At 35.9% G+C, this 115,343-nt stretch carries 73 protein-coding genes (1 of these 73 running past the window's edge); 39 read left to right on the forward strand and 34 right to left on the reverse strand.

Annotation, left to right across the window (positions count from 1 at the left end; all coding sequences use genetic code 11):
* Positions 1–330 precede the first annotated feature (330 nt).
* Entirely contained in the window at positions 331–1,563 is a 1,233-nt protein-coding gene (locus OYT91_RS12325) for a TMEM143 family protein (protein ID WP_281238205.1), read from the forward strand.
* Positions 1,564–1,647: 84 nt separating this feature from the next.
* Here OYT91_RS12325 and OYT91_RS12330 read toward each other — a convergent pair whose 3' ends face one another.
* Positions 1,648–2,007, reverse strand: coding sequence for a toxin-antitoxin system YwqK family antitoxin (locus tag OYT91_RS12330; RefSeq protein WP_281238206.1), 360 nt, complete (start codon positions 2,005–2,007; stop codon positions 1,648–1,650).
* Between the two features lie 295 nt (positions 2,008–2,302).
* Here OYT91_RS12330 and aspS point away from each other — a divergent pair, with 295 nt between their 5' ends.
* The 16 genes from aspS (at position 2,303) to OYT91_RS12410 (ending at position 17,788) form a co-directional block, all read left to right on the forward strand.
* Positions 2,303–4,057: an aspartate--tRNA ligase gene (aspS, locus tag OYT91_RS12335; RefSeq protein ID WP_281240380.1), complete on the forward strand. Its 1,755-nt coding sequence runs from the start codon at positions 2,303–2,305 to the stop codon at positions 4,055–4,057.
* A 109-nt stretch (positions 4,058–4,166) separates the two neighbouring features.
* Positions 4,167–4,361: a cold-shock protein gene (locus OYT91_RS12340; protein WP_077378011.1), complete on the forward strand. Its 195-nt coding sequence runs from the start codon at positions 4,167–4,169 to the stop codon at positions 4,359–4,361.
* 239 nt (positions 4,362–4,600) lie between these two features.
* Positions 4,601–4,966: an NADH-quinone oxidoreductase subunit A gene (locus OYT91_RS12345; protein WP_269221557.1), complete on the forward strand. Its 366-nt coding sequence runs from the start codon at positions 4,601–4,603 to the stop codon at positions 4,964–4,966.
* Positions 4,967–5,044: 78 nt separating this feature from the next.
* Positions 5,045–5,593, forward strand: coding sequence for an NADH-quinone oxidoreductase subunit B (locus tag OYT91_RS12350; RefSeq protein ID WP_269221556.1), 549 nt, complete (start codon positions 5,045–5,047; stop codon positions 5,591–5,593).
* Between the two features lie 5 nt (positions 5,594–5,598).
* Complete coding sequence (locus OYT91_RS12355; RefSeq protein WP_269221555.1) at positions 5,599–6,120, forward strand: NADH-quinone oxidoreductase subunit C; 522 nt, start codon at positions 5,599–5,601, stop codon at positions 6,118–6,120.
* 44 nt (positions 6,121–6,164) lie between these two features.
* Positions 6,165–7,403 (forward strand): NADH-quinone oxidoreductase subunit D, encoded by a 1,239-nt coding sequence (locus tag OYT91_RS12360; RefSeq protein ID WP_269221554.1) that lies wholly within the window; start codon positions 6,165–6,167, stop codon positions 7,401–7,403.
* 82 nt (positions 7,404–7,485) lie between these two features.
* Positions 7,486–8,016: a complex I 24 kDa subunit family protein gene (locus OYT91_RS12365; protein WP_269221553.1), complete on the forward strand. Its 531-nt coding sequence runs from the start codon at positions 7,486–7,488 to the stop codon at positions 8,014–8,016.
* 1 nt (position 8,017) lies between these two features.
* Complete coding sequence (gene nuoF / locus OYT91_RS12370; RefSeq protein ID WP_281238207.1) at positions 8,018–9,385, forward strand: NADH-quinone oxidoreductase subunit NuoF; 1,368 nt, start codon at positions 8,018–8,020, stop codon at positions 9,383–9,385.
* 84 nt (positions 9,386–9,469) lie between these two features.
* Positions 9,470–10,501 (forward strand): NADH-quinone oxidoreductase subunit G, encoded by a 1,032-nt coding sequence (locus OYT91_RS12375; protein ID WP_281238208.1) that lies wholly within the window; start codon positions 9,470–9,472, stop codon positions 10,499–10,501.
* 3 nt (positions 10,502–10,504) lie between these two features.
* Positions 10,505–11,557: an NADH-quinone oxidoreductase subunit NuoH gene (nuoH, locus tag OYT91_RS12380; RefSeq protein WP_269221552.1), complete on the forward strand. Its 1,053-nt coding sequence runs from the start codon at positions 10,505–10,507 to the stop codon at positions 11,555–11,557.
* 124 nt (positions 11,558–11,681) lie between these two features.
* The gene (locus OYT91_RS12385) at positions 11,682–12,227 is read left to right on the forward strand and encodes a NuoI/complex I 23 kDa subunit family protein (protein ID WP_281238209.1); all 546 of its coding nucleotides are present in this window, start codon (positions 11,682–11,684) and stop codon (positions 12,225–12,227) included.
* Complete coding sequence (locus OYT91_RS12390) at positions 12,227–12,736, forward strand: NADH-quinone oxidoreductase subunit J family protein (RefSeq protein ID WP_269221551.1); 510 nt, start codon at positions 12,227–12,229, stop codon at positions 12,734–12,736. Before OYT91_RS12385 ends, OYT91_RS12390 begins: the two co-directional genes overlap by 1 nt.
* Positions 12,736–13,056, forward strand: coding sequence for an NADH-quinone oxidoreductase subunit NuoK (gene nuoK / locus OYT91_RS12395; protein WP_100432422.1), 321 nt, complete (start codon positions 12,736–12,738; stop codon positions 13,054–13,056). The genes OYT91_RS12390 and nuoK overlap by 1 nt, the downstream gene beginning before the upstream one ends.
* A 6-nt stretch (positions 13,057–13,062) precedes the next feature.
* Entirely contained in the window at positions 13,063–14,946 is a 1,884-nt protein-coding gene (gene nuoL / locus OYT91_RS12400; RefSeq protein ID WP_281238210.1) for an NADH-quinone oxidoreductase subunit L, read from the forward strand.
* A 9-nt stretch (positions 14,947–14,955) separates the two neighbouring features.
* Positions 14,956–16,398 carry a complex I subunit 4 family protein gene (locus OYT91_RS12405; protein ID WP_269221549.1) on the forward strand — a complete coding sequence of 481 codons (1,443 nt, stop codon included), beginning with the start codon at positions 14,956–14,958 and terminating at the stop codon, positions 16,396–16,398.
* Positions 16,399–16,417: 19 nt separating this feature from the next.
* The gene (locus OYT91_RS12410; protein WP_269221548.1) at positions 16,418–17,788 is read left to right on the forward strand and encodes an NADH-quinone oxidoreductase subunit N; all 1,371 of its coding nucleotides are present in this window, start codon (positions 16,418–16,420) and stop codon (positions 17,786–17,788) included.
* A 243-nt stretch (positions 17,789–18,031) separates the two neighbouring features.
* On the opposite strand, the gene OYT91_RS12415 is transcribed toward OYT91_RS12410, so the two are convergent.
* Complete coding sequence (locus OYT91_RS12415) at positions 18,032–19,294, reverse strand: tetratricopeptide repeat protein (RefSeq protein WP_269221547.1); 1,263 nt, start codon at positions 19,292–19,294, stop codon at positions 18,032–18,034.
* A 288-nt stretch (positions 19,295–19,582) separates the two neighbouring features.
* On the opposite strand from OYT91_RS12415, the gene OYT91_RS12420 reads away from it, so the two are divergent.
* The 3 genes from OYT91_RS12420 (at position 19,583) to OYT91_RS12430 (ending at position 21,811) form a co-directional block, all read left to right on the forward strand.
* A complete protein-coding gene (locus tag OYT91_RS12420) occupies positions 19,583–20,005 on the forward strand; it encodes an ArsR/SmtB family transcription factor (RefSeq protein ID WP_281238211.1) in 423 nt (140 codons plus the stop codon).
* 101 nt (positions 20,006–20,106) lie between these two features.
* Positions 20,107–20,823 (forward strand): DsbA family oxidoreductase, encoded by a 717-nt coding sequence (locus OYT91_RS12425; protein WP_269221544.1) that lies wholly within the window; start codon positions 20,107–20,109, stop codon positions 20,821–20,823.
* Positions 20,824–20,830: 7 nt separating this feature from the next.
* Positions 20,831–21,811, forward strand: coding sequence for a Gfo/Idh/MocA family protein (locus tag OYT91_RS12430; RefSeq protein WP_281238212.1), 981 nt, complete (start codon positions 20,831–20,833; stop codon positions 21,809–21,811).
* 55 nt (positions 21,812–21,866) lie between these two features.
* Here the strand turns inward: OYT91_RS12430 and OYT91_RS12435 are convergent, their stop codons facing one another.
* From OYT91_RS12435 to OYT91_RS12500, 14 genes are all read right to left on the reverse strand, one after another.
* A complete protein-coding gene (locus OYT91_RS12435; protein WP_281238213.1) occupies positions 21,867–24,275 on the reverse strand; it encodes a glycoside hydrolase family 95 protein in 2,409 nt (802 codons plus the stop codon).
* Between the two features lie 542 nt (positions 24,276–24,817).
* On the reverse strand, positions 24,818–26,767 hold the full coding sequence (locus OYT91_RS12440) for a sialate O-acetylesterase (protein WP_269221541.1): 1,950 nt from the start codon (positions 26,765–26,767) through the stop codon (positions 24,818–24,820).
* Positions 26,768–26,887: 120 nt separating this feature from the next.
* On the reverse strand, positions 26,888–28,381 hold the full coding sequence (locus tag OYT91_RS12445; RefSeq protein WP_281238214.1) for a cellulase family glycosylhydrolase: 1,494 nt from the start codon (positions 28,379–28,381) through the stop codon (positions 26,888–26,890).
* 18 nt (positions 28,382–28,399) lie between these two features.
* Positions 28,400–30,625: a glycoside hydrolase family 3 C-terminal domain-containing protein gene (locus tag OYT91_RS12450; RefSeq protein WP_281238215.1), complete on the reverse strand. Its 2,226-nt coding sequence runs from the start codon at positions 30,623–30,625 to the stop codon at positions 28,400–28,402.
* Positions 30,626–30,654: 29 nt separating this feature from the next.
* Positions 30,655–32,247, reverse strand: a complete 1,593-nt coding sequence (locus OYT91_RS12455; RefSeq protein WP_281238216.1) for a GH39 family glycosyl hydrolase — start codon at positions 32,245–32,247, stop codon at positions 30,655–30,657.
* Between the two features lie 5 nt (positions 32,248–32,252).
* A complete protein-coding gene (locus OYT91_RS12460; RefSeq protein WP_281238217.1) occupies positions 32,253–34,418 on the reverse strand; it encodes a glycoside hydrolase family 3 C-terminal domain-containing protein in 2,166 nt (721 codons plus the stop codon).
* A gap of 230 nt (positions 34,419–34,648) precedes the next feature.
* Entirely contained in the window at positions 34,649–36,652 is a 2,004-nt protein-coding gene (locus OYT91_RS12465) for a glycoside hydrolase family 97 protein (protein ID WP_281238218.1), read from the reverse strand.
* 168 nt (positions 36,653–36,820) lie between these two features.
* Complete coding sequence (locus tag OYT91_RS12470) at positions 36,821–39,220, reverse strand: glycoside hydrolase family 31 protein (RefSeq protein ID WP_281238219.1); 2,400 nt, start codon at positions 39,218–39,220, stop codon at positions 36,821–36,823.
* Positions 39,221–39,251: 31 nt separating this feature from the next.
* On the reverse strand, positions 39,252–41,681 hold the full coding sequence (locus OYT91_RS12475) for a glycoside hydrolase family 2 TIM barrel-domain containing protein (protein WP_432419424.1): 2,430 nt from the start codon (positions 41,679–41,681) through the stop codon (positions 39,252–39,254).
* 294 nt (positions 41,682–41,975) lie between these two features.
* Positions 41,976–43,394 carry a hypothetical protein gene (locus OYT91_RS12480; RefSeq protein ID WP_281238221.1) on the reverse strand — a complete coding sequence of 473 codons (1,419 nt, stop codon included), beginning with the start codon at positions 43,392–43,394 and terminating at the stop codon, positions 41,976–41,978.
* 22 nt (positions 43,395–43,416) lie between these two features.
* Positions 43,417–44,994: a RagB/SusD family nutrient uptake outer membrane protein gene (locus OYT91_RS12485; protein WP_269221530.1), complete on the reverse strand. Its 1,578-nt coding sequence runs from the start codon at positions 44,992–44,994 to the stop codon at positions 43,417–43,419.
* An 11-nt stretch (positions 44,995–45,005) separates the two neighbouring features.
* Positions 45,006–48,134 (reverse strand): SusC/RagA family TonB-linked outer membrane protein, encoded by a 3,129-nt coding sequence (locus OYT91_RS12490; protein ID WP_269221529.1) that lies wholly within the window; start codon positions 48,132–48,134, stop codon positions 45,006–45,008.
* Positions 48,135–48,182: 48 nt separating this feature from the next.
* Positions 48,183–49,508, reverse strand: coding sequence for a xylose isomerase (gene xylA / locus OYT91_RS12495; protein ID WP_281238222.1), 1,326 nt, complete (start codon positions 49,506–49,508; stop codon positions 48,183–48,185).
* A gap of 2 nt (positions 49,509–49,510) precedes the next feature.
* Positions 49,511–51,004 (reverse strand): xylulokinase, encoded by a 1,494-nt coding sequence (locus tag OYT91_RS12500; RefSeq protein WP_281238223.1) that lies wholly within the window; start codon positions 51,002–51,004, stop codon positions 49,511–49,513.
* A gap of 393 nt (positions 51,005–51,397) precedes the next feature.
* On the opposite strand from OYT91_RS12500, the gene OYT91_RS12505 reads away from it, so the two are divergent.
* The gene (locus tag OYT91_RS12505; RefSeq protein ID WP_281238224.1) at positions 51,398–52,117 is read left to right on the forward strand and encodes an NUDIX hydrolase; all 720 of its coding nucleotides are present in this window, start codon (positions 51,398–51,400) and stop codon (positions 52,115–52,117) included.
* A 422-nt stretch (positions 52,118–52,539) separates the two neighbouring features.
* On the opposite strand, the gene OYT91_RS12510 is transcribed toward OYT91_RS12505, so the two are convergent.
* Positions 52,540–54,225: a sodium/sugar symporter gene (locus OYT91_RS12510; protein ID WP_281238225.1), complete on the reverse strand. Its 1,686-nt coding sequence runs from the start codon at positions 54,223–54,225 to the stop codon at positions 52,540–52,542.
* A 705-nt stretch (positions 54,226–54,930) separates the two neighbouring features.
* Here OYT91_RS12510 and OYT91_RS12515 point away from each other — a divergent pair.
* Positions 54,931–56,973: a transketolase family protein gene (locus OYT91_RS12515; protein ID WP_281238226.1), complete on the forward strand. Its 2,043-nt coding sequence runs from the start codon at positions 54,931–54,933 to the stop codon at positions 56,971–56,973.
* A gap of 138 nt (positions 56,974–57,111) precedes the next feature.
* Entirely contained in the window at positions 57,112–57,768 is a 657-nt protein-coding gene (fsa, locus tag OYT91_RS12520; RefSeq protein ID WP_269221524.1) for a fructose-6-phosphate aldolase, read from the forward strand.
* A gap of 187 nt (positions 57,769–57,955) precedes the next feature.
* Here fsa and OYT91_RS12525 read toward each other — a convergent pair whose 3' ends face one another.
* Positions 57,956–58,645, reverse strand: a complete 690-nt coding sequence (locus OYT91_RS12525) for an NUDIX hydrolase (RefSeq protein WP_281238227.1) — start codon at positions 58,643–58,645, stop codon at positions 57,956–57,958.
* A 624-nt stretch (positions 58,646–59,269) separates the two neighbouring features.
* Here OYT91_RS12525 and OYT91_RS12530 point away from each other — a divergent pair.
* The 15 genes from OYT91_RS12530 to OYT91_RS12600 all read left to right on the forward strand — a co-directional run bounded on the left by OYT91_RS12530 (position 59,270) and on the right by OYT91_RS12600 (position 81,826).
* A complete protein-coding gene (locus OYT91_RS12530; protein WP_281238228.1) occupies positions 59,270–62,317 on the forward strand; it encodes a SusC/RagA family TonB-linked outer membrane protein in 3,048 nt (1,015 codons plus the stop codon).
* A gap of 29 nt (positions 62,318–62,346) precedes the next feature.
* A complete protein-coding gene (locus OYT91_RS12535; RefSeq protein ID WP_281238229.1) occupies positions 62,347–63,927 on the forward strand; it encodes a RagB/SusD family nutrient uptake outer membrane protein in 1,581 nt (526 codons plus the stop codon).
* A gap of 134 nt (positions 63,928–64,061) precedes the next feature.
* Complete coding sequence (locus OYT91_RS12540) at positions 64,062–65,057, forward strand: arabinan endo-1,5-alpha-L-arabinosidase (RefSeq protein WP_281238230.1); 996 nt, start codon at positions 64,062–64,064, stop codon at positions 65,055–65,057.
* A gap of 52 nt (positions 65,058–65,109) precedes the next feature.
* Positions 65,110–66,657 (forward strand): alpha-N-arabinofuranosidase, encoded by a 1,548-nt coding sequence (locus OYT91_RS12545; protein ID WP_281238231.1) that lies wholly within the window; start codon positions 65,110–65,112, stop codon positions 66,655–66,657.
* 13 nt (positions 66,658–66,670) lie between these two features.
* Positions 66,671–68,293, forward strand: coding sequence for an arabinan endo-1,5-alpha-L-arabinosidase (locus OYT91_RS12550; protein WP_281238232.1), 1,623 nt, complete (start codon positions 66,671–66,673; stop codon positions 68,291–68,293).
* A 143-nt stretch (positions 68,294–68,436) separates the two neighbouring features.
* Positions 68,437–69,351 (forward strand): glycoside hydrolase family 43 protein, encoded by a 915-nt coding sequence (locus OYT91_RS12555; RefSeq protein ID WP_432419425.1) that lies wholly within the window; start codon positions 68,437–68,439, stop codon positions 69,349–69,351.
* Positions 69,352–69,515: 164 nt separating this feature from the next.
* The gene (locus tag OYT91_RS12560; RefSeq protein ID WP_281238234.1) at positions 69,516–70,493 is read left to right on the forward strand and encodes an arabinan endo-1,5-alpha-L-arabinosidase; all 978 of its coding nucleotides are present in this window, start codon (positions 69,516–69,518) and stop codon (positions 70,491–70,493) included.
* A 77-nt stretch (positions 70,494–70,570) separates the two neighbouring features.
* Complete coding sequence (locus OYT91_RS12565; RefSeq protein WP_281238235.1) at positions 70,571–72,535, forward strand: glycoside hydrolase family 127 protein; 1,965 nt, start codon at positions 70,571–70,573, stop codon at positions 72,533–72,535.
* Positions 72,536–72,683: 148 nt separating this feature from the next.
* Positions 72,684–74,669 (forward strand): alpha-L-arabinofuranosidase family protein, encoded by a 1,986-nt coding sequence (locus tag OYT91_RS12570; protein WP_281238236.1) that lies wholly within the window; start codon positions 72,684–72,686, stop codon positions 74,667–74,669.
* A gap of 165 nt (positions 74,670–74,834) precedes the next feature.
* Positions 74,835–76,526, forward strand: a complete 1,692-nt coding sequence (locus tag OYT91_RS12575) for a ribulokinase (RefSeq protein WP_281238237.1) — start codon at positions 74,835–74,837, stop codon at positions 76,524–76,526.
* A complete protein-coding gene (locus OYT91_RS12580) occupies positions 76,510–77,211 on the forward strand; it encodes an L-ribulose-5-phosphate 4-epimerase (RefSeq protein WP_281238238.1) in 702 nt (233 codons plus the stop codon). Before OYT91_RS12575 ends, OYT91_RS12580 begins: the two co-directional genes overlap by 17 nt.
* A gap of 94 nt (positions 77,212–77,305) precedes the next feature.
* The gene (gene araA, locus OYT91_RS12585) at positions 77,306–78,814 is read left to right on the forward strand and encodes an L-arabinose isomerase (protein WP_281238239.1); all 1,509 of its coding nucleotides are present in this window, start codon (positions 77,306–77,308) and stop codon (positions 78,812–78,814) included.
* A gap of 187 nt (positions 78,815–79,001) precedes the next feature.
* Positions 79,002–80,189 (forward strand): aldose epimerase family protein, encoded by a 1,188-nt coding sequence (locus OYT91_RS12590; RefSeq protein WP_281238240.1) that lies wholly within the window; start codon positions 79,002–79,004, stop codon positions 80,187–80,189.
* Between the two features lie 216 nt (positions 80,190–80,405).
* Entirely contained in the window at positions 80,406–81,284 is an 879-nt protein-coding gene (locus OYT91_RS12595) for an alpha/beta fold hydrolase (protein WP_281238241.1), read from the forward strand.
* 77 nt (positions 81,285–81,361) lie between these two features.
* Positions 81,362–81,826 carry an OsmC family protein gene (locus OYT91_RS12600; protein WP_281238242.1) on the forward strand — a complete coding sequence of 155 codons (465 nt, stop codon included), beginning with the start codon at positions 81,362–81,364 and terminating at the stop codon, positions 81,824–81,826.
* A 57-nt stretch (positions 81,827–81,883) separates the two neighbouring features.
* Here the strand turns inward: OYT91_RS12600 and OYT91_RS12605 are convergent, their stop codons facing one another.
* The 12 genes from OYT91_RS12605 to OYT91_RS12660 form a co-directional block, all read right to left on the reverse strand.
* The gene (locus tag OYT91_RS12605) at positions 81,884–83,803 is read right to left on the reverse strand and encodes a glycoside hydrolase family 97 protein (protein ID WP_281238243.1); all 1,920 of its coding nucleotides are present in this window, start codon (positions 83,801–83,803) and stop codon (positions 81,884–81,886) included.
* A 230-nt stretch (positions 83,804–84,033) separates the two neighbouring features.
* Positions 84,034–85,722, reverse strand: coding sequence for a sodium/sugar symporter (locus OYT91_RS12610; RefSeq protein WP_281238244.1), 1,689 nt, complete (start codon positions 85,720–85,722; stop codon positions 84,034–84,036).
* A 67-nt stretch (positions 85,723–85,789) separates the two neighbouring features.
* The gene (galE, locus tag OYT91_RS12615) at positions 85,790–86,806 is read right to left on the reverse strand and encodes a UDP-glucose 4-epimerase GalE (protein WP_281238245.1); all 1,017 of its coding nucleotides are present in this window, start codon (positions 86,804–86,806) and stop codon (positions 85,790–85,792) included.
* A gap of 1 nt (position 86,807) precedes the next feature.
* The gene (locus OYT91_RS12620; protein WP_281238246.1) at positions 86,808–87,857 is read right to left on the reverse strand and encodes a UDP-glucose--hexose-1-phosphate uridylyltransferase; all 1,050 of its coding nucleotides are present in this window, start codon (positions 87,855–87,857) and stop codon (positions 86,808–86,810) included.
* A gap of 155 nt (positions 87,858–88,012) precedes the next feature.
* Complete coding sequence (galK, locus tag OYT91_RS12625; protein ID WP_281238247.1) at positions 88,013–89,185, reverse strand: galactokinase; 1,173 nt, start codon at positions 89,183–89,185, stop codon at positions 88,013–88,015.
* 87 nt (positions 89,186–89,272) lie between these two features.
* Entirely contained in the window at positions 89,273–91,699 is a 2,427-nt protein-coding gene (locus tag OYT91_RS12630; protein WP_281238248.1) for a DUF4982 domain-containing protein, read from the reverse strand.
* A gap of 611 nt (positions 91,700–92,310) precedes the next feature.
* A complete protein-coding gene (locus OYT91_RS12635; protein WP_281238249.1) occupies positions 92,311–93,345 on the reverse strand; it encodes a glycoside hydrolase family 53 protein in 1,035 nt (344 codons plus the stop codon).
* A gap of 6 nt (positions 93,346–93,351) precedes the next feature.
* Positions 93,352–94,452 (reverse strand): glycoside hydrolase family 53 protein, encoded by a 1,101-nt coding sequence (locus tag OYT91_RS12640; RefSeq protein ID WP_281238250.1) that lies wholly within the window; start codon positions 94,450–94,452, stop codon positions 93,352–93,354.
* A 10-nt stretch (positions 94,453–94,462) separates the two neighbouring features.
* The gene (locus OYT91_RS12645) at positions 94,463–95,515 is read right to left on the reverse strand and encodes an aldose epimerase family protein (protein WP_281238251.1); all 1,053 of its coding nucleotides are present in this window, start codon (positions 95,513–95,515) and stop codon (positions 94,463–94,465) included.
* Positions 95,516–95,742: 227 nt separating this feature from the next.
* Complete coding sequence (locus OYT91_RS12650; RefSeq protein ID WP_269221501.1) at positions 95,743–96,801, reverse strand: SusE domain-containing protein; 1,059 nt, start codon at positions 96,799–96,801, stop codon at positions 95,743–95,745.
* Between the two features lie 124 nt (positions 96,802–96,925).
* Positions 96,926–98,533 carry a RagB/SusD family nutrient uptake outer membrane protein gene (locus OYT91_RS12655; protein WP_281238252.1) on the reverse strand — a complete coding sequence of 536 codons (1,608 nt, stop codon included), beginning with the start codon at positions 98,531–98,533 and terminating at the stop codon, positions 96,926–96,928.
* Between the two features lie 10 nt (positions 98,534–98,543).
* On the reverse strand, positions 98,544–101,498 hold the full coding sequence (locus OYT91_RS12660) for a SusC/RagA family TonB-linked outer membrane protein (protein ID WP_281238253.1): 2,955 nt from the start codon (positions 101,496–101,498) through the stop codon (positions 98,544–98,546).
* Positions 101,499–101,825: 327 nt separating this feature from the next.
* Between OYT91_RS12660 and OYT91_RS12665 the strand changes: the two genes are divergently transcribed.
* The gene (locus tag OYT91_RS12665) at positions 101,826–102,824 is read left to right on the forward strand and encodes a GntR family transcriptional regulator (protein ID WP_281238254.1); all 999 of its coding nucleotides are present in this window, start codon (positions 101,826–101,828) and stop codon (positions 102,822–102,824) included.
* A 193-nt stretch (positions 102,825–103,017) separates the two neighbouring features.
* Here OYT91_RS12665 and OYT91_RS12670 read toward each other — a convergent pair whose 3' ends face one another.
* From OYT91_RS12670 to OYT91_RS12685, 4 genes are all read right to left on the reverse strand, one after another.
* On the reverse strand, positions 103,018–106,914 hold the full coding sequence (locus OYT91_RS12670) for a chitobiase/beta-hexosaminidase C-terminal domain-containing protein (RefSeq protein ID WP_281238255.1): 3,897 nt from the start codon (positions 106,912–106,914) through the stop codon (positions 103,018–103,020).
* 125 nt (positions 106,915–107,039) lie between these two features.
* Positions 107,040–113,078 (reverse strand): T9SS type B sorting domain-containing protein, encoded by a 6,039-nt coding sequence (locus OYT91_RS12675; protein WP_281238256.1) that lies wholly within the window; start codon positions 113,076–113,078, stop codon positions 107,040–107,042.
* A gap of 281 nt (positions 113,079–113,359) precedes the next feature.
* The gene (locus OYT91_RS12680) at positions 113,360–115,225 is read right to left on the reverse strand and encodes an OmpA family protein (RefSeq protein ID WP_281238257.1); all 1,866 of its coding nucleotides are present in this window, start codon (positions 115,223–115,225) and stop codon (positions 113,360–113,362) included.
* 18 nt (positions 115,226–115,243) lie between these two features.
* Positions 115,244–115,343, reverse strand: the 3' end of a protein-coding gene (locus tag OYT91_RS12685; RefSeq protein ID WP_281238258.1) for a PorP/SprF family type IX secretion system membrane protein. 818 nt of this gene lie beyond the right edge of the window; the window shows 100 of its 918 coding nt (coding positions 819–918); its start codon lies off the right edge, out of view; the stop codon is at positions 115,244–115,246.

The raw sequence follows: 115,343 nt of genomic DNA on the forward strand, positions 1-115,343 counted from the left end.
CATACAATTACTATCTCACCAAACTACCTAACAAAAAGAAATAAGGGTAACAAACAAAATTTCTTAGGCATACGATCGAATTTTATAAAAAAAGACTAAACGTATCCAATTGATATACCAATTTTTAAAATGTATTGAATTAAATCCACATTCGATTCGACAACCAAAACACATAATAAATATTGTATTTGGAAATTAATATAGTGTATAATACATAAAATAATTTGAAAACCGTACTCGCAATTCTAAAGATTAAACCTAACTGTTCTCTTTTTGTAGTTTATCTTTGCCCATTTATAAAAAATATTTCCATTACAGACAAAGTAACGAATGAAACAAGAACACTATATCCCATTTGATAAGGAATTCCTACTCGAACAACAACTTGCAGAATATGGTGAAGATGAAAAAAAGATTGAAAATTTCAGAAAACTATTTGACATCATTGAACATTATTACCACTATGAAGCGTTTAACTTAATTCGGAATTTAAAACAGAACTACGCTTTTTTTGACCCTGACTTACATCCAAAAGAAAGAACCACATTTAGAGACAAAAGCGACTATTCGCTTTTCAAAGAAAGCCTGCTTAAAGTTCTTAATCAAAGTAATTATAGCCTAGTGAGTCCAGAAACATTGGACAAAGCATTCCAAGATTCCGATTTGATTGGCTTAAAACTAGCCATAGACTTAACAGCCTACAAGGATTACGAAATATACGTAAGAGGCCAGCACACCACTATAGAAAAAGTTTCAAAATACATTTTTTGGAAGAAAAAAATGGAGGTCGAATATTATGATCGCGTAATGATTTACCTCAAATATCACGATGCTATACATTACCAAAAAAAGAAGGTTTCCAAAAATAAAACACCAATTGATCCAGGTACTATAGTATTAAAAATCTTCAAACGCGTACCAAAAAATGATCTAGAAACCATTTTCCCTAATGCTATCCCAAAAATGTCGGTAACCGACAAACTATTATTATGGGTTCCAGGACTAGTAGGGGGAATTTCATTATTGAGTGCCAAAGTGATTCCAGCCCTGATTAAAATGCAAGCAGCCTATGAATCTGGCGAAACCATAGATTTGCTAAACAGTAAAACCTCCTTAAATCAAGGTTTAATTGCCCTTGGAATTTTAGGAGCTTATTTGTTTCGTCAATACAATAACTTTGTGAATAAGAAGATAAAATATGCAAAAATGCTTTCGGATAGTCTTTATTTTAAAAATATCGGAAATAACAGTGGTGCCTTTTACTCCTTATTGAACTCCTCAGAAGAAGAAGTACTGAAGGAAACCATCTTGGCCTACTCTTTCTTAAGCCGTAGTGAAAAGCCAATGACAGAAACAGAACTCGATCATCAAATAGAATCTTGGTTCAAAACCAAACACAATACAGACCTTGATTTTGATGTAAAAGCTGCATTGACAAAATTAAAAAATACAGGTCTTGGGTCAGAAACCAATGGCAAATGGCAAGTGATTCCTTTGGAAAAAGCACTCATCCAAATTGACGAAATTTGGGATGGCGTTTTTGAGTACAATCAAGCAATTTAAGACAAACGATATTAAAATTCAATAAAAAAAGGAGAAAATCAAAACTGACTTTCTCCTTTTTTAAATTAACTATTTGATTTCAAACTAATTTGAAGTTGCAAAGGCATCTTGTCTCCAGTTTTTTACTTTCGCAACTTTATTTCCTGAAAAATCAACTTCGCAAAGACTACTTTTTTGACTGTCTTTTGACCAGAAAAACCATTTACCCGTTTTCACTCCATCTACATATTCTCCAGAAGCAATTTTATCTCCATCTTCATTATAGGAAACCCAAATCCCATCTAATTTTCCATCTACAAAATACCCTTCTTGTTGCACCTGTCCATTTTCATAAAAATAGGTAGCTTTTATTTTTTTTCCAAAAGGTTCCAAAACAGGTTTTGAATCTTGTGCATAAATAACCCCTGAAAATAACACCGCTACTAAAATTACTATCTTTTTCATATTGTTAGTTTTTAATTGTTTATATCTTATATGTCAAATTTAGAAACAATATTTACATTAAAAAAACTTTTACTTAACAATTTCGTAACACAGACGAAAGCTTAACATTGGAAATATTAAAAAATGTATTTTCTTACATTAGTAAAGCGATTTCGTCCAATTCTAGTTCGTTTAATCCTTTATATGAAAAATAAAAAAAGCTAAAATGCAAAAAAACAACTTTGATAATCTAAATTTCATAATTAGTCCTAAATTTGCACTTGCATTAAAAAGTGCAAAAACTAAAATTTACACCATGTACAGAAGTCATAATTGTGGCGAATTGAACGCCTCACATATCAATACAGAAGTTACCCTTGCCGGTTGGGTTCAAAAATCAAGAGATAAAGGATTTATGAATTGGGTCGATTTACGCGATCGTTACGGAATTACTCAATTGATTTTTGACGAAAGTCGTTCTATTAAAGAAGTTTTCGAAGCAGCTAAAACCCTAGGTCGCGAATATGTAATCCAAGTAAAAGGAACTGTTATTGAACGTGAAGCCAAAAACAAAAACATTCCAACTGGTGAAATAGAAATATTAGTTACCGAATTAAAGGTACTCAATGCTTCATTAACACCTCCATTTACTATTGAAGACGAAACTGATGGTGGTGAAGACATTCGAATGAAATACCGTTACCTTGACATTCGTAGAAATCCGGTAAAAAACAGCTTGCTTTTCCGTCACAAAGTCGCAATGGAAGTTCGTAAATACCTTTCGGATCTCGATTTTTGTGAAGTTGAAACACCTTACTTAATCAAATCAACTCCTGAAGGAGCAAGAGATTTCGTTGTTCCATCTAGAATGAATGCTGGGCAGTTTTATGCTTTGCCTCAATCACCACAAACCTTCAAACAATTGTTGATGGTTGGTGGAATGGACAAATATTTTCAAATTGTAAAATGTTTCCGTGACGAAGATTTACGAGCAGACAGACAACCCGAGTTTACACAAATCGATTGCGAAATGGCTTTTGTCGAGCAAGAAGATATTCTGAACGTATTTGAAGGCTTGACTAGACATTTATTAAAAGAAATAAAAGGCATTGAAGTAGATAAATTCCCAAGAATCACCTACGACTATGCAATGAAAACATACGGAAATGACAAACCAGATATTCGTTTCGGAATGGAATTTGGCGAATTAAATCAATATGCACAACATAAAGATTTTCCAGTTTTCAATGCCGCAGAATTGGTTGTTGCAATTGCTGTTCCTGGAGCAGGAAATTATACCCGTAAAGAAATCGATGGCTTGATTGACTGGGTAAAACGTCCACAAGTAGGCGCTAGCGGTATGGTTTATGTAAAATGTAATGAAGATGGAACATACAAATCATCTGTAGATAAATTCTACGATCAAGACGATTTAACCAATTGGGCAAAAACTACAGGAGCTAAACCTGGAGACATGATTTTTGTACTTTCTGGACCAGCCGACAAAACTAGAGCACAATTAAGCGCTTTACGTATGGAATTGGCCACTCGTTTGGGATTAAGAAATCCAGCAGAATTTGCACCACTTTGGGTTGTCGATTTCCCATTATTAGAATTTGAAGAAGAAACTGGACGTTATCACGCCATGCACCACCCATTTACCTCTCCAAAACCAGAAGACATGCACTTATTAGAAACCAACCCTGGAAAAGTTCGTGCCAATGCTTATGATATGGTTTTGAATGGTAACGAAATAGGTGGAGGCTCAATTCGTATACATGATAAAACAACACAACAATTAATGTTTAAATATCTTGGTTTTACCGAAGAAGAGGCAAAAGCACAATTTGGATTTTTAATGGATGCCTTCCAATTTGGTGCTCCACCGCACGGAGGATTAGCCTTTGGATTAGACCGTCTTGTAGCAATATTAGGTGGACAAGAAACCATTCGAGATTTTATAGCATTCCCAAAAAACAATTCAGGTAGAGATGTTATGATTGATGCCCCATCAATTATTGACGAATCACAATTAAAGGAATTACATATTAAATTAAATGTAACAAATTAATTGAAAACGTTGAAAATCAATAATTTTAGAAAAAAAATATTATAAGAATGATTTTCGTATTATATTAAAGATTACATTTGCTACATTATAAATTATTATTACTATTACAATGCGTACAGGTACAGTTAAATTTTTCAATGAATCTAAAGGTTACGGATTCATTACAGACGAAGAAACAGGAAAAGACATTTTTGTTCATGCATCAGGAATCAACGCGGAAGAATTACGCGAAGGTGATAGAGTTAGCTATGAAGAAGAAGAAGGAAGAAAAGGTAAAGTTGCTGCAAAAGTAGCAGTACTTTAAGACAATAAATAGGCAACTATTTTTTGGCAAAAAACGTCTTAAAACGTTTCGATTTATTTCGAAACGTTTTTTTTTGTTTAAAACTCTACAAACTCAATACTAAATTCAATATTATTTATAATCATTAAAAATAATAGACGTTTTGGATTTAATAATATACTAATTTTGGATTTGCGCTTGTGATTTACGCACACTAAACCTATCTTTGCACATCATTTTAAAGCAAAACAAGAATAATTATGCAATCAGAACAGTTAAATTACATCCCAGTATTCATGCAGCTTATTTTGGCCGTAGGATTTGTTGTAAGTATGATAATAATCTCTGGCAAACTTGGACCAAAAAGATCATCTAAAAACAAAGATAAAAATTTCGAATGTGGTATTGAATCAGTTGGTAATGCACGAATTCCATTCTCTGTTAAATATTTCTTGGTAGCTATATTATTTGTTCTTTTTGACGTTGAAGTTATATTTCTTTACCCTTGGGCTGTGAATTTCAAAGAGTTAGGTATCGAAGGTATGATAAAAATGATTATTTTTATGGCGTTACTTTTAGTTGGTTTTTTCTATATCATCAAAAAGAAAGCCTTAGAGTGGGAATAAAATATTTTAAATTATAAATGTTGAATTATAAATTAATTAAACCATTTCAAATTCAACATGCAAAATAAAAAAAATAAAATGAGTGATTCAAATATAAATATGGTTGCCCCACCAGAAGGAGTTGTAGGAGAAGGGTTCTTTGCTACAAAACTTAATGACGTAGTTGGATTAGCCCGTGCTAATTCACTTTGGCCTTTACCATTTGCTACATCTTGCTGTGGTATCGAATTTATGGCAACAATGGCTTCTCATTATGATCTAGCCCGTTTTGGGTCAGAAAGAGTGAGCTTTTCACCACGCCAAGCTGATATGCTCATGGTAATGGGAACAATATCAAAAAAAATGGCACCTATTTTACGTCAAGTTTATGAACAAATGGCAGAACCAAGATGGGTTATAGCCGTTGGTGCTTGCGCTTCATCAGGAGGAGTTTTCGACACTTATTCTGTTTTACAAGGAATAGACAAAGTAATCCCAGTAGATGTTTACGTTCCTGGTTGTCCTCCACGTCCTGAACAAATTGTAGATGGTGTTATGAAACTACAAGAATTAGTACGTAGTGAATCTGTAAGAAGAAGAAGTTCACCTGAGTATCAAGAATTATTGGCATCTTATAACATTCAATAAGTAAAATGGCTTTAGAAACAACAGAAATTCAAGATAAATTAATAGAAACATTTGGCTCAAAGGTTTCTGCATTCAATCAAGATAAAGATATTTTTTCTTTTGAAATGGATTCAGATATTAATACAGCAGTCATTCTTTTTTTAAAAAATGATCCTATTTTACGTTTTCACTTTTTAACAGATTTGTGCGGCGTACATTATCCAGATAATGAAGAAAACGAACAATTTGCAGTAGTGTATCATCTACACAATTGGTATGAAAACAAACGAATTCGTATCAAAACATTCTTAAACGGATCGAAACCAGAAATTAAAACTATTTCAAATATATTTTTAAGTTCAAATTGGATGGAAAGAGAATCCTATGATTTCTTCGGAATCAATTTCATAGGACATCCACAGTTAAAACGTATTTTAAATATGGACGAAATGATATCTTTCCCAATGCGAAAAGAATTTCCAATGGAAGACAGTGGAAGGACAGATAAAGATGATCGATATTTTGGAAGAACAACTATCAATCAATAGGCAAAGGCAATTTTTTTTAAAACATAATTTTTCACATTAAATAAATGTCAGAACTATTATTACCACCAGAGCATCGCTATGCTAAAATAATCAAAGAGAGACACAATGAAGACGGAAGCGAGCTTTCCATTCTAAATTTAGGTCCTACACATCCAGCCACGCACGGTATTTTTCAAAATATCTTGTTAATGGATGGTGAAAAAATTCTAGAAGCAGAACCAACCATTGGTTACATTCATAGAGCTTTTGAAAAAATAGCCGAAAATCGTCCTTTTTATCAAATCACACCGCTTACAGATAGGATGAACTATTGTTCTTCTCCCATTAATAATATGGGATGGTGGATGACATTAGAAAAATTATTGAATATTGAAGTTCCAAAAAGAGCCCAATATTTAAGAGTTATAGTTATGGAATTGGCTCGTATTACCGATCACTTGATCTGTAACTCAATTCTAGGAGTAGATACTGGAGCTTATACGGGATTTCTTTATGTTTTTCAATTTAGAGAAAAAGTATATGAAATCTATGAAGAAATTTGTGGAGCTCGCTTGACAACAAATATGGGTAGAATTGGAGGTTTCGAAAGAGACTGGTCACCAAAAGCATTTGAATTATTAGAAGTGTTTTTAAAAGATTTCCCAATTGCTTGGAAAGAATTTGAAAACTTATTCGAAAGAAATAGAATATTTATTGACAGAACTGTAAATGTGGGAGCCATAACTGCAGAGAAAGCGATGGCTTATGGATTTACAGGTCCAAATTTACGTGCTGCAGGTGTTGACTACGATGTACGCGTCGCACACCCATACAGTTCCTATGAAGATTTTGATTTTATAGTTCCTGTTGGCAAATCTGGAGATACTTACGATCGTTTTTGTGTTCGAAATGCAGAAGTTTGGGAAAGTTTAAGTATTATTCGTCAAGCATTAGAAAAAATGCCAAAAGGAAATGAATACCATGCCGAAGTACCAGAATACTACCTTCCTCCAAAAGAAGATGTATATCATAATATGGAATCTTTAATTTACCATTTCAAGATTGTAATGGGTGAAGTTCCAGTTCCAGTAGCCGAAATTTATCATGCCGTAGAAGGTGGTAATGGAGAATTAGGGTTTTATTTACAGACAGATGGAAGTAGAACCCCATATAGATTGCATTTCAGAAGACCTTGCTTTATTTATTATCAAGCCTATCCTGACATGATTAAAGGTTCAATGTTATCTGATGCAATTGTTATTTTATCAAGTTTAAATGTTATTGCTGGAGAATTAGACGCTTAATGAAATTATAAATGATGAATTTTAAATTATAAATTATTCGAAAACATTTAAAATTTGTAATTCAAAATTTAAAATAATTAAAATGGAAAGAACACATTACAAACAAGAAATAAATATGACCAGCGCCTTGATGTCCCGCATCAATGAACTAATCAGTCATTATCCAGAAGATAAAAGAAAATCAGCTTTACTTCCCGTTTTACACGAAGTTCAAGATGCTCATGACAATTGGTTGAGTATTGAATTACAAGACAAAGTTGCCGAAATTTTACATATCAAACCTATAGAAGTATACGAAGTGGTTACTTTTTACACCATGTATAACCAAAAACCTATTGGTAAATACATGTTTGAATTTTGCCAAACTTCACCTTGCTGCCTAAATGGTGTAGAAGATTTAATGGATTATACCTGTGAAAAACTAGGCGTTCCTGTAGGAGAAATTACAGCTGACGGTCTTTTTGAAGTAAGAGGTGTAGAGTGTTTAGGTGCTTGTGGTTATGCACCGATGATGCAGTTGGGAGATTTTTACAAAGAACATTTGAACAAAGAGAAAATCGACCAGTTAATAGCCGATTGCAAAGACGATAAAATAATATTACACGATAAATAATATGTCACAAAAAATATTATTAGACAAAATCAATATTCCTGGGATTAAAACCTATGAAGTATATCGCCAAAACGGAGGTTATGCCTCTGTAGAAAAAGCGTTGAAAACCTTAACTCCAGACGAAGTAGTAGAAGAAGTAAAAACTTCGGGATTACGTGGTCGTGGTGGTGCTGGTTTCCCTGCAGGAATGAAATGGAGTTTTATAGATAAAAAATCAGGAAAACCTAGACATTTGGTTTGCAATGCTGATGAATCTGAACCAGGAACGTTCAAAGACCGTTATTTGATGGAATTTATTCCTCACTTATTGATCGAAGGGATGATCACATCAAGTTACGCCTTGGGCGCTAACCTATCCTATATCTACATTCGTGGAGAATACATGTGGGTTTTCAAGATTTTGGAAAGAGCCATTGCTGAAGCAAAAGCAGCAGGTTTTTTAGGAAAAAATATTTTAGGATCTGGATTTGATTTAGAACTTCATGTACATTGCGGTGCCGGAGCTTACATTTGTGGTGAAGAAACTGCCTTGATCGAATCATTGGAAGGAAAAAGAGGTAATCCTCGTATCAAACCACCATTCCCTGCCGTTTCAGGACTTTGGGCAAATCCAACCGTGGTAAATAATGTGGAAACTATCGCTGCTGTGCCATGGATAGTAAATAATTCAGGTGCTGATTATGCTAAAATTGGTATCGGCAGATCTACAGGAACCAAATTAATCTCAGCTTCAGGTCATATCAAAAATCCAGGAGTTTATGAAATAGAATTGGGATTAAGCGTTTATGAGTTCATGAACTCTGATGAATATCTTGGAGGAATGAGTTCTGATCGCCCACTAAAAGCTTTTGTCCCTGGAGGAAGTTCTGTTCCCGTTTTACCAGCACATTTAATTTATAAAACTGCAGCAGGTGAAGATCGTTTGATGTCTTATGAATCCTTAAGTGACGGGGGGTTTGCTACCGGATCTATGTTGGGTTCTGGAGGATTTATTGTTTATAATGACACTTCTTGTATAGTTCGTAATACTTGGAATTTCTCTCGTTTTTATCACCATGAAAGTTGTGGCCAATGTACGCCATGTAGAGAAGGTACAGGATGGATGGAGAAAGTATTGCATCGTATAGAAAATGGACACGGACGCGAAGAAGATATCGATTTGTTATTGAGCATTCAAAGCAAAATAGAAGGAAACACAATTTGTCCCCTTGGAGATGCAGCAGCTTGGCCAGTAGCCGCAGCGATTCGACACTTTAGAGATGAATTTGAATATCATATCCGTTTTCCGGAAAAGATAAAAAATAGAGACCATTTTGTTGCCGAACCTTTTGAAAAAGTGAAGCATCTAGTTTCTAAAGTAATAGTATAATTTAAAAGTCAGAAGTTGGAAGTTAAAAGTTACTAGTGGCAACACTTAAACTTTTAAACTTATAAACTTTTAAACAAAAATAGAATGAAAGTAACCATAGACGGTCAAGAAATTGAAGTAGAAGCAGGTACAACGATCTTGCAAGCTGCGCGTATGATTGGTGGAGAAGTTGTTCCGCCAGCGATGTGCTATTATTCTAAACTAAAAGGGAGCGGTGGAAAATGCCGTTGTTGTTTAGTGGATGTAACCAAAGGTAGTGATGCTGACCCAAGACCAATGCCAAAATTAATGGCTTCTTGTGTAACAGGTTGTCAAGACGGAATGGAAATCGCCAGCAAGGCATCTCCAAGAGTTCAAGAAGCAAGAAAATCAGTAACTGAATTTTTGTTAATTAATCACCCGCTTGATTGTCCAATTTGTGACCAAGCTGGAGAATGTGATTTGCAAAACTTAAGCTTCGAACACGGAAAATCAGAATCCCGTTTTATTGAGGAAAAAAGAACTTTTGAACCGGAAGATATCGGTCCAAATATTCAATTACACATGAACCGCTGTATTTTATGTCAAAGATGTGTGCAAGTAGCCGATCAATTGACAGACGATCGTGTTCATGGAGTAATGGATCGCGGTGATCATGCGAATATCTCTACTTGTATTTCAAAAGCCATAACGAATGAGTTTTCTGGAAATATGATTGATGTTTGTCCGGTTGGCGCTTTGACTGATAAAACTTTTAGATTCAAATCAAGAGTTTGGTTTAACAAGCCTTATAATGCACACAGAGAATGTACTACTCCAGGTTGTTGCGGAAATACAACGGTTTGGATGTTTGGAAACGAAATTCAACGTGTTACAGGTCGTAAAGATGAGTTTCATGAAGTAGAAGAATTCATTTGCAACACATGTCGTTTTGACAAAAAAGAAGTGACTGACTGGGTAATTGAAGGACCTCGTGAATTTGAAAAAGATTCAGTTATAAATCAAAACAACTATACTCAAAAATTAGAAAAAGTTGAGATTGCTACTGAGAAAAACATTCTTTTGGGTAGAGATCAAGATAGAAAAAAAATAAGTATGGCTGCCAATCCATTGGACACTAACACTAAAAAATCTTAAAAAATGGAAAGTACATTTATTATAGAAAAAAGTGTTGTTATAGTAGTGGTTTTTGCCCTTACTATGTTGATGGCGATGTATTCTACATGGGCAGAACGTAAAGTAGCCGCTTGGTTACAAGACAGAATTGGGCCAAATAGAGCAGGACCACTTGGTTTATTCCAACCGCTTGCTGATGGTTTAAAATTGTTTTCAAAAGAAGAATTTTTCCCAAACACACCGAATAAATTTTTGTTTGTTGTAGGTCCAGCGATTGCTATGAGTACCGCTTTGATGACCAGCGCTGTTATTCCTTGGGGTGATAAACTACATTTATTTGGAAGAGACATTTTATTACAAGCAACTGATATCAACATTGCCATATTGTATGTTTTTGGAGTGGTTTCTCTAGGTGTTTATGGTATTATGATTGGTGGTTGGGCATCCAACAATAAGTTCTCATTAATTAGTTCTATTAGAGCAGCTTCACAAATGGTATCTTATGAAGTAGCAATGGGATTGTCTATAATCGCTTTGATTATGATGACAGGAACATTAAGTTTAAAAGAAATCTCCTTACAACAATCCGAATGGCATTGGAATGTATTCTATCAACCGATAACCTTCTTGATTTTCTTGATTTGTTCTTTTGCTGAGTTAAACAGAACGCCTTTCGATTTAGCAGAATGTGAATCAGAATTAATTGGTGGATATCATACCGAATATTCTTCAATGAAAATGGGATTCTATTTATTTGCTGAATATGCAAATATGTTTATAACCTCCACAATTTTGGCTGTACTATTCTTTGGTGGATACAATTATCCTGGAATGGGTTGGGCAGTAGAGCATTGGGGCGTAAATATTGCCAACGTAATAGGAATGGCTGTATTGTTTATTAAACTATGTGGTTTCATTTTCTTTATCATGTGGGTTCGTTGGACAATACCAAGATTTAGATACGATCAATTGATGCATTTGGGATGGAGAATATTGATTCCGCTTGCTATAATCAATATCATGATTACTGGAGTTGTGCTTTTGAGAAGTGAAATAGCTGTTTATTTCGGATTTTAATAGAACCAAATCACAATGTTAACGGGGACTAGCCCTGATAGAAGTGGAAATCCTTTTATGTTTTTCTTTAAAACATAAAAGATTGCAGCGGATAGCAGGATTAGCTACAAATAAAAAATATAAAATGTCAATAGAAACTATATCCTTATCAGGAAGAAAAAAAATGGTCTCCAACAAAGAGATGACTTTTTTGGAACGCATGTATCTGATTGCGATTGTAAAAGGTTTGATCATTACGCTGAAGCATTTATTCAGAAAAAAAGCAACTATACAATATCCGGAACAGGTTCGTGAGATGAGTCCCGTGTACCGCGGACAACACATGTTGAAACGTGATGAACAAGGTAGAGAAAACTGTACTGCCTGCGGGTTATGTGCATTGTCTTGTCCTGCTGAAGCGATTACTATGAAAGCGGCAGAACGTAAGGCGAATGAAAAGCATTTGTACAGAGAAGAGAAATATGCAGAGATTTATGAGATTAATATGTTGAGATGTATTTTTTGCGGTCTTTGTGAAGAAGCTTGTCCAAAAGATGCCATTTATTTAACAATTTCTAAAGAATTGGTTCCATCCAGTTATGACAGAGAAGATTTCATTTTTGGAAAAGATAAACTAGTTATGCCACTAGAAATGGCTATAAAAAACACTCAACTTAAAAACGCTAACTAATGTCAACAGTACTTATTCTATTTTGCGTATTGTCTGCAATCACTTTGCTAACTGCCTTTTTAACTATTTTTAGCAGAAATCCGATACATAGCGCTATTTACTTGGTGATTTGTTTTTTCTCTATAGCAGGACATTATTTATTATTAAACGCACAGTTTTTGGCCATCGTACATATCATTGTCTATTCTGGAGCGATCATGATTTTATTATTGTTTACCATAATGTTGATGAATCTTAATGAAGCCGACGAAGTGCACAAACCGAGATTTACAAGATTAGGGGCAATTGTATCGTTTTGTTTGGTGTGTTTGGTTTTGATAAAAATCTTTATTGATTCAAAACCAATTGTTGAATATGACTATACGGGAGAAGATTACCAATCGATAAAAGTGCTTGGAAAAGCTTTATTGAATGAATATATGGTACCTTTTGAATTTGCTTCCGTTTTATTATTGGTAGCAATGATTGGAACGGTGTTATTGTCTAAAAAAGAAAAATTAGAAAAATAATGAACAATATTTTAACTCAAATTGGTATAGAAAACTATATCTTCCTGTGTGTAACACTATTCTGTATTGGAATTTTTGGGGTTTTATACAGACGAAATGCAATCATTGTATTTATGTCTATTGAAATCATGTTGAATGCTGTTAACTTATTGTTTGTGGCTTTCTCAACCTATCACCAAGACACACAAGGACAAGTATTCGTATTTTTCTCTATGGCTGTTGCCGCTGCAGAAGTTGCAGTAGGACTGGCCATATTAGTTTCGATATTTAGAAATATTGGATCAATTAGCATCGATAATTTAAAAAACTTAAAAGGATAAATGGCAATGGATACCAATTTAGCTTTAGTCTTACTATTAACTCCTTTTTTAGGATTTTTAATTAATGTTTTCTTCGGAAAAAGTTTAGGAAAATCTGTTTCAGGAATCATCGGAACACTTTCGGTAGTGATTTCGTTTATTGTTACGGTTTCCTTTTTTCTGCAAATCAATCAAACCAAACAAGCTATCAGCATTCAATTATTTGATTGGATTCAGATTAGCAACTTTCATGTGAGTTTTGGTTTTTTACTGGATCAATTATCTATTTTATGGTTATTGTTTGTAACTGGAATTGGTTCACTGATCCACTTATACTCCATCAGCTATATGCATGATGATGAGAAAATGCATTCATTCTTCGCTTATTTGAATTTGTTTATCTTCTTCATGATTACACTGGTAGTTGGAAGCAACTTATTGGTAATGTTCATTGGCTGGGAAGGTGTTGGACTTTGTTCGTACTTATTAATTGGATTTTGGTATAAAAACCAAGATTTTAATGACGCTGCCAAAAAAGCCTTCATCATGAATAGAATTGGAGATTTAGGATTGTTAATCGGGATTTTCATCCTTGGTAATATGTTCTCCACTTTGGATTTTGCAACCTTAAAAACTGCAATTGCTGGAGCTACAAATCTTGATACGTTTTGGTTGAGCATTGCAGCTTTTGCTTTGTTCATTGGAGCTTGTGGTAAATCGGCACAAATTCCTTTGTATACTTGGTTGCCTGATGCGATGGCTGGACCTACACCAGTTTCAGCATTGATTCACGCTGCTACGATGGTAACTGCAGGTATCTTTATGGTAACTCGATTGAATTTTGTTTTTGATTTAACGCCATACGTTCAGACCATAATTGCTGTAATAGGTGGTGTAACTGCTTTGGTTGCTGCAACGATTGGTTTGGTTCAGAACGATATTAAAAAAGTACTAGCCTACTCTACTGTCTCTCAATTGGGATTAATGTTCTTGGCTTTGGGATTAGGAGCTTATGAAGTAGCTGTATTTCACGTAATCACTCACGCTTTCTTTAAAGCTTGTTTGTTCTTAGGATCAGGTTCTGTGATACACGGTTTGCATGGAGAACAAGATATGCGCAAAATGGGTGGCTTGAAAAAAGCGATGCCTATCACGTTTTGGACGATGCTTATTGCTTCTTTAGCAATTTCAGGAGTACCATTATTCTCTGGGTTTTTCTCAAAAGATGAAATTTTAATGGTGGCTTTCCATCATAACATTCCATTATGGTTTATTGCATCTGTTGCGTCTATCATGACCGCTTTCTATATGTTTAGATTAATGTTCTTGACTTTCTTTAACGATTTTAGAGGAACCGAAGAGCAAAAACATCATTTACATGAAAGCCCAGCTTTAATAACTTTCCCACTAATCGTTTTGGCTATTTTGGCAACTGTAGGAGGACTAATTAGTTTGCCTGGTAATAGTTGGTTGAATGTATATTTAGCACCACTTTTTGCAAAAGCAACTTCAGAGGAACATGGATTAGGTTTTACAGAATATTCATTAATGGGAGTAGCAGTAATTGGTGCTTTTATGGGTATTTTAATAGCTTACAGAAAATACATCCAACAAAATACGGTACCAAATGAAGATGCAGAAATAACAGGATTAACGAAAGTTCTTTACAATAAATACTATGTTGATGAAATATATGATGTACTATTTGTAAACACCACAAACAGTTTGTCAAAATTCTTTAGAGACTATGTAGAAACAGGAATTTCTTCTCTAGTTTTCGGATTAGGAAAAATAACCAGTGAACTTAGTTTTCAAGGTAAAAAATTGCAGAATGGAAGTGTTGGACTATACTTATTTGCTTTTGTTTTAGGCATGTGTGCCATTGTTTCATTTTTATTTCTAGCTCAATAATTATATACTATGAACGTATCTCTTATATTAATCATCCTTTTAGTTGGCGCATTTGCAACTTATTTAGCTGGCGATAAACTGGCTTCAAAAGTGGCATTGTTTTTTGGATTGGCGGCAGCAGGTTGCTCTATTGTTTTGTTAAACCATTTTAATTTAGGTGAAAACATTAGCTTTTTCAGCCAATGGATTACACAACCTAAAGTTTCATTTGCACTTCAAGCGGATGGATTGTCATTGGCCATGGTTTTATTGACAACGGTCTTGACTGCCATTATTATATTATCCTCCTTTGGGAATGAATTCAAAAACGCAAAATCGATTTATGCTCTAATATTGTTTATGTCTTTTGCTATGACAGGAACATTCTTAGCAAGCGACGGACTTTTATATTACATTTTTTGGGAATTATCATTAATCCCAATCTATTTTATCGCTTTGATTTGGGGTAATGGAGATGCCGAAGAACGTAGAAAAGCAGTGGTTAAATTCTTTATTTACACATTGGCAGGATCATTATTCATGTTGGTTGCCTTTGTTTATATGTACCAAAAAGCAGGCAGCTTCTTAATCGAAGATTTATACAAATTAAATTTAACTATTAACGAGCAAAAATGGATTTTTACCGCTTTCTTCTTGGCATATGCGATTAAGATTCCTTTGATTCCGTTTCACACTTGGCAAGCGAATGTTTACCAAAAATCTCCAACTCTTGGAACTATGCTTTTGTCTGGTATCATGTTAAAAATGGGATTGTACAGTCTTATCCGTTGGCAATTGCCCTTGGCACCATTAGCCGCTAAAGAATACATGTACATCTTTATCGGTGTTGGTATTGTGGGAGTTATTTATGGTTCAATCGTAGCATTGAGACAAAAAGATTTGAAAAAATTATTAGCTTATTCTTCCCTTGCTCACGTTGGATTGATCGCAGCAGGAACTTATACGTTAACTCTTGACGGTTTTAGAGGAGCAGTATTGCAAATGATTGCTCATGGATTTGTGGTAGTTGGTTTGTTTTTTGCAGCCGAAATCATTTATAGAAGATACGAAACCAGGTTAATTTCAGAAATGGGTGGTATACGCTCACAATCTCCAAAATTCACTTCTATGTTTTTAATTTTGGTATTGGCCTCTGTTGCTTTACCAACAACTTTCAATTTCGTAGGTGAATTTACTGTACTGTATAGTCTTTCACAAATTAATATCTGGTTTGCCATTTTGGGAGGAACAACCATCATTTTGGGAGCTTATTATATGTTGAAAATGTTCCAACATGTGATGTTAGGAGAGACAAATACAAAATTATTTACTGATATTACTTTCTCTGAAGGATTGACAATGGTAATTGTTATTGCCGTTTTGTTTTTCTTCGGAATGTATCCAAAACCAATCAACGATTTGATAACACCAAGTCTTGAAACTATTTTAAACACTATTAATAAATACAATTAAGTAAAAAAGCATAATATAAATGACAACATTAATAGCTATAATAGGATTAGGTGTTTTATGCCTTATATTTGAAATCTTCGATTTTAGAAAAGCAATTATCCCAGTAACAATTATTGGATTATTAGCCATTCTAGGACTTACTGTTTCTGAATTTAATTCTCCAGCGAGTTACTACAATAATATGATCGTAGTAAGTAAATTTTCGGTTTCTTTTTCGAGTTTATTTATTGTACTAACCCTCTTTTTAGTGGCTTTGAGTCATAATTTTTATGACAATCACCAAAGCAAACTATCTGATTATATCGCTATAAAAATATTCCTTTTGGCAGGAGCCGTTTCTATGGTTTCGTTTGGAAATTTGGCTATGTTCTTTTTAGGAATTGAAATCTTATCCATTTCTCTTTATATACTAGCTGCGAGTAACCGAATGAATATAAAAAGCAATGAAGCTGGTATGAAGTATTTCTTGATGGGATCTTTTGCTTCAGGGATTATTTTATTTGGAATTTGTATGATTTACGGTGCAATGGGATCTTTTGACATACTTGAAATTAGTGATATGTCACAATCTGCAGAATTACCAATTTGGTTTCCAATTGGAATTGTATTGTTAACCATTGGAATGTTATTTAAAATAGCTGCTGTTCCTTTTCACTTTTGGGCACCAGATGTATACGAAGGTTCACCTGCTTTAACAACTGCTTTAATGAGTACTTTGGCAAAAGTAGTTGCCATGGCCACTTTGTATAAACTATTATCGAGTATGCACGCTGATTTGAATTATGCTTTTCAAATCGTTATTGTTATAATTTCTATCACTTCAATGACGGTTGGTAATATTATGGCTTTAAAACAAGTCAATGTGAAACGTATGCTTGCATTCTCAGGAATTTCGCATGCTGGATTTATGTTGATGACATTATTAAGTTTATCATCTTCAGCAGGAAGTTTATTGTATTATGCTACAGCCTATTCATTGGCCGGTATTGCTGCTTTCAGTGTAATTTTATACGTATGCAAAAATAGAGACAATGAAGACATCGTAAACTTTCACGGTTTAGGAAAAACAAATCCACTATTGGCTGCGATTTTAACGGCGTCATTACTTTCTATGGCAGGTATTCCAATTTTTGCAGGTTTCTTTGCTAAATTGATTTTGTTCAGCCAAACGATTCAAGCGGGTTATTTAGTTGTTGTGATATTTGCGGTTATCAATTCGATTATAAGCGTTGGTTACTACTTTAAATTGATCTTAGCGATGTATACCAAAGAACCGAACGAAGCAAGAACAGGAAAACCATTCTTGATTTATGCTGTTGCAGTTGTTGCAATTCTTTTGAATATTGTTATTGGATTGTTTCCTTCATTAGTATTGGATTTATTAGCTTAAAATCCATTCCATTGGTGTAAAAAATAAATCATATTACCATAATAAAATATTATATCTAAGTCACTAGTTAATTTTAGTGACTTTTTTTTATGATATAAAAAAACCACCAATTACAATAATTGATGGTTTTTCACCCTAATCTAATTCAACTCAAATCTAAACTTAATACTATTGCAATTAACTATTTATCTGCTTTTTCAAATCAAGTAGATACTATGTGTTTTATTTAATTTTACAATTTGATTAATCTTCAGATGCTAAAGCACTTAATGAAACCGTTTTTTTGGTAAAATTAAGACTGTTCATTAATTGTGATACGCTATTATTAAAAGGATCTATACATACAATTTTTTGTAAATAAGGTTTTATAGTTTTTACAATTTGTTCTCTTTCTTTTTTTAACTCTAAATACACCTTCTTGTCAGAAGAAGAAGCCTCCATATCATTAATTTTGTTTGTGATTTTAATACTTTTCTCCGCCAACAAAGCAGAAAGGTTAACATAAGCAGTTATATTTTTCGGATCGGTTTCAATGGCTTTTTTATAATAATACTCAGCTCCTTCATAATACTGTTCATTTTGACAATTTATTCCAAAATTGGCTAATACCTCAGCATTATTAGGATTTGATTCTATTATAATTGATGCTAAGCTATCAAAAAGCTCATAATCTTTGGTTTGTAAGTACAAATTAGCTTCGATAAATGATAACGCCTGATCTTGATTATTGAGCTTTCTGGCTTGGGCAATCATTTTTAAAGCTTTTTCTTTATATCCTTTTTGGATATAAATCATAGCCATACTTTTATAAATTTCCGCTTTTTTAGAAATTAATTCTGTTCTTGGTCTAAGATGAGTTCCGCTTTTTATTTTTTCGTTTCTTTCTTCAATAGTAGTGAAATATTCTTCCTTTAGAAGTTCTTTGCTATAAGCTATATAAACAGGGACATTTCCAGAATAATTCATTCCTTTTAATTCCTCAAAACATTGCAAAGCCAAATTATTTTCACTGCCATTTCGATAACTAATAGCTGCTTGATATAATTGTAATGTATCTTTTTTATCAATTAAATAAGCTTGATAAAATTTATCGGAAGAAGTTGTGTAGTTTTCAAAAGCTACATCTTCATTAGCACTATCGATTAGCTTCCTTTTAATTTCAAACAAAGATTTTGTTGCTTGTGAAATGAATTTATCATCATTCGATTCAATTTCAACTTGAATCAAATCATTAAATGCAAAAATTGCTTCTGTAAGGTTTTTGAAAGTATTTATATTTTTATTCGCTAAATCAACTAAAGCAGTTCCTTTTAAATAATAAAAATGAATTTTATCTTCATTGGAAGCATTACCGATTAAATATGCAATGGGAGACAAAACAACTATAACTTGTTCAGAATCTCCATATTTCATTAATTTAAGAGCTTCTTTAATTTGGCTTTTTTGAGCGGAAATTGAAGGAATAAACAACAAAAAGAAGAAGAGAATTTTTAAAATAATTTTCATGATCATAGGTTTAAATTACTAATAAATTGGGTAAATGTTGGGGACATTTAATGATTGAAAAAGTAACAAAGTCAATAAGACAAATAGCACTTGAAAATCTAAATCAAAGCTATTTCTTTTTAGATACGCATTTACACGCAATAGTACCTGAAATCTAACAAACAAAGTATTCCATAGAAAAATGAATAAACAATATAGTTGTTGATTTTTTATAGAAAAATAAAAAACACCCAACATACCGAATATCGATTATAATCGTTAATTTACGATATTGAAAACAAGCTATTTATGGGAACTACCAAACAATTAAATTTCGATAAAGAAACAAAAGCAATAGCCGAAATATGTAAAGCGCTCGGGCATCCTACACGCATACAAATCATGACCATCTTATTGAAAAAAAACAATAGAACCTGTGGTGAAATTGTCTCATTAATACCATTGGCACAATCAACTATATCAAAACATTTGTTAGAGCTAAAAAAAGCAGATTTATTAAAGGTCAAAAACGTTGGTAAAAAAACTATTTATTCAATAGAAATAGACAAAATGCAACTTTTAAAAAAGTACCTAATCCATTTTATGAATAATAAATCGATTTTGGAAGAGACCAGTCAATTACAAGACACAACTTATACTGCAATTGAAACAAAACAAAACTTAAAACAATACAACTATACGTTTCCAGATAAAAAAAACAAAACTGAATAAACGATCCATAGTTAGTTCCTAATAAAAACTTAAAAATAAACCGATCCAAATTGAATTTCATAATTTTACTTTTTAAATAAAAGGATAGAGACTAAAAAAATATGGAAAATCAATTAAAAATACAAATCTGGTCGGATGTAATGTGTCCGTTTTGTTATATTGGAAAAAGAAGAATAGAAGAAGCACTTTCACTTTTTGATAATAAAGAATCGGTAGCTATTGAATGGAAAAGTTTTCAATTGGATCCGAGTTTTGTGGCAACTCCCAATGAAAGCATCATTGATCATTTGGCAGAAAAATATAGAAAAGATACCAGTTGGGCACAAACAATGGTAGATAATATGACTGAAAACGCGAAAAAATCGGGATTGAATTTTCATTTTGAGAAAGCCATTCTTGCCAATTCATTAAACGCCCATCGCTTATTGCATTTGGCCAAAAAACATAATGTATCGAACGAGTTGGAAGAACTATTATTCAAAGCCTATTTGACTGATGGTAAAGATGTAAACGATTTGAAAACTTTAGAATCGTTGGGTCTCGAAGTAGGATTAGAAAAAGAAGCGATTAAAAACGTATTACATTCAGATGTTTATGCTAATGAGGTGCGACAAGACCAAGAAGAGGCGCAATCGATTGGTGTAACAGGTGTTCCCTTCTTTGTATTTGACAATAAATATGCTGTATCTGGAGCACAAGCCACTGATGTGTTTTTGAAAACACTGGAAAAATCTTGGGAGGAAGGAAATTACAAAACTAAATTACAACTCCAAAACGCCACTGACGAAAACAGTTGTGGTATTGATGGTTGTGAATAATAAAAACATGAGTGAAAATACAAAAATAATCCGCTGGGGAATTATTGGTTGCGGAAATGTGACCGAATTAAAAAGTGGGCCAGCCTATCAAAAAACAAATGGTTTCAGTATTGAAGCTGTGATGCGCAGAGATGCTCAAAAAGCCGCTGATTATGCCAAAAGACATGGAATAAAGAAATATTACACGGATGCCGATGATCTAATAAATGATCCTGAAGTTGATGCTATCTATATTGCCACACCGCCAGATACCCATAAATTTTATGGAGTGAAAGTAGCTGAGGCTGGAAAACCATGCTGTATCGAAAAACCTTTGGCTCCCAATTTCCAAGATTGTTTGAGTATCACCGAAGCTTTTGAAGCCAAAAACATTCCATTATTTATTGCCTATTATAGACGAACGTTACCCCGATTCGAACAAATAAAGAAATGGATCGATACGAAAACCATTGGAGATGTGAGACACATTCGCTGGCATTTGAGCAAACCTACAACCGATCAAGATCGTTCTGGAGAATACAACTGGAGAACCGATAAAACAATTGCAACGGGCGGTTATTTTGACGATTTAGCGAGTCACGGGTTGGATTTGTTCATCCATTATTTTGGAACCATAAAAGAAGTTTCCGGAATTAGTCTCAATCAACAAGGGTTGTACACTTCCAAAGATGTGGCCACTGCCAATTGGCTTCACGAGTCTGGAATTACCGGTAGTGGAAGTTGGAATTTCGGCACTTTTGAAAGGGAAGATATAGTCGAAATTTACGGAAGTAAAGGCAAAATCACCTTTTCGGTTTTTGAAAACACCCCAATAATTCTTAAAACCGAAGAAGGCGAATCAACCCACATCATAGAACATCCTGAAAACATTCAGTTGTATCATGTAGAACAAATGCGGGAACATCTTTTGGGGAATTCTGAACATCCGTCCAGTGGAGCTACAGCAACCCATACCAGTTGGGTTATGGATCAAATTATTGGAAATTGAATTATAAACTTCAATAAGAAAAAGAGGTGCTAATCAAATTAGCACCTCTTTTTATTTACCAAACTATTTCTAATTGCTGTCCTTTTTTTAAAGTTACATCTTGCTTTTTCTCTCCACTAATTAAGGTTGTCTTACCTCCTTTTTTAGAAAATACCGAAACTTTCTTCAGCCTTTTACCATTCCATTCCATCGAAATTTCAAATCCACCTCTGGCACAGATGCCTTTTACGGTTCCGCTTTCCCAAGCATCGGGCAAAGCGGGCAGTAATCTGATTTCATTTTCATCAGACTGAACCAGCATTTCAGCAACAGCGGCAGCTCCACCAAAATTCCCGTCAATTTGAAACGGCGGATGTGCATCGAATAAATTAGGATACGTCCCTCCTCCTCTTCTTGGTGTTTCCGTTTTCTTTCCGTCGGGATCAACATATCGAAGCAGTTCCCGAAACATTTTGTAAGCCCTATTACCGTCCCAAAGTCTGGCCCAAAGATTAATACGCCAGCCTTTTGACCAACCCGTTGTTTCGTCTCCTTTTATTTCTAAAGTTTGTCTCGAAGCTTTGGCTAAATCAGGTGTTTTTTCTGGTGTGATATGATCTCCAGGAAAAAGTCCGAACAACTGCGATTGATGGCGGTGTTTGGGATCTTTATCTTCCCAATCAAAATACCATTCCTGCAAGTTTCCTTTTTTACCAACTTGATACGGATGTAAATTAGCCAAATCTTTTTCAAGTTCCACTCTAAATTCGGCATCAATATTTAAAATTTTAGCGGCTCGAATTGTTTTGTCAAAACATTCCCGAATCATCGCCAAATCGGCCGTACCGCCATACATGGTTGCACCAACAAAACCATCGGGTGTTATATATTGATTTTCGGGTGAAGTTGAAGGACCCGTAATTAAATTTCCATTTTTATCTGTTACTAGCCAACCCTGGCAAAATTCAGCTGCCCCTTTCATCAATGGATATCCTTCTTTTTTTAAGTATTCTTTATCTTGGGTAAAAACATAATGTTCCCAAATGTGTGTACTCAACCAAGCACCGGCCAATGGCCAGCATGCCCACATTGGGTCTTCTTTTCCAAATTGTCCAACAGGATTGGTCATCGCCCAAATATCAGAATTGTGTGCTGCGGCCCAACCTTTATCAATTCCATAAAAAGTCTTCGCGGTTATTTTCCCAGTAACCGATAGGTTTTTTATAAAACTCAAAAGTGGCAAATGCATTTCGGAAAGATTTGTGTTTTCCGTCAGCCAATAATTCTCTTCCAGATTGATGTTCATCGTGTAATTACAACTCCAAGGCGCATTTAAGTAGGGGTTCCAAAGTCCTTGCAAATTGGCTGGAACTCCTAGCGTTCTGGAAGAGCTAATTAATAAATAACGCCCATAATTAAAATATAGAATTTCCAGATTTTTATCTTCTTTTCCTTCAGAATATCTTAGTAAACGTTCGTCTGTTGGTAAATCAGGTGCTGTGGTTTTTCCTAAATTTATAGTTACTCGATTGTAGAATTTTTGATAATCGGCAATGTGAGTTTGCCACAATTTATCGAATGATTTTGCAAATGCCTTGTTTAAATTGGTTGATGCAATGGCTTTATCATTCAAACCTTCAGTAGCAGGATTTTTGTCAAAATCATTAAAACTGGTTGCGATTGCAACGTAAATTATGGCTTCCGTTCCGTTTTTTAATCCTGAATTATTGTTTGAACTTACAATTATACCATCCGTATTTTTGATTTTTATCAAAGTGGTGAACCGAGTTCCTCTGTCTTTTTCCAAAAGAAAAGAAGGTACAACTTGATACCCCGGATTTTCATGAATTGGTGCAACACCGTTCATGGTAAGGACATTGTCTTTTACTTCTGTTTTGAATTGCAACAAACTACTGGAATTGACATCAAAACTCAAAGTTCCTTTTTGGCTACTCGTCAATTTGATGGCCATAATTTGGTCTGGTGCCGAAACAAAATATTCTCGGGTAAATTTCACTCCGTCAACTTCATAACTCACTTTGGAAATTGCCTTCGAAATATCTAATTCTCTGTGGTAATTTTCAACTTTTCCGGAATGATGGTTATTGATTTCCATCGTCCCTAGTGGTGCGTACGATTCGGAATTTTTGCCTTGAATTCTTTTATTCAACTCCTCAGCCAGTTTGTAGTCTTCCTTTTTTAATGCTTCGCGAATGGCGGGTACGTTCTTGTAAGCATCTGGATTCATATTCGCATTAACGGGTTCTCCGGACCAAAGCGTGATATCATTCAGATAAATTTTATCCGAATTGACCCCTCCGAAAACAGTTGCTCCCATTTTTCCGTTTCCTAGAACCAAACTTTCCTCAAAAAACTCAGCTGGTTGGTTGTACGACAGAATATGGCTGGATTGCGCAACCACTTTTCCGTAGAAAGTAGAAAAGAAGAAAACTAGAAACAGTTTTTTTAAAAGATTTGATTTCATGAATTGTTACTTATTTATATGAAAGGTCTTATTTGTACTTCGCTTGCGTGAGGGCAATGTCTATAAGTTAAGCTTTTTCAGGAGAAATTTCAGTACTTCAGAGTTGCTAGTGTTCTAATATTATGTGATTCCTCGTACCTCGGAATGACAAAACGCGATGATTTATATATGCAATATCACGTAAGTTTGTCATCTCGACAAAGGAGAGATCACGCAAGATGCTCAACAATCCCGGTGAAATCAGCCTTTTTTCTTAACTTAATGACATTGCCCTCACCCGCAATGTCATTAAGTTAAACTTTGTTTTTCTCGCCAAGACGCAAAGGCGCAAAGTTTAGAGCCGATTTCTTAACGTCTTCGCGTCTTTGCGAGAGTTATATTTTGAAAAACCGAGCAAAAAATCCTTAACTTGAATGACATTGTGCGTGAGGGATAAAAGCAAACTACCGAAGTAGTGCGGATAGCCCGACCGCATTTACGAAAGGCGCGCATGAGCGGTATGCTAAGTAGCGCCTTTTGCAAATGGGGTCACGCCCTTATAATTACTTACTAATACTATATTTTTCGTTGGCCGTAATCATTTCCCAATCATCAGTTCTAAAAGGAGATGCAGGGAATTTTTCTTTATTGAAAAGATTGATTTCTGTATCGTCATCTGCCCAACCGTAATGAACAGCCACAGGGTTTTTTAAATTTTCACAGGAAACTATTACTGTATTGTTTTTGATAATCGCTTTCGCGGAATAAAAAACTTTATCTGCACCTGCGATTTCAAATCCTTTTACGTTTTCTGAATGATCCGAACTTGATAATCCGCTTCCGATTTTATCAAACGTTAAGATAATTTGATTCCCTTTGATTTCCATTGATTGGTACATTGGTCCACTACAAACTTGTTTTTTTCCATAAACATCATTCAAAGCAATTGATGCTAAACGTTTTCCAACGTCTTGTTTGTTTGTGGGGTGAATGTCTTTTGCATTGCCAATATCAGTCGTTACCACCATTCCGGTGTTTGGTAATTGCAAAGTTTCCGTTTGTGCTTCACGAAGTTCTGCCCAGCGGCTGCCAACTTTGCTATTTCCATTAAACTCATTGAAAGTTGACAATTGTACAAAATAAAAAGGAAAATTACCCTGATTCCATTTGGTTCTCCAATCTGTTATCATCAACGGAAATGCTTTTTTATATTGTTTAGCTCTCCAAACATTGGCTTCACCCTGATACCACAAAACACCTTGAAAAGCGTACGGAATTAATGGATTGACCATTGCATTATACAATAACGAAGGATAACTATTGGGTGAAATGGCAATTTTTACCTGTACTACATTGAACTTCCAAAGACCTTCCAAAGGCATACTAAAATCTTTGAAATCAATTTTTAAATCGGCAGGATCGCCGTAAATTCCGCCACCACCTGAGTAATCTGAAATTCGAATTGCAATTACATTATTACCTTCTTTCAAAACGCCGGCAGGAATTGTATAAACTCTTTGGGCTTCCCAAATATTATTGGTTCCTACCTGAACGCCATTTACATAAGTTATGTCTTCGTCATCTACTTTGGACATATGCAAAACAGCTTCTTTTTTGGCCTGTTCGGCAGATAAAACAACAGTTTTTCGCATCCAAACGATTCCGTCAATATTACCGATTTGTTGGTTTTCCCACAAGGAAGGCACTTTTATTTCAGGCCAATTAGCGTCTTTAAAATTCAAATCTTTAAACTGATTTTCGTTGGCCATCGTCACATCAAAACCTTGAACTTTTTTGATATTATCTAAAACTGATTTTTTGTATGTTTCAAAAACGGCGTCCATATCCACCTGAGGCACATCGGCAATCATGGCTTTAAAGTCATCGCTTTTTTCGAATGCTTCACGGCTGGTCCAAGTTTCGACACAAGTGCCGCCCCAAGAGGTATTGATGATTCCGATGGGGATTTTTAATTCGGCATATAATTTTTTAGCAAAAAAGAAACCAACAGCCGTAAAATCGCTGATGGTTTCTTTGTTGCAAACGACCCATTTTCCAGCTTTTAAATCTTCTTTTGGTGAACCACTCAAATCCTGGGCTACACCAAAATGACGAATCATTGGATAATTGGAGTCTTCGATTTCGGTTTTGAAATTCATCGTTTTATACATCTGGAATTCCATATTCGATTGTCCGCTGCAAATCCAGACTTCACCAACCCAAACATCTTTTATAACAATTTTGTTTTTGCCAGAAATGGTCAATTCAAACGGTCCTCCTGCTTTTTCGGAATCTAATTTCACCATCCATTTTCCGGTTGCGTCGGTTGTGATGGTTTTGGTCTGTTTGTTAAAATGGACTTCGACTTTTTCATTGGCGTCTGCCCAACCCCAAACGGGAATTTGTTTATTGCGTTGCAAAACCATTCCGTCCGAAAATACTAAAGGCATTCGAACATTGGCGTTTACCATTATGAAAGAAATCAGAAAAAGAAATGCGATACTTTTTTTCATTTTATTATGTTTTTTAAAATCAGCGACAAAAAGTAACAGCAAAGTTCGCTAAGCTTTGCGAACTTTGCGCTTCTTTGCTATCCTTGCGGTTACTATATTTTTATTCAAACTGTTTATCATCTACTTCAATCCATCCTGCAAAGCGGTTAATGCTTGCTGATCATAAACCGTATTATTGGTTCTATTAAATAAAGTCATAGTGTTTACTCCCATGAATCCAGCATCCCAATAAAAAGGGAGCAGGCCATTAGCTTTTGCCTGTTTTACTACATATTTCAGAAAATCGGCTCTTGATTTGAGATGTAAAGTCAATGCATCACCCGTTAAATCACGTCTGATCGCTCCAAATTCTCCAAGTACAACGGGAATTCCTTTATCGACAAATTGCGTTTTCATCGACAAGAAAAATTTATCTATATCCGCCTCTTCACCCCAAGTTGGATTATGATCTGTGTCTGTGGTTGAATGATTTGCTGCCCCCCAATAGTAAAACATTTTACCCCATGTTTCATCCTTGGTCATCAGAGTAAATTGATAAGGATAAAAATGAATTTCGGCCATCATGCGATTGGCCACCTTATCTGTTGGCAAAGTAGTCATCAACTTATTGGTTTTATCAATATCAGTAGCAGGGCCTTGAACAATCAAGGTACGATACGCATTTTTTCCTCCTGTAGAACGTACCGCATCAATAAACGTTTGATGATAGGACATTAAAACTGCCATTTGAGTAGCATCTTCAACTTTGGGTTCGTTTGCACTGGCAAAAAGCAAATGCTCATCAAAACCGCGTAACTGTGTAGCTATTTGTTCCCAAAACGCTTTTTGTTTGGCATTGTTTTCTACTTTTTTGGCTTCGGTACAATTTTCTTCTAGCCATCCACCATCCCAGTGAATATTTACGATGACATACATATCATTATCGACACAGTATTGCACTACTTCTTTTACTCTGGCTAACCATGTTGCATTGATTTGCGCCGTTTTAGCATTCGCATACTGATTCCAGGAACAAGGAATTCTAATAGCATTGAATCCATTTGCCTTAACCAAGTCAATCAATGCTTTGGTAACCTTTGGATTTCCCCAAGCGGTTTCACTTCCAGGAGTAGCTTCCAAAGTGTTTCCTATATTCCATCCCAATTTCATTTTGGCTGCCAGCGCTACAGCTGTGCTTCCCATTCCTGTCGCATCATCCGCAATTGGATTAATATTATAACTAGGATATAAACCCACTACAGCACCAGTTCCTGCAACTTGTGAAACTGAAATTTGAACTGATGCAGCTCCGCTAGAACTTAATGTAATTATAGCCGTTCTTGCAACTGTAGTTGTGTTTTCTAAAGCAGTAATTGACACTAAACTTGTCCCTTTTGTTCCTGAAGTTTTACTCAATTGAACCCAAGCAGCATTTGAAGCAATATCCCATGTTTTAGCATCCGTTGTAACAATAACACTGGCAACATTTCCTTTAGCTACAAAATCTATCTTAGAAATATCTACTGTAAGTGTTATTGCAGCAGGTTGTACTGGCTCTGCACCCGAATCCGAACTACAAGCACAAAGTCCAAAAAAAGCAACGCATAAAATAGCGCCAATTATAATTTTTCTCATTTTTACTGTTTTAAAATATTATTTAATAATTACTACAACTTCTTTTTTAATATCACGGGATGAACTTCCTAATTTCAAGGTATAATTCCCTGGTTCAACCGTCCATTTTTTGGATTCCACATTATAATAAGCCAACTCTTTTACTGGGATTTTGATTGTTATTGTTTCCCCATTTCCAGCTTTAACTGATACTTTTTGGAAGCCTTTCAGTTCTTGGACAGCACGATCAATTTTTGAATCCGATTTAGAAGCATACAGTTGCACTACTTCTTTACCTTCTGCTTTTCCAGTGTTTTTAACGGTTACCGTAACTGTAATTGTTTCATCGGTTGTGTATTCTTTTTTATTCGTTTTGGCAGTATCGAAAGCAAAAGTGGTATAGGACAATCCATATCCAAAAGGATAAAGAGGTTCTATATTTTTAGTATCAAACCAACGGTAGCCTACCAAAATTCCTTCGGCATAGTTTACTGTTTTATCCCCAGGAAAACTGTTTGTAGCGTGTGCCGGTGAATCCATAATATTTTTTGGCATTGTCCAAGGTAATTTTCCCGATGGATTTACTTTTCCTAACAGCACATCTGCCAAGGCATTTCCACCCTCAGATCCATTGAACCAACTCCAAACCAATGCATTCGTTTTGTTTTTTATTGCTTCAATATCAAAAGGAGCTCCACCAACCATAACCACAATGGTTTTTGGGTTTACTGCCAATACTTTTTGAATCAATTCTTCTTGTCCAAAAGGCAATTTCAAGTTTCTACGATCAGATGCTTCCGTTTCATAATCACGATTGGAACCTGCAAAAACGATAGCAACATCAGAGTTTTTGGCTGCTTCTATAGCTTCTTCTAATTTAGCGGGATCCAATTGATCAATTGTCACAGGACCATTCATCGTAATATCTCCTAATTTGCCAATCTTTTTTTCTTCATAACGCTCCAAATACCCTTCGGCATAGTTGATTTTGATGGAAGCTGGCAATCTGTTTTTCAAACCATCCAAAGGTGTAACCTCTCTTTTGGTTTTTACTCCTGCACCAAATCCGCCCAAAGCATTTTTCTTAGTTGCATTATTTCCGATTACGGCAATTGATTCTACACCATTTAGTTGCAAAGGCAATGCGTTGTTCTCATTTTTCAATAAGACCACTGACTCTGATGCGATTTTATAAGCATCTTGATAATGCACTTCGGTTGCAATACTACCTTTCACACGGTTTTGACCGCCCATTGCTTTTACTTGAAACAAGACATTCAATATTCTTTTAACATGTATATTAATTTCTGCTTCTGAAATTTCTCCAGCTTTGGCAGCTGCAATTAGTCTGTCGGCCAAGAAAAATTCGTTGAACTTTGTGGTAGGTGTTCCCATTTCGATATCCAAACCGCTTTTTAAAGATTTTACTGTGGAATGTACCGCAGCCCAATCTGAAACAACAACTCCTTTGAAGCCCCATTCGTCACGCAAAATTTTGTTCAACATATAATCGTTCTCACATAAATATTCGCCTCTAAACTTGTTGTAGGCTCCCATTATACTGTACGATTTTGCCTCAGTAACTGCTGCTTGGAATGCTGGCAAATAAATTTCACGCAGGGTACGTTCGTCCATTTGAACATCTACAAAATCACGATTGGTTTCTTGGTTATTGGCGGCAAAATGTTTGACACAAGCCATAACATCTTTGTCTTGTAAACCAACAATTAGTGGCACCGCTATTTTTCTGTTTAAAAAAGGATCTTCAGACATATACTCGTAAGTTCTGCCTCCCAGTGGTGTTCTTACAATATTAATCGCTGGCGAAAGCAGCATGTCTTTGTCTCGAGCACGCAATTCTTCTCCAACACTATTTCCAAATAAATGTGCCAAATCGGCGTTCCAAGTAGCCGCCAAAGCTCCAGTAGCTGGATAATACGTCGCAAAATCATTTGTCAATCCTGCGGGGGCCCAACTGTCACGAGATATTTCTTCCCGAACACCAAGAGGACCATCGGCCATTTTTAACTCTGGAATGCCCAAGCGTTTTACACCTCCATTGGCAAACATGCTATTACCATGCAACATGCCTATTTTTTCCTCAAGCGTCATTTGAGCAATTAATTGGTCAATTTTCGCGTCAAATTCGGATCCCAAAGATTTTACAGCAGTAGCTTTTTTATTTTTAACCGTTTGGGAATTTGCATTATATCCAGTAAACAATAACATCGAAAAAATGGATAGGGAGATTATTTTCTTTTTCATACTAGTTTTTTTAGGTCTTATTTTTTTATTTATTGCTTTATAAAATTGAGCAACAGCACATCATTTTCATTAATCTTGAAATCCTTGCTATAGATTCCTTTGGAGTCAATAGTTACTTTTTCGATTGCAATCGGCGCACCGTTGTTTTTTTGTTTAAGCGAATTGACTTGTTGTAGTGTCAACTGCTTTGGTTTGTTCATTCCCAAATAATCGGTGAATACGTCATTGACTTTATACCCTACTTTATATATTTCTAAAGTGTATTTTCCTTTTTGCAAACCTGCCACTTCAATTTTTACAATACCTTTTGATTTGGCGGGTAAATCTTTTATATAATATTGCTGATTGTTTGTAGACTCTGGCAACGTATAAGTAAAATCCCAAAACAACAATTGTACATCTCCTTTTGCATTTTTGGTTGCCCAAGAGGAAGTGTCGGTATTTTGAAGTTCTGCCTCTCCCAATTTGTTTAAAAAAGAATATGAAAAATAAGCAGGTTTCTTGATTCCCTGTGTATTCAACAATCCGAAACCTCCGTGAAAAGGAGTGAATCTTGGACCTGGCTCTTCAAAAATATCGGTAAAAACCCAATACGACATCGAGTTTGCTGCATTTCCAACTTGTTTCAGTTTTTGAAGAATATAGGCTGCTGAATGATAACTATCGTGAATCGGGTCTGCTGGAGTGTAGGACGAACTCCATTCGGTGTAATGCAATTCCAATTTTGGCATAGCCGAATTCGAAATTTGCTGACGAGAATTAATTACTTCGCCACTCACACTCGACGCATCTTTACTCAAAACCGTTCCAGAGCCTCCAAATTCATCTAAAAAACCTTGACCAACTCCGTAAGCGTGTGTAGAGATAAAATCTAAAGGCACATTATTATTGGTACAAAATTCAACAGTTTCAGGAACCCAAGCCGCGCCGGCTGTAGCAGGACCTCCAACTTTATAAGCTGGATTTACGCTTTTGATGGCTCTAGCTGTATAGTCGTATAATTTGAAATATTCCTCTTGAGTACCCGTCCAAAAACCTGGCGATAAGTTGGGTTCGTTCCAAACCTCGAAATACCAAGTCTTCACTTCATCCGCACCATAACGTTCGGTAAAATGCTGAGTTAAGTTGCGAATTAAGTCTTCCCATTTTTTATAATCTTTTGGAGGAGTTACGTTTCCTTTCCACCAAAAAATGGTTTGAGTTCCGCTAGCCAAAGCCGAAGGCATAAACCCTAATTCTACAAAAGGTTTCATCTTGATGCTCAAAAGAAAATCGTATAAGGCATCAACATATTGGTAATTGTATTCCGGATTTCCTTTATTATCTTCTTTATAAACGGCCATATCATCTGTCAATAAACCGTGCATCCTAATATACTTGAAATCGCATTCTTTTTTTGCCAAAGCCAATTGTTGTTGCCAATCAGCGCGCAAACCTTCATTGGCTCTTCCTGCTCCAATGCATTCTTTAAACATGGTATTCAATTCCCCTGCTGATTTATTGTAATCGACTTTTATAATTCGATCTGCAGCAACTGATTTTTTTCCATTCGTATCTTGTCCAAACAATGCAATATTGGTTAGTGATAACAGAATAATTGGTATTAATAAATATTTCTTCATTGTAATTATTTCACCGTTATTTTTTTGGTCAGCAGAATTGCATCCGAAGCGCTTCCAACCTGTATTTCAATTTGTCCTTTTTCGAGTTCAAATTGTTGTTTTGTTGTATTCCAATATTCTAAATTTTTGGCTTTTAAAGTCAGAGCAACTGTTTTGGTCTCTCCTGCTTTCAAAAATATTCTTTGAAACGATTTTAATGCTTTTATCGGTTGCGGAATTGCCGAGTCGATTGATTTCACATACAATTGAACGACTTCCTCCCCGTCTCGTTTTCCGGTATTGGTAACCGAAACCGAAACTGTTAGATTTTTGTCTTTTTCTAAAGTTTCCTTGTTTGTGGTTATCGTATTGTACGTAAAACTCGTGTAACTCAACCCGTGACCGAAAGCATACAGCGGTTTTCCTTGAAAATACATGTAGGTTCTTCCATTGCGGATGTTGTAATCTAATAAATCAGGTAAATCCGTAATGGCTGCCACCCAAGTTTGTGTCAATCTTCCCGCTGGATTGTAATCGCCAAACAAAACATCCGCCAAAGCAGTTCCCAATTCCTGACTGTTTTGTGTCATGTGCACAATCGCAGGAATATGTTCCTGTGCCCAATTGATGGCATACGGAAAACTGCTTATTAAGGCTACAACCGTATTGGGATTGGCTTGATATGCAATCTTAATTAAATCTTCTTGTTCCAATGTCAGAGACTGACGATCTACAGATTCTTTGCCTTCGCTCGGAATTGGACAATCGTTCCAACCAGCATTGCAAACTGGATGATTCCCGACTATCACAATAACTACATCCGCTTTTTTGGCAATAGTTGCTGCTTTTCCATCCGCGTTATTCTTGGCGAATAAAATTTCTACTTTATCTCCCAATTTGTTTTTAATTCCCTTTAAAGGAGTAATCATATAAGGAGGTGTTCCGCTGTACCAATCCAAAAGCACCTCATCGGCATGAAGACCAATTACGGCAACTGTTTTTAGTTTTTCTTTTTGCAAAGGCAACAACTGTTTGGCTGGATCATTCTTCAATAAAACAATTGATTTCAAGGTTGCTTCCAGTGCTAACTTTTTATGAGCATCAGATTTCCAAGGGTCGATTGTGTCTTTGCCTGTTCCAATTTTCGCATACGGATTGGAATCTGTCGCATCCAACATTCCCAGTTTTATCATTACCCGAAAATCACCTCTGATGACTTCGTCTATTTCTTTTTCAGTCAGATAGCCTTTTGAAATTGCGCCGTCGACACCTTCTTTATAATCATCCAAAAACTGATTGATTCCTGCTTTTACGGCAGCTGCAGCACCCAGATACGAATCAGGATAATATTTATGATCCGAAAGCAATAATCGAAAAGCACCACCGTCAGTACAAATAATTCCGTTTTGTGCCCACTCTTTTTGAGTGATTTTTTTCAGCATTGGATGCACCATCGCTGGGACTCCGTTTACTTTATTGTAAGACGCCATATAGGCACGCGAACCGCCTTCGATAATTCCCATTCTGAAAGGAACGGAGTAATATTCTCTCCAAAGCCGTTCATCAAAATCGGATGACGTATACGTTCTTCCATCTTCATTGCTGTTCGCCAAAAAGTGTTTCATTAACGAAGCCGTTTGCCAATATTTTGGATTATTCCCTTGCAATCCTTTTACAAAAGCAACGGTCATCGTTCCGTTAAAAAAAGCATCTTCACCATAACTTTCTTCGGTGCGTCCCCAACGTGGGTCTCTGGCGATATCTGCATTTGGAGCGCGAACAACTAATCCTCCTCGATGGTATTTCTGAAAGGCGTAACGTGCTTCGTATCCTTCAATATTTGCCACTTTTTGAAGCAAATCGACATCCCAAGTTTCTCCCAAACCATAGGCTTGCGGGAAAGTGGTGGTGGTAACTGGCTTTTTGCCTTTTCCTCCCCATTCGCCTGGTCCACCTAATGCTAATCCGTGTAATCCTTCGACATGACCAGTACCGACAACTCCTAATCTGGGAACGGAAGGATTGGTACTTAATACCGCTACTTTCTCTTCCAAAGTCATTAATGACAATAGATTATCAATACGCTTTTCGATTTCCAAATTTGGATTTTGAAAAGGGTATTGCTGTTGTTTTTGTGCCAAAACTGGTACAATCGACAGTAGAAGAATGATATATAGGATATTTATTTTCATTTAAATAATTGGTTTAAAACCATTTCCATAAAATATCTAATAATACCTAACAGGTTAAAAAAAACCTGTTAGGATAGTAAATGAAAAACACAAAACTTCTTGATTAATGCTGAATTTGCGTGAGGGATAGCAGTGGAAATCCTTTTTTCATCCCGCCATTTTGCGGGATGAAAAAAGATTGCAACGGATAGCCCGGTTCGCTTTTTCAGCGAACACGCCCAAAGTATTTTTTATAATTTTTTAAATCTAATTGCTGTTCCTCCGGCTCCTCCCAAATGCAATTTCAATACATCTGATGCTTTTACTGTTTTTTTGGAAATAGCAACTGCTGATGGATTGTGTGTTTCGTCTGTACCTTCAGCATCCGCATAAATCTGAGCTTCGTAAGTGGCTTTTGGATCTAAAAAGGACAATGAAACATCTAAATCTCTGCTTTTTTCGTTGGTCATACTTCCCAAATACCAATCTTCGCTGTTTTGATCTTTACGAACGGTTGTAAGGTATTCTCCTATTTCGGCATTCAATACTTTGGTGTCTGCCCAATCTGTTGGAACGTCTTTTAGAAATTGATAGCCTGGCACTGCATAATTTTCAGGAAGATCGGCTAACATTTGGATAGGCGAATAAAACGTTACATACATTGCTAATTGTTGCGCCGTTGTTCCGTGAATTCTTTTTCCAGGATAACCTTGTTTGATTTCAACATCCAAAACACCAGGCGTATATTCCATTGGTCCAGACAGCATTCTTGTAAAAGGCAAAATCACAACATGACTTGGTGGATTTCCTTCGCTCCAAGCGTTGTATTCCTGACCACGTGCCGCTTCTCTTGCTAACATATTTGGGTAAGTTCTGCGTTCTCCAGTGTCTTTGATTGGTTCATGATAAAAAACGGCTAAATCATATTCGGCTGCTTTTTGCAAAACGTATCTGAAATAATTTACTCCAAATTGTCCGTGATGCCATTCTTTCATGTTTAATTTGGAACCTACGTGACCAATTTTTACGGTGTGGATTCCTAATTTTTTGTATAAGGCAAAACCAGCATCGATTTGTTTCATATAGTTAATCAAATTCGAACCTGTTTCATGGTATCCGATAAGCTCTACTCCTTTTTCTTTTCCGTATTCTACGACTTTTTCAATGTCGAAATTATCAGCGCATTGTGTGAAGCTGAACATGTGCATGTGGTTTTCATACCATTGTTGCGTCCAACCTTTGTTCCAGCCTTCAATCAATAAGTGATGTAAACCTTCTTTGGCGGTAAAATCAATATATTCTTTTGCATGAGCAGTAGTTGCTCCTTGTTTATCTCCTTCCCAAAAAGTGTATTTTCCAATGTGCATAGCCCACCAAATTCCGAAGTATTTATATGGTTTCACATACGATGGATTACCCATTTTGTTAGGCTCGTTTAGATTTAATATCAAATAAGAGTCGATTAAGTCTCCTGACTTTTCAGCTATTTGAATAGTTCTCCAAGAAGAAGTGAAGGTATCTTTTACTCTTACTTTCACCCCATCAGCCCAAGGCACTAAGTCGGTTTTTAATTGTGTCCCAGTGGTATTTACTAAAGTTGTACTCGCATAATCAATTAGATTTGCTTCGTGAAAACTTAGTTTCAATCCGTTTTTGCTTTCAATTGTTAAAGGTGTATGAACTGTGTCAATAGCGTTTATGCTTGATTGTTGATACAAATATTCATAACGATTTTCTTTGTAAGCTGGAATCCACCAAGCTTTCCCTTCTTCTTTTAGATTGAAAGTTGTTTTTTCATCCATAATGAAAACACTGTCTTTTGTTCCTTGTTTTGGATACACGTATCGAAAAGCAATTCCGTCATCATAAGCACGGAACTGAATTTCCAGTTTGCGTTTGTTTTTGTCTTTTTGTTGTAATTGAACCACTAACTGATTGTAGTGGTTTCTGATGTTTTTCTTTTCTCCCCAAACCTGTTCCCATGTTTCGTCGAAAGTGGAATTTTTCACGTTTGTTATTTCGAAATTAGAACTGAAATTCTCATTGTTTTTTAGCAAAAACCCCATATCCGAAGGTGATATCACTTCAGTTTTTCCGTGTGACACCCCATATTTTGGTGCATTGTTCACTAATTCGAATTTTATCTTGTTTTGACCTCCAGGAGAAGCCAATTCGTAGGATTTTGTCTTTTTGCCTTGAGCATTTCCTATACTTATGGATAGTAACAGAACGGGAAGTATTAATTTCTTTATCATATGTAGATAATATTTGTTTTTTATTGGAATATGGAATCGTCAGACCTTTCATTTGCTTTTACGACAACTTCTGTCATGACGCTTTCATAATGTTGTTTCTTACTCTTTTTTATAAATCGGGAAACGAAGCACCCCTTCATTCCCCGATTTAAAACTAACCCAACTCATTTATTTTATCCACTCGGTTTTGAAAGTGGTTTTTCCAGTTAATGGATTTGATGTTGCTTCAAAATTGTTTCCTTTTTTGGAAACAGTTATTGTTTGTACGGCATCTGTCGCTGGCAAGAATACTTTGGCAGTTGCTGTAGTCGTAGCCTCAGTAGCGTATACTTTTAAAGTTAATTTGCTCCAGTCCATGTCTTTTGTGGATTGTGCCAATGCAATATGAGGAATCGCTGAACCGTCTCGAACCAAAACTACAATTGGAATAGCACCCGCTTTGATTTTATGCCATCCTCCTTGGTATACTTGTTTGGTTTGGTAATCAATCCAAGTTCCTGCTGGAAGATAAACGTCTCTTTCGGTTACTTCTTCGAATAAAGGAGCAACCAACATACTGGTTCCAAATAAATATTCATTGTCTACCAGCCAAGCTCCTGGATCATTTGGATATTCTAGGAATAAAGCACGCATCATCGGCAATCCTTTTTGAGAACTTTCTTTGGCTTGCGCATAGATGTATGGCATTAATTCGTAACGCATATTATCAGCGTTTCTAAATCCTTCCAAGAAATCTTTGCTGTACAACCAAGGTTCGCGCGGAGGCTCACCATGGCTTCTTACATGAGAGGTTAACATTCCGAATGGCGCCCATCTGCGGTATAAATTCTCAGGTGATTTAGTAGCAAAACCTCCTACATCGTGACTCCAAAAACTGAATCCACACAGTCCCAATGAAAGTCCACCTCTCAATTCGGCTGACATGGCCCCGTTACTTGTTTCGGCATCACCGCCCCAATGTAAGGGGTAACGTTGGCTTCCTGCCCAAGTACTTCTGGCCCAGATTAAAGTATATCCTTTTTCTTTTTGAGTAATTTCAGCTACTGCTTTGTTGTAACGCAATGGGTATAAATTGTGCTCGTAGAAACCGGTACGTCCTGAATTATAGATTCCGTCTGGCGGTGCAGCTTCTCCAAAATCCACTTTAAAAACAGAAACCCCTTGGTCAAATAAATGTTTTAATTTGGCTTGGTACCAAGTCACAGTTGCAGGATTCGAAAAATCCAATACTGCATCTTCGTAAGGCAAGTTTCCTTTGCGGTCTCTTACGGCAAGACCTTTATCCATAATTTCGTTGAACAAGGTATTTTTTGGAGAGAAATATGGTAATTGCCATAAACATACATGGAAACCGTCATCTTTCATATCCGACATCATTTTTACAGCATCTGGAAAACGGTCTTTTGAAAATTCATAATTATTTCTCCAATCGACATCAAACCAACCTGTATCAAAGTGAATTACATCGGTTGGGATTTTATAGGCGCGTAAATCTTTGGCAACTTGACGGCCTTCTTTTTCAGAGAAATAAGTGATGCGACTCATCCAGAAACCAAATGACCAAAGCGGTGGCATTGCTGCTTTTCCAGTTAGATTCGTGTATTCATCCAATATTTCTTTTGGTTCTCCGATGAAGAAAAACAAATCGGCTTCATCATCGCCAATGTACATTTCATTCGCACTACCAAAATACCTTCCAAAATCACAGGTGATTGGAGTAGAATGGTGCATGAACACTCCATACCCACGGCTACTCATGTAAAATGGAACCGGTTTGTACATGGTTTCGTTTTGAATACCATTGGCATCATCCGTCCATAAAACTACCTTTTGTCCGCGTTTGTTGAATTGGGTAAATGATTCCCCACATCCAAATATTTTTTCGTCCGGTTCTAAGCTGAAAGCCGCTCCCATGCTTCTGGAATAATCACTGTTTCTGCGAACAAACGAGAACGGAAGTGTTGGAGTATAGGTGTTTTTAAAATCAGAATCGTGAAGCGTGCTTGTTAGCAGCTTTCCTTTTTCGTCATAAATTTTTACGTGCCAAGGTTTTGACAAAATCTCAACAGAACCATGTTTACTTGTGTACTTATAACCTCCTTCGATTTTAGAAGATTTCCATAATTCCGGGTGGTTTGGAGCGACTCCATCAACGAGCATTAAAGACGTAGCTTCCGGATGAAATTGTGGTCCCGAAGTCGTTTTAATACGAATGGATCGATCCGATACAAACTGAATTTGAAATGGCAATTCCGGAGAAACTGCATACTCCGTCGTTGGAAATTCATTGGCAGGAACCACACCTGGCTTCATCATCATATTGTTGAAAGCCTGACGCGTCTGATAATTGTAACGCAAATATTTTATTGTTCCTTTTCCTGTTGCAGGGTCAAAACTGGTTAACTCATCAGCAAAATAAAACGTGTTTAGATAATTCTGAAAATCTTTGCTGATATCCATTGGTGCGTTAAGCACATCTGCATTTTGAATTTGTGCTGACGCTTTTGGCGAAAGCAAAAAACCAAAACCCATGAATAGAGACAGGGAAGCTATCTTTATTTTTTTCATTGTGTTCTTTTTAATATTATTTATATGTGTTTTATTCTGCTGAAATTGTAATTGTAGCTGCTTTCAAACCATTGGCGTTAGCTGTTAATTCAAGCTTTTCGGCTTTATTGCCAGACTGAATCACCACTAAACATTTTCCGTTAAGAGCAGTATGTTTTGTTCCTTTGTACAATTCGTGACTTACTGGATCTCCGCTACAAACACCTACAATTTTCCCGTTTCCTTTCAAAGAAAATTGAATTTCATTATTGGCATTTGGCGAAAGCACTCCATTTGCATCGGTAATATCCACCGTTACGAAAGACAAATCATTTCCGTCGGCTTTGATGGTTGGTCTGTCTGCAGACAATTTTAAATTTGTTGCTGTTCCGGCTGTTTTGATTTCCGTTTCCAGAACTGTTTTACCATTTTTACGAGAAACCGCTTTCAATGTTCCTACTTGAAAAGGAATTCTCCACATTATATGCAAATCGTCTCCTTTTTTGGTTCGAACGCCAACCGATTTTCCGTTAAGGAAAAGCTCCACCTCATCGGCATTATTGTAGTATGCCCAAACATCAACGTTTTGACCTGCTGCCCAGTTCCAATGTGGAAAAAGATGCAACACCGTTTTATTGGTCCATTCACTTTGGTACATATAATAAACGTCTTTTGGGAAACCTGCTAAATCTACAATTCCAAAATACGAACTGATAGACGGCCATTCATAAGGAGTTGGTTCTCCAATATAATCAAAACCAGTCCAGATGTACATTCCGGCAAGGAAATCGTGTTTTTTCATCACTTTCCAAGTCGCTTCGTGGGTTGAACCCCAAGGTGCCTGCACCTGATCGTAAGCCGATACTGTATTGCCTGGATTTCCATCGGTAAATTTAAGATCCCATCTTACCGGCCATTTCTTAACGACATCCGAAACATTATCATAATAGCCGCGTGTTTCTAAAGCCGAAGTCGTTTCGGTGGCAATAAACGGAGTGTTTGGAAAGTTTTTTTGATGGTATTCAAAAGTTTGATGCGCATAATTGTAGCCTATAATATCCAAAGCTCCTGAAGTAGCTAATTTATTGAAATCCGTTTTTGCCTTTTCGAATTGTAGCGTTACGTCATCAATATTCATATTAACTGCAGGATTCATTGCCGCTGTAACCAAACGTGTGGTATCCAGTTTTTTTACGATTGCCGATAATTCTTTGGCAATCACTGGACCTTCATCGCTCCATTGTTCCGGAATTTCGTTTCCGATACTCCACATAAATATGCTGGGATGATTACGATCCCTAAGGATTTGATCCTGTAAATCTTTGACATGCCATTTATCCCAATCAAGGCTGTAATCGTATTTGGTTTTGGCTTTTTTCCACATATCAAATGCTTCGTCCATAACGATGAAACCCATTTTATCGCAAAGGTCCAAAAGCTCTGGAGCTGGCGGATTATGAGAAGTCCTAATACCATTTACGCCCATTCCTTTCAGAATTTCCAATTGGCGTTCGATGGCTCTGGTATTGATGGCCGAACCCAACGGACCTAAATCGTGGTGCATACAAACCCCTTTGATTTTGACTTGTTTTCCGTTTAAAATAAATCCTTTATTAAGGTCAAATTTGAAACTTCTTATTCCGAAAGTAGATTTGTATTCGTCAATAATCTTGTTCGCTACACTAATGGTTGTAACAGCAGTGTACAGTTCTGGTTTTTCATCAGACCATAAAACGGGGTTATTAACAACGATATCTTGACTTAGAACTTGATTTGCATTTGCAGTAATGCTAATATTTTGGGTAACCGAAGTTACTTTAATGTCATTTTTATAAATTGTAGTTAGAATGGTTGCGCTTTTTGAAGCTGCATATTGATTTTTGATTGTAGTTTCCAAATGTACCGAAGCACTTTTTGAAGTTACTTTTGGGGTAGTAATGTAAGTTCCCCATTGATCAACATATAATTTATCTGTTGTTTGTAACCATACGTTTCTGAATATTCCAGAACCGGAATACCAGCGAGAGTTAGGCTGTTTTGAATTGTCAACTTTGACAATAATTTCATTGTTTTCATCTCCGTAATTCAAATAAGGAGAAAGGTCGTATTGAAAACCAATATAGCCATTTGGACGTTTACCCAAATAATGTCCGTTGATCCAGACTTGGCTGTTTCTATACACACCGTCAAAAATGATTGCCGTACATTTTTCTTTATTGTCTAGTGCAATCTTAAATGTTTTTTTGTACCATCCCAAGCCTCCGTTTAGGGCGCCTCCGCCATAACCAGCAGGGCTTTTCTCGTCAAACTTTCCTTCGATACTCCAATCGTGAGGTAGGTTTAATGTTCTCCAAGTTGTAGAACTGTTGATAGTATCTTTGTCTTTTATACTGTCGTTCAAATGAAAACTCCAACCCGAATTGAACGCCATTTTTCTGGAATTAGAAACCTTATCCTTTTCTTTTCCAGTATACGACATCATCAGAATTGTAATTCCCAAGAGTGCCAACACTTGTATAAAATTGATTGTTTTTTTCATTTTTTCTTAAAATTATAATAGTGTTTAAAGTTGTATAAATGTACCGATAAGTGTACAAACAACACTACTTATCGGTACATTATATTATTACTTTTTTACAGTAGCTTTTTTTTTATTTTAAAAACAAGTTCCCACAATATTGGGATAGCAATCAAGAGTTGGTGTATGAATCCAATCTCTTGAAAGTGCTTACCCGTTTCAAAACCCAAAAAAAAGTTACTACCCTTTAATTCAACTCTAATTTAAAACAAAATGGAAAACCATATATTCACTCTTGTTTGGATCTCTCTTCCCAAACCAGATATCAGTAACGACATTTCCTGTTTTTGCAGTTTTTACAATTTTCCACTGGTTTTTATCTGTAGTAGAAACTGTTGCCCAAGAACTTCCAATTGGAAATGATGGTGTAATAGCATTAAAACTAATAACATTTGTCCCATCAGTACTTGTAGTATACGTTCCCGAGGCTGTAGCGCCATTACTTGTTACTGTTTTAACGGTACCATCATTAGAAAATGAAATTTTATTTTTTACAACAGTAGCCTGATCCGAAGCTACGTATCCTGTCCACCCTGCGGCTTCATAATCGGCAACGGAATTCCAATTATTTAAGAACGTTCCATCTAAACTTGTCCAATTGAAAGGAGTGTCTTTACTCAATGACCATGTTTTAGTGGTAGTTGTTGTAGTCGATAATAAATCATCAACTGTACCTCCATTTAAATCAATACTTGGATTTGGATCTGCCACAGCTGTTGGTACCCAATTGTCACTATATTCTTTTGATATAAAGTTATAAACCAAAGTTGCTGCTCCATCACAACTGCCTTTTCTTAAAACACCAACTTGTAGTGTGTTTGCAGTTATAGACATAATTTTCATTGTTTGCCAATTATCTACACAATTTTCATATTCATTGGTATGCAAAATAGTAGCACCAGAAGTAGTTAAGGTTTTTGCATCAGCATCTAAATAGTACGTTCCTGATTCTTGTCCATAGCTTGGTATCATTTTATGATCTGTTGTTAAAAAAGGACCGCCATCTAAACTAAATGTCATAGTTCCGTAATTACCTTTGGCTGCGATCCATTGGTTTCCTTTCCATTCTGGACTCCAATTCCAACAATCAGCGCCATAACATCCTTTATCACCACCTTCTAACCATGCATTATCGGTACCGTAAAAGAACATTGGTCCAGCAAAAAATTTCGAAACACCGTTTTCATCTAAATCCAAAACCCAAGTTTTAGACTTTCCAACACCCCCTGAAAGTAAATTCCAAAGAGGATCGTTTACATAGTTTAAATTATCTTTAGAAACAGTGATAGTTACTGGGTCTAATTCAACTAAACCACCACCTGTAACTGCAGTGATTTTTATGGTATAATCACCTTTAAAAGCATACTTTACAATATCTTTAGCTTTATTTGATTTTCCTGTAACATAATCCCAAGTAAGTACAACCCCTGGAGTTTTATTAGTCATTATTACAGTATTCCCTCCTGGATCTGCCACTAAATCCTGAGTAATCTCAAAATCTATAGCTGATTTATCAGTCGTACCATCCAATGAATAGGTTTCTGGCGAACAAGATGGTACTAAAAACAGTACCATTAACATCAAAAATGATGTAATTAATAATTTAGTCTTTTTCATTTTTTTAAATTTTTAGTTAAAATTACCAACCTGCATTTTGTTTCAAAACTCCTCCAGACAATGTGATTTGAGTATTCGGGATTTGTTGTAGCCCTTTTGTCTGTTGTATTTTAGCTGCTGAAATTGTTTTGGCAGTAGCAACTCCACCACTTAGCAAGCTTGTAGTTTCTGCAATAGTTGAAGAAGCTGTTCCGATACCTTGACGCAATAAATCATAATATCTAATTCCTTCAAGTGCAAATTCTAAATGTCTTTCTTTCATGATATTATCTTGACTTACCGCTTGAGATACAAAACTAGCTTTATAGGCTCTTTGTCTCACTTGGTCAAAATAGGCCTGAGCATTCCCGCTTCCTAATTCAGCAGCCATTAACAAAACATCAGCAAATCTCATTACAGTATAATCTTGGAATTGACTGATATCCCAAAATGCACTACCCATAGCAATAGGAAGTTCTACTCCAGCTTCATTAATCATTGGAGAATATTTTTTGTTATAATACCCAGTATATTCTCTTTGATTATTAATTTTATCAAAAACAATATTTTCTTCATTCACCCCAATAACTGTTGCACCTCGTCTTGTATCATTGGCATTATAAGTATTCCATAATTTTGAGTTCACAGTAATTCCCCATCCATGACCATAAGGGAAAGAAGAAAACTCTCTCATTCCAAACATTACCATCCAGGCATTACCATCAGTATTTCCGTTATAATCACTAGTGTATGTATATTTTATAGAAAATACTGTTTCTTTGTTATTTTCTCCTGCATACTTAACACCCGAAGATGCTGGCCATAATGTAGAAAAATCATCAACTAAACCATGACCGCTGGATGTAATAACGTCCTCTAGATGTCCTAAAGCTTGTGCTTTGGTTACAACACCTGCTAAGTCCGTTTTTCCATAATATCCTGTATAAAATAAAAATACGCGCCCTAATAAAGATTTTGCAGCCCACTTAGTAGCATGCCCACTAACAGTAGCGCTATACCCTACCGCTGGCAAATTGTTTGAAGCAAACACTAAATCTTCAGCGATAACTTTATAAACCGCCTCTGGATCAGATTGCGGAATATTTTCAGATGAAGGAGTCGTTAATAACGGGATATTACCCCATACACGTACCATTTCAAAATAAAGATAAGCTCTGATAAATTTAGTTTCAGACTCATACGTATTTCTTAAAGCTGTATCGCCTTTCCAATCGATTTGATCCATTTTCGTCAAGAAAACATTACAACGATAAATTGCTTTGTAATATGAAATCCAGTTATTATTAAGCAAATCTACATCCGAAGGAGAACGGCTAATGTCAAATTCGTCTATCAGTGCATAATTGTATCCATCCGAAGCACCTGTTCCTCCAAAACAATCATCAGACATCACTTCGCTCAGAACTGGAATACCGACACCACCACTAGCTCCTGTTGCAACTTGTAATCCATCATAACAACCTACTAATGCAGAATTAGCATCAGCTGTAGTTTTGTAAAAATTTGTATCTGTTTGTTGCGTTATCGGTTCTGTTTCTAAACTACAAGAGCCCAATGACAATAAACCCAAACAGAAAATATATAAATAGGTATTTTTCATTTTCTTATTTATTAAAGTTTAACATTTAATCCCAACATGAATGTTCTAGGTCTTGGATAATATCCTACATCAACCCCTGATGAAAATTTTTGATCATCATTTGAAGAACCAAATCCAATTTCAGGATCCATACCATTATACTTCGTAAAAGTGTAAAGGTTTAATGCTGAAAAGTAAAGTCTGAATTGGCTAGCAAAAAAGGGTTTGGATTTATACATTTTTGCAAAATCAAAGCCTATTGTAACGGTACTGATTCGTAAAAAATCACCATCATGAACATATAAATCTGTAAAATCTGTAAAATTTCTATTGTCTTCTGTTACTCTTGGCATTGAGTTTGAAGAACCCTCACCATGCCAACGAGTCAATATTTCAGATGTGTAGTTGCCGTAAGCACTTGATTGATTTCTATACGATTGTACGATTTGGTTTCCTGCTACACCATTTGCCATTGCAGTAAAATCAAAAGCTTTATAACTAGCCGATAAAGTGAAACCAAAAGTAAAATCTGGATTTGGTTTTCCTATTTCGGTTTTATCAGAAGCATCGATTTTATCATCTCCGTTACTATTCACCTTAATAAGGTCTCCAGGAGCTGCACTTGGTTGCAAAACTACCCCGTTTGCTGATTTATAGTTATCAATTTGTGCTTGATTTTGAAAAACTCCTCCAGTTTTATATCCCCAAAAATAACCTAATGGTTTTCCATTTTCTGCTCTATAAAACTCACCGGAATTATCATAAAGTTCATTACTTAAACCATGGATAATTCCATCTGAAGTAGGTATTTGCCCCACTTTATTTTCATTATAAGCACCATTTGCACTAACACTATAATTAAATTCTCCAATTTTATTTTGGTATTGTAAAGACAATTCCAAACCTTTATTAACTACATCTCCACCATTAATATAGGGTGCATCTGCACCGGCAGTAGCCAATACTGGTGCTAAAATAATCCAATCTTTATTGGTTTTTTGATAGGCATCAAAAGTAACACTTAAGGCATTGTCTAAAAATTTAGCATCAAAACCTAAATCTATTTGTTCTGAAGTTTCCCATTTCAAGTCAGGATTTGATAATCTATTAGGATAAGCTCCAGGTATAAGTACACCCTCAGTATCACCAAAATTATAGTTGGTAGTATTTGTTTTTATTGGTGATAAATATTGAAAAGCTCTTGCGTTTTGATTTCCGACTTGTCCCCAACTTGCTCTCAATTTAAGAAAGTTTATTGCTTTTGAATCTTTCAGGAATTCTTCATTAGACATAACCCATCCCGCAGATGCTGATGGAAAATAACCCCATGCATTTTCTTTTGAAAAAACAGAAGATCCATCTGCTCTAAAAGTTGCATTGAACAAGTAGGTTTCTTTATAGTCATAATTTAATCTTCCATAATAAGACATTCTTTTCGTTTCCTCTTTTTTACCATTAAATGATATTTTAGCCCCATCTTTATTGGTAGTATTATCTAACCAAGCATGATCTAAATCACTATAAACAGCATCTGCATTGGTCATACTCATAGAGGTTCCATCATAATTAATAGAAGATGTACCTAACATTGTTTCAAAGTGATGTTCATCAGCAACTTTAAATTTATAAGCTGCTAAATTATCCCAAGTAAGCGTTTTACCCTTATTCATGCTTTGGGTAACTTTATCAAATTTACTAAATGCATAAATTGATAATTGATATTCAGGAGAATAAGAATGACCTTCACCTGCATAATAATCAAGACCTAAAGTAGTTTTAAAGGTCAAATTTTTTATTGGTTCAATCTGCAAATAAACATTCCCTAATAATTTTTGGTTATTACTCTCATTTTGATTATTATAAACCATTGTTGCATAAGGATTTGCAACTCCAGTTAGCCAAGGCTCAGTATTATTTGTAGTATCATAATAATTACCGTTTGCATCATACATTGGTAATAATGGAGTAGTTTGAAAAGAACTTCGCAAAGAATTATTATATTGATTACCAACACCAATACCGTTTTTATCAATATAAGCAAAACTTAAATTTTCACCTAAAGTAACAACATCCTTGTATAATTTATGTTCAGAATTAAATCTAAAATTATAACGGTTATAGTTTGATAAAGCAGACCCCCCAATTACTCCTTCTTGCCCTAAATAAGACAATGAAGTAGAATAAACTGAATTATCTGAACCACCTGAAGCACCGAATGCGAAATTTTTGGTAGCTGTATTATCAACCAACATTTTATCCATCCAGTTTGTTCCTTTTCCTAATGCGGCAATTTGAGCATTAGTAAAATAAGGGTTCTTACCTGAATTTACCGCAGCTTCGTTTAACATTGTAGCATATTCTGTTGCATCCAATAAATCAACTTTTCTAGCCACAGATTGAATACCGTAATATTGATCAAAAGTGATTTTTGCGGCCGAACCGCGTTTTCCTTTTTTAGTTGTAACCAAAATAACTCCATTTGAAGCTTGAGAACCATAAATAGCCGCAGAAGCAGCATCTTTTAAAACAGAAATAGATTCAATATCTGAATTACTCAAATAGGAGATATCACCTGTAAGTATACCATCTACAACATAAAGGGGAGTACTTCCTCCAGTAGAACCCACTCCTCTAATAACCACATTTAACCCTTCTCCTGGCTGCCCTGAAGTAGAAGTAATTTGAAGTCCCGCTGCTTGACCCTGAAGCCCCTGAAGTGCGCTTGTTGTATTGGTCTTAGCAAGATTATCTCCACTAACCTGAGTAACAGCATTTGTTACCAGTTTTTTCTTCTGCGTTCCATACCCAATAACCACAACCTCTTTAAGGTCTGAAGTCTCGGTTTGCAAAGCAACATTAATAATGGTTTGATTGTTTACCGAAATTTTTTGGGTTCTATACCCTACCACAGTAATTTTCAATACATCATCTGACTTGACATTAATTTTAAAACTTCCATCAAAATCCGTTGATGTACTCGCGCCTCCTCCCTCTATAGTAATGTTTGCGCCTGGAATACTCAAGCCATCACTTTTAGAGGTTACCTTTCCGGTAACAGAAAGCGTTTTCTGTTGTGCAAAACCTGATTGCAGCATAAACACACTGAACAGTAGCGACATACAAAAGGGAAGCATTGTCGATGTACAATATTTTCTTTTCATAATAATTTAAGAATTGGTTAATTTAAGTTAGTATTGATTCTATAGGTTCTAAAAAGCATTGGAAATAATTTGTTCAAATAATTCTTGTTTTCCACTTATTGGCTGAGGTTCTCCCTTTGCACGAGCAATAACACTAAGATCTTCAAGAGATAGTTCTCCTTTTTCATACTTAGCTCCGTTTTCCCCGTCAAATGATCCGTAACGCTTTTGGCGTAATTCTTTATAATTGGTATTTTTTAAAATTTCATCTGCACAGATAAGTCCTCTGGCAAAAACATCCATTCCTGCAATATGAGCAATGAATTTATCTTCGATATCGATTGAGTTTCTTCTCACTTTTGCGTCAAAGTTGATGCCGCCTCCTTTAATTCCTCCACCTTCTAAGATTACCAACATGGATTGCGTAATTTCAAAAACATTTACGGGAAATTGATCGGTATCCCATCCGTTTTGGTAGTCACCACGATTCGCATCAATACTTCCTAACATTCCAGCATCAACTGCCACTTGTAATTCATGTTCAAAAGAATGTCCAGCAAGAGTGGCATGATTCACTTCCAAATTCAGCTTGAAATCGTCTTGAAGTCCGTGTTTGTGAAGAAATCCTAAAGTGGTAGCCGCATCAAAATCATATTGATGTTTCATCGGTTCCATTGGTTTTGGCTCAATAAGAAAAGTTCCTTTGAAACCTTGTTTTCGGGCATAGTCTCTGCAAATGGTCAAGAAACGGGCCATGTGTTCCAACTCTCTTTTCATATCGGTGTTCAAAAGGCTCATATATCCTTCTCTTCCACCCCAGAACACATAATTTTCGCCTCCCAAAGCAATTGTTGCATCAATAGCAATTTTGGCTTGAGCCGCTGCATACGCCACTACATCAAAATTTGGATTGGTAGACGCTCCATTCATATAGCGCGGATTGCTAAATAAATTTGAAGTTCCCCACAATAATTTAATTCCTGTTTCTTCTTGTTTGATTTTAGCGTAAGCTACCAAAGCTTTTACACGAGTTTCAAATTCTTCCAAAGTAGGCGCATCATCTACCATATCAATATCATGAAAGCAGTAATAAGGAATTCCCAATTTGCTCATGAATTCAAAAGCAGCATCCATTTTGTCTTTGGCTCTTTGAATAACATTCTCGCTTTTATCCCAAGCAAATGTTTCGGTTCCTGCTCCAAAAGGATCTCCTCCCTTGTTACATAAGGTATGCCAGTACGCCATAGAAAAACGCAAATGCTCTTTTAACGTTTTACCAGCTACTATGCGATTCTCATCATACCATTTAAAAGCTAAAGGATTAGTACTTTCTCTACCTTCAAATTTTATGGTATCAATGTTTTTAAAATACGATTGTGTTGTTGTTGTATTCATGATTATGATTCTAGTTTAATATGATTTTTCCATTCTTGGTATATTTCCTGATATTGTGAAGTCAAAACAGGATTTGGCTCTATTCTTTCTATACATTTCAACCCTTCAAATGCCTGATCCAAAGAAGCATAATAGCCAAATCCATAAGCGGCTCCACGTGCAGCCCCTTCAGATCCAGAAGTATTGTATAATTCTAATGTAGTTTGTGTAGTATTGGTAAAGATTTCTCTAAAAACAGGACTCAAAAAAAGATTAGCATTTCCAGCACGAACAATTTCGCCAGATGCTCCTACCGATTTCATAACATCAAAACCATAATTCATCGCAAAAACAATTCCTTCGCACGCAGAGCGAATCAAATGTCCGGATTGATGAATATTAAAGTTTAAATTTTGAATTCCGGCATCAACCTTTTTATTATTAAAAATGCGTTCTACCCCATTTCCAAAAGGATAAAAACGCAAGCCATTACTTCCTACCGCTACTTTGGCAGCTTCTGTATTGAGTGCTTCATAGGCGATTAAACCACTTCGGTCAGTCGACATAATTTTACGCAGCCATTGGTACAAAATTCCAGAACCATTGATGCAAAGCATTACGCCATTGTTTTTTTGAGCTTCGGTATTATTAACATGCAAAAAGGTATTGATTCGGTTTTCTTTGTCATAAACATCTTGGTTGCTTACGGCATAAACCACAGCTGATGTTCCTGCTGTTGTTGCAATCTCTCCAGGTTTTAAAACATTCAATGACATGGCATTATTGGGCTGATCACCGCCTCTATAGGTAATTTTAACATCAGAACTTAATCCTAATTCAGCAGCCACATCTGGATGTACCGTTGCTTGATATCCAAAATTGGGAACAACTTCTGGGATTTTATCAACAGGTAACCCCATAGCTTGCAATACTTCGGTTGCCAATGCTCCTTTTGAGAAATTCCATAAAGCGGCTTCCGATAAGCCCGAAGTACTTATTTGTGCTTTCCCGGATAGTCTTGCAGCTATAAAATCGCCCGGAAGCATCATGTAAACCGCTTTTTGAAAAATCTCTGGTTCATTTGCCTGAACCCATTTTAATTTAGAAGCCGTAAAATTTCCAGGGCTTCCCAGGATTTGTTGTTGACAGGATTTGTGTCCCATTCGATCATAAACTTCATTGCCAATACTCGCGGCTCTACTGTCACACCAAATGATAGAAGAACGAACTGGATTTATGTTTTCATCGGTCAATACCAAGCCATGCATTTGATACGCAATTCCTATTCCTACAATCTTTTTTAAATCAACATGTTGTTTGGAACCAAGTACTTGAATTCCATTTTTTACATATTCCCACCATTTATTGGGGTCTTGTTCTGCCCAGCCAAATTTAGGAGCCACAATATCCATCTCAAACTCAGGAACTGTTACCGAGGCAACTGTAATTCCTTTATCTGCATCAAATACGGATAATTTTATAGATGAACTCCCTAAATCGATTCCTAAAAAATACATGTTCTTACTATTATATGATTGACTTACTATTGTTTTTTTGTACTTTTGGTCAAACAAACCATAACGTTATGGTTAATTTGACTACAAGTATAAAACATATTTTTCATATTAACAAAATATTGAGATTAAATATTTGTTATTACTAAAAAAAGGTTTTTATTTTTATTGATATCGCATCCAAAAAAGAGGTTTTTAGATGATTTTGAATCAAAAAACATTTATCAACTAACTGTATTTCAATGTTTTACTTATTACGCATTCAAAAAATAATATTCATTGAAAATTTTAGACCCAAAAAAAAGGTTTAATCACAATTATTTTACAAAAAATATTTTGTGTAGGAGATATAACTCTTTAAAAAAATATTAATTTAGTACTAAATTTTGTAAGGCTATGGGGGAAAAAATTATCGATAGGGATTTAATACAAATTCAGGAGCAATCTGCCATGAATGCCATTACTATTGACTGCGTTATTTTTGGTTTTGACAACGGAATACTCGAAGTACTTTTGGTACAACACGCCGAAGGTATTAGTAAAGGAAAATGGGGATTACCAGGGGGTTGGATCAAAAAGAAAGAGAGTACAGATGATGCAGCACACCGTTTGTTAGCAGAGCTTACCGGAATGGATAATATTTACCTCGAACAACTCAAAGCCTTTGGAGAACCCGATCGTTTCCCGTTGAGAAGGGTAATTACCATTGGCTATTATGCCTTAGTAAAAAGAGAGGACTATAATATTAAAGCGGGTTTTACAGCATCTGATGCCAAATGGTATAAGATTAATGAAATTCCAAATTTAATCTATGATCATAACGAAATTCTAGCTTATAGCATAAAAAACCTTCGCAATAGGGTACGTCAAGCACCACTCGGTTTTAATTTGTTGCCCGAAAAATTTACTTTATTACAACTCATGCAACTTTACGAGGAAATCTTAGGAATAGAGATGGACAAATCCAATTTCCGAAGAAAGATTTTACACATGAAACTTTTAGTGCCACTAGATGAAAAGCAACAAGATGTTTCCCATCGTGCAGCGCAGTTGTACAAATTTGATCCAGAAATTTACGAGAAGTTAACACAAAAAGGGTTTAATTTTGAGTTCTAATCCTTTATAAAGTATTTGAAGTCTATACCCATACACTAGTTAGTAGGAGCTAATCCCAAATTACGCATTAGAAATCTGCTGCATCTGAATTCTTCCTCAAAACCAATAGCTTATACCATTACTGTTTCTAAAATAGTACAATTGTCAGATCGAGCGCAGTCGAGAACCATTACAGCATCTCGAATACGCTCGATATGACAAAATAAGTCTGAACTATTTTATAAAGAGTATTGGTATTACTCCCATTTTTTTAATTCAAAACACAAAAGTATTATTTCATTGTACTCTATTTTTATAGGTATTCGATGAACCTGTTTCCATCTTCAAAAATAGTTCGTAAGCCCCTTGTTTTATTGAATAATTCAGTTTCGCAATGAATTCTAATGCAGAATCTGGTTTAAACAAAATAAACCAACTTTTTTTTACCAGAACTTCACGTACAAAGCACAAATAATCAATAAGGTTATTACAATTAAAACAGTAGTTTGTGGTTTTACTTTAAACATTTCAGTATCCAATTCGAAAGCTTTTGGATTCACTTTTGGTCCAGCAAAACTGATACCGATCATGATAAGCATTGTGAACAAAAATGACAATCCCATACAGATGTGAAATGGAATTTCGAATCCACCTTTTCCATTAGGCCAAGCCGTATACAACAACGTTTCGTTTCCTAATAATGCAGGTGCAAATTCATTGAAGAAAACAGACAATAAAAACCCAGAAACTACACCTACAATGGCGGCAGTTCCAGTTGTTCTTTTCCAAAACATACCAAGAAAGAACATCGCAAATACACCAGGGCTAATAAAACCAGTATATTTTTGAATATAAGTAAAACCTCCTACTCCACCAATTCCTAACAAGTCATTCCAAGTAAACATAACAGCAAGAAGCATTGCAGCAAAAACCGCATATCTTCCGATATTTACCTGAGTTTTATCTGAAGCCCCCTTTTGAATGTACTTTTTGTGTACGTCCAGCGTATAAATGGTAGAAATACTATTAACTTTTCCAGCTAATGAAGCAACAATAGCCGCAGTCAAAGCCGCCACTGACAATCCTTTCAAACCTGTTGGCAAGAAAGTAAGCATAGCCGAATAGGCACCATCTTTTCCTCCTACCAATTGTGGCAAATGACCATTTTCATACAAAACAAATGCTGCAATACCTGGCAACATCACAATAAGAGGCATCACTAATTTTAACATACCAGCAAATAAAATTCCAGTTCGAGCGGTTTGCAAATCAGCTCCCAACGCTCTTTGGGTGATGTATTGGTTACAACCCCAATAGTTCAGGTTAATAATCCAAATACCTGCCAAATAAGACATCATCCCCGGAAAAGTAAGATACTTATTGATTTCCAATTGAGAAGAAGTAGCTGTCGGTCTTGGGATAATCATTTTGAAATGTTCTGGTGCTTTTTCCATCAATACTTTGAAACCAGCGATTGCATCTTGACCAAAACCAAAATATTGCCCCACAGTAGTCAAGGCAATGTAGGAAGTCACCAATCCACCAATGATTAAAACAGCAACTTGAATAACATCGGTATAAGCTACCACTTTCATTCCTCCCAAAGAGATCAGCAAAGCAAAAAGAGCCAAACCAATCATAATAGCATGCAGATATTCACCGCCTGCCAATCCATTGATGGCAACAGCTCCTAGATATAAAATGGAAGTAAGATTTACAAAAACATACAAAAACAACCAAAAAACAGCCATAATCAAAGCCGTTGATTCGTTATATCTTGTTTTTAAAAATTGAGGCATTGTATAAATCTTGTTTTTTAAATAAACAGGAATAAACCAAACGGCAACAATAATCAATGCAATGGCAGCAATCCACTCATAAGCAGCAACTGCGATTCCCAAAAAGAATCCTTCACCACTCATTCCGATAAATTGTTCCGCCGAAATGTTTGAAGCGATTAACGAAGCACCAATTGCCCACCATGTCAATGTTCCCTCGGCAAGAAAATAGGCTTTGGCATCGTGTTCGTTTTTTTCACGCTTTCGATAAATGGTATATCCATAAGCGGATACGGCTATGAAATAAATAATAAATACTGCGTAATCTGCAAAAGCGAGGTTCTGGCTCATGAGTAAATAGTTTTTAAATTAATAGTAATAAAGGAGCATTCGCAAATTATTTCTTTTGTAAAATGAATTGTTACACTACTGTCAAAATGATTCTGAATTTTGGTAAAACCTAAGAATACATTGTTTTAAGCAGTCTTAATTTGAAAAAAATGCTTTAATTCAATTCTATTTTTGAATTAATGAAGCCAAATGTAAAATAAAATTATTTATTTCTAACAATTACAAATGTATTTTTTACATTTATTTTTTATTTAGTCAAAAACTCAACAAATACATAAGATTAACCTTAATTATAAAAAACTTTTTAAAGCTAAATAATTTCGTAAAATATCAATTTATACTTTCTGCATTCTGAAGCGAGATGCCCTCTAAAAAATACCAAACTAGACATAAAATTTTGTTTGCAAAATCATACTTTCTTTTTTTTTTTGTAAAACAAATTTAGTTACATTTGCAAATGTGTTTTTTACACTTATTATTTTATAACTCCTTACCTACTCAAAAATAGCTTGTTATTTAAAGAGCCAATTGGAATGAAAAAAAATAATAAACCCCATTATTCCATTTAAAGCTAATCCAATTGCTTTAAATTTTAAAAATCGTTGCCCAAATGTCTTTAAATGATACTATCAAATGTGAGATTGATGGATCAAAATTAAAAAGAGGCAACAAGAGAACCACTATTACAACCAAATACAATAAATTATGAATCACAAAATGGACCAATTAGCCGCAGACAACATAAGAGCGCTGGCTATTTCTATGGTAGAAAAAGCAAATTCAGGACACCCAGGTGGTGCCATGGGAGGAGCTGATTTTATGCATATTTTATACACGGAATATTTAAATTTTGACCCGACCCAAATGGATTGGCCTTTCAGAGACCGTTTCTTTATGGATGCAGGTCACTTATCGGCCTTGATGTATGCACAATACTATTTGTTGGGAAACTATAAAAAAGAAGATCTGCAACAATTTAGACAATGGGGATCCGTTACACCTGGCCATCCCGAAGTTGATGTACTCAGAGGAATCGAAAACACATCAGGTCCATTGGGGCAAGGTCATACGATGGGCGTGGGTGCAGCTATAGCGGCAAAATTTCTTGGAGCCAGATTTGAAGGCCTTTTCGACCACAAAATTTATGGTTTTATAACTGATGGAGGTGTACAAGAAGAAATTTCGCAAGGAGCAGGAAGAATTGCAGGACATTTGGGGCTGAACAACTTTATCATGTTTTATGATTCGAATGATGTGCAACTTTCGTCGATGACCGATGAAGTGACTTCCGAAGATACCGCTATGAAATACCGAGCATGGGGCTGGAACGTAATGACAATTGACGCTCACAATCATTTGGAAATTAGAAAAGCTTTGGATACTGCACATCAAGAAACCGAAAAACCTACCTTAATTATTGGCAAAACAATAATGGGTAAAGGTTGTGTTACCTCAGAAGGAAACATGTATGAAGGAGAATGTGAATTGCATGGAAAACCCATTGGAGACACCAAAGCCGATTACACAAAAACCCTACTAAACCTCAACGCTAATCCAGCCGATCCTTTTGCGATATATAAAGAAGTAGCCGTACATTACAATCAAGTATTAGCCAAAAAAGTTGAAAAAGCTACTTTGAAAAAACAGCAAATTGCGCAATGGGAGAATGAAAATCCTTTGCTAGCCAATAAAATGCAACAGTTTTTATCTGGTGAATTACCTGAATTGGATTTGAGTAATGTTGTTCAGAAAGCCAATGCTGCAACTAGAGACGCATCATCAGCGGTGCTGGCTTATTTGGCGGAAAATGTAGAAAACATAATCGTTTCATCGGCAGATTTATCGAACAGTGATAAAACGGATGGATTCTTGAAAAAATCATCTGTGTTGCAAAAAAATAATTTCAACGGTGCCTTTTTACAAGCTGGAGTTGCTGAATTGACCATGACTTCCATAGCCAATGGTATTGCGCTGCATGGTGGAGTAATCCCAGTTGTAGCGACCTTTTTTGTGTTCTCAGATTATATGAAACCCGCGATACGTTTGGCTGCCATTCAAGAACTTCCTGTAAAATATGTCCTAACGCACGACTCATTCCGAGTAGGTGAAGACGGACCCACCCACCAACCTATCGAGCAAGAAGCACAAATGCGTTTGTTAGAAAAAGTCAAAAATCATTCGGGACATCAAAGTTTGGTAGCATTGCGCCCTGCCGATGCCATCGAAACTTCAGTGGCTTGGGATATGGCTTTAAAAAACACCAAAACACCAACGGCTTTAATTCTTTCGAGACAAAACATTAAGGACATTCCATCTAGCTATACTACAAGATATGAGGAAGCAACAGAAGCTAAAAAAGGTGGTTATTTGGTCAAAAAAGCACAAAATCCGGACATCACTTTAATCGCAAACGGATCGGAAGTTTCAACACTTATTGATGCCGCTGTGATTTTAGAGAAAGAGCATAATCTAAAAATCAATATCGCCTCCATTATTTCTGAAGGTCTATTCAAATCACAATCGAAATCCTACCAAGAAAGTATAATTCCAAAAGGAAAACTCGTTTTTGGACTTACCGCTGGACTTCCAGTAAATCTTGAAGGATTAATTGGTAATAGCGGAAAAATAGTTGGCTTAGATCATTTTGGCTATTCGGCGCCAGCGAGTGTATTGGATGAAAAATTTGGGTTTACAAGCCAACATGTTTGTACGGAAATACTACAATATATTGAGGAAAGTAAAAAATAGAGACTAAGATGCTAAGCCCCTAAGTTGCTGAGTCAAAAAAAAAACAAAATCAAAATCTCAGAATCTTAGAAACTAAAAAAAATATAAACTCAGAATCTTAGTAACTCAGAAACTTAGATTCTATAAAAAAATACACATATGAAATTTTTTATCGATACAGCAAATTTAAAAGACATCAAAGAAGCCAATGATCTTGGAATATTAGACGGGGTAACTACAAATCCTTCGCTTATGGCGAAAGAAGGAATCACTGGAGCCGACAATATCATCGCGCATTACGTAAAAATATGTGAATTAGTGGATGGTGATGTTAGTGCCGAAGTTATCTCCACTGATTTTGCAGGAATGATAGCCGAAGGAGAAAAATTGGCAGCACTGCATCCCCAGATTGTGGTTAAAATCCCGATGATCAAAGACGGCATCAAGGCTATTAAATATTTTTCGAATAAAGGAATCAGAACCAACTGTACCTTAGTTTTTTCAGTAGGTCAAGCATTGCTTGCTGCCAAAGCTGGTGCCACTTATGTATCGCCTTTCATAGGAAGACTGGATGATATTTCGACAGATGGACTTTCACTTATTGAGGACATCAAATTGATTTATGACAATTACGGTTATGAAACCCAAATTCTGGCAGCTTCAGTTCGTCACGTCATGCACATTATAAATTGTGCCAAAATTGGTGCCGATGTTATTACGGGACCATTAAGCGCAATCGAAGGTTTATTGAAACATCCACTTACCGATAGTGGTTTGGCAACATTCCTTGCTGATTACCAAAAAGGGAATAGCTAGAAATAATAGGTCTTAATCCTGCAAGGTTTTTTTTAAACCTTGTAGGTGTTTCAATTAATACAACATACCTACAAGGTTTAGGAAACCTTGTAGGAAAAAAATTAATTGCAATTACAAAAAAAGGAAGCTTCTACAACAGAAGCTTCCTTTTTTCGTTTGTTTCAAAACCAAATCTACTTTACTTTCTTTAAAAATTCAAAGCAAAATGATTCAAGAGTTTGGCGTCGTATTTTTCTTTGTCAAAAGTAAAGAGATAAGATCCTTTCCTAGAAGAGGTCATGTCTTTCTCGTCTAATTTTATCAAAATATCCAACGAATTTATTTTGCTAATAAAATTTCTTTTATCGATTTCTTTATCCAATATAGATTCGTACAACTTCAGTAACTGGCTCATTTTGAATTTTTCGGGTAAAAGTTCAAATCCAACTGGTCTCATTGAGGTTCTATAACGCAATCTCCTAATGGCATGAGCCAACATATTGTCGTGGTCAAAAATCAGTTTTGGCACTTCCGAAACACTAAACCATTTGGCATGGTAATTCTGAATCAATTCAGCATTGTGATTTTCGATATTAATCAGGGCATAATAGGCCACAGATATGGTACGTTCCACAGGGTCACGATCAATTTCACTATAGGTATAGAGTTGCTCCATATAGATATCCTGCAATCCTGTATACGTATTCAATACTCGTATGGCTGCAGTATCTAGGTCTTCCTCTTTTTTTAGAAATCCACCCATTAAAGACCATTTCCCTTTTTCTGGTTCAAAATCTCTTTTAATCAAGAGAATTTTTAACCCTTCTTCATCAAAGCCGAAAATGATACAATCAACTGCTAGAAGAACTTTGTCTGCTGTACTATAACTATTTAGCATTTTCTATTTATATTTTACGGTAAATATAAGAACTTCCTTAAAACTACCAAATTTATTTAATGTGGTTTTTACACTAATAAAAAATATACCCTTAAAAAAAGCATTAAGTATCTGATTATCTATTTTATGTATATTTTTTTTTATGCATTACAACTATTGCTTTTAAAAAATAAGTAACACTAAACGGTAAAAAAAGCTCAAATCTCAACCCATTTTAGAATACAAAAAACATAATTAAGTGTTAATTTTACATTTAATAATATTTTTTTAGGTTTTAATTAATAAAAAAACGAAAAAATAGCAACTTAATTTACTGTTTTTTGTTGCCATATTCCTATATTTTTTAAATAAAAATAAATATTCAGAAAAATAATTTAAAAAATAATTTAAAATCAATTTTGAATTTAACATTTATATATACAACTCATTTTCAGTTACTTAATTGTTACGAAAACGTTTTTCAATAATCAAAATTACACAAAAACATACGTTTCGCACTATATTTTAGCATATCCATTTTTTTTCAACACTTTTTTTATCAGATTAATTTGTTTTTGTACTTTTTTTTTATTTAAATTTACAAATGTAAAATCTACACTTATAATTAACCAAAATGCAATCAATATGACAACAAACCAAAGATTATTTTTTTATTGCAATTTTTTATTGCCTAAAAAAGAATGGCTATTAGCACTATTAGTTATGCTCTTCACTACGTATAATGCATCGGCACAACAAGCCAATATTATAAAAGGGAAAGTTACCTCTGAAAAAGATGGGATGCCTCTTCCGGGTGTAAATGTATTAGTTCAAGGAACTTCAACAGCAGTATCAACAGGGTTTGACGGAGAATATTCTATTCAAGCAAAACCAACAGATGTACTTGTTTTTTCATACATAGGTTATAAAAATCAAGAAGTAACTATTGCCAACCGCACACAAATTAATTTTGCTTTAAGAGAAGACCTTAACAAACTAAATGAAGTAGTTGTAGTAGGTTACGGGACACAAAAGAAAGCTGATTTAACAGGATCTGTAAGTGTGGTAAACATGAAAGAAGCCAAAACCATTACGACCTATGATCCCGCCAAAATGCTGCAAGGACAAGTGGCGGGAGTAACCGTACAATCGTCAGGAGAGCCAGGAGGTTATGTTAACGTAAAAATTAGAGGGATTTCTTCTTTTACCAACAACAACCCTCTTTTTGTAATTGACGGAATGATTGTTGATAGTCCAAACGATTTTGCCCCGGGTGATATCGAATCGATGCAAGTATTAAAAGACGCCTCTTCGGCTGCAATTTATGGTGTTCGTGGAGCCAATGGAGTAATAATTATCACTACCAAAAAAGGTAAACAAGGAAAATTTGAAGTGAAATACAAATCTTTACTTGGACTTCAGACAGTACCAACTAAATGGGATTTAACAGACAGAGAAGGTTATCAAAACATCACAAATGCTGCAGAAACAAATGCTGGAAAAATTCCAACTGCCCCTGGAAATGACTCAACAAGTCCTTACTTTATTAATAATGTAAATACTGATTGGCAAAAAGAAGCATTCCAGACTGGAGTAATCAACAATCAAGCATTAACTTTTAGCGGTGGCGCCGAAACTATGACATACAACATGAACATAGATTATTTCAAAAATACCAGCTATGTAAATTCTCCTCAAGATTATGAAAGAATTTCAACTAACTTGAATCTGTCAGGTAAAAAAGGAAAATTTAAATACGGATCAAAAATTGGATACACTCAATCAGATAAAGAAAGCTTTAACAGTTATGTAGGCGAATCGGCAATACAAAGTTTATTAACTGCAATTCCAACAATGTCTGTATATGATGAGAACAATTTGGGTGGATATGGTGGAACGGATAGTTTTACACAAAGAGCTATATCTATGAATGTTATAGGATTCAACAACTTAATAGATAACAGTGGAAAGAGAAATCGTTTCATTGGTGATATTTGGGGTGAACTCGAAATTGTAAAAGGCTTAAAGTATAAAATTGATGCCAGTTTTGACAGACTGGATTGGAAAGATAGAAAATTCATTCCACCATTTGAATTAGGATGGTACTACGTTACCGAAAATTCAGAAGCTTCACTTGACATAGCTACAGGCAGTCAATCAAGAACATTCTTAAATAATTTATTAACTTATGAAACAACAATTGGCAAACACAAATTTGATGCATTAGTAGGATGGGTTCAAGAAAGATCTGATAACTACAACCACTATTCAAGAGGAGTAGGTTATATTCCAGGGGAAATAAGCCATCTTGAGTATGCTGATGAAACCACTAGTGGTGAATATGAAAACACAATTACAGGGGTCTCCTACTTGAGTAGAATTAATTATTCGTATGATGACCGCTATTTCGTTCAAGGGAATTTCAGACAAGATAAAACGTCACTTTTCAGCCCAGAAAACAATACAGGAAACTTCTATTCATTCTCTGGTGCTTGGAAAATTAGCAGTGAGGAATTCTTACACTTACCAGAATGGGTAAGCAATATCAAAGTCAGAGGAGGTTATGGTATTTTAGGAAACAATACTATTGGTGTATACGCTTATGCACCAACTGTAAATCGTTTTGCGGGTTATGATTTTAATAACGAATTTGCTCCTGGTACAACAGTGGTAAGCGCAATTGACCCTGATGTACACTGGGAGGAAACAAAAAGCACGAACGTTGCCTTGGAGTTAGGATTTCTTAATAACAGTGTGCAGTTTTCTGCTGAATATTTCATTAAAGAATCTACAGATTTATTAATTGGCGTACCATTGCCATACTCAGCAGGAGCTTTTCCAGCAAATGTAGTAACAAACGCAGGAGCTGTTAAAAATAGCGGCTTAGAGTTTACAGCTTCTTATGCAAACAATGACCATGAGTTTAAATACAATATTTCAGCCAACTTAGGAACGCTGAAAAATGAGGTGTTACAAATTGGAATTAAAGGAAACCCAATTTATGGAGCGGCTTCAAAAACAGAAGTAGGAAGATCAATCGGTGAAATTTTCGCATATGAAACGGATGGAATTTTCCAAAATGCTAATGAAATAGCTGCAGGCCCTATTCAAACAAATGCTGGTATTGGAGACATTCGTTTCAAAGACCAAAATGGTGACGGACAAATTACTGACGCAGATAGAACCTATCAAGGGACAACAATCCCAAAATACAGTTATGGTATAAACTTGGGCGCATCATATAAAAACTTTGATTTCTCAATGTTCTGGCAAGGAGCTGGTGGAAATATGGTATTCAATGCAATGTATCGCGATTTGATGAGGGGAGACTATGGTAATCACCATACAGATGAACTTAATTATTGGTCAACAACAAATACAAATACTAATGTTCCTCGTCCTATCATTGGAGACCCAAATGCAAATGCTAGAGATTCTAATCGTTTTATTGAAAAAGGAGACTACTTGAAATTACAAACTATGGAGATTGGATATCAAATTCCTGTTCCAACAGACTTTTGTATACAAAAAGCTAAAGTTTATATCAATGGCCAAAACTTATTAACCCTTTCTAAATACAAAGGATACGATCCAGATTTTAACAGTAACGACGGATTATTCTCTAGAGGATATGACGCAGGTTCTTTCCCTAATCCAAGAACTCTTTCTCTAGGACTTGAAGTAACTTTTTAAAATTAGCCAACAATTAAAAACGAATCAAAATGAAATATAAAATATATAAATATCTAGCTGGATTCATTTGCATTGCTGCTGTAACTGCAAGTTGTGTAAACGATGATGATTTACTACAAACTGATCCAAATGTTGATTCCTCAGGATCGTTTTGGAAAACAGAAAAAGATGCTCTTGAAGGTGTTAATGCCGTTTATGGATGTTTAATAGCAGACGGAACTTATATGAGAAGTACTCCTTTAATGTTGGACACAAAAAGTGACGATTCAAGAAGTAACAGCCCTTGGGGTGCAATGTCCAATGTAGGCCGTTTCAACTCAAATGTTTCAGATCCTGCCATCTATGGCTGGGCATATGAAATGTATTATCAAGGTATCTATAGAGCCAACCAAGTATTGACGAATGTTCCAAAAATTGATATGGCGGATGCTGCGTTAAAAAACAGAATTCTTGGTCAAGCCTATTTTTTAAGAGGTCTGTATCTTTTTCATGCAGTAAACCTATTTAAAAATGTGCCAATTCCTACAGAAATTGCGCTTTATAATCCTCAAAAATCACACGAAGAAGGTTGGGCTCAAGTAATTGCTGATTTTAAGGCTGCCTCTGATTTATTACCTACAACTTACGCTGGAATATCTGGCATCGATACAAAAGATTCTCAAGGAAATACCATAAAGGGGCGCGCCACCAAAGGAGCTGCTCTAGGATATTTGGCGAAAGCATATTTATTTACCAAGGATTTTGCAAATGCTAAAACAACATTCAAACAAGTAATTGATTTAGGCGTTTACTCATTAACAGCAAACTATCGTGATAACTTTACTGATAGCAACGAGAATAATTCAGAATCTTTATTCGAGGTTCAATTTAGTAGAGATGCTGGTGGAACTACTGAGAGCTGGGGTGGAGTACCAAATGCTAATTGGAGAAAAACTACTGCAAGAGCAATTACCTATGGAGCAAGAGATTTTGGCTTTGTTGACGTGCAGCCTACTTGGGCATTATTCAATGAATTCCATGATGAAAAAACAACTACAGGTGCAATAGATCCTCGTTTGGATGCAACTATGTTCTATAACAAACCTGGAGGAATGCAATTGTATGGTGTAGATTTTGCAACCAAATATGCTAATAGTCCTTTAGATTTGAATGATATATTCTGCGCTAAATACGAAAATTCAGATGGTGCTTATCCTAATGAATATGACTGGCGTTCAGGAATTAACGAGCGCTTATTACGTTATGCTGACATCTTGCTAATGTATGCAGAATGCTTGAATGAAACTGGTGATACTCAGGGAGCATATACATACATCCAAATGGTTAGAGACCGTGTAGGTTTGCCAAACTTAAGCACTGCAAAACCAGGACTTAGCCAAGCAGCCATGAGAGACCAAATAGGACACGAAAGATTCTTGGAATTCGCTCTTGAAGGTCACCGCTTTGATGATATTCGTCGTTGGGGATGGTTGGAAAACCCTACCAAACTAGCATGGTTAAAAGCAAGAGATGCAGAATTTAATTCGTTTTCTCCTGGAAGAGAATATTTCCCAATACCACAATTAGATATGGATAATAACCCTGGTATGACACAAAATCCAAGTTATTAATATTGTTTGAGTTAGTTTAGTTATTAAAATCATGTGGCAACCCTAGAAAAGGATGTCACGTGATTTTATATCTTAAAATAAAATCGTAAAAGCATTGAGTTTTTTTTTAAATACAACACTTAATTTTTAAAATTATGATTAAAAAAGTAACCACTATTGCACTGTTTGGTCTGTGGCTTGTAAGTTGTCAAAAAGAGGATATCGGCAACGAAACGGTTGCTACAACACAAACCGCTCAAACTTTACATTTAACAGCAAAAACAGTTTCGGGTAATGTTCCTTCTCATGACCCAAGCACCATTGTAAAAAGTGGCGTGAATTATTATGTTTTTACAACTGGAGATAATATTCCAATGACTTATTCAACAGATTTAATAAATTGGTTTTGGGGAACATCTGTTTTTAGCTCCACTCCAAGTTGGATAACAGGCTATGTACCTGGATTTACCAAAACCTTTTGGGCACCTGATGTAGCTTGGTTTAACAATCGATGGAATATGTATTATTCCTGTTCTACTTTTGGATCAGCTACCTCAGCAATAGGTCTAGTTACTGCTCCTTCAATTTCGCAAAGTGCAGGAACAAAATGGACCGATAGAGGTGTTGTTATCTCATCCTCTTCATCCTCTGATGTTAATGCTATTGACCCATCCATTTTAGTGGACGGAAGCAATGTATACATGGCCTACGGTTCTTTTCATGCGGGGATTGGTGTTATAAAAATTGACCCCACAACTGGTAAAACCACTGGGAGCAAAACAATTGTTGCCGGTGGCAGTAGTGCTAGTTGGGAAGCGCCTTGCTTAATCAAGGAAGGTAGTTATTATTATATGTTTGCTAATCGTGGAGCGTGTTGCCAAGGGGTAAATAGCACTTACTATATTGTGGTAGGTCGTTCTACAAGTCCTCTTGGTCCCTTTGTGGATAAAAGCGGCATATCATTAACAGCTGGCGGAGGTACAACCGTATTAAAAACAACGGGAAATTACATTGGCCCAGGACATATTTCCAGAATTGTTGGAACACAAAAAGGATCTGTTCACTATTATGATGGTGCCGATAGCGGAAATCCTAAACTCGAAATCGTTAATTTTACATGGTCAGGAGGCTGGCCAACTATTGCATACTAAAAATAAAATTTAAAGGCCGGTAAAAACCCCTCCCTTTATCAATTAAAACATTATGAAAAAAGTTCTATTATTTTTATTTATTTCCTCTTTTTGTAGCCAAACCAGTTTTGCACAAAAAGAAACCACAGTACTTACCATAAAAAATACTGCAAACGCTCCCACTATCAACAAAAACATTTACGGTCACTTTGCAGAGCATTTAGGCAGGTGCATATATGGCGGATTTTTTGTGGGTGATACTTCCAAAATACCTAACACAGCCGGTGTTCGTAACGATATTATTGATGCTCTAAAAAAATTAAAAATTCCAAATTTGCGTTGGCCAGGTGGTTGTTTTGCCGATACGTACCACTGGAAAGACGGTATTGGCCCAAAAGAAAACAGACCAACAATTGTAAACCAATGGTGGGGAGGAACTACCGAAGACAATAGCTTTGGAACACATGATTTCTTGAATTTGTGCGAAACACTTGGCGCTGAACCTTATCTTTCTGGAAACGTAGGTAGCGGAACTGTACAAGAACTGTCAGACTGGGTACAATACACCAACTTTGGAGGCAAAAGCCCAATGAGTGATTTGCGTAAAAAGAATGGAAGAACAGAACCTTGGAAAGTTAAATTCTGGGGAATTGGAAATGAAGCATGGGGTTGTGGAGGAAATATGACAGCCGATTATTATGTGAATGAATATCGAAAATATGCTACATTCATGTCTGATTGGGGAAATACTGGCGGTATAACGCGTATTGCTTCTGGATCCAATAGTTCCGATTATAATTGGACAGAAACTTTAATGAAAGACATCCCGCTAAATATGCTAGGAGGAGTTGGAGTACACCATTATGCCGTAATCGATTGGGCAAAAAAAGGAGACGGTGTAGATTACACAGAATTTGAGTATTTCCAAACCATGAAATCGGCGCTAAAAATGGAGGAACTCGTTACCAAACACTCTGCCATTATGGATAAATATGATCCAGAGAAAAAAGTGGCAATGATTGTAGACGAATGGGGAGCTTGGTATGAAGTGGAAAAAGGAACCAATCCTGGATTTTTATACCAACAAAACACAATGAGAGATGCGGTTTTGGCAGGATCAACCCTTAATATTTTCAACAATCACGCAGATCGTGTTCGTATGGCCAACTTAGCACAATGTGTTAATGTTTTGCAGGCAGTTATCCTTACCGATAAAGCCAAAATGATTTTGACACCAACCTATTATGTAATGCAATTGTACAGCGTACACCAAGATGCACAACAATTGCCTATTACTATAAAATCACCACTATATACTTTCAGTGGCGAAACACTTCCTGCATTATCAGCCTCGGCTTCTAAGGACAAAAAAGGATTGGTTCATATTTCATTGGTAAATATCGATTCCAAAAAAGAAAACACTGTAGAGATTGACCTTACTGAAATTGGAATCAAATCTGTTTCCGGTCTAATTATTGGTTCTTCAAAATTACAAGATTTCAATTCATTTGACAATCCAACAAAAATTCAGCCAGTAGCTTTCAAAGGTTTTGAAATCAAAAAAGGAAAACTGACGGTTAACGTTCCTCCTTTTTCAGTTATAATGTTAGAAGGGAAATAAAAAAATATTCGTTATGAAAAAATCAAATCCCATTATAAGAGTAGCAAGCTGTTTAGTACTTGTACTAATTGTGGCTGTATCGTTGGGTAGTTGTTCCAAAGGGGATGATCCTGCACCGGACCCAACCCCTACGCCTACTCCTACACCAACACCTACGCCAGTTGCTTTTCCTGGACCAACTTACGCTGATAATTATTCCTCGATTTCGTCTTGGGGCAGTAATTCGCAATGGAATTTGGCCAACGTACATGACCCGTCCGTAGCCAAATGTGGAGATTACTATTATATGTATCAAACCGATGCTTCTTATGGAAATGCGACGGATGGACACGGGCATTTTTTCTACAGACGTTCCAAAGACCTTGTAAATTGGGAATTTATGGGACCAACTATGACTGCAGCACCAACTTGGGTAAAAGATTCTTTGAATAACAAAAGAGCCAGAATGAACCCTGCATTACCTGCTATTACAAGTCCTAATTATGGCTATTGGGCACCTTGTGTTCGAAAAGTGGGCAACAAATACCGTATGTATTACAGCATTGTGGTTGACAACCCAATAGTTGGAACTACATTTGATAACTCTTGGTCAGAAAGAGCCTTTATTGGTTTGGCCGAAACCGATGATTTAGCATCCAATGTTTGGGTAGACAAAGGAATGGTAGTTTGTTCAGAACCTGATGGTCTAAAGCCGTATTCCTTTACAGGCACCCGAAATTGGGAAGACGCTTATTTCAAATTCAATGCTATTGACCCGAGTTTTGTCGAAACCCCTTCTGGAGATCAGTATTTAATCTACGGTTCTTGGCATTCTGGTATTGCCGCTTTAAAACTAAATCCAACTACAGGGAAACCAGATCAATTGAAAACATTAAGCGATTACGGAACCCGCATTGCTACACGTAGTGCGACCAGTCGTTGGCAAGCGTCAGAAGGTCCAGAGATTATTTACAACGATGTTACTGGTTATTACTATTTATTTTTAGCCTATGATGGTTTGAATGTTCCCTACAACACAAGAGTTTGTCGTTCCAAAGATATTATGGGACCTTACGTTGGTATCAATGGTGCCAATGTTACGGCTGGAGCCGATTGCTGGCCGATGCTGACACATCCTTACGGTTTCAATAATCATACAGGCTGGGTTGGAATTTCGCATTGCGCCATTTTCCAAAACCCAGATACAAAACAATGGTATTTTTCTTCTCAAGCACGTTTACCCGAAGGTGTTGCAGGAATCAATGTTTCCAATGCTATAATGATGGGACACGTTCGCGAAATCCAATGGACAGAAGATGGTTGGCCCGTAATTGCTCCCGAACGTTATGCTGGCGTTCCCGTTACAACTATTACTGAATCGTCATTTATTGGAACTTGGGAACAAATCACCATGAATTACCAGTACAAAGTCATTCAAAAATCGGCAACTATCTATTTAACCGCCGACAAAAAAGTAAGTGGAGGCGTTACAGGAACTTGGTCGTACGATAGCACCAATAAAACACTAACTGTAAATGGTATAAAATGCAAAGTAAGTGATGCCTGGGATTGGGAAAGTGCCACTCGCAAAGTAACCCTAACCTATTCTGGACTAACAACTGCTGGATTACCAGTTTGGGGTAAAAAAATAAATTAATCTTTTATACAATCGAAACCCTTTTTTAAAATCTAAAAAAGGGTTTTTAATTTTAACACTATTCCATTTCGAAAAAATATAATAAAATGAGAAAAACAGTTGAAATCCTTTTTGTCCTAAGCTTTATTGTTTCTTTCAAAACAATGGCACAGGATAAAAATTCGGCTTCCGCCAATAGAGAAAACAACCCGATCATCAAAGACAAATACACAGGTGATCCCGCGGCTTTGGTTTATAACGATAAAGTATATCTCTATGCTGGACATGATGAAGCGCCCAATGATTTTAATTTTTATAAAATGAACGAATGGCTGGTGTATTCCTCTTCGGACATGGTACATTGGCAAGAACATCACGTTCCGCTGAAAGTAACCGATTTTGCTTGGGCAAAATCCGATGCTTGGGCAGCGCAAGTCATTGAACGAAACGGTAAATTTTACTGGTATGTTACTGTTGAACACGGAACTATTAATGGAAAAGCGATTGGAGTAGCGGTTTCAGACAGTCCAACAGGGCCTTTCAAAGATGCTCTGGGAAAAGCACTCGTCACCAATGACATGACTACTCAAACCAAAATTGACTGGGATGATATTGACCCAACTGTATTCATTGACAATGACGGTCAAGCGTATCTTTTCTGGGGAAATAGCGTTTGCCATTATGCTAAATTAAAAGCCAACATGATTGAACTCGATGGCCCAATCCAAACTATCACTTTACCCAATTACACTGAAGCACCTTGGATACACAAACACAACAATTGGTATTATTTATCGTATGCGTATCAGTTTCCAGAGAAAATCGCCTATGCTATGAGTAAATCCATTAATGGACCTTGGGAATACAAAGGCATTCTGAACGAACTCGCAGGAAATTCCAATACCAATCATCAGGCGATAATCGATTTCAAAGGAAAGTCATATTTCATATACCACAATGGCGCAACTCAACCCAATGGTGGAAGTTTTAGAAGATCGGTTTGTGTAGATCGTTTGTACTACAACAAAGACGGAACAATGAAACGCGTGATTATGACAACGGAGGGGATAACGAAGTAGATTACAGATTGCAACAATATGAATGCAGAATTTCACACTAAGATTTACTGAATTGTTTTTCTCACAAAGGCGCAAAGTTTAGAACTGATTTCTTTGCGCCTCCGCGTCTTTGCGAGAGAAAAGAAAGATTACCTAATGAAATTATATGTTTAAAAAACCATACCATGAAATCATGTAAACACACACCTCTCCTATTCTTCTTAGTTGCTTTAATTGGCACCTCATCATTTGCCCAAGACATTACCGTTCATGATCCTGTAATGATCAAGCAAAAAGATACTTATTATTTGTACTGCACGGGAAAAGGCATCAGTGCATTTAGTTCCAAAGATTTAAAAAACTGGAATCCAGAACCCCAAATTTTCAAAGAAAAACCGGTTTGGGTGGATGCAGTCGTTCCTAATTTTGACAATCACATTTGGGCACCGGATATTTCTTTTCACAACAACATCTATTATTTATACTATTCGGTTTCCGCTTTCGCAAAAAATACTTCGGCGATTGGAGTCACTACCAATACTACTTTAGATCCAAAAGACCCTGCTTACAAATGGGTCGATCAGGGAATTGTTATTCAGTCCATTCCCAACCGTGATCTTTGGAATGCCATTGATCCCAATTTGACCTTCGACGAAAACAAGACTCCTTGGCTGGCTTTCGGTTCTTTTTGGGAAGGTTTGAAAATGGTGAAACTGAATCCCGATTTAAAATCAATCGCACAACCGCAGGAATGGCAAACCATTGCCAAACGCAAAAGAACATTCGAACTCCCTGATTCCGATCCAGGCGATGGTGCACTCGAAACTCCTTTTGTATTTAAGAAAAACGATTATTACTACTTATTCCTTTCATGGGATTTGTGTTGTCGAGGCGAAAAAAGCACGTATAAAGTAGTCGTTGGAAGATCCAAAACCATCACGGGACCTTACGTTGACAAAGACGGAAAACTTTTGACCGAAGGTGGCGGAACCTTATTAATTCAAGGAAACAAAAACTGGTTCGGTGCTGGACACAACAGCACCTATACTTTTGATGGGAAAGATTATATCATTTACCACGCCTATGATGCCAAACAAAATGGAAGACCACTTCTGCAAATAAAGCAATTGCAATGGGATGCTAATTTATGGCCAATGATGTAAAAAAATTTAATTTGTTTTAAAAATGTAATATATACACTTATTTTATTTATCTTGCACCTTAGAAAAAATTTGGACTAATGAAAATTTTAAAATATAAAAAACATTCCCTTTATCTGATGGTGTTGCTTTCCTTTTCAGGTAAAACAATTGCCCAAAATAAGGAGACCAAAAACTCTGGATATATCATCACACCTGTTAATATTCAGAATGTAAAACTAACGGATGCATTTTGGTTGCCCATTATAAAAAAAGTACAAGAAAAAACCATCGAATACGCCATTCATAAGTGCGAGGAAGAAGGTCGTCTCGATAATTTCTTGATTGCAGGTGGCAAGATGAAAGGAGAAGTAAAAGGACAAATGCCTTTTGACGATACCGATGTGTACAAAATAATCGAAGGTGCTTCTAATACCCTGATAAGTGAACCCAACCCAAAACTGGAAAATTTATTGGATTCCCTCATTGGTATTATCAAAGTGGGTCAGGAAAAAGACGGTTATTTGACCACTTGGAGAACCATCAATCCTGCCAAACCACCAGCACCTTGGGTTCCCGTTATCGAAGGAAAACGTTGGGAATCCCTACAGATTAGTCATGAATTGTACAACTCAGGTCACATGATAGAAGCTGCCGTGGTTCATTATGAAGCAACTGGAAAAAGAAACTTCTTAGACATTGCCATCAAAAATGCCGATTTGCTGGTGCTTACTTTTGGAGATAATCCAAACCAAGTACACGGAGTTCCAGGTCACCAAATTGTAGAAACGGGTTTGGTAAATCTGTATCGAATTACCAATAATAAAGCCTATTTGAATTTGGCCAAATACTATCTGGACAATAGAGGAAATCCAAAAAACCATAAACTAAACGGTGCTTATTCCCAGGATGACATTCCCGTTATTCAACAAAAAGAAGCGGTGGGTCATGCCGTAAGAGCCGTTTATATGTATTCTGGAATGACAGATATTGCCGCAATATACAACGACAAAAGTTATCTTGATGCCGTGAACGCTTTATGGACCAATATGGTCAACAAAAAAATGTACATCACTGGTGGCATTGGTGCTGTACATGATGGTGAAGCCTTTGGAGCAAACTATGAATTACCCAACTTAACGGCATACAACGAAACTTGCGCTGCCATTGGTGATGTGTATTGGAACCACAGATTACACAACCTAACCGGAAATTCCGATTATTTTGATGTAATTGAACGCTCTTTATACAACGGCTTAATCTCCGGAATTTCATTAGATGGAAAGCAATTTTTCTATCCCAATGCACTCGAATCAGATGGGGTTTACAAAAACAACAGAGGTTCTTGCACCCGTCAATCTTGGTTTGATTGTTCCTGTTGCCCGACCAACTTGATTCGTTTTATTCCTTCCATTCCGGGATTGATTTATTCTAGTAGCAAAAATGTTCTTTATGTGAATTTATACGCTTCGAATACCGCAAAAATTACATTAGACAAAACCGAATTGGGAATCACACAACAAACCAATTATCCTTGGGATGGTAAAGTGACATTAACGGTTTCTCCAAAAAAAGAAAGTGAACTCAGCATCAAATTAAGGATTCCGGGTTGGGCTAGAAACCAAGTTTTACCGGGTGATTTGTACAGTTATGCAACTCCCGCTTCCGCAAAAGTTACGCTCACGATAAACGGAAAACCTTTAGACTATAAAGAAGACAAAGGATATATCTCCATTACCCGAAAATGGAAAAAGGGAGATATTATAAATCTGAATTTCCCAATGGAAGTAAAAGAAGTGATGACCAATGCAAAAGTGGAAGGTAACATCGGGAAAGTAGCATTAGAATATGGTCCAATTGTATATGCTATCGAAGAAATAGACAATCCAGCCAACTTCGATAAAATCACGATCGATGCCAATGATACTTTCAAAGTAACCAAAGAAAACGAACTTTTGGAAGGTGTAAATACCATTCAAACTGGTAAACTAAAAGCTATTCCTTATTATTCTTGGTCCAACAGAGGCGTTGGAAAAATGAAAGTTTGGATTGATTTAAAAAAGTGAAAGAGATAATAAGAATCTAAGAATTATATATACCTAACAGGTTAAAAGAAACCTGTTAGGAAACGTTATCCTAACAGGTTTCTTTTAACCTGTTAGGTATTCCTTAGCTAGGAACAATATAGAATTAGAAAAAACAATTTAAAAAAATATGAAACCAAATTTAATCACCAAAATAACCCTATGCGGTCTTTTACTAAATGGTATTTATGCTAATGCACAGCAAACGACTCTCGAAGTAAACACCAGCAAAACAATAACCAAAATTCAGCCAACGATGTATGGAATCTTTTTTGAAGACATCAACTTTGCTGCTGATGGCGGTTTGTATGCCGAAATGATTAAAAACCGTTCCTTTGAATTTGATGATCCTTTAATGGGCTGGAATCAGCCAAAAAGTGACAAACATAATTTTAATACCGAATCTGGAATTGCTGTTCCTGTTCAATTTTCAAAAAAAGGGAACAATCATAATTATTGCCGAGTTACGGTAAAAGATGCTAAAGGCTATGAAATCATCAATGAAGGTTTCAGAGGAATGGGAATTAAAAGTGGAGCAAAATACAATTTGACTCTAAAAGCATCCAAAGAAGCTGGAAATATTTCGAAGATCATTATTCAGTTCATTGGAAAAGACAATAAAGTTTTAGCAGAAACAAGCATTGTTCCAACTGCTTCAGGTTGGAATGAATATACCGCGCAGCTTACTCCAACAGCCACAGAAGCAAAAGCAAAATTGCGTTTTACTTTTGAAGGGACAGGAACTATCGATTTGGATATGATTTCATTATTCCCAGGAGACACTTGGAACAATAGAAAAAATGGCCTTCGTAAAGATTTAGTACAATTACTATACGATATGAAACCTGGCTTTTTACGTTTCCCGGGTGGATGTATTGTTGAGGGAAGAACTCTGGCACAACGTTACCAATGGAAAAAAACAGTTGGTGAAGTTGATAATAGAGAAAGCTTAGTTAACCGCTGGAATACAGAGTTTGCACACAAACCAACACCTGATTATTTTCAGTCTTTTGGTCTAGGATTTTTTGAATATTTTCAATTATCTGAAGATATCGGAGCTAGTCCATTACCCATTTTAAGTTGTGGAATGGCTTGTCAATTCAATACAGGCGAGATCGTCCCTATGGCTCAATTGGATCCTTACGTGCAAGATGCGATTGACTTAATTGAATTTGCCAACGGAAGCATAGATACGCCGTGGGGGAAAGTTCGTTCGGATATGGGACACCCAAAAGCATTTAATTTGAAATTCATTGGAGTTGGGAACGAACAATGGGGAACAGATTATATCGAGCGCTATAAAGTGTTTGAAAAAGCAATCAAAGCAAAACACCCAGAAATTACAATTGTTTCGGGAAGCGGACCATTTCCAGAAGGAGATTATTTTGAGTATGCACAATCGGAACTTAAAAAATTGAATGCCGAAATCATAGATGAACATTATTATAAAGAGCCAAAATGGTTTAGAGAAAACGCAACACGTTACGATAATTACGATCGTAAAGGGCCTAAAATTTTCGCAGGAGAATATGCAGCACAAACGGTAGCCATTGCTAGTCCTGACAACAAAAACAGTTGGGAATGTGCTTTTTCTGAAGCCGCTTTTATGACCGGAATGGAACGTAATGCCGAAGTAGTTCATCTTACCTCCTATGCACCTTTATTTGCTCACGAAGAAGGTTGGCAATGGACACCGGATATGATTTGGTTTAATAATTTAGAATCCTTTGGTACACCAAATTATTATGTGCAAAAGTTGTTTGCCAACAATAAAGGAACAGATTTATTATCAATCACCAAAGATGGAAAAGCGCTTATTGGTCAAAACGATTTGTTCGCATCGGCGGTGAAAGATGCTAGTACCAAAGAAGTTATTGTGAAAGTGGTCAACACTTCTGCGAAAGCGCAAGACATTACAATTGATTTAAAAGGAAGCAAATTTCAACCAAAAGGAACAGTTATTACACTGAAGAGCCCAAAACTGGAAGACGAAAATTCATTTGCTTCGCCTAAAAAAATAAGTCCAGCAGAAAGCGAATATATCTTGAAAAGTGAGAAAGCATCATTGAACCTTCCTGCCTATTCTGTGACTGTTTTGAAGTTGAAAATGAAATAAAAATATCGAAATAAATGTTATTTAAACATTTATTTTATTCGTTATTATACAAACCTCTGTATTACTGAGGTTTGAAGAGTATTACAATGCAAAATATATTAAGTGTTTTTTATACACTTATTAAATAATTATCTATATATTTGTACATATTAAAAAAGATTTGTGATGAAAAATTATGTAATAGGATTAGATTATGGCTCAGATTCTGTTCGTGCAGTATTAATAGACACTGAAAATGGACAGGAATTAGCATCGAGCGTTTGTGACTACAAGCGATGGGCGACTAAAGAATATTGTAATGCCTCAATAAATCAGTTTCGTCAACATCCTTTGGATCACATCGAAGGATTGGAAACGACCATAAAATATGTAGTGGAAAACAGCAAAGTAGATCCTTCCCTTATTCGAAGCATCTGCATTGACACTACAGGATCTTCTCCGGTGCCGGTTGCCGAAGATGGAACTCCATTGGCGTTAACCAAAGGTTTTGAGCATAATCCCAATGCCATGATGGTCTTATGGAAAGATCATACTGCTATAAATGAAGCAAATGAAATCAATGAATTGGCTGCCAACTGGGGAGGAGAAAATTTCACCAAATACGTAGGTGGCATTTATTCATCCGAATGGTTTTGGGCGAAAATATTACATGTTGCCCGACAAGACGAAGCCGTAAAAAAAGCCGCTCACACTTGGATGGAACACTGCGACTTAATGACGTATTTGCTAATTGACAATAAAGATTTAAAAACATTCAAAAGAAGCCGTTGCGCCGCGGGTCACAAAGCGATGTGGCACGAAGACTGGAACGGCTTACCGCCAGAGGAATTTTTAGAAAAATTAGATCCGTATTTGGCATCGCTTCGAGGAAGATTGTACGATGAAACTTATACTTCCGATTTGGTAGCGGGTTATTTAAACCAAGAATGGGCTGCCAGATTGGGACTTTCAACTGACACAGTAATCGCAGTAGGAACTTTCGATGCCCATTCAGGTGCTGTGGGAGCCAAAATCGACGAACACACTTTGGTTCGCGTTATGGGAACCTCAACTTGTGATATTATTGTTGATACTAAAGAATCTATCGGAACAAAAACGGTTCGTGGAATCTGCGGACAAGTAGACGGATCAGTAATTCCCGGTTTTATTGGGCTTGAAGCGGGACAATCTGCTTTTGGAGATTTATTAGCTTGGTACAAAGAATTATTATTATGGCCAACGGACCATTTACTAGCCACTTCTACCCTTTTGACTGATGAACAAAAAGAACAATTGAAAGCAGAAATCAGCGACAATTTAATCACACAATTAACCGTCGAAGCTGAAAAAATACCATTATCCGAAAGTGTTCCAGTAGCATTAGATTGGATTAACGGTCGACGAACTCCAGATGCAAATCAAGAGCTAAAAAGCGCCATTGCAAATCTATCTTTAGGAACAAAAGCGCCACATGTGTTCAAATCATTGGTGAATGCCATTTGTTTTGGATCTAAAAAAATCGTAGATCGTTTTGAGGAAGAAGGCGTTCGTATTGACACCGTAATTGGTATAGGTGGTGTGGCTCGTAAATCACCATTCATCATGCAAACATTAGCCAATGTATTGAACAAACCTATCAAAGTAGCTTTATCAGATCAGGCACCAGCATTGGGAGCCGCTATTTATGCAGCCGTTGCCGCCGGAATTTATCCAAACGTAATTGAAGCAGCTCAAAAAATGGGAAGCCCTTTTGAAAGTGAATATGCTCCGCAACTCGACAAAGTGGCCGCATATAACAAATTACTTTTGGCATACGATCAATTAAGCGCTTTTGCCGATCCATCCATTAAAAAACAACAACATGAGCTCTATATATAAAGACTTAAAACAAGAATGCTACGAAGCGAATATGCAATTGAATGCACTGAATTTGGTAGTTTACACTTTTGGAAACGTCAGTGCTGTAGATCGCAAAAATGGCGTTTTTGCTATCAAACCAAGTGGTGTTCCTTATGAAGATTTGAAACCGGAAGATATGGTGATTCTTGATTTTGACAACAACATCATCGAAGGAACGATGCGACCGTCTTCGGACACCAAAACACATGCTTATTTATACAAACATTGGCCAAACATTGGCGGTGTAGCACATACTCATGCCACTTATTCGGTGGCTTGGGCACAATCACAAAGAGACATTCCGATTTTTGGAACCACCCATGCCGACCACTTAACCTCAGATATCCCCTGTGCTGCCCCAATGAATGACAGCTTAATCGAAGGAAACTACGAGCATAATACGGGTATCCAAATTTTGGATTGTTTCAAAGAAAAAAACCTTTCGTACGAAGAAGTAGAAATGGTATTGATAGGGAATCATGGCCCTTTCGCCTGGGGGGCAACCGCAGCCAAAGCAGTTTACAATTCTAAAGTTCTAGAAGTTGTAGCCGAAATGGCGTATCTGACTTTGCAAATAAATCCTAATGCTCCGAGATTGAAAGATTCTTTAATCAAAAAGCATTACGAACGCAAGCACGGGAAGGATTCGTATTACGGACAGTAATTTTAGTTTAAGGTTTCTTTAGTTTAAAGTTGTTTAAACTAAAACGAAACTTTAAACAATTTTAAACTTTAAACAATTTTAAAAAAATAGTATAATGATAGATATATCTCAAAAAGAAATTTGGTTTGTAGTAGGAAGCCAAGAATTATACGGTGAAGAAACACTAAGAAAAGTAGCCGAGCATTCGCAAATAATAGCAAAAGGATTGAATGTGTCTTCAAAATTACCAGTGAAATTGGTATACAAAGATGTAGTAAAATCTCCAGCGCAAATCATGAATGTATGTTTGGAAGCGAATTCCAACAAAAACTGTATTGGAATCGTGGCTTGGATGCACACGTTCTCGCCAGCCAAAATGTGGATTGGCGGTTTAAGCATTTTGAACAAACCATTATGTCATTTGCATACACAATTCAATGCCGAAATTCCTTGGGCTTCAATCGACATGGATTTCATGAACTTGAACCAATCAGCTCATGGCGACAGAGAATTTGGTTTTATCATGTCTAGAATGCGTAAAAAACGCAAAGTAATTGTTGGACATTGGGAAGACGAACGCGTTCAGACAAAAATTGGAAACTGGACAAGAGTAGCGCTAGGTTGGAATGAATTGCAAAATCTAAAAGTAGCCCGTATTGGTGATAATATGCGTGAAGTAGCCGTTACCGAAGGAGACAAAGTAGAAGCACAAATTCGCTTTGGAGTTGCTGTAAATGGTTTTGATTCCTCGGATGTCACCAAACATATCGAAAAAGTAACTGATAAACAATTAGCTGATTTATTGGCAGTTTATGAAGCTTCTTATAATTTGACTCCATCCTTGAAAGAAGGCGGAGCACAAAGACAATCATTGGCGGATGCTGCAAAAATCGAATTGGGACTAAGAGCATTCCTTGAAGAAGGAGGTTTTGGAGCTTTTACCGATACTTTTGAAAACTTAGGTGCTTGGAAACAACTTCCTGGAATTGCAACCCAACGTTTAATGGCCGATGGTTATGGTTTTGGTGGCGAAGGGGATTGGAAAACCGCTGCAATGGTTAGAGCATTGAAAGTAATGAATGTGGGACTTGAAGGAGGAACATCGTTTATGGAAGATTATACGTATCACTTTACTCCTCAAAAATCGTATGTTTTGGGATCGCACATGCTTGAAATTTGTCCATCTATCGCTGATGGAAAACCAAATTGCGAAGTGCATCCATTAGGAATTGGAGGCAAAGAAGATCCAGCGCGTTTGGTGTTTAATTCACCTGCCGGAGAAGCCATCAACGTATCTTTGGTAGATATGGGAACCCGTTTCAGATTAATTGTAAACGAAGTAACAGCAGTAAAACCAATGGCTGAATTGCCAAAACTTCCAGTGGCGCGAGTATTGTGGGATTGCAAACCAAACCTTGATATTGCAGCTACGGCATGGATTCTTGCCGGTGGTGCGCATCATACGGTTTACAGCCAAGCGGTAACTACTGAATTTATGGAAGATTTTGCCGATATTGCAGGAATTGAATTATTGGTAATCGATGCCAATACCACTATCCGTAATTTCAAAGATACGATCAATGCGAATGAAGCGTATTTCCATTTGTTTCAGCACGGTTTGTAATACCTAAAAAATGTGTAAGTTAGCACTGTTTGCGTGAGTGATGGCAGTGGAGCTCTTTTTTTGATCCCGTTTTTTCGGGATCAAAAAAAAGCGGGAACGTACAGCACGACCCGAAGTCTTTACGAAGGGACACGCCCATAATAAGAAAATTTTTGTTTATAGAATTAAGTCTTAAAAAATCTAATATATGAATCTAGTAAAACGTTGTATTTATGGAATTTCCATTTTAAGTTTAGCAAGTATGAATGTGCAGTGCAAAGGAGAAAAAAAAGAAGATGCAGCGGAAACTGCTCTCGAAGCTAAAGCTACTGATTCTGTATCTATAGCGAAAACGGTTTATGGTAAAACCGACAAAGGGGTGCAAATAGACCGCTACACACTGAAAAACCAGAAAGGAATGGAAGTAAACATCATTACTTATGGTGGTATAATTTCTTCGCTAAAAGTACCCAACAAAGCGGGTATATCCGAAGAAGTGGTGATTGGTTTTAATTCATTGGAACAATACATGAAAGCCAATCCGTATTTTGGGGCTCTTATCGGAAGATATGGAAACCGAATTGCGAAAGGTAAATTTACTTTGGATGGAAAAGAATATTCGCTGGCCATCAACAACGAGCCAAATGCTTTGCATGGCGGACCGGAAGGTTTTCACAGAGTGGTTTGGACTGCAGAAGAAGCCAAAGGCGGAGACTCAGCTTCTCTAAAATTGAAGTATGTAGCCAAAGACATGGAAGAAGGTTATCCAGGAAACTTGACGGTTTTTGTGACCTACACTTTGAACCAAGACAATGCTTTGGACGTTTTGTATGAAGCAACTACAGATAAGAAAACGGTGGTAAACTTAACGCAGCATTCGTATTTCAACCTGTCGTCTGATTTTTCTAAACCTATTTTGGATCATGAAATCACGATTGATGCTGACAAATTGGTCCCTGTAGATGCAACCCTTATTCCAACAGGTCAATTGACGGATGTAACCAATACTCCATTCGATTTTAGAAAACCTAAATTGGTTGGAAAAGAAATCGAAGCCAATGACGATCAGTTGAAAAAAGGATTGGGTTACGACCACTGCTGGGTGCTGAACAACCAAGGCAAAGGAGATCGTTTAGTAGCTTCAGCTTACCACGCAGGAAGCGGTAGACTCTTGGAAGTATATACCGATCAACCGGGAATTCAGTTTTATTCTGGGAACTTCCTTGATGGAACTTTACCGATGCGTAACGGTGGAACATACGCGCATAGAACTGGTTTTTGCTTGGAAACACAACATTATCCAGATTCTCCCAATCAAAAAGATTTTCCTACGACTGTGTTAAGTCCAGGAGAAAATTATAAAACAAAAACAACTTTTAAATTTTCGGTTAAGTAATTTAAAAAACTAGATTTTGGCTAATTGATTAGTTATTTATTTAAAGTCAAGTCTAGAAACTAACGTTTGTTGGTTTTAAGTTCCTCGGGAGGTTTATCTTCCCGAGGTTTTTTTTGTTTATAAATATTAAAACACATTATAATTTGTAATAATTTTGTCAATTTAATCAATTCTTTCTTATATTTGAGAGATAACTATTAAAAAAACTATTTACAAATGAAAAACTCAATCAAGCTATTATTTCTGTTATTAATATCTTCAATATTTGGAATCGCAAATGCTCAGGTTCAGATGAATTTTAAATTTGACACGCCTTATGGTAAAAATACCGCTGTTGGAAAATTTGCTGAAATCAATGGAGCTAAAATATATTATGAAGAATATGGAAAAGGGGAACCATTATTATTGATTCACGGAAATGGAGGAAGTATTGAAATAATGGGAAATCAGATTGATTATTTTAAAAGCAAATATAGAGTTATTGTTGCCGATAATAGAGGGCAAGGCAAATCGGAGTTCAAAACGGATTCTTTGACATACGTTCAGATTACAAAAGATACAGAGGAATTAGTTAATATGTTAAAACTAGATTCGATAAGTATTATTGGATGGAGTGATGGTGGAATTGTTGGTTTGCAAATGGGTATTTCAGGTAAGTCAAAAATAAAGAAAATTGTAACGATGGGGGCAAATTTAAGACCTGATTCTACAGCTGTTAATTCGTGGGCAATAAAAGATGCTCAGAACATGAAAAAAATAGTTGCGTCAAAAATTAAAGAGAAGGACACTAGTGAGAATTGGAATCTACTAAAACAACTTGCCGGACTTTTGGTAAATCAACCTAATATTGCAACTAAAGATTTGTCAAAAATCAAAGCAAAAGTGCTGATAATGGCTGGAGATAAAGATATTATTAAAAATGAACATTCAGTAGAAATTTTTGAAAACATACCTAAGGCACAGTTATGTATTATGCCTGGAGAAACCCATTTTGCACCGGCTTCAAGTCCGGAAGTATTTAATGCATTAGCCAATAAGTTTTTATCAGAACCGTTTAAAAGACCAGATTCAGATTTGTCTAAAGGGGGTAAATAAAATTGAATCAAAAGAATTGGATCATTTTAGCCATGAATTTCAAGTTTATTTAATTCGTGGCTAAAAAAACAAAAAAAATGACTTTCAAACACATATTCAAAGCAGTAGCAAAGTGGACTTCAAATCAAGAAGATTCCACAAAGCGATTTTACAGCAAAAGTCACCAGATTCTAATTGAAGGAAAACCGGTTTTACATGTTTCGGCTGCGAAAGCTTTCAAAGGGGATCCGGAATTGTACAATCCGGAGGATTTGCTTTTAAGCAGTTTGGTTTCCTGCCACATGATGTCCTATTTGTATGTCTGTTCTCAAAACGAAATAGAAGTTTTGGAGTATTCAGACAATGCTGAAGCAACACTGGAGGTTTCTCCTGACGGAAGCGGGCGTTTTATTGAGGTTCTATTAAATCCAAAAGTAACAATTGCGAATCCTGATAAAATTCAAATGGCTTTGGATTTACATCACGAAGCAAATCAATTATGTTTTATAGCCAATTCTTGCAATTTTCCTGTTTTGCATAATGCGAGCTGTGAAGTAAAATAAATAAGCCATATAAGTTTACTAACATGAACTTATATGGCCTATATGATTTTAAAAAAACTACATCTTCACCACAAAACCACCATCAGATTTCATTGCTATTTTGATTTTTTTGTTCTTGGATACAGGAAACTGCTGAAAACCTTTTTCATTTTCTAAAATAACATAACCGGATTCGTTAGTGACAAATGACAAATCAAGTTCTATTTCTTTGGCTTTATTTTCTCCATTGATTCCAACAATGTGCCAAATGTTGTCTTTTTTTCTGGCCATAACAATATACTTTCCTGGATAACCGTCTATGAATTTGGAATCATCCCAATTGGTCGGAATATCTTTTAAATAATCGATCACGTATTTTGGCATTTTGGCCATACCCATAGGTGTTTCGGCAATGTGCTGGATCCCCGACAGAAATAAAACGGGCAAAGCCAACTCAAAAGCGGGTGTTGTTTTGCGCTTAATATTTGGGATAGAATCCAATACCATGGGCGTAAAATCCATTGGATCAAAAACGTTTCTGGCAAAAGGGAGCATTGTGCAATGGCTTGGCTGCAAATCGGCAGTTTCTTGAGTAAAAGTAATATACTCTTCGCCTTTAATTGCTTCGGTAGTCAGTAAATTGGGATAGGTACGTTGCCAGCCTCTTGGCAAAGTCGCACCGTGGAAATTGATGAGCAATTGATGTGCTGCAGCATCTTTGAGCATCGCGTGGTAATACGCAATCATAGATTGTCCGTCTCCACCAAAAAAATCGACTTTGATTCCTGCAATTCCCATTTCCTTTAGTTTTGAAAATTCTTTGTCACGATCGGCATGGGTTAGTAATTTCCCTTTTGGATGGTATTCTGTGCTATTCCAAGATCCAGACGAATTATACCAAACCAATAATTTTACTTTTTTTGCTGCGGCGTGAGCTACCAATTCCTTCATTTTGGCATCTCCTATTCTGGTGTCCCAATCCGCATCAATCAAGCAATACGGCCAATTCATACTGGAGGCATAATCGATAAACTGCAAGGTAGTTTCAAAATTAACGGATTCATCTTTTAGCAAAACCCAACTCCAAGAAGACAATCCGCTTTTGATAAAAGAAGTATCCATAGGAATCGCAGGATCGGCCAAATCGGTTCCAAGTGTACTTTCGGTTATCGTTTTCAAAGAACCGATCGTTATGATTCGCCAAGGCGTGTACCAAGGCAATTGTGACTCTGGATTAAGAGCACCGTTTGGAAAAATCTCTTCCTTTTGCGGAAACGTAACTTGCAGTGCTTTTGAAGCATCATTATACACCAATCGACTGCCACAGTAGTTGTCCTGCAATCCCGTTTCGGTAATCAAAACCCAAGCCTCATTGGCATTGAACAAAGCCGGATACACCCACCCTTCTCCAATCGCTGGCTTGGTATTTACGGGAACGCCCATTTTATAATGCTCTTCGTAGGACGGATTGGTTTCTTTCCAACCTGTTTTGGCTTTAGACATGGGTTGTAGCCACGCTTTAGCAGACGCGTCAAAATTATAGGTGGTTTTCTCTTCCGTAATTTTCTTGATATCCATGGAACTTTTAGGAAAATGATACCGCAAAGCAATTCCATCATGGGAAAGCTGAAAAATAATTTCCAAGGCTTCTCCAATTTTGTTTTGCAAGCTCACTGTATATTCGTAGGCAGCATAATGGATGTTTTTTCGTTTCCCTTGAAACATCGAATAATTGGAAGTTACGGCTTTGACTTCAGAGACGTTTACAATCTTCATATCAGTATAAAAATTGGCATCCTCCCGAATAATTCCAAGATCAGAAGTATTGATAACCAATTTATTTTTATAGAAAACTTTATAAGAAGGTGTTTTCTTCGAGCTCAGGTTAAATTCAACTTTTATCGTTTTATCCGCATTGAAAAAGGAATAATTGGCAGGGGTTTCAGCAAATGAAAAAAGTAAAAAAACCAATAAAAGAATACTGTATATTTTCTTCATGATAATAAGTGTTTATTTTACATTTACAAGTTTACGACATTTAAATGATAAATTATAATACTTTTAAAAAAGAAACACTATCAATTGTACATAATTACAACACTCCGTAACCTTACTAAAATATATTCCTCATTCTTATAGATTGCTTAAAAACAATGTAACTATAATCCATAAAAAAAGGAAAGCAGTCAAAAAACTACTTCCCTTTTACACTTAACCAACTTAAAATCTTACCAGAAAATAGAATATAAAGCCACTAATAATCCAATTATAATCATCGACCCAACAGCAAAACCATTGGAAACCTTAAACATTTTGGTATCTATTTCAAGACCTTTTACTTTGAGTCCACGTTTATGGTCAATCCAACTGATAACCACCATCAACGCCACGCAAATTACAAACACAAAACCCATTCGGTCCAAAAACGGAATTTCATAGGCCATTGTTTTATCTTTTTGTTCCACCAAAGTAGCAAATCCATATTGACTTAGGAATTCTAAATTCATAAGCTGTGGCAAGAATTTAAAGAGCACCGACAATACAAAACCTCCTATCGTAGCAAACAAAGCTGCATTCGAACTCGTTTTTTTCCAGAAAAAACCAAGAATAAACATTGCAAAAATTCCTGGACTAACAAATCCAGTATATTCTTGAATAAATTCAAAACCACCTTTTTTGTCAATCCCCAAAAATGGAGCAATAATTACTGCCACAAGCATAGCTGCAAGAACCGTTATTTTACCAACTCGAACCAATTGTTTTTCTGTTGCATTGGGTCTAATTTTTTTCTTGAAAATATCCAGTGTGAAAATTGTAGAAATACTATTTACTTTCCCTGCCAAGGAAGCTACAACAGCAGCAGTTAAAGCAGCAAAAGACAATCCTTTTAATCCTACCGGCAATAAATTCAATAACACAGGATATGATTTATCTGGATTTAAAATTCCATCAGTACCCAACATTTCGGTTTGTAATCCACCTTTCATGTGAATAACATAAGCGGCAATACCTGGCAATACCACAATAATTGGCATTAACAGTTTTAAGAAAGCGGCAAACAGAATACCACTTCTTGCTGTTTTTAAATCAGCACCCAAAGCCCTTTGTGTAATGTATTGGTTGCATCCCCAATAATTTAAATTTACAATCCACATCCCACCAAATAATACAGTAAGTCCTGGTAAACTTGGAAAACTAGGATTGTCTCTATTCAAAATCATTTTAAAGTGATCACCCGATTGGTCAAACATATAATTGAAACCTTGTACCATTCCGTGTTGTCCATTCAATTCGGCTACTTTATCCAATGCCAAATAAGTGGTTACCAATCCTCCAAAAATCAAGAAAACTACTTGAATAACATCCGTATATCCGATAACTTTCATTCCGCCAAGTGCAATTACAATGGCAAAAAACGCTAAACCATACATGCACAAATCCAATTGAATTCCTGAAATTCCATTGATAGCCAAAGCACCTAAATAAAGAATTGAAGTTAAATTAACAATCACATACAACAGCAACCAAAAGACAGCCATAATCATAGCTACATCACCATTATATCGTTCGCTCAAAAATTGAGGCATGGTATAAATTTTGTTTTTTAAGTAAACAGGAATAAAGAAAACGGCAACAATAATAAGGGTTAAAGCAGCCATCCACTCGTAAGTGGCAATTGCCAGACCCATTTTGAATCCATTTCCGGACATCGCGATAAATTGCTCCGAAGAAATATTAGAAGCAATTAAAGATGTTCCGATCGCCCACCAGGTTAGTGAACCTTCGGCCAGAAAATAATCGTGTGAAGCCGAAACGGATTTTGTTTGCTTGCGTTTGTAAACATAATAGCCATATCCTGCTACTATAAAGAAATACACTAGAAAAACTAGGTAATCGTAAACTTGTAATGTGTTCATTGGTTAAAATTTATTAATTAATTGCAATTGTATATTCTAAATAAAAATCATTTTAAAGTAAATCTAACTAACTTCGGATCTTTTGTTCCCATTTCCAGGCACTGTCCATGGCATCTTCTAGGGTCGAAACCGTTTTCCATCCTAAAACTGTATTGGCTTTATCAGTATTGGCATATGCCTCGGTTACATCGCCTTCTCTTCTATCAACAATTTTGTATGCTAATTTTTGACCACTTACTTTTTCAAATGCCGTAATCACTTCCAATACAGAACTTCCAGTTCCGGTTCCTAAGTTGAAAATTTCAAGTGGTTCAGCATTTTTTTTGTTTAACAATCGTTGCAAAGCAATAACGTGGGCTTTCGCCAAATCGACTACGTGAATATAATCGCGAACACAAGTACCATCAACGGTTGGGTAATCATTTCCATAAACCGATAATTCGGCACGCAAACCCATTCCTGCTTGAGTAATAAACGGAACTAAATTTTGGGGTACTCCAATAGGCAATTCTCCAATTTCACCAGAAGGATGCGCACCGATTGGGTTGAAATAGCGAAGCAAAATAGCGTTGATACCGCTTACCTTTACGACATCAGAAATGATTTCTTCCCCTATTTGTTTGGTATTCCCATAAGGAGATAAGGCGGGTTGAATAGGAGTTGTTTCGGCAATTGGCATTACTTCGGCTTGACCGTAAACCGTACAAGAAGAACTGAAGATAAAGTGAGCTGCTGCCTTTTTTTCTAATTCCTGCAAAATGTAAACCAATACGCCTAAGTTGTTTTCATAATATAACAACGGATTTTTCACACTTTCTCCAACTGCTTTGGATGCTGCAAAATGGATCACTCCCGCAACATCAATATGTTCCATAAAAAAACTTTCTACAGCTAATTTTTCTCTTAAATCGATTGCGGAAAAAATCGGTCTTTTACCAGTAATTCGTTCAATACCATCCAAAACTTCAATTGAAGAATTGGAAAGATTATCAATCACGACTACTTCGAAACCTTGATTTTGCAATTCGACAACGGTGTGTGACCCAATGAAACCTAAACCGCCTGTTACTACTATCTTACTCATATTATTTGCTTTTATAATGAACTTCAGGTTGTGCTTTCAATACAGCAGCACTTTTCTCTGGAGTTATATCTCTTTGTGCTTCTCCCATCATTTCGTAACCAACCATAAATTTCTTTACCGAAGCCGAACGCAACAACGGTGGATAAAAATGCATGTGAAATTGCCATTCTGGATGATCTTCTCCATCTGTTGGTGCTTGATGAATACCTGAAGAATACGGAAAAGAGATCTCGAAAAGATTATCGTATTTTATCGTTAATACTTTTAAAATAGATGCATAAGCAGAAACTTCTTCAGAAGTGAACTCGGTGATTTTTGTGATATGGCGTTTGCTGATAATCATCGTTTCAAATGGCCAAATTGCCCAAAAAGGAACCAAAGCCACGAAATGTTCATTCTCAATTACAATACGTTCTTGAAGTGCCAGTTCTTCTTTCAAATAATCCAACAAAAGATTGCTTTGGTTTTTATCGAAATAAGCTTTCAGACTGTTTTGTGTTTTTTCTACTTGGGTTGGCAAAGAGGATTGCGCCCATATTTGTCCGTGCGGGTGCGGATTGCTGCATCCCATAACACTTCCTTTGTTTTCAAAAATCTGAACGTGATTGATGTAGTCTACACTTCCTAAATCGGTATATTCTTTTTGCCAAGTTCTAATGATAGTCTCAATTGCTGGAAGTTCCATTTCTGGTAAAGTCAGATCGTGTCTTGGTGAGAAACAAACCACTCTGGCAATACCGCGTTCTGGTTTTGCCATGAAGAAAGTTGGTTTAATCTCCTCTTCAAACAATATTGGTTCTTGCTTTACAGCAGCAAAATCGTTCTCAAAAACAAAACTCGATTCATACTTCGGATTCGTTTCACCATTAGCACGAACATTCCCTGGACATAAATAACAGGTGTGGTCGTATTCCGGAAGTGTGTCGGTATGTATTTTTTCGTTTTGGCCTTGCCAAGGTCTTTTTGCTCTGTGTGGCGACACCAAAACCCATTCGTTTATTAATGGATTGAAACGTCTGTGCGGATCTTCGTTTATATCAAAATTTTTCATTTTATTTTTTTTATTTTTTTTACCGCAAAGCGATGCGGTACTTTTTTTTGCCACAAATTACACAAATTAGCACAAATTATTTTTTTTAGGGCTTTTGAAAAAATTTGTGTAATTTGTGTAATTTGTGGCTTATTTTTTTTATAATTTATAGAGTTCTAAAGTACTGGCTCATATAATGATGTACCGTTCCCGATCTTTACATCATAAATTTTTAAATCAATATCAAAAGCTTCTTTATACAACTTTGTCAGTTTTTCTTTAATAGCTTCTTCTTCTCCTTTTTTGATCAAGTTAATCGTGCAACCACCAAAGCCGCCACCCATCAAACGAGAACCAATTACGGCATCCTCTTGTTTTAAAGTATCCACAATAAAATCCAGTTCCTCGCAGCTTACCAAATATTCTTTGGATAACCCTTCATGGGTTTCAAAAAGTAGTTTACCTAATGCTTCAATGTTTCCATTATCCAAAGCTTGGCAAGCAAGTGCTACACGATGAATTTCTAAAACAACATAATGACATCGATCAAATACATTTGGTGCCATTTCTTCTTTTAATTGAAGTACATGACTTTCGGTACAATCTCTGAAACTAGTAATCTCAGGAAAATTACTTTTGATAATTGAAAGCCCTTCTTCACATTCTTCTCTTCTAGTATTATATGCCGAAGAAAACAAAGAATGTTTCACATTACTATCAAATAAAATCAGTGAATAATCATTAAAATCAGCGTTGTGGTATTCGTATTCTAATGTTTTGCAATCGATTTTAATCACTTTATTTTCTAAACCCATCACGCTCGAAAACTGATCCATTATTCCGCAATTGATTCCAACCCAGTGTTCCGCTTTTTGTCCCATTAAAGCAATATCCACTTTAGGAATTGACAAATTGAACAATTCTTTGATTCCGAAAATAGTTCCACATTCTAAAGCTGCCGATGAAGACAATCCTGATCCAACTGGAATATTACTGCTAAAAACACAATCGAAACCTTGAAAAGAAAGACCTTTATCCTGCAACTGTTTGATTACTCCCAAAATATAATTCGTCCAAACTACTTTGCTCAATGAAATGGTTTGAGTCAAATCGACTTCAAATTCTTCATTTAAGTCAATCGCAACAATTTTGGATGTTTTTGAATTGTTTTTTGCAAAAGCGAAACAAATAATTTTGTCAATAGCTGCGGGCAAAACATACCCATCATTATAATCAATATGTTCTCCTATGATGTTAATTCGTCCTGGAGAAAGCACAATTTTTTCGGGAGCTTTACCAAATTTTTCCTGAAAAAATGCCGTCGTTTTTTTTATTAATAAATCGTTCATTATTTTGAATATTATCCTCACCCCCAGCCCCTCTCTAAAGGAAAGGGGAGTTTGTTCGGTTTAATTTATATTTACTCTTTGTGTTTTTTATTTCTCAGTTACCAGATTCAGTTTACCACTCTTCAGCCCATCACCGATTACTTCCAATTTGATATCGCCTGCATCAGTTCTCGATTTCACCAGTACAACCAATTTTCCGCTAAATAATTTCATCGTGTCTTTATGGAACATTTCGAGTGAAGTCGCATCTCCATTACAAGCGGCGCGGTACGTACCTGCTCCAGAAACTTTAAATTTCAACTGGTTTGTTGCTGTTGGGCAAGGAATTCCATTTTTATCGACTACAGATACAGTTACGAAAGATATATCTTCACCATTGGCCGTGATTGTTTTTCTGTCTGCATCCAAAACAATTTGGTACGGTTTGCCAGCGGTTCGGATTTCCTTTTCTTCAGCAACTTTGCCATTGTCATCATAAGCAACAACTTTTACCGTTCCCGGCTCATATTTTACATCCATCCACATCAAACGGTAGCGATTCTGTGGGGAGTTTTTGTTTTTTGTCTGAACTCCCATGCTTTTGCCATTGATAAAAAGTTCGGCACTGTTGTAACTGGTGTACACAAAAACAGGAGTTGTTTGTCCTTCACGACCTTCCCAATTCCAATGAGGTAAGATGTGTAGCGTAGTTGCCTTGGTGTTCCAACGGCTTCGGTACAAATAATAACGGTCTTTCGGTAAGCCTGCTAAATCGTTAATTCCGAAATACGAACTGCGAGACGGCCAGCTTTCGTCATAAGGTGTAGGCTCACCCAAATAATCAAATCCTGTCCAAACAAATTCACCAATTACCCAAGGTTTATCATCTTGAAGCACAAAATCTTCATCGGGAACATTGGACCAACTACAGGCTTCCAAATCATACGATGAAGATTGAAAGTCTGGATATTGCTTCATTTTTTCTTGTACTACAGGAAATTTGTAAATCCCTCTGGAGCTCACTGTTGAAGCGGTTTCGGAACCTAAAATAAATCCTTGTGGAAATTTTTTGAATGCCTCATCATACAAATGGACGCGATAATTGAGTCCTGGAATATCCAACAAAGCTCCAAAACCAGATTCCATCGTCGCTTTCACTTGATCCATTCCTACGGTTACAGGACGTGTTGGGTCTTCTCTATGAAAAATCTCCTGCAACCATTTGGCACGTTTTACACCCGCTTCTCCCCATTGATCTGGCACTTCATTTCCTGAGCTCCACATCACAATAGAAGGATGATTTCGTGTGGCTTGCACCAAATTCACAATGTCTTTTTCGGCATATTCGTCAAAAAAGCGGTGGTAGCCGTTTTCTACTTTTGGTAAAACCCATTCGTCGAAACTCTCTGCCAAAAACAAAAAGCCCATTTCGTCAGCCAACTCCAATTGTTCGAAAGAAGGCATATTGTGCGAACTACGAATAGCATTGCATCCCATATCTTTTAAAATGGTCAACTGTCTGCGCAAAGCGGCTTTGTTTACCGCAGCACCTAGAGGTCCCAAATCGTGATGCAAGCAAACCCCTTTGAATTTGGTCACTTTCCCATTAAGACTAAATCCTTTATTGGCTTCATATTTAATCTCTCGGATTCCAAATCGGGTGGCAACTTCATCTTTTAGTGCATTTCCAACATACAATTGAGAAACGGCTTTATACAAATAAGGTGTTTCGGGACTCCACAGTTTAGGATTTTCTACTTTTACATTTTGGTCAAACTCTTGACCGAACGATATAGTCGACTCCTCTGAATTTACTTTTTGACCTTCGGCATCAAAAATAGTGGTTACCAAACGTGTATTTTCACCAGAAGCTTTGGTCTTAATATTGACTTTGGCCACGGCATCACTAATAAAAGGTGTCGTTATGAATTGCCCCCATTGGTCAATACTTTCATTGTTCTTAATAATAACACTTACTTTTCGGTACAAACCAGCTCCAGGATACCAGCGGGAAGCAAATTCTTTATTGGTTAATTTTACAGCTACAGTATTAGCGCCTTCTTGGATGAATTGAGAAACATCAAAATAAAAATAACTATAACCATACGCCCATTCTCCCACTTTTTTCCCATTCAAATACACTTGAGGTTCGCTCATAGCGCCTTCAAAAAGCAATAATATCTTTTTCCCTTTGGCTTCTTTAGGCAAAGTAAAAGTATTGCGATACCAAGCAGTGCCAATATGTGGTAAAGCTCCGGTTCTTCCCGTTTTTTCGGTCGCTACATTTTCACCATTCTGAACAATGGCAACTTTCTGTATATCTACATTTTTATCAAAAGGGCCATAAATTGCCCAGTCATGTGGAACAGATACGTTTTCCCATTTCGAGTCGTTGAAATCTACTTTAGATGCTTCTTCAAAATCGCCTTTTTGAAATTTCCAATTGGCATCTAAAACTTTAACCTCACGTGTTTGAGACCATGTCAATTGTGTGAATGTTAAAAATAGAACGAGTAAACATATCAATTTCTTCATTTTTAAACAGGTATAATTATTTAATATCTATACAATTCATTATAAACATATAAGTCATTTAAGTTAAAGTAAATTTGTTTGCCCAAATACTTATTAAAAGAGAATATAAGTTAAAACCTTTCTTTACAAGGCTAATAGCATTTGCTTAAATGAACTATTATTTTCACTTGCTTATAATCAAATTAAGAGCTTATATGACTTATATGTTTCAACATTTTCGAATCAAAACTATTCTTTAAACGCATCCAATGCCATTGAAGGTTTCCCATCAGCTTTCCAGGCACTCAATTGTTGGCATCTAAAACTTTAACCTCACGTGTTTGAGACCATGTCAATTGTGTGAATGTTAAAAATAGAACGAGTAAACATATCAATTTCTTCATTTTTAAACAGGTATAATTATTTAATATCTATACAATTCATTATAAACATATAAGTCATTTAAGTTAAAGTAAATTTGTTTGCCCAAATACTTATTAAAAGAGAATATAAGTTAAAACCTTTCTTTGCAAGGCTAATAGCATTTGCTTAAATGAACTATTATTTTCACTTGCTTATAATCAAATTAAGAGCTTATATGACTTATATGTTTCAACATTTTCGAATCAAAACTATTCTTTAAACGCATCCAAAGCCATTGAAGGTTTCCCATCAGCTTTCCAGGCACTCAATTGATATCCGCTCCAGCTTTTTTCGCCTTCTGGTTCCCAATAAATTACGCCTAAACCTTTGTTATTTGGCACTGCTTTTACTGCTTTTATAACGGCAACCAACATATCGTGAGTGTTTTGTTCCAAAGTGTAATCGCCACCAACCTCAACAATCATTACTTCTTTATTGTATCGAGCAGCCATATCGTTTAGATTATTTGCTAAATCTGCAATGGTTGCTTTGTAATCACTTTTTATCCAATAGGGATAATAAGACAATCCGATCACATCATACTTAACATTATTAGCTTTCGCATTGTCAAAAAACCATCTAAATTTTTTGCTGTTATTACCTTCGTCTAAGTGAACAATTACTTTGATTTTGGAATCTATTTCCTTTGTTGCTTCATATCCTCTATTGAGTAATTGTGCTAATTGACTGAAGTTGTCCGTACTTCCTTCGGGCCATAACATACCACCAGGGATTTCATTTCCGATTTGTACCCATTCTGGCGTAATTCCAACCTCCTTAAGTGCTTTTAAAACATCTCTTGTGTGGAAATAAACATCGTTTAACAATTCTGAAAAAGTATGATTTTGCCATTCCAACGGTTTGGTTTGTTTGCTTGGATCAGCCCATGAATCGCTATAATGAAAGTCAATCATAATGCGCATTCCCATGTTTTGCGCGCGAATAGCCATGGCTACTGTTTCTGTTGTGCTACAATGACCGCTTGCTTTATCATTTGATGGATTTACCCAAACTCGTAATCTTATGGTATTCATTCCACGATCTTTCAACAATTGCAAGCAATCTTTTTGGGATCCATTCGTATCATAAAATTTGTATCCCGTAGCTTCCATTTGAGGCAACCAACCCACATCAGCACCTTTTGCAAAAATATTTTCTTTAGGTTTTTGCGTTGTTTTATTAGTAGTACAATACGTAAAACCCAAAACTAAAAGGATCCCTATTGAAAATAATATTTTTTTCATTATCGTTTAGTTTAGATTGAAAACTGCTAAAACAGGTAGTGATTTATTCGTAAAATCATAGAAAGCTTGATTTTCAAAAGTAGAACCATCTTTGGCTTGATTTCCTTTGAAAGCGATCCACTCACCTCCCCAATAGGAGAATCCGATACCACTTTTAGAACTTTTCAACAAACTTTTGATAGCCAACATATAACTTTTTTGTCCTTCAGGAGTTGCCGAATAACCCGAAACCAATTGGGTATCTGATCCAACTATATTATTTGTCCAATCATTATAGTCTAATGTAAAAGGATAAGCTGTTTCTGCAATGATTACTTTCTTGCTGAACTTACTTCCTAAAGCATCGATAGTAGTTTTTACTACTGTCAAATCTTTACCGTGCCAAATTGGATAATACGAAAGACCGATATAATCATAATCAACACTTTTTATTTTGGTAAAAAACCAATCCGTATCTGATGCATTTACACCTGCATAATGAATCATGATTTTTGTTTTTGGTGCTTTGCTTCGAATGGTAGCACTTGCGGTAGATAACAAAGCAATACATTGCGCTTCTTGATTGATCAAATTTCCTTGAGGCCACAGTAAACCGCTATTTATTTCGTTTCCGATCTGAATAATATCCGGATTAATTTCTGTTATAATTGTAGAGGTATAAGTAGCAACAGCCGTTTTCAAATCGGTAAAAGATAAATTTTTCCACTCATCTGGAGTCGTTTGAGCCGCTGGATCTGCCCAAGTATCAGAATAATGAACAGTAAGCCATACTTTTAAACCGGCTGCTTTTACTCTTGCTGCAAGCGTTTTCACTTCGGCAAAAGTAGAATGCCCGCTTGTTGGGTTTTTCCATAAACGAATACGAATCGTATTACAGCCTGCATTTTTTAAAGTCGTAAGCATGTCTTCTGCTTTGCCATTATTGTATAGAATTGTTCCCGTACTTTCAATTTCAGGAAGAAAGGAAATATCGGCAGCTCTGATAAAATCATCTACCACAACTGGTGGATCCACAACTACAGGTGCATCGGAAGAATCGCTGCTAGAGCAAGCAAATTGAATTGCAAATACTATAAAAAGTGATAATAGGGTTAGAATTTTTTTCATGATGGATTTTTTAAATGGATTGAAATTTATAAGTGGTATTATGAGCGTAAACTGAATCTTTTTTTAGAATTGCACTGGGAAAATGCCTGTTATTTGGTGCATCTGGATAGTTTTGAGTTTCAAAACAAATACCGCTTAAAGGTTGATAATGAGCGTTTTCTTTACCCTTAATTGCATTAAAACAATTTCCACCAACATAAATATGAACTCCAGGTTGATCGGTATAGACGGTCATTTTCAAATTATTTTTTTTATTAAAAAGAGAAGCGGCAAATTCTTCTTTTCGATCCAAAACAAATGTATTATCAATTACTGAAGGACATTTTTTGGCGGTTAAAAAATCAAAAGCAGTATTTTCAATTTGTAAAAACCTACCAGTTGGAATATTTTCAGCAGATGTTTCCAACATTCGATTCGCATTTATAATTAATTCCTGATCTGCCACATTGGATGAATGCCCGTCTAGATTAAAATAACTGTGATGGGTTAAATTCACAACGGTATCCTCTGAAGTCTTGGCACTATATTCAATCTTCAATTCATTTTCTTCGGACAACGTATATTTAAGTTCTACTGCTAATTCTCCTGGGTAATTCTCTTCTCCAGCTGGACTAGTGTAACTCAAAGTTATAGCAGGATTATCACCAGAATGTATATTTTTGACTGTCCAAACTTTTTGGCTAAACCCAATAATACCGCCATGTAATGCGTTTTCGTTATTGTTTTTATTCAAAATAAATTTTTGTCTATTCAGACAAAAAGTACTATTATGAATCCTACCAGCGAATCTTCCAACAGTTGCGCCCATATAGGGCGGACTTACTAGATGAAACGATTGCATGTAAGACTCTAAATTGTCAAACCCCAAAACAACATCAACCAATTCGCCATTTTTCAAAGGCATTTTCAATTCGGTTATCGTAGCTCCGAAGGTGATTACCTTTAAAAACATTCCGTTTTTATTGGATAATTCGTAAGCATAAATGGCTGTACCATCTGGCATTAAACCAAACAAATTGGCTTCAGAAGGAGTTATAATTTGTGAATTGTGTTTTATTTCCATTGTATTATTATGAAATTTGAAATTCAAATGTAGAACAAAATTTAAATTATACATACCAGTACCTACCAGTTTGTGAAACATTAAAAAAAACCTCGAATGTATAGCATTCGAGGTTTTTTTTTAAGTTACTGAGATGTTAAGCTACTAAGATTAAAAACATAAAGAAACGATTGAGAAGCAACTATGATTCTTATATATTTTTAAAATCTTATCAACCCTGCGACTCTTTATAAAACAGGTACAAACATGTATCTATTATCTATATCATTAAACCAAATGTCGTATTTACCTGCTGTAACATAAATATCGGCACCAGCACTATCACCAATCCAAGTAGTGTCGGCAAGAAATTTAAATTTCCCTGCGGATGTAAAGGTGTAAGTGATTTTCCAGATGTGAGCATCAAAAGTTGACTTCGTCATAGGAACACTAGTCACCCAATTATCCAATGGTGCTGCGTCTCCAATAATACCAACTGAAGCATACGTTTTCATTGATCCTGTATAAGGAACAATAGTATATGTTAATGCTTTTATGTCAATTGCAAAAGTATAATAACCTGCCGCATTAGTTGGAAAAAGTCCTGGATCTGGATCACTTTCAGTTGCTCTGTATTGTACTTTGTCACCATTTGCACCATACATTGGAGCCCAAAAACCAGTTTGCTCAAGCAATTTAAACCCACCAGCTGCAAAGTAACCTGTATAATATTGTTTAGCTGGATCAGCTGGATCTCTAAAAATTGGAGCAACAGCTTTATTTGCATCCCATTCCGCAGAAGTTCCAGGTCCAATCAAGAACAAATCTTTTGAAGGGAAAACACCTTGATATGGTTTTACTACAATCGTAATTGGGTTAGAATATTTGGGTTCAGAACCTGTTGTTCCTACAGTTGATACGATTCGAATGTCAAGATTTCCATCAACATCTGGAAGCAAACCTAGATCTAGAGCTTTTGAATTTAATTCAGAAACGCTTATCGATGCATGTGTTGTTGTAGAAGTAGCTATATTCACAGGAGCCGCAAATTCTGTATTGCTTTTTGCAAACTGAATGGTATAACTCACGATAGTTGGCGTGCCATACGTTACTGCCTCCCAAGTCAATGTCAAAGCAGTATTGTTTGGAGTAGCTTCGTTCATTATAACAGAAGAACCTGCATCTGGAGTAATTATAGAAAAAGCAGCAGCTTGAGGCTCTAAGATCAAGAAATTTTCCTCGTTTTCACATGACCACATACCTAAGATAAGGGCCAATGCTATAAAATGTTTGAATATATTTTTCATAAGTATGTATTTTTTATTTGGTTTTTAATTGTCCTATGTAATTCGCATATCGCAATCGGTATCTGTGACCAATTTACAGTTATGCTCATTTCATGTTTTTATGTTTATTATGTTAGTGGATTTTTTAGTAACCTGTATTTTGAGTTAAATTATGATTGGCACCCAATGATCCAACAGGTACTGGGAAAACATTCATGTGTGATGGAATTGAAACTCCAGTAGAAGCATTCCCTTTCCAAGCCCAATTGTATGACCCTCCAGTAAATTTTCCAAAACGGATTAAGTCTTGTCTTCTATGGGCTTCCCAATGCAATTCACGGGCTCTTTCATCAATGATAAAATCAAGAGTCAAATTTGATGCAGTAATATTCCCTACAGTCGAAGTTTTATTGGCTCTTTCTCTCAAATCATTTACATAAGTTAATGCCTGAGCTACATCGCCATTACCTCCTCTTAAAGTTGCTTCAGCATACATCAAATACACATCTGCCAAACGGAATAAAGGAAAATCAGTATCTGCATAAGTAGAGCTACTCCCTTTTACTCCGGTAGCTGTTTTGTTTGAATATTTAGATAAAATATACCCTTGTGTTTTCACACCAATATCAGCAATATCAATTGTTCTTTGTTTAGAAGGATCACCTTGTATACCAGTACCAATAGTTTTGCGGGTATCTTGATTGAATTTACCTCCGTCAAATTTTTGTGCAAATTGTTTTCTGATTCGAAGTGCACCACTCCATCCACCAATTCCAAAATCGGCACCATTATTTTCCCAAGCACCAATTTGACCATTAGTTAATACTGTTGTTGCTCCCCAGTTTTGAGAAACTACACCATCTGATTGGATTCCGAAAATTATCTCTTCAGAAGTATTGTTATCTGCTTTGAAATTATCTAGGTAATTTGGTTTTAAAGAATACCCTCCAGCAATAATTTCATTACACTTGGTCACACAATCATTATAGCGATCCGCTTGAATGTACACTTGTGCATTCAAATAAATTTTAGCCAATATCATATTAGCCATTCCTTGATCTATTCTACCATAAATATTGGCACGAGCTGCTTTTAAACTAGGAAGTACTGTTACCAATTCAGATTCAACAAAATCAAACAATTGTTTTCTATTGAATTCTGGGCCTGCAAAATTGATTGGATCATTTTCGGTATACATAGGGGCTTTACCAAACAAATCCATCATGTTGTAATACGCATAAGCACGCAATACACGAACTTCATTTCTATAAAGTGCAATATCGGCTAGTTTTGAAGCATCTGTAATTCCTCTTGATTGCAGTTTTTCTGGAGTACTTTGGCGTAAAAACTCGTTGGCATACGCCACAGAAGCCATGGTTCTACTGTACATTCCTAAAATGATAGGATTAGAAGCTGTCCAAATATTTCTTTGCAATTCAGCAGTTCCTTCATCGGCTTCATAACTCCAAACTAGTTCGTCTGTAGTTAAATCTTGCAAATACAATAAACATCTGGTAAATTGACTCGTTCCTGCATCTACACCTTCAAGCGAAGAATTGTTCGGACCAATAACACCCGTCAAAGTAAGATTACCATAAACTCCAGCTAAAGCTTTTTCGTAACCTTTTGGTGAAGTATACAATGCCTCCGAGGATAATACATCATCATCTTTAGAGACAACATTCAAATCATTCGTACAGGATTGAAGTACCGTTCCAAATACTAAAATGGATATAAAAATATATTTTTTCATGATTTTATTTTTAAAATTTGAGGTTAAGGCCAAACAATATTGAGCGTTGTCTTGGGTAAATTGTTTTATCCACTCCGTTGTTTGTGATTTCAGGATCCAATCCGCTGTATTTTGTAATTACAAGGACATTTTGAACACCAGTTGACATTCTTAACGTAGCTTTATCATTTAACCACTTGGTAAATGTATAGCCCAAAGTAATATTATCCATTTTTAAGAAAGAAGCATCTTCTACATAAAGGTCAGATAATAAAACATTTGAAGTAGTTTGAAAACCAGTTTCTAGTATAGAAGTTGGTACATTACTCAATACTCCTCCGTTTTCTAAGTTATCAAACTGAGCATTACCCGCTGCTTCAGCATTAAAAACTCTATTTCCAACACTAGCTCTTAAATTGAAAGAGAAATCGATATGTTTGAAATTCATTGTAGAAGCAAATCCGAAAGTAGCATCTGGATCTGGATTATGATAAATGTATTTATCCGAATTGTTTTTTATGTTATCTCCATTAATATCAGCAAAAGCACCGTCAATTGGTTTACCCGCTGTATCGTACAATTGTTTGTAAACATAAAAGGAGTAAGGAGTATAGCCTTCGCTAAAGATTTGACCTGGAGTTCCTGTACCAGAAATATTATCTCCTAATAGAATATTTGTATTATTAACTAAATCCTTAATTCGTCTTTCAAACTTTGAAGCTGTAAAATTCACATTCCAATTGAAACTATCCGATTGCAACAAAATGGCATTCAAACTTAACTCGATCCCTTTTGTGGTGAAAGATCCAACATTTTGATACACACGATTTGAAAAGTTACTACCATCAGAAATAGCAGCATTTACTAATAAATCTTTTGACACTTTAGAATAAGCTTCGACAGAACCAGATATACGATTGTTTAAAATTCCAAAATCAACACCTGCATTTAAAACAGTTGTTTCTTCCCATTTTAAATTTTTTGTTCTTTTGCTAGACAAAGCGATTGGAGTCGCTGTAGTACCAAAATAATATTGGGAATTCCCACCACCAACTTCATATTTTTCTAAATAACCATTCGGATCTGGTATGTCTTGTTGGCCTGTGATACCATAACTCACCCTTAATTTCAAGTCCGATAAAGTCTCGTTATCTTTAAAAAATTCTTCTTTCATTTTCCATGCAAAAGCAGCTGCTGGAAAATTACCCCAACGATTTTCTTCTTCAAATCTAGAAGAACCATCTCGTCTATATGACATTGTCAATAAATATTTGTCTTTAAAATTAATATTGGCTCTACCAAAAAAGCCTATTAAAACAACATCTGTATCAATTGAGGTTTCAGGAAAAGTCGAAGGCAAATCTGGATTTAAGATATTACCCGTTTCGAATTTATTTGTTTGAAATTTTTGATAGGAATATCCTGTAGTAAGATCTAAATTAAAATCTTTAATATTTTTGTTATAGGTCAAATAAGTATCTAATAATTTATTTCTTTTGGTCGCTTTTGTAAATTCATTAGTACCATAAGGAATGTTATTATTTGATGGCGCAGAACCAGCATCTTCTCCTACTAATCGTGTTCGCTCTCCATTCGATTCGTCAAACCCAACATTGACAACAGCTCTTAACTCCGGTAAGAAATGAAACTTATAATCCGCTTCAAAATTACCAAAAACCCGACTATTTGTCCCTCTATCATTGGTCATCAACAATTGAGAAACTGGATTTCTGGCTGCATTGGCATTCAAAGTGTATTTACCAGCAGAATTAATTCCAGTAGTGTATTCAAAGTATCCGCCATAAGGAGCTCCATCAACTGTAACAGGTTGTGTTGGATCAAAACTAATGGCTGTTCCCTCAACTGCATCAGTAAACCTATTTTTTTCGTCAGCATAATTCGCTGCTAGTTTTAATTTTAAATGATTATCAAAAAAAGCAGGATTCATAACCAAACCAATTGTATTTCTTTTGAAAGTATTGGTTAATCTCAATCCTTGTTGGTTTGTATTTCCTAAAGTCAAACTAGTTGGAATAACATTCAAAAGATTACCTCTTACCGATAAGTTTTGATCTACATAACCAGTACTTCTATAAATTTCTTTTTGCCAATCGGTATTAGCAGTTCCTAATTTACTAGCATAATCCGTTCCATTTTTTTTATCCTCATTTACAATAAGAGCACGATATTCATCAGCACTAAAAACATCAACAGTATTGACTAGTTTACCTGCCCCATAAAGAACATTATAGTCTACCGCCAAAGTTTTACTTCCTTTTTTGGTTGTAATAATAATTACTCCATTAGAAGCACGTGATCCATAAATAGCAGTTGCAGAAGCATCTTTTAAAACAACAATAGATTCTACAGTACTTGGATTTAAAGATGCTAAGAAAGAAGACGATCCTATGTTTGTATTGTTATCCAAGGGCAATCCATCAATAACAACAAGAGGGTCATTACTTGCAAACAAAGAACTTCCTCCTCTAATTCTCATTTCGGATTTAGCCCCAGGAGCTCCTGTAGTATTTACAGCTAAACCCGCTACGCGCCCTTTAAATAAATCTTCGGTTCCAACATTGGCACCTTTATTAAATTCCTTTGCAGTCAGTGCAACAACAGCTCCAGTAGCATCTTTTCTTTTTACTGATCCATATCCTACTTGAATTTTCACTTCAACTAATTGATTTGCTTCTGACTGAAGGCTAACTAACAGTGTTTTTTGATTTGTGAAGGTTACAATTTCTTTTCTGTATCCAATAAATGAAAAAACGATTTTATCGCCTTGTTTCACATTTGGAATTTGAAATTTTCCGTCAAAACCGGTTGAGACCCCATTTGGGACTCCTTGTATATTTATATTTACTCCGGAAATAGGCTGTCCAGAACCGCTGTCCAGAACTGTCCCTTTTACTGCATTCTGCGAAAAAGCGCAAAACGGAAGCAGGAGAAATAAAAATAACAACTTCATGTAAATTGTTTTCATACTTTTTTTTAATTTAAATTGATTTTGGGTTAGGTATTGATTCATGCATTGGGCATTGGGCATTGTAACTATTAATTATGATTGATTTTAATATCTATTTTATTGTATTTAAAAATTCTTATTCCCTAAAAAAAGAAAAAAGAAATCCTATATCATATTGCAGATTTTAATGTAAAATCGACATATAATTTCGTTTTTAATAAGATAAATTGTTTTTTTGAATTGTTTTTTTATGAAATATGAAAATCAAAATTATGTGTTAAATTTACATTTCAATACCAGTGCCTACCAGTTTTTTGTATATTTGCCCAATAACCAACTTTTGACATGAAAATTATATCGATCCAAAATAACCTTGGAATACCAAAATACAAACAGATAATTCAATCGATTGAAAAGGCAATTGAAGAAGAAAAACTTACAAAAGGCGACCGACTTCCATCCGTAAATAAAGTATGTTTGGCCTTTTCTTTGTCACGAGATACGGTTTTATTAGGGTATGATGAACTCAAAAAAAGAGGTATTATTTATGCCATACCTGGAAAAGGATATTATGTCAAAAGCGTTGAAATCACTATAAAACAAAAGATCTTTTTACTTTTCGATGAACTAAATATTTTTAAGGAAGACATATACAATTCGTTTTTAAAAAATATTGGTAAAAATGTACAGGTTGATATTTTCTTTCACCACTTTAATGTACAAGTCTTTCAAAAATTAATAAATGATAGTAATGGGAATTACACCAAATATATTATCATGCCTACCAACTTAATCGATGTAGCAGCATTTATAAAAACCCTACCAGTAAATGATGTAATTATCCTAGATCAAACCAATGATAATCTAAAATCCTTTCCTGCCATCTACCAAAATCACAGAAAAGACATCTGCGAGGGTTTGTCTAAGGGAAAGTCGAGATTGAACAAATACAACAAACTCATTTTGATTTTTCCGGGTTTTAGAGAACCTATGGGAATGAAAATCGGTTTTGAGGATTTTTGTAAAGAATACTCATATGATTATGAAGTTATCAATGATTTTACCGATAATGAAATTATAATTGGCGGTGTTTACATTATTCCAAATGACCGAGATTTGGTTCACGTAATTGAAAAAGCAAGGCAACAAAATTTAAAATTAGGAACCGATTTTGGAATCATTTCCTACAATGAAACCCCGCTAAAAAAAGTGGTATCGAATGGGATTACCACTATTTCAACAGATTTTACTACCATGGGAAAACTACTCGCACAAATGGTCCTAAAAGGAAAAAAAGAACAAATCGAAAACAAAAGTGCCTTGATTATTAGAAACTCCTTGTAATTGATTTTTATAAATTTTACCTATTTATAAAAAACTATCTTTTTAAAAAAATTTGTAATTAACTGCAGCATTTATCAAATAAATTCGACTTTACAATTTTTTAATATGAAAAAGGTTCTAAACAAATATATGTTTAGAACCTTTTTTATATTTAATATCAAATTTAACTTTATTACAATTAGTAAAATTTGACCTATTTTTTTATAAACTTTTGAGAATATTGCTCTTCATTTTCAAATTTTATCTTTATGATGTAAACCCCCTCTTTTAAATTACTAACATCAATAGTGTTGTTAAAAGGGATACCTCTTTGTATTAAATTTCCTTGAATACCAATTATTTGATAATTCATAGTAGGCAAATGAGTCTCAATTTTAAGCAAATCACTTACTGGGTTTGGATAGATTTTTACTGTATTTTCCTTTGAGATTAAATCAGTAACTCCAAGTGTATCTGTCCAAGTATAAGAAAAACCATCTGTTACATTCAGCAATTCAGCAGTTTGATTATTAGCTCCAGTCATACCATTGCTAAAAACCACACTAACACTTGTTGCGCCAACTATAGTATATTTATAAAAACCATTTTCATAAGTAGTCATCGTTGCTCCAGGAAAAATACTGTTAGCAATACTTCCAGCAGGAATAGCATTCCAATAATGAATTTTCGGAACAGATATCCAAGTAGTTGGTGGCTTGAAATAAACAGTAAGAGTATTCGGAGTTACAAAACGATAGACTTCTGTTTTTACAGCTGAACTCGCATTAGAAGTGTTTTTTACAAAAGCTTTCAAAGTCGTATTTGCTGTTATTGCCAATGATTTGGTTCCAACGGAAGAACTCGATGCCGTAGTTGGTTCGGTTCCATCTGTAGTATAATAAATCGTAGAGGTATTGACATTGGCTGTCAAAACTACATTTACTGTGTTACCAGTTGTAAATGAACTTCCTGCTGGAGCAATAGTCAAATCTGGAGCTAGATTGAAACTATACACTTCTGTTTTTACAGCGGAACTCAAATTGGATGTGTTTTTTACAAAAGCCTTCAATGTCGTATTCGCTGTTATTGCTAATGATTTCGTTCCAACAGCAGAACTAGATGCTGTAGTTGGTTCAGTCCCATCTGTAGTGTAATAAATAGTAGAAGTATTGACATTGGCCGTCAAAACTACATTTACTGTGTTACCAGTTGTAAACGAACCTCCTGCTGGAGCAATTGTCAAATCTGGAGCTAGACTGAAACTATACACTTCTGTTTTTACAGCTGAACTTGCATTGGACGTATTTTTTACAAAAGCTTTCAAAGTCGTATTCGCTGTTATTGCTAATGATTTCGTACCAACGGAAGAACTCGATGCCGTAGTTGGTTCGGTTCCATCTGTAGTATAATAAATCGTAGAGGTATTGACATTGGCCGTCAAAACTACATTTACTGTGTTACCAGTTGTAAATGAACCTCCTGCTGGAGCAATAGTCAAATCTGGAGCTAGACTGAAACTATACACTTCTGTTTTTACAGCTGAACTCGCATTAGAAGTGTTTTTTACAAAAGCTTTTAAAGTCATATTCGCTGTTATTGCTAATGATTTCGTACCAACAGCAGAACTAGATGCTGTAGTTGGTTCAGTCCCATCTGTAGTGTAATAAATTGTTGATGTATTGACATTGGCCGTCAAAACTACATTTACTGTGTTACCAGTTGTAAACGAACCTCCTGCTGGAGCAATAGTCAAATCTGGAGCTAGACTGAAACTATACACTTCTGTTTTTACAGCAGAACTCGCATTGGATGTGTTTTTTACAAAAGCCTTCAATGTCGTATTCGTTGTTATTGCCAATGATTTGGTTCCAACAGCAGAACTAGATGCTGTAGTTGGTTCAGTCCCATCTGTAGTGTAATAAATCGTAGAAGTATTGACATTGGCCGTCAAAACAACATTCACTGTATTTCCAGTTGTAAACGAACCTCCTGCTGGAGCAATTGTCAAATCTGGAGCTAGACTGAAACTATACACTTCTGTTTTTACTGCTGAACTTGCATTGGACGTATTTTTTACAAAAGTTTTCAAAGTCGTATTTGCTGTTATTGCTAATGATTTCGTACCAACAGCAGAACTAGATGCTGTAGTTGGCTCAGTTCCATCTGTAGTGTAATAAATAGTAGAAGTATTGACATTGGCCGTCAAAACAACATTCACTGTATTTCCAGTTGTAAACGAACCTCCTGCTGGAGCAATTGTCAAATCTGGAGCAATAGGACATCTTCCAACTGGTTCTGCAGTTAACCAACCTCCATCATAATACTTAATTCCAGCAGTTGCAGTTAGATTGGTCGTTTGTAACGTTCCATCATTAAAAATCACACTGGAAGCACTTACTGTAGATGGAAAAGTAAAAGTATACCAATCGCCGCAATCGGGAGTCATAGCCACTCCAGGCCAAGTTACTGCCGTTGTTGTTCCTGTTGTTGCCCAATAATAAATTTTTACTGAAGAACTCCAAGTCGAAGGTTTTTTGAAATATACAGTAAATGGAGGAGCAGTACTAAAAGTATAAGTTTCTGTTTTTACAGCAGAACTAACATTTAAAGTATTTTTAACAAATGCTTTCACAATTGTATTTGAAGTAATTACCAAACTTTTTGAACCAACAGCCGATGCTGATGCTGTAGTAGGTTCTGAACCGTCCGTTGTATAATAAATTGTAGAAGTGTTTAAATTGGCTGTCAAAACAGCATTTACAGTTGTTCCTATATTGTAAGTACCGCCTGCATCTACAATAGTTAAACTTGGCACATCTACCGCACTCAGTTTATCCCAAATTGCAAAACCTGTTCCGGACAATTTTAGAATCCATCCTGTGCCTGATGGCGACCAATTATCAGAACCTAATTTCATAGCAACTTTATCATCAATAATTGCGGCATACAAATTAGTAGTAGCGGCAACAATATTTAAAGCCGATGTACTACTTAATTGATTGTCTTTTCTTATTTTAATCATCGCATCAATTTCAGTTTTAATACCCCAATTGAAATAATGAGGCCACCAAACCATTGGAGTCCCAGGATGAGTTAATAAATATGCATAGCCTTTTAAAACTTGCCCTCCAGGAAACACCCAAAGATCTTGACCATATGGCGCTGGACCCGTATCATGATTGTCTAGCATAGTTACGGCATTAGACGGCCAAACCCCAATTAAACCAGATGCTTTCCCATTACCATCTTTTAAATAACTCAAATTATTATCATTGAATGCATTTTGAAGAGTACTTTTGGTCGCAAAATCAAAAGCAGCTGATGATGCAGTTGTTGTCCCAGCCTTAGTATAATCAATCCATTTTACAATTCGATCCCTGTTTCCTTCTAATATTTCTCCAACAGAAAAATAAGGGCTCGTAGCATCATTGTATTCTTTGATATATTTGCCATCGTAACCATGTACAAAATCATAGCGCCAACCGTCAAAACCAATATCTGTTTTCAACCAATTCATCCAAGTTTTGATTCCTTCACGAACTAGAGCATTGCTGTGATCTAAATCTCTAGCAGCAGAAAAAGATCCAGATTCTCCTGGCGATTTTAAACCAGCAGCAACAGGATCATAATCAGGTGCTCCAGTTCCTTTTTGTCCAGAAGCACTAATATTTGAGTTATTACAAATTGACCATGTTTCAGTTGGTGTATTCCAAGAAGGTGTTGAAAAATCATACCAACCAAGGGTACCTCCTCTATGATTGATTACGATATCGGCAATTACTTTGATGTTTTTCGAATGCAGGTCTGTTATCAAAGACACTAATTGTGCTTGTGTTCCTTGAGCATTATTCAAATCATACCATACGGTAGGAATATATCCCATTCCTCCAGTTGATTTGCTAGGTGGTGGCAACCATATAGCGTCAAATCCAGCAGTTTGCAAAGCTGCAGAGTTACTTTTAATCACTTCATACCACTTAGTAGCAGAAACATCAGTGGTCCAGTGAAATCCTTGAATCATTACTTCTCTTCCTGTCGCTTTGGTTTGCGAAAAAACATAGGAACAAAAACAACCAATTAGTATTATTGTTAATAGAAACTTATTCTTCATTTTGGTTTATATGGGTTATTTTAAATTAATAGTATAATTATTTAAGTAATTCATCAAAAAATTACAAACCTTTATTATCATTGAATAACATCAAATTCATTCGCTGGGAGTGATTATTTTCTAAATCAACGTATCAAAGAGAAATGTGATTTAAATAACTTAATTTCGGATTGTTCGGTATATTCTATGGTGAACCAATAATCTGTTGCTGGCATTTCCGCACCAATATAAAACCCATCCCAACCATCACTCGTTGGATAAATTTGTTTTAATAATTTACCATAACGATCAAAAATATAAATAACAGATGCAGGTTGTCCATCGAGTCCAACAACATTCCAAAAATCATTATGCCCATCTCCATTTGGAGAGAAAAATTTAGGATATCCTATTACAAAAAAACTTTGAGTTAAATTGGTACACCCATTTTCATCACCTACAGTAACAGAATGTGGACCAGGTTTCAAATTTTCAAAAACATTTGACGATTGAAAAGATCCATTGTCCAGCTGGTATTCATATGCTGCATTACCACCAGTAACGGAAACTGTTACCATTGCATTATCAGAAAAAGCCAAAGTCTGAGTTGTTGACATAGCTAATCCTGGGAAAGAATCAGTCACTTTAACCGTTTCGGATGTAGCATCACAACCCGTTAAATTGTTTGTCGCTTGCACTTTGTAGTCCCCAGATTGTACAGCGTCATACGTATTAGAGTTCGCACCAATTATAGGTATTGCATTTAAATACCATACAAAATTATAGTTTGAAGCACTCAAGCCAGAATCTAGTGTATGTGTTTTAAATGCAATACCTGTTGCTTGTTCGACACATATTACACCTCCTACAAGAGAAGGTTTTGGTGAAGGATTTACGTTAACGATAATATCTAATGGTATTCCAATACATCCATTAAGACTTGGAGTAATTGTATAGGTAACATTTCCTTGTGAATTTCCAGTAGCTTCTAATATTTGATTTATAGTATTTCCAGTTCCAGCAATAGCTCCAGTAACACCAACTTGAAGAACTGTCCAATCAAAAGTAGTTCCTGAAATTGTAGGAGATAAAACAACATTAGTATTGTATCCACTACAAATTGTTCCTGGGGGTGTCCCCAAAACTTCTGGTAACGGATTAACAGTAATCGTAACAACAATTGGCGTGCCAATACAACCATTAATTGATGGTGTTATGGTATAATCTACAGTACCTGGTACAAAACCCAAATTGGAAAGTGTTTGTGTAATGGTATTTCCCGAACCTACAGTAGCACCTGTTACGCCTGTTGCATTTACAGTCCATGAAAAAGTAGTTCCGACAATGCCACTAGATAATTTGATATTAGTAGTTTCTCCTGAACACACTATTTTCTTAGCAGTATTATCAACAACATTAGGCACAGGGCTTACATCTATAGTAATCATTTTTGGTAATCCTAAACAACTTCCAGCAATTGGCGTTACATTATATACCACTTGTCCTACATTAGTTCCTGTAGTTGAAAGTGTCTGTGCAATTGTATTTCCTGTACTGGATGAAGCACCTGATACATTATTTTGCACGGCATTCCATGAAAAGGTGGACCCTGGAATTGTACTTGATAATGCTATCGAAGTTACATTACCAGAACAAAGGGATGTAATTCCTGTATAACTAGCAATTGGTAATGAATTTACGGTAATCGTTCCAAGCATAACTATAGCAGGATTACAACCTCCTGTTGTGGTTACTCTATAATTAAAAGTTCCCGGAAGCGTTGGTGTACCGCTAATTGTAAAAATACCAGAAACAAAAGTACCAGTTATTCCAGCTGGTAATCCTGTTACAGTGGCACCAATAGCGCTACCCCCAACAGTATATACTATTGGTGTTATCGAGTCATTTGAACAAATGGTTTGATTTGTTGTTGTTGAAGCCGATGACAGAATCATCGTTGACAGAGGATTAATTTTAATTGTACCTCCCAAAATAACAGTAGGTGAACATCCTCCTGTTGTAGTGACCTTGTAATTAAACAAACCAGATACAGTTGGAGTACCACTAATGGTAACTACACCACCAGCAAAACTACCTGTTACTCCTGCGGGTAAACCATTTATCACAGCTCCCGTTGCACTTCCCCCAACTGCATAGGTAATTGTATTTAATGTCGAATTCAAGCAAAAAACTTGATTAGTTGTAGAAGCTACCGTCGTCAAAGTAAGGGTTGATAACGGACTAACTGTTATCGTACCAAATAAACTTACTGCTGGTGTACAACCGCCAGTAGTTGCAACTGTATAATTAAATGTTCCTGCTACCGTTGGGATTCCACTTATAGTAAATACCCCAGAAGAAAAACTTCCTGTTACACCAGTAGGCAATGCAGTGACACTGGCGCCAGTTGCACTACCGCCAACGGTATACGATATCGGAGTAATGGCAGTATTAATACAAAGAGACTGACTCGTTGTAGCTGGCAATGATGACAAAATCATTGTTGGTAAAGGAGTAACAGTTACCGTACCCAATGCACTCGCACTGGAGCATGTTGTTGTTGGGTCTGTTATAATCACACTATAATTTCCAGCCACTGTGGTAGAAAAACTCGCAATATTTCCTTGAGCTGGTGCAGTAATGGGCACTGTCCATACATAATTATAGGTCCCGGAAGCTCCAGGAGTAGCGGTAACGATTGCGCTACTACCTGCACAAACTGTTGGATTATTAACCGTAACTGTAGGCAATGGATAAATAACTACTGTTTTGCTAGCAATAGCACTCGAACAATTTGCATCCGAGATTATGACATTATAGGGTCCTGCAACAGTGGTAGAAAAACTAGCTACATTTCCAGGAAGAGAAGCCCCAGAAGGAACTGACCAAGTATAATTATAGGTACCAACTATGCCTGGAATCGCTGTTACGGTTGCACTGTTTCCAAAACAGACTGGAAGGGTATTCACGGTAACTGTAGGCAAAGGATTTATTGTTACTGCACCTGAAGCACTTGAACTGAAACAAGTTGTTAATGGGTTTGTAATTACTACACTATAATTTTCTGCAACTGTGGTAGAAAAACTAGCCACATTGCTTGGAGCAGAAACGGAACTTGTCCAAGCATAATTATAAGTACCTGAATCGCCTGGCGTGGCAATCACGGTTGCGCTTGTTCCAGCACAAACCGCTGGACTATTTACCGTAACTGTTGGCAAAGGATTTACAGTGATATAAAAAACCATATCTGGCCCAGTACAATTTGGTGGTAAAGGATCAATAGCATTTACTGTAATCTTAGCAATTTGGGCAGTGGTTACATTAGCCGTTGTAAAAGATGGGAGATTATTAGTACCACTCGCAGCTAATCCAATTGCAGTATTATCGTTTGTCCATTTAAATGAAGCCGTCGCCAATGGACTTGTAAAAGTTTGAATAGGAATTATAGCATTAGCACATTTTTTGATATCAACAATTTGATTGGTTGTTGGAGTATTACAAGCCGAAGCAGCACAAGTAAAAGGCCCAACAAAAATAGAACACGGACTTCCGATTGGTTTCACACTGATCGTAATGCTTTCACTTGGTAACAATCCAGTAACATTCAAACTATTTGCTGTTGTATTCCCAGTAATTGCAGCACCACCTGATGATTTTGTATAGGTATAATCATAACTTGTTGCTCCAACTACTGCAGTCCAATCAAAAGTCACACTAGTGTTAGTTTGTGTACCACACGAAAAAGTCAAAGGAGGATTTACAGTCGCAACTATTGGTACTCTTGTAGCAGTAGTACACCCATTAAGAGTAGCATCTACATAATAAGTAGTCGTTGTACTTAAACTTGTAGGAGTATTGATTGAATTGCCCGTTCCAAAGGAAGCGCCCGTAGTAGCGGTATACCAATTGATGGTTGAACCAGCTGTTGCGGTAGCCGTCATAGTAACCACTCCAGCGCCACAACTTGAACCTCCAGGTGTCGTCAAAATAGTTGGAATTGGATTTACAATCGCAGTAACCATTGCACGTGGAGTCGAAGTACAACCATTTAAAGTAGCATCTATATAATAATTGGTTGATGTACTAATACTTGTGGGTGTATTTACAGTATTTCCAGTAGTAAATGCAGCTCCTGTTGTTGCTGTATACCAATTAATGGTCGATCCTGCAGTAGCAGTAGCTGACATACTTACAATTCCAGAACCGCATAAATTACCTCCTGGAGTAGTGAGTATACTAGGGACAGGATTTATGGTAATAGTAGCTGTTGAAGAACCTGCCAATTGACAAATAGCAGCATTGGCAGCCACTGCATAGGTCACTGTGTAGGCCCCAACTGCCGAAGTTGCTAAATCGATTGCGCCTGTAGTAGCATTTATCACTAATCCTGCTGTTGAACTAAAGGTCCCACCCGTAACAAAACCAGATGCCAATGTAGGTAAAGGATTAGTCCCATTTTTACAAACTGGTGTAGGATATGAAAATCCGATAACTGGTGCAGATCCACCAATTGATACGATCGTTGAAGTAGACAACGAACATGTTTTTGAGGATGTGGTACTAAAAGAAATATCATCTATGGCAAAATCATTTCCACCAGATGAAATATTAGAATCTATAATTTTTATAGTAGCCAAGGTCGCTGCACTTGAGTTCCAAGTCCCAGTAATATTCGTCCAATTACAAGTTGTTGTTGCTGGTGTTCCTGCAATTACATTGTTTGTAGCCGAAATTGGTGATATAGTAACAGGGCTTCCATTAATAAGTACATCAAAAGTAGCCTTACTTCCATCACCTATATTTTGAACCCAAAACGAAAAAGTATAACTTTTTGAGGTTTCAACAGGTACCGTTTGTGACCAAATTACGCTATTGGCAATAGTTGCACCATCAGCTACTAACATATTTCCTGAACCCGTTGTTTTGTCTCCACAAGTGGTAAATTTATTATACCATGTAGAAGGATTTGATACGATACCATAAGCAAATTGCGTTCCACTTGTATTGGTCAAAGAATACCCATAATCCGAATAAAAGCCTGATGTTCCATTTTCAAAACCAGGATTTCCGATTAAATTCCCAACAGAAGGAGGAACAGTGGTCGAATTTACTGTATAGGTAGTAGGAGTAGTAGGAGTTACAACAATACTATTTCCTGTACCCACTATGGCTCCCCCTGGTGAAGCCGACCAAGAATAGGTCGCGCCACCATTGGCTGCAGTCAAAGTAACCGTTGCTCCAGACAACAAACATCCAGTAGGCGATGCATTTAAAGTAATATCAGATGGAGCTATCAATATTGCAGGAGTTGAAACCGAAGAAGCTGGAGAATTGGAATCAGTTACTGCTACAGAATAAGTACCTCCTGCTAAATTTTGAAAAATCCCAGTAGAATTGGTCGCCGATACTGCTCCAGATAATGTAAAAGTAAATGGCCCAACACCTCCATTGGGATAAGCAACAATTACCCCATCATTACCAGTTGGACAAGAAGGATTGGTTAGCGAAGTCGATATCGTTAATGGCGGTGGTGGAGCGTATAATGAAATATCATCAATAGCAAAATCATTCCCATTAGGTGTCGCACTAGGTAATGACAATTCTATTCTTACCCATTTTGCTCCAGTGCCCGAAGGTGTAAATTCATACACTACCTTTTGCCAAGTTGCACTATTTACAGTAGCACTTCCCGATTTCAAAACAGGAGTACAAATACATTGATCTAAAGCGCTAAATACTATAACCGGATTTGGAAATGCACTATTACTGGTTCCATTTTTATTAATATTAACTACCCAATAGGAAAAGGTATAGGTAACTCCTCCTTCTAATTTTATGTTTGGATTTTGCTGCCAAAATATTTTAGAGTTAGTTGAACTTAACGCATCAATAACCATCATTTTGGCTCCTGAATGTGGCGGTATAGCATTAAAACTAGAAGTATTCATTGGACCTGAATCCGCAATTAGGGCATAATTACCATTTGAACTACTTCCACTTATACTAGCAGTAATATCAATATATGCATTGTCTGTCTGAAAACCTCCTATTCCCTCAAAACTAGGATTGTTTGATGAAAGCAGATTCTGAGCATTTGAAAAAGTAAATGTTATAAAACATAAAAAAACAAGTAGTAGTAATCTCTTTTTTGGGGCAAAAAGGGATTGCAAAGTAAAATTTTGCATAAGTATAGGTTATAAATAGTTTGGTTTGGCGAATTGAAAATATCAATCCTATTTTGATATGTGTTTTTTTTAAACGATCTTTTTATCAATCATCTAAAAAAATATTAAAAAAATTGCACATACAGCATTTTATTTCAAATGTTAAATTTATGTAAATATTAACACATACAACTAGGTCAAAATTCTATTTCTTTACGAAAACGTGATAGTGTTGAAAAGTTTAAACAAACTCACTAATTGCGAAAGTTTTGTGATATTTAAAATTTCAAAAATTAGCCGATTTACTTCACCAATAAAAATTCGGATCTTCTATTAATCGCATTTTGTTCCTCTGTGCATTTGTTTTTGCAATCAATTTTAAGTTCCGTTTCTCCAAATCCTTTGCCAGAAATTCGAGCCGCATCAATTCCTTTGGAAATCACATATTGAACTGTAGCTTTTGCTCTTTTATCCGAAAGATTTAAATTGTATTTATCATCTCCTTTGGAATCTGAATGTGATTTTACATAAATTTTCAATTTGTCATTTTGTGACATGACATAAACTAATTTATCCAATTCCTCAGCACCTTGTTTGGTTATATTACTTTTATTAAAATCAAAGTAAATAGGGTTCAAAATAATTTCAGTTTCAGTAATTACAACATCAATAGGTTTTATGTTAACATCAACCGTAATCACTCCTCCAACAAATTTGGCAAGTGGCATTTTTTCAGTTACGTAACCATCTTTATACACTTCAATTACATAAATTTTTTCGCAATCGACATCATACATTACCTCCCCTTTTTCATTTGATAACTGGGTGCCAATTACATTGCCTTTTTCATCCAAAATAAGCACTTTTGAATGTATCAAAACAGAATTATCTTTCACGCTTTTAACGACTACTTTTATCTTTCCTTTACAAATTGGAATAGAAGAATAAATATGATCTTCACCAGACCTATTGCTAGACACATAACCCAATTGCTTAATCGTATTATACGTTAATGCAAAATCATCTTTCTCTGAATTTACGGGTTTCCCAGCATTTTTTGGAACATCATTTGTTTTCAAATCCACAAAAAACACATCCAATCCTCCAAAACCAGTTAAACCATTGGATGCAAAATACAGTACATTATCATTTGTCACAAAAGGAAAACTTTCATCTCCAGCTGTGTTAATTTTAGCTCCTAAATTTTCTGGTTTTCCGTATGTTCCATCATTATTTACTTGGACTTTCCAAATATCTATTCCACCAATAGAACCCGGCATATTTGACGAAAAATACAAAGTTTTACCTTCTTTATCAATGGATGGATTACTGGTAGAATATTTTTTGCTATTGAAAGACATTGGGGTTGTCGAAGTCCAAATTCCATTCACTTTTTGCGCTTTAAACAAATGAACCTGGCCAAATTTTAGACGTTTGGCATTGTCTTTTTCATAAAGATTGGAATTGAAACTTTCGCTAGAAAAATAAATGGTATTCCCGTCTGCGGTTATGCTTACTGGGCCTTCATGAAATCTGGAATTCAATTCTGAAACTGCTGTTGGTTCAGAATAACTTCCATCAGCCTTTAGGTTTGATTGATAAATATCCAAAAACGGCTCATTATTCCATCCGTATTTTTTACCGCCAACATTTCGAGCACTTGAAAAATATAAAACATCACCAAAAAGAGCTGCGCCAAAATCTGACTTGTCCGAATTAATATCCAATATTTTGACATCAAAAAGCTTTTCTTTATCAATCAGACTGGGTAAATAATTGGGATCTTTATTGAATTCTATCGCTCGTTGATCCATTGGAGCTTTTTCGGCAAAGACTTTCATTTGAATATTCGCTTCTTCATATTTAGTATTTACTTTTAGCATTTGTGCGTAATTAAAATACGTTTCAGCATCTTGATCCGTTTTTACTGCCATTGCATACCACTTAGCCGATTCAACAGTATTGAACATATTATAATAACACTCTCCTAATTGGTTATACACATAAGGGTCTGCTTTACCTTTTTCGACCAAAAGAAGATATTCTTGAGTAGCTTTTACATATTCGAATCTTTCAAATAAAGCATCAGCAATTTTAGTGTTTTTATTTTGTGCCAAAAGAGAAAAACTCAATAACACAAAAAAGAAAATCATAATATTTTTTTTCATTTCAAATAACTTATAATATTAGAAGAATCTTGGGGAAAGTGATACTTTTTTGACTGGTAAAAAATCGTACAATAAAATTATCTCATGAGAAGATGAAGTAGCAATATTTAGATTTGAA

This window comes from Flavobacterium praedii, from assembly GCF_026810365.1.
Classification (GTDB): Bacteria; Bacteroidota; Bacteroidia; order Flavobacteriales; family Flavobacteriaceae; genus Flavobacterium; species Flavobacterium praedii.

Coding starts and splice junctions, on each gene's coding strand:
- OYT91_RS12325 (WP_281238205.1), top strand. CDS start 331: ATGAAACAAGAACACTATATCCCATTTGATAAGGAATTCCTACTCGAA.
- OYT91_RS12330 (WP_281238206.1), bottom strand. CDS start 2,007: ATGAAAAAGATAGTAATTTTAGTAGCGGTGTTATTTTCAGGGGTTATT.
- aspS (WP_281240380.1), top strand. CDS start 2,303: ATGTACAGAAGTCATAATTGTGGCGAATTGAACGCCTCACATATCAAT.
- OYT91_RS12340 (WP_077378011.1), top strand. CDS start 4,167: ATGCGTACAGGTACAGTTAAATTTTTCAATGAATCTAAAGGTTACGGA.
- OYT91_RS12345 (WP_269221557.1), top strand. CDS start 4,601: ATGCAATCAGAACAGTTAAATTACATCCCAGTATTCATGCAGCTTATT.
- OYT91_RS12350 (WP_269221556.1), top strand. CDS start 5,045: ATGAGTGATTCAAATATAAATATGGTTGCCCCACCAGAAGGAGTTGTA.
- OYT91_RS12355 (WP_269221555.1), top strand. CDS start 5,599: ATGGCTTTAGAAACAACAGAAATTCAAGATAAATTAATAGAAACATTT.
- OYT91_RS12360 (WP_269221554.1), top strand. CDS start 6,165: ATGTCAGAACTATTATTACCACCAGAGCATCGCTATGCTAAAATAATC.
- OYT91_RS12365 (WP_269221553.1), top strand. CDS start 7,486: ATGGAAAGAACACATTACAAACAAGAAATAAATATGACCAGCGCCTTG.
- nuoF (WP_281238207.1), top strand. CDS start 8,018: ATGTCACAAAAAATATTATTAGACAAAATCAATATTCCTGGGATTAAA.
- OYT91_RS12375 (WP_281238208.1), top strand. CDS start 9,470: ATGAAAGTAACCATAGACGGTCAAGAAATTGAAGTAGAAGCAGGTACA.
- nuoH (WP_269221552.1), top strand. CDS start 10,505: ATGGAAAGTACATTTATTATAGAAAAAAGTGTTGTTATAGTAGTGGTT.
- OYT91_RS12385 (WP_281238209.1), top strand. CDS start 11,682: ATGTCAATAGAAACTATATCCTTATCAGGAAGAAAAAAAATGGTCTCC.
- OYT91_RS12390 (WP_269221551.1), top strand. CDS start 12,227: ATGTCAACAGTACTTATTCTATTTTGCGTATTGTCTGCAATCACTTTG.
- nuoK (WP_100432422.1), top strand. CDS start 12,736: ATGAACAATATTTTAACTCAAATTGGTATAGAAAACTATATCTTCCTG.
- nuoL (WP_281238210.1), top strand. CDS start 13,063: ATGGATACCAATTTAGCTTTAGTCTTACTATTAACTCCTTTTTTAGGA.
- OYT91_RS12405 (WP_269221549.1), top strand. CDS start 14,956: ATGAACGTATCTCTTATATTAATCATCCTTTTAGTTGGCGCATTTGCA.
- OYT91_RS12410 (WP_269221548.1), top strand. CDS start 16,418: ATGACAACATTAATAGCTATAATAGGATTAGGTGTTTTATGCCTTATA.
- OYT91_RS12415 (WP_269221547.1), bottom strand. CDS start 19,294: ATGAAAATTATTTTAAAAATTCTCTTCTTCTTTTTGTTGTTTATTCCT.
- OYT91_RS12420 (WP_281238211.1), top strand. CDS start 19,583: ATGGGAACTACCAAACAATTAAATTTCGATAAAGAAACAAAAGCAATA.
- OYT91_RS12425 (WP_269221544.1), top strand. CDS start 20,107: ATGGAAAATCAATTAAAAATACAAATCTGGTCGGATGTAATGTGTCCG.
- OYT91_RS12430 (WP_281238212.1), top strand. CDS start 20,831: ATGAGTGAAAATACAAAAATAATCCGCTGGGGAATTATTGGTTGCGGA.
- OYT91_RS12435 (WP_281238213.1), bottom strand. CDS start 24,275: ATGAAATCAAATCTTTTAAAAAAACTGTTTCTAGTTTTCTTCTTTTCT.
- OYT91_RS12440 (WP_269221541.1), bottom strand. CDS start 26,767: ATGAAAAAAAGTATCGCATTTCTTTTTCTGATTTCTTTCATAATGGTA.
- OYT91_RS12445 (WP_281238214.1), bottom strand. CDS start 28,381: ATGAGAAAAATTATAATTGGCGCTATTTTATGCGTTGCTTTTTTTGGA.
- OYT91_RS12450 (WP_281238215.1), bottom strand. CDS start 30,625: ATGAAAAAGAAAATAATCTCCCTATCCATTTTTTCGATGTTATTGTTT.
- OYT91_RS12455 (WP_281238216.1), bottom strand. CDS start 32,247: ATGAAGAAATATTTATTAATACCAATTATTCTGTTATCACTAACCAAT.
- OYT91_RS12460 (WP_281238217.1), bottom strand. CDS start 34,418: ATGAAAATAAATATCCTATATATCATTCTTCTACTGTCGATTGTACCA.
- OYT91_RS12465 (WP_281238218.1), bottom strand. CDS start 36,652: ATGATAAAGAAATTAATACTTCCCGTTCTGTTACTATCCATAAGTATA.
- OYT91_RS12470 (WP_281238219.1), bottom strand. CDS start 39,220: ATGAAAAAAATAAAGATAGCTTCCCTGTCTCTATTCATGGGTTTTGGT.
- OYT91_RS12475 (WP_432419424.1), bottom strand. CDS start 41,681: ATGATGTCGTATACTGGAAAAGAAAAGGATAAGGTTTCTAATTCCAGA.
- OYT91_RS12480 (WP_281238221.1), bottom strand. CDS start 43,394: ATGAAAAAGACTAAATTATTAATTACATCATTTTTGATGTTAATGGTA.
- OYT91_RS12485 (WP_269221530.1), bottom strand. CDS start 44,994: ATGAAAAATACCTATTTATATATTTTCTGTTTGGGTTTATTGTCATTG.
- OYT91_RS12490 (WP_269221529.1), bottom strand. CDS start 48,134: ATGAAAAGAAAATATTGTACATCGACAATGCTTCCCTTTTGTATGTCG.
- xylA (WP_281238222.1), bottom strand. CDS start 49,508: ATGAATACAACAACAACACAATCGTATTTTAAAAACATTGATACCATA.
- OYT91_RS12500 (WP_281238223.1), bottom strand. CDS start 51,004: ATGTATTTTTTAGGAATCGATTTAGGGAGTTCATCTATAAAATTATCC.
- OYT91_RS12505 (WP_281238224.1), top strand. CDS start 51,398: ATGGGGGAAAAAATTATCGATAGGGATTTAATACAAATTCAGGAGCAA.
- OYT91_RS12510 (WP_281238225.1), bottom strand. CDS start 54,225: ATGAGCCAGAACCTCGCTTTTGCAGATTACGCAGTATTTATTATTTAT.
- OYT91_RS12515 (WP_281238226.1), top strand. CDS start 54,931: ATGAATCACAAAATGGACCAATTAGCCGCAGACAACATAAGAGCGCTG.
- fsa (WP_269221524.1), top strand. CDS start 57,112: ATGAAATTTTTTATCGATACAGCAAATTTAAAAGACATCAAAGAAGCC.
- OYT91_RS12525 (WP_281238227.1), bottom strand. CDS start 58,645: ATGCTAAATAGTTATAGTACAGCAGACAAAGTTCTTCTAGCAGTTGAT.
- OYT91_RS12530 (WP_281238228.1), top strand. CDS start 59,270: ATGACAACAAACCAAAGATTATTTTTTTATTGCAATTTTTTATTGCCT.
- OYT91_RS12535 (WP_281238229.1), top strand. CDS start 62,347: ATGAAATATAAAATATATAAATATCTAGCTGGATTCATTTGCATTGCT.
- OYT91_RS12540 (WP_281238230.1), top strand. CDS start 64,062: ATGATTAAAAAAGTAACCACTATTGCACTGTTTGGTCTGTGGCTTGTA.
- OYT91_RS12545 (WP_281238231.1), top strand. CDS start 65,110: ATGAAAAAAGTTCTATTATTTTTATTTATTTCCTCTTTTTGTAGCCAA.
- OYT91_RS12550 (WP_281238232.1), top strand. CDS start 66,671: ATGAAAAAATCAAATCCCATTATAAGAGTAGCAAGCTGTTTAGTACTT.
- OYT91_RS12555 (WP_432419425.1), top strand. CDS start 68,437: ATGGCACAGGATAAAAATTCGGCTTCCGCCAATAGAGAAAACAACCCG.
- OYT91_RS12560 (WP_281238234.1), top strand. CDS start 69,516: ATGAAATCATGTAAACACACACCTCTCCTATTCTTCTTAGTTGCTTTA.
- OYT91_RS12565 (WP_281238235.1), top strand. CDS start 70,571: ATGAAAATTTTAAAATATAAAAAACATTCCCTTTATCTGATGGTGTTG.
- OYT91_RS12570 (WP_281238236.1), top strand. CDS start 72,684: ATGAAACCAAATTTAATCACCAAAATAACCCTATGCGGTCTTTTACTA.
- OYT91_RS12575 (WP_281238237.1), top strand. CDS start 74,835: ATGAAAAATTATGTAATAGGATTAGATTATGGCTCAGATTCTGTTCGT.
- OYT91_RS12580 (WP_281238238.1), top strand. CDS start 76,510: ATGAGCTCTATATATAAAGACTTAAAACAAGAATGCTACGAAGCGAAT.
- araA (WP_281238239.1), top strand. CDS start 77,306: ATGATAGATATATCTCAAAAAGAAATTTGGTTTGTAGTAGGAAGCCAA.
- OYT91_RS12590 (WP_281238240.1), top strand. CDS start 79,002: ATGAATCTAGTAAAACGTTGTATTTATGGAATTTCCATTTTAAGTTTA.
- OYT91_RS12595 (WP_281238241.1), top strand. CDS start 80,406: ATGAAAAACTCAATCAAGCTATTATTTCTGTTATTAATATCTTCAATA.
- OYT91_RS12600 (WP_281238242.1), top strand. CDS start 81,362: ATGACTTTCAAACACATATTCAAAGCAGTAGCAAAGTGGACTTCAAAT.
- OYT91_RS12605 (WP_281238243.1), bottom strand. CDS start 83,803: ATGAAGAAAATATACAGTATTCTTTTATTGGTTTTTTTACTTTTTTCA.
- OYT91_RS12610 (WP_281238244.1), bottom strand. CDS start 85,722: ATGAACACATTACAAGTTTACGATTACCTAGTTTTTCTAGTGTATTTC.
- galE (WP_281238245.1), bottom strand. CDS start 86,806: ATGAGTAAGATAGTAGTAACAGGCGGTTTAGGTTTCATTGGGTCACAC.
- OYT91_RS12620 (WP_281238246.1), bottom strand. CDS start 87,857: ATGAAAAATTTTGATATAAACGAAGATCCGCACAGACGTTTCAATCCA.
- galK (WP_281238247.1), bottom strand. CDS start 89,185: ATGAACGATTTATTAATAAAAAAAACGACGGCATTTTTTCAGGAAAAA.
- OYT91_RS12630 (WP_281238248.1), bottom strand. CDS start 91,699: ATGAAGAAATTGATATGTTTACTCGTTCTATTTTTAACATTCACACAA.
- OYT91_RS12635 (WP_281238249.1), bottom strand. CDS start 93,345: ATGAAAAAAATATTATTTTCAATAGGGATCCTTTTAGTTTTGGGTTTT.
- OYT91_RS12640 (WP_281238250.1), bottom strand. CDS start 94,452: ATGAAAAAAATTCTAACCCTATTATCACTTTTTATAGTATTTGCAATT.
- OYT91_RS12645 (WP_281238251.1), bottom strand. CDS start 95,515: ATGGAAATAAAACACAATTCACAAATTATAACTCCTTCTGAAGCCAAT.
- OYT91_RS12650 (WP_269221501.1), bottom strand. CDS start 96,801: ATGAAAAATATATTCAAACATTTTATAGCATTGGCCCTTATCTTAGGT.
- OYT91_RS12655 (WP_281238252.1), bottom strand. CDS start 98,533: ATGAAAAAATATATTTTTATATCCATTTTAGTATTTGGAACGGTACTT.
- OYT91_RS12660 (WP_281238253.1), bottom strand. CDS start 101,498: ATGAAAACAATTTACATGAAGTTGTTATTTTTATTTCTCCTGCTTCCG.
- OYT91_RS12665 (WP_281238254.1), top strand. CDS start 101,826: ATGAAAATTATATCGATCCAAAATAACCTTGGAATACCAAAATACAAA.
- OYT91_RS12670 (WP_281238255.1), bottom strand. CDS start 106,914: ATGAAGAATAAGTTTCTATTAACAATAATACTAATTGGTTGTTTTTGT.
- OYT91_RS12675 (WP_281238256.1), bottom strand. CDS start 113,078: ATGCAAAATTTTACTTTGCAATCCCTTTTTGCCCCAAAAAAGAGATTA.
- OYT91_RS12680 (WP_281238257.1), bottom strand. CDS start 115,225: ATGAAAAAAAATATTATGATTTTCTTTTTTGTGTTATTGAGTTTTTCT.